110 protein-coding genes and 3 tRNA genes (1 of these 113 cut by a window edge) are annotated in these 115343 nt (G+C 65.3%); 50 read left to right on the top strand and 63 right to left on the bottom strand.

Annotation, left to right across the window (positions count from 1 at the left end; genetic code table 11):
* Positions 1-25: 25 nt before the first annotated feature.
* The 3 genes from recO to H276_RS0103295 are packed head-to-tail and all read left to right on the top strand — an operon-like array spanning position 26 to position 2150.
* Complete coding sequence (gene recO / locus H276_RS0103285; protein ID WP_019969878.1) at positions 26-868, top strand: DNA repair protein RecO; 843 nt, start codon at positions 26-28, stop codon at positions 866-868.
* On the top strand, positions 816-1697 hold the full coding sequence (locus H276_RS0103290) for a decaprenyl diphosphate synthase (RefSeq protein WP_019969879.1): 882 nt from the start codon (positions 816-818) through the stop codon (positions 1695-1697). The genes recO and H276_RS0103290 overlap by 53 nt, the downstream gene beginning before the upstream one ends.
* 6 nt (positions 1698-1703) lie before the next feature.
* Entirely contained in the window at positions 1704-2150 is a 447-nt protein-coding gene (locus H276_RS0103295; protein WP_020657103.1) for a hypothetical protein, read from the top strand.
* Positions 2151-2177: 27 nt separating this feature from the next.
* On the opposite strand, the gene H276_RS0103300 is transcribed toward H276_RS0103295, so the two are convergent.
* Together H276_RS0103300 and H276_RS0103305 are read right to left on the bottom strand one after the other, a co-directional pair.
* A complete protein-coding gene (locus H276_RS0103300) occupies positions 2178-2576 on the bottom strand; it encodes a Fur family transcriptional regulator (RefSeq protein WP_019969882.1) in 399 nt (132 codons plus the stop codon).
* Entirely contained in the window at positions 2573-2962 is a 390-nt protein-coding gene (locus H276_RS0103305) for a metalloregulator ArsR/SmtB family transcription factor (protein ID WP_019969883.1), read from the bottom strand. Before H276_RS0103305 ends, H276_RS0103300 begins: the two co-directional genes overlap by 4 nt.
* Positions 2963-3049: 87 nt before the next feature.
* On the opposite strand from H276_RS0103305, the gene H276_RS0103310 reads away from it, so the two are divergent.
* Genes H276_RS0103310 through nbtC form a run of 4 tightly spaced genes read left to right on the top strand, consistent with a single transcriptional unit; the run spans position 3050 to position 10667 of the window.
* Positions 3050-4429 carry a glycine--tRNA ligase gene (locus H276_RS0103310; RefSeq protein ID WP_019969884.1) on the top strand — a complete coding sequence of 460 codons (1380 nt, stop codon included), beginning with the start codon at positions 3050-3052 and terminating at the stop codon, positions 4427-4429.
* Between the two features lie 52 nt (positions 4430-4481).
* Positions 4482-5231, top strand: a complete 750-nt coding sequence (locus H276_RS0103315) for a thioesterase II family protein (RefSeq protein ID WP_019969885.1) — start codon at positions 4482-4484, stop codon at positions 5229-5231.
* Positions 5228-6550, top strand: a complete 1323-nt coding sequence (locus tag H276_RS0103320) for a polyketide synthase (RefSeq protein ID WP_019969886.1) — start codon at positions 5228-5230, stop codon at positions 6548-6550. Before H276_RS0103315 ends, H276_RS0103320 begins: the two co-directional genes overlap by 4 nt.
* Entirely contained in the window at positions 6465-10667 is a 4203-nt protein-coding gene (nbtC, locus tag H276_RS22500) for a nocobactin polyketide synthase NbtC (protein WP_196807825.1), read from the top strand. The genes H276_RS0103320 and nbtC overlap by 86 nt, the downstream gene beginning before the upstream one ends.
* A 26-nt stretch (positions 10668-10693) precedes the next feature.
* Here the strand turns inward: nbtC and H276_RS0103330 are convergent, their stop codons facing one another.
* The gene (locus tag H276_RS0103330; protein ID WP_019969888.1) at positions 10694-12688 is read right to left on the bottom strand and encodes a TPM domain-containing protein; all 1995 of its coding nucleotides are present in this window, start codon (positions 12686-12688) and stop codon (positions 10694-10696) included.
* Positions 12689-12747: 59 nt separating this feature from the next.
* Here H276_RS0103330 and H276_RS0103335 point away from each other — a divergent pair, with 59 nt between their 5' ends.
* Genes H276_RS0103335 through H276_RS0103345 form a run of 3 tightly spaced genes read left to right on the top strand, consistent with a single transcriptional unit; the run spans position 12748 to position 16324 of the window.
* Positions 12748-14022, top strand: coding sequence for a deoxyguanosinetriphosphate triphosphohydrolase (locus H276_RS0103335; RefSeq protein ID WP_019969889.1), 1275 nt, complete (start codon positions 12748-12750; stop codon positions 14020-14022).
* A gap of 51 nt (positions 14023-14073) precedes the next feature.
* Positions 14074-15975, top strand: coding sequence for a DNA primase (dnaG, locus tag H276_RS0103340; RefSeq protein WP_019969890.1), 1902 nt, complete (start codon positions 14074-14076; stop codon positions 15973-15975).
* Positions 15976-15991: 16 nt separating this feature from the next.
* On the top strand, positions 15992-16324 hold the full coding sequence (locus H276_RS0103345) for a hypothetical protein (protein ID WP_019969891.1): 333 nt from the start codon (positions 15992-15994) through the stop codon (positions 16322-16324).
* Here the strand turns inward: H276_RS0103345 and H276_RS0103350 are convergent.
* A complete protein-coding gene (locus H276_RS0103350; RefSeq protein ID WP_019969892.1) occupies positions 16321-16590 on the bottom strand; it encodes a hypothetical protein in 270 nt (89 codons plus the stop codon). The two genes, H276_RS0103345 and H276_RS0103350, sit on opposite strands and share 4 nt — an antisense overlap.
* A 160-nt stretch (positions 16591-16750) precedes the next feature.
* On the opposite strand from H276_RS0103350, the gene H276_RS0103355 reads away from it, so the two are divergent.
* A tRNA-Asn gene (locus tag H276_RS0103355) sits at positions 16751-16823 on the top strand.
* A gap of 11 nt (positions 16824-16834) precedes the next feature.
* On the opposite strand, the gene H276_RS0103360 is transcribed toward H276_RS0103355, so the two are convergent.
* A complete protein-coding gene (locus H276_RS0103360) occupies positions 16835-17146 on the bottom strand; it encodes a hypothetical protein (RefSeq protein ID WP_019969893.1) in 312 nt (103 codons plus the stop codon).
* Positions 17147-17323: 177 nt separating this feature from the next.
* On the opposite strand from H276_RS0103360, the gene H276_RS0103365 reads away from it, so the two are divergent.
* Positions 17324-17791, top strand: a complete 468-nt coding sequence (locus tag H276_RS0103365) for an LppP/LprE family lipoprotein (protein ID WP_036460590.1) — start codon at positions 17324-17326, stop codon at positions 17789-17791.
* 13 nt (positions 17792-17804) lie between these two features.
* On the opposite strand, the gene H276_RS0103370 is transcribed toward H276_RS0103365, so the two are convergent.
* The 3 genes from H276_RS0103370 to H276_RS0103380 all read right to left on the bottom strand — a co-directional run bounded on the left by H276_RS0103370 (position 17805) and on the right by H276_RS0103380 (position 21559).
* A complete protein-coding gene (locus H276_RS0103370; protein WP_019969895.1) occupies positions 17805-19727 on the bottom strand; it encodes an acyl-CoA dehydrogenase in 1923 nt (640 codons plus the stop codon).
* 105 nt (positions 19728-19832) lie between these two features.
* Positions 19833-21053 (bottom strand): MFS transporter, encoded by a 1221-nt coding sequence (locus H276_RS0103375; protein ID WP_026356538.1) that lies wholly within the window; start codon positions 21051-21053, stop codon positions 19833-19835.
* Between the two features lie 35 nt (positions 21054-21088).
* Entirely contained in the window at positions 21089-21559 is a 471-nt protein-coding gene (locus H276_RS0103380; protein WP_019969897.1) for a MarR family winged helix-turn-helix transcriptional regulator, read from the bottom strand.
* Positions 21560-21665: 106 nt separating this feature from the next.
* On the opposite strand from H276_RS0103380, the gene H276_RS0103385 reads away from it, so the two are divergent.
* Positions 21666-23702, top strand: coding sequence for an ATP-binding cassette domain-containing protein (locus H276_RS0103385; protein ID WP_026356540.1), 2037 nt, complete (start codon positions 21666-21668; stop codon positions 23700-23702).
* A 29-nt stretch (positions 23703-23731) separates the two neighbouring features.
* Positions 23732-24541 carry a CbiQ family ECF transporter T component gene (locus tag H276_RS0103390; protein WP_019969899.1) on the top strand — a complete coding sequence of 270 codons (810 nt, stop codon included), beginning with the start codon at positions 23732-23734 and terminating at the stop codon, positions 24539-24541.
* A 94-nt stretch (positions 24542-24635) separates the two neighbouring features.
* On the opposite strand, the gene H276_RS0103395 is transcribed toward H276_RS0103390, so the two are convergent.
* From H276_RS0103395 to H276_RS24470, 7 genes are all read right to left on the bottom strand, one after another.
* Complete coding sequence (locus H276_RS0103395) at positions 24636-25967, bottom strand: sugar ABC transporter substrate-binding protein (RefSeq protein ID WP_019969900.1); 1332 nt, start codon at positions 25965-25967, stop codon at positions 24636-24638.
* On the bottom strand, positions 25964-26776 hold the full coding sequence (locus H276_RS0103400; protein ID WP_019969901.1) for a carbohydrate ABC transporter permease: 813 nt from the start codon (positions 26774-26776) through the stop codon (positions 25964-25966). The genes H276_RS0103395 and H276_RS0103400 overlap by 4 nt, the downstream gene beginning before the upstream one ends.
* Positions 26763-27635, bottom strand: a complete 873-nt coding sequence (locus tag H276_RS0103405) for a carbohydrate ABC transporter permease (RefSeq protein WP_019969902.1) — start codon at positions 27633-27635, stop codon at positions 26763-26765. Before H276_RS0103405 ends, H276_RS0103400 begins: the two co-directional genes overlap by 14 nt.
* Positions 27636-27789: 154 nt before the next feature.
* Positions 27790-28500, bottom strand: a complete 711-nt coding sequence (locus H276_RS0103410) for a triacylglycerol lipase (RefSeq protein ID WP_231376592.1) — start codon at positions 28498-28500, stop codon at positions 27790-27792.
* A gap of 396 nt (positions 28501-28896) precedes the next feature.
* A complete protein-coding gene (locus H276_RS0103415) occupies positions 28897-29247 on the bottom strand; it encodes a hypothetical protein (RefSeq protein WP_155942936.1) in 351 nt (116 codons plus the stop codon).
* A 485-nt stretch (positions 29248-29732) separates the two neighbouring features.
* A complete protein-coding gene (locus H276_RS0103420; protein ID WP_019969905.1) occupies positions 29733-30560 on the bottom strand; it encodes an alpha/beta fold hydrolase in 828 nt (275 codons plus the stop codon).
* Between the two features lie 380 nt (positions 30561-30940).
* Entirely contained in the window at positions 30941-31081 is a 141-nt protein-coding gene (locus H276_RS24470) for a hypothetical protein (protein ID WP_155942937.1), read from the bottom strand.
* 186 nt (positions 31082-31267) lie between these two features.
* Here H276_RS24470 and H276_RS0103430 point away from each other — a divergent pair, with 186 nt between their 5' ends.
* The 4 genes from H276_RS0103430 to fahA are packed head-to-tail and all read left to right on the top strand — an operon-like array spanning position 31268 to position 35438.
* The gene (locus tag H276_RS0103430; protein WP_019969908.1) at positions 31268-31531 is read left to right on the top strand and encodes a PaaI family thioesterase; all 264 of its coding nucleotides are present in this window, start codon (positions 31268-31270) and stop codon (positions 31529-31531) included.
* Between the two features lie 51 nt (positions 31532-31582).
* Positions 31583-32800, top strand: a complete 1218-nt coding sequence (gene hppD, locus H276_RS0103435) for a 4-hydroxyphenylpyruvate dioxygenase (protein WP_026356543.1) — start codon at positions 31583-31585, stop codon at positions 32798-32800.
* Positions 32800-34122, top strand: coding sequence for a homogentisate 1,2-dioxygenase (hmgA, locus tag H276_RS0103440; protein ID WP_019969910.1), 1323 nt, complete (start codon positions 32800-32802; stop codon positions 34120-34122). The genes hppD and hmgA overlap by 1 nt, the downstream gene beginning before the upstream one ends.
* Entirely contained in the window at positions 34119-35438 is a 1320-nt protein-coding gene (gene fahA, locus H276_RS0103445) for a fumarylacetoacetase (protein ID WP_019969911.1), read from the top strand. Before hmgA ends, fahA begins: the two co-directional genes overlap by 4 nt.
* Before the next feature lie 17 nt (positions 35439-35455).
* Here fahA and H276_RS0103450 read toward each other — a convergent pair whose 3' ends face one another.
* On the bottom strand, positions 35456-36484 hold the full coding sequence (locus tag H276_RS0103450) for a glycoside hydrolase family 6 protein (protein ID WP_369758393.1): 1029 nt from the start codon (positions 36482-36484) through the stop codon (positions 35456-35458).
* Positions 36485-36521: 37 nt separating this feature from the next.
* On the opposite strand from H276_RS0103450, the gene H276_RS0103455 reads away from it, so the two are divergent.
* Positions 36522-38039 carry a TldD/PmbA family protein gene (locus tag H276_RS0103455; RefSeq protein WP_019969913.1) on the top strand — a complete coding sequence of 506 codons (1518 nt, stop codon included), beginning with the start codon at positions 36522-36524 and terminating at the stop codon, positions 38037-38039.
* Positions 38036-39394 carry a metallopeptidase TldD-related protein gene (locus H276_RS0103460; RefSeq protein WP_019969914.1) on the top strand — a complete coding sequence of 453 codons (1359 nt, stop codon included), beginning with the start codon at positions 38036-38038 and terminating at the stop codon, positions 39392-39394. The genes H276_RS0103455 and H276_RS0103460 overlap by 4 nt, the downstream gene beginning before the upstream one ends.
* Before the next feature lie 49 nt (positions 39395-39443).
* Here the strand turns inward: H276_RS0103460 and H276_RS0103465 are convergent, their stop codons facing one another.
* Positions 39444-40649: a serine hydrolase gene (locus tag H276_RS0103465; protein ID WP_019969915.1), complete on the bottom strand. Its 1206-nt coding sequence runs from the start codon at positions 40647-40649 to the stop codon at positions 39444-39446.
* A gap of 122 nt (positions 40650-40771) precedes the next feature.
* Between H276_RS0103465 and H276_RS0103470 the strand changes: the two genes are divergently transcribed.
* Positions 40772-40845 (top strand) — tRNA-Ile (locus H276_RS0103470).
* Between the two features lie 58 nt (positions 40846-40903).
* Here the strand turns inward: H276_RS0103470 and H276_RS0103475 are convergent.
* The 10 genes from H276_RS0103475 to H276_RS22505 form a co-directional block, all read right to left on the bottom strand.
* On the bottom strand, positions 40904-41671 hold the full coding sequence (locus H276_RS0103475; RefSeq protein ID WP_019969916.1) for a nucleotidyl transferase AbiEii/AbiGii toxin family protein: 768 nt from the start codon (positions 41669-41671) through the stop codon (positions 40904-40906).
* Positions 41668-42309, bottom strand: coding sequence for a type IV toxin-antitoxin system AbiEi family antitoxin (locus H276_RS0103480; protein ID WP_019969917.1), 642 nt, complete (start codon positions 42307-42309; stop codon positions 41668-41670). Before H276_RS0103480 ends, H276_RS0103475 begins: the two co-directional genes overlap by 4 nt.
* A 62-nt stretch (positions 42310-42371) precedes the next feature.
* Entirely contained in the window at positions 42372-42704 is a 333-nt protein-coding gene (locus H276_RS25595) for a tyrosine-type recombinase/integrase (RefSeq protein WP_196807826.1), read from the bottom strand.
* Positions 42705-43211: 507 nt separating this feature from the next.
* Entirely contained in the window at positions 43212-44882 is a 1671-nt protein-coding gene (locus H276_RS0103485; protein WP_019969918.1) for an acetolactate synthase large subunit, read from the bottom strand.
* 73 nt (positions 44883-44955) lie between these two features.
* A complete protein-coding gene (locus H276_RS0103490; protein WP_019969919.1) occupies positions 44956-46422 on the bottom strand; it encodes an aldehyde dehydrogenase (NADP(+)) in 1467 nt (488 codons plus the stop codon).
* A gap of 13 nt (positions 46423-46435) precedes the next feature.
* Positions 46436-47632 (bottom strand): fumarylacetoacetate hydrolase family protein, encoded by a 1197-nt coding sequence (locus H276_RS0103495; RefSeq protein WP_019969920.1) that lies wholly within the window; start codon positions 47630-47632, stop codon positions 46436-46438.
* Between the two features lie 2 nt (positions 47633-47634).
* Positions 47635-48021 (bottom strand): RidA family protein, encoded by a 387-nt coding sequence (locus tag H276_RS0103500; RefSeq protein ID WP_026356545.1) that lies wholly within the window; start codon positions 48019-48021, stop codon positions 47635-47637.
* A 41-nt stretch (positions 48022-48062) separates the two neighbouring features.
* The gene (locus H276_RS0103505; RefSeq protein ID WP_081625385.1) at positions 48063-49367 is read right to left on the bottom strand and encodes an FAD-binding oxidoreductase; all 1305 of its coding nucleotides are present in this window, start codon (positions 49365-49367) and stop codon (positions 48063-48065) included.
* A gap of 89 nt (positions 49368-49456) precedes the next feature.
* Positions 49457-50749, bottom strand: a complete 1293-nt coding sequence (locus tag H276_RS0103510) for an MFS transporter (RefSeq protein WP_019969923.1) — start codon at positions 50747-50749, stop codon at positions 49457-49459.
* 118 nt (positions 50750-50867) lie between these two features.
* A complete protein-coding gene (locus tag H276_RS22505) occupies positions 50868-52085 on the bottom strand; it encodes a mandelate racemase/muconate lactonizing enzyme family protein (protein ID WP_196807827.1) in 1218 nt (405 codons plus the stop codon).
* Between the two features lie 739 nt (positions 52086-52824).
* Here H276_RS22505 and H276_RS23565 point away from each other — a divergent pair.
* Complete coding sequence (locus tag H276_RS23565; RefSeq protein ID WP_019969925.1) at positions 52825-53715, top strand: LysR family transcriptional regulator; 891 nt, start codon at positions 52825-52827, stop codon at positions 53713-53715.
* A gap of 168 nt (positions 53716-53883) precedes the next feature.
* Entirely contained in the window at positions 53884-54594 is a 711-nt protein-coding gene (locus H276_RS0103525) for a sensor domain-containing protein (RefSeq protein WP_026356546.1), read from the top strand.
* A gap of 16 nt (positions 54595-54610) precedes the next feature.
* On the opposite strand, the gene H276_RS24475 is transcribed toward H276_RS0103525, so the two are convergent.
* The 3 genes from H276_RS24475 to H276_RS0103540 form a co-directional block, all read right to left on the bottom strand.
* Positions 54611-54766: a hypothetical protein gene (locus H276_RS24475; protein WP_019969928.1), complete on the bottom strand. Its 156-nt coding sequence runs from the start codon at positions 54764-54766 to the stop codon at positions 54611-54613.
* A gap of 143 nt (positions 54767-54909) precedes the next feature.
* On the bottom strand, positions 54910-55380 hold the full coding sequence (locus tag H276_RS0103535) for a hypothetical protein (protein ID WP_019969929.1): 471 nt from the start codon (positions 55378-55380) through the stop codon (positions 54910-54912).
* 96 nt (positions 55381-55476) lie between these two features.
* Positions 55477-56346: a cutinase family protein gene (locus H276_RS0103540; protein ID WP_036460594.1), complete on the bottom strand. Its 870-nt coding sequence runs from the start codon at positions 56344-56346 to the stop codon at positions 55477-55479.
* A gap of 338 nt (positions 56347-56684) precedes the next feature.
* Here H276_RS0103540 and H276_RS0103550 point away from each other — a divergent pair, with 338 nt between their 5' ends.
* The 3 genes from H276_RS0103550 to H276_RS0103560 all read left to right on the top strand — a co-directional run bounded on the left by H276_RS0103550 (position 56685) and on the right by H276_RS0103560 (position 59091).
* Positions 56685-58145 carry a DUF4185 domain-containing protein gene (locus tag H276_RS0103550; RefSeq protein ID WP_026356547.1) on the top strand — a complete coding sequence of 487 codons (1461 nt, stop codon included), beginning with the start codon at positions 56685-56687 and terminating at the stop codon, positions 58143-58145.
* 362 nt (positions 58146-58507) lie between these two features.
* Positions 58508-58642 (top strand): hypothetical protein, encoded by a 135-nt coding sequence (locus H276_RS25490; RefSeq protein WP_255327453.1) that lies wholly within the window; start codon positions 58508-58510, stop codon positions 58640-58642.
* A gap of 26 nt (positions 58643-58668) precedes the next feature.
* On the top strand, positions 58669-59091 hold the full coding sequence (locus H276_RS0103560; protein WP_019969934.1) for a nitroreductase family deazaflavin-dependent oxidoreductase: 423 nt from the start codon (positions 58669-58671) through the stop codon (positions 59089-59091).
* A 4-nt stretch (positions 59092-59095) separates the two neighbouring features.
* Here H276_RS0103560 and H276_RS0103565 read toward each other — a convergent pair whose 3' ends face one another.
* Positions 59096-60262, bottom strand: a complete 1167-nt coding sequence (locus tag H276_RS0103565; protein WP_026356548.1) for an FAD-dependent monooxygenase — start codon at positions 60260-60262, stop codon at positions 59096-59098.
* Between the two features lie 86 nt (positions 60263-60348).
* Between H276_RS0103565 and H276_RS0103570 the strand changes: the two genes are divergently transcribed.
* On the top strand, positions 60349-60912 hold the full coding sequence (locus H276_RS0103570; protein ID WP_019969936.1) for a TetR family transcriptional regulator: 564 nt from the start codon (positions 60349-60351) through the stop codon (positions 60910-60912).
* 21 nt (positions 60913-60933) lie between these two features.
* Here H276_RS0103570 and H276_RS23840 read toward each other — a convergent pair whose 3' ends face one another.
* Together H276_RS23840 and H276_RS0103580 are read right to left on the bottom strand one after the other, a co-directional pair.
* Positions 60934-61920, bottom strand: a complete 987-nt coding sequence (locus H276_RS23840) for a hypothetical protein (RefSeq protein ID WP_019969937.1) — start codon at positions 61918-61920, stop codon at positions 60934-60936.
* Between the two features lie 69 nt (positions 61921-61989).
* Positions 61990-64845: an RND family transporter gene (locus H276_RS0103580; RefSeq protein ID WP_019969938.1), complete on the bottom strand. Its 2856-nt coding sequence runs from the start codon at positions 64843-64845 to the stop codon at positions 61990-61992.
* Positions 64846-65170: 325 nt separating this feature from the next.
* Here H276_RS0103580 and H276_RS0103585 point away from each other — a divergent pair, with 325 nt between their 5' ends.
* Positions 65171-66727, top strand: a complete 1557-nt coding sequence (locus H276_RS0103585; protein ID WP_019969939.1) for a serine/threonine-protein kinase — start codon at positions 65171-65173, stop codon at positions 66725-66727.
* 9 nt (positions 66728-66736) lie between these two features.
* Here H276_RS0103585 and H276_RS0103590 read toward each other — a convergent pair whose 3' ends face one another.
* Positions 66737-67222 carry a HAMP domain-containing protein gene (locus H276_RS0103590; protein ID WP_019969940.1) on the bottom strand — a complete coding sequence of 162 codons (486 nt, stop codon included), beginning with the start codon at positions 67220-67222 and terminating at the stop codon, positions 66737-66739.
* A 282-nt stretch (positions 67223-67504) separates the two neighbouring features.
* On the opposite strand from H276_RS0103590, the gene H276_RS0103595 reads away from it, so the two are divergent.
* The 3 genes from H276_RS0103595 to H276_RS0103605 all read left to right on the top strand — a co-directional run bounded on the left by H276_RS0103595 (position 67505) and on the right by H276_RS0103605 (position 70526).
* Positions 67505-68869: a PE-PPE domain-containing protein gene (locus H276_RS0103595; protein ID WP_019969941.1), complete on the top strand. Its 1365-nt coding sequence runs from the start codon at positions 67505-67507 to the stop codon at positions 68867-68869.
* A gap of 75 nt (positions 68870-68944) precedes the next feature.
* Complete coding sequence (locus tag H276_RS0103600) at positions 68945-70198, top strand: sensor histidine kinase (RefSeq protein ID WP_019969942.1); 1254 nt, start codon at positions 68945-68947, stop codon at positions 70196-70198.
* Positions 70199-70352: 154 nt separating this feature from the next.
* Positions 70353-70526, top strand: coding sequence for a CsbD family protein (locus H276_RS0103605; RefSeq protein ID WP_019969943.1), 174 nt, complete (start codon positions 70353-70355; stop codon positions 70524-70526).
* A gap of 108 nt (positions 70527-70634) precedes the next feature.
* Here the strand turns inward: H276_RS0103605 and H276_RS0103610 are convergent, their stop codons facing one another.
* From H276_RS0103610 to H276_RS0103640, 7 genes are all read right to left on the bottom strand, one after another.
* Positions 70635-71576 carry a 1-acyl-sn-glycerol-3-phosphate acyltransferase gene (locus tag H276_RS0103610; protein WP_019969944.1) on the bottom strand — a complete coding sequence of 314 codons (942 nt, stop codon included), beginning with the start codon at positions 71574-71576 and terminating at the stop codon, positions 70635-70637.
* The gene (locus H276_RS0103615; RefSeq protein ID WP_019969945.1) at positions 71573-72400 is read right to left on the bottom strand and encodes a patatin-like phospholipase family protein; all 828 of its coding nucleotides are present in this window, start codon (positions 72398-72400) and stop codon (positions 71573-71575) included. The genes H276_RS0103610 and H276_RS0103615 overlap by 4 nt, the downstream gene beginning before the upstream one ends.
* A 55-nt stretch (positions 72401-72455) precedes the next feature.
* The gene (locus H276_RS0103620; protein ID WP_019969946.1) at positions 72456-72704 is read right to left on the bottom strand and encodes a DUF1918 domain-containing protein; all 249 of its coding nucleotides are present in this window, start codon (positions 72702-72704) and stop codon (positions 72456-72458) included.
* Positions 72705-72794: 90 nt separating this feature from the next.
* The gene (locus tag H276_RS0103625; RefSeq protein WP_019969947.1) at positions 72795-74357 is read right to left on the bottom strand and encodes an ABC transporter ATP-binding protein; all 1563 of its coding nucleotides are present in this window, start codon (positions 74355-74357) and stop codon (positions 72795-72797) included.
* Positions 74354-75232 carry an ABC transporter permease gene (locus H276_RS0103630; RefSeq protein ID WP_019969948.1) on the bottom strand — a complete coding sequence of 293 codons (879 nt, stop codon included), beginning with the start codon at positions 75230-75232 and terminating at the stop codon, positions 74354-74356. The genes H276_RS0103625 and H276_RS0103630 overlap by 4 nt, the downstream gene beginning before the upstream one ends.
* Positions 75229-76203 (bottom strand): ABC transporter permease subunit, encoded by a 975-nt coding sequence (locus H276_RS0103635; protein WP_019969949.1) that lies wholly within the window; start codon positions 76201-76203, stop codon positions 75229-75231. Before H276_RS0103635 ends, H276_RS0103630 begins: the two co-directional genes overlap by 4 nt.
* Positions 76200-77738: an ABC transporter substrate-binding protein gene (locus H276_RS0103640; RefSeq protein WP_369758394.1), complete on the bottom strand. Its 1539-nt coding sequence runs from the start codon at positions 77736-77738 to the stop codon at positions 76200-76202. The genes H276_RS0103635 and H276_RS0103640 overlap by 4 nt, the downstream gene beginning before the upstream one ends.
* Before the next feature lie 129 nt (positions 77739-77867).
* On the opposite strand from H276_RS0103640, the gene H276_RS25495 reads away from it, so the two are divergent.
* Together H276_RS25495 and H276_RS0103650 are read left to right on the top strand one after the other, a co-directional pair.
* Positions 77868-78002, top strand: coding sequence for a hypothetical protein (locus tag H276_RS25495; protein ID WP_019969951.1), 135 nt, complete (start codon positions 77868-77870; stop codon positions 78000-78002).
* 56 nt (positions 78003-78058) lie between these two features.
* Positions 78059-79120, top strand: coding sequence for a DUF4185 domain-containing protein (locus tag H276_RS0103650; protein WP_036460595.1), 1062 nt, complete (start codon positions 78059-78061; stop codon positions 79118-79120).
* A 1-nt stretch (position 79121) separates the two neighbouring features.
* On the opposite strand, the gene H276_RS0103655 is transcribed toward H276_RS0103650, so the two are convergent.
* Positions 79122-79868: an SDR family oxidoreductase gene (locus H276_RS0103655; protein ID WP_019969953.1), complete on the bottom strand. Its 747-nt coding sequence runs from the start codon at positions 79866-79868 to the stop codon at positions 79122-79124.
* Positions 79869-79990: 122 nt separating this feature from the next.
* On the opposite strand from H276_RS0103655, the gene H276_RS0103660 reads away from it, so the two are divergent.
* Positions 79991-80551, top strand: a complete 561-nt coding sequence (locus H276_RS0103660) for a TetR/AcrR family transcriptional regulator (RefSeq protein ID WP_026356552.1) — start codon at positions 79991-79993, stop codon at positions 80549-80551.
* Between the two features lie 202 nt (positions 80552-80753).
* Here H276_RS0103660 and H276_RS0103665 read toward each other — a convergent pair whose 3' ends face one another.
* Together H276_RS0103665 and H276_RS0103670 are read right to left on the bottom strand one after the other, a co-directional pair.
* A complete protein-coding gene (locus H276_RS0103665) occupies positions 80754-81368 on the bottom strand; it encodes an MBL fold metallo-hydrolase (protein ID WP_196807837.1) in 615 nt (204 codons plus the stop codon).
* Positions 81369-81382: 14 nt separating this feature from the next.
* Positions 81383-82471 carry an S-(hydroxymethyl)mycothiol dehydrogenase gene (locus tag H276_RS0103670; RefSeq protein WP_019969956.1) on the bottom strand — a complete coding sequence of 363 codons (1089 nt, stop codon included), beginning with the start codon at positions 82469-82471 and terminating at the stop codon, positions 81383-81385.
* Between the two features lie 70 nt (positions 82472-82541).
* Between H276_RS0103670 and H276_RS0103675 the strand changes: the two genes are divergently transcribed.
* The 3 genes from H276_RS0103675 to H276_RS0103685 all read left to right on the top strand — a co-directional run bounded on the left by H276_RS0103675 (position 82542) and on the right by H276_RS0103685 (position 84920).
* A complete protein-coding gene (locus H276_RS0103675) occupies positions 82542-83417 on the top strand; it encodes a chemotaxis protein CheY (RefSeq protein WP_231376593.1) in 876 nt (291 codons plus the stop codon).
* A gap of 43 nt (positions 83418-83460) precedes the next feature.
* Positions 83461-84294, top strand: a complete 834-nt coding sequence (locus H276_RS0103680; RefSeq protein ID WP_019969958.1) for a serine hydrolase — start codon at positions 83461-83463, stop codon at positions 84292-84294.
* A gap of 113 nt (positions 84295-84407) precedes the next feature.
* Positions 84408-84920, top strand: a complete 513-nt coding sequence (locus tag H276_RS0103685) for a DUF3145 domain-containing protein (RefSeq protein ID WP_018599422.1) — start codon at positions 84408-84410, stop codon at positions 84918-84920.
* A gap of 4 nt (positions 84921-84924) precedes the next feature.
* Here H276_RS0103685 and H276_RS0103690 read toward each other — a convergent pair whose 3' ends face one another.
* From H276_RS0103690 to H276_RS0103705, 4 genes are all read right to left on the bottom strand, one after another.
* The gene (locus H276_RS0103690; protein WP_019969959.1) at positions 84925-85455 is read right to left on the bottom strand and encodes a hypothetical protein; all 531 of its coding nucleotides are present in this window, start codon (positions 85453-85455) and stop codon (positions 84925-84927) included.
* A 13-nt stretch (positions 85456-85468) separates the two neighbouring features.
* Positions 85469-87550 carry a DUF4185 domain-containing protein gene (locus H276_RS0103695; protein ID WP_019969960.1) on the bottom strand — a complete coding sequence of 694 codons (2082 nt, stop codon included), beginning with the start codon at positions 87548-87550 and terminating at the stop codon, positions 85469-85471.
* 107 nt (positions 87551-87657) lie between these two features.
* Positions 87658-88560: a diacylglycerol kinase gene (locus H276_RS0103700; RefSeq protein WP_019969961.1), complete on the bottom strand. Its 903-nt coding sequence runs from the start codon at positions 88558-88560 to the stop codon at positions 87658-87660.
* Positions 88561-88660: 100 nt separating this feature from the next.
* Complete coding sequence (locus H276_RS0103705) at positions 88661-90229, bottom strand: FAD-binding oxidoreductase (RefSeq protein ID WP_026356553.1); 1569 nt, start codon at positions 90227-90229, stop codon at positions 88661-88663.
* A gap of 50 nt (positions 90230-90279) precedes the next feature.
* Here H276_RS0103705 and H276_RS0103710 point away from each other — a divergent pair, with 50 nt between their 5' ends.
* The 4 genes from H276_RS0103710 to H276_RS0103725 all read left to right on the top strand — a co-directional run bounded on the left by H276_RS0103710 (position 90280) and on the right by H276_RS0103725 (position 94801).
* Entirely contained in the window at positions 90280-90864 is a 585-nt protein-coding gene (locus H276_RS0103710; RefSeq protein WP_019969963.1) for a TetR/AcrR family transcriptional regulator, read from the top strand.
* On the top strand, positions 90861-92495 hold the full coding sequence (locus H276_RS0103715; RefSeq protein ID WP_019969964.1) for a glycerol-3-phosphate dehydrogenase/oxidase: 1635 nt from the start codon (positions 90861-90863) through the stop codon (positions 92493-92495). The genes H276_RS0103710 and H276_RS0103715 overlap by 4 nt, the downstream gene beginning before the upstream one ends.
* A gap of 35 nt (positions 92496-92530) precedes the next feature.
* Positions 92531-93151 (top strand): TetR/AcrR family transcriptional regulator, encoded by a 621-nt coding sequence (locus H276_RS0103720; protein WP_019969965.1) that lies wholly within the window; start codon positions 92531-92533, stop codon positions 93149-93151.
* 78 nt (positions 93152-93229) lie between these two features.
* A complete protein-coding gene (locus H276_RS0103725; RefSeq protein WP_019969966.1) occupies positions 93230-94801 on the top strand; it encodes an FAD-dependent monooxygenase in 1572 nt (523 codons plus the stop codon).
* Here the strand turns inward: H276_RS0103725 and H276_RS0103730 are convergent.
* The gene (locus tag H276_RS0103730; RefSeq protein ID WP_019969967.1) at positions 94775-95680 is read right to left on the bottom strand and encodes a LysR family transcriptional regulator; all 906 of its coding nucleotides are present in this window, start codon (positions 95678-95680) and stop codon (positions 94775-94777) included. The genes H276_RS0103725 and H276_RS0103730 overlap by 27 nt on opposite strands.
* An 87-nt stretch (positions 95681-95767) precedes the next feature.
* Between H276_RS0103730 and H276_RS0103735 the strand changes: the two genes are divergently transcribed.
* Entirely contained in the window at positions 95768-96517 is a 750-nt protein-coding gene (locus H276_RS0103735; protein ID WP_026356554.1) for an SDR family oxidoreductase, read from the top strand.
* 88 nt (positions 96518-96605) lie between these two features.
* Here the strand turns inward: H276_RS0103735 and H276_RS0103740 are convergent, their stop codons facing one another.
* The 7 genes from H276_RS0103740 to aceE all read right to left on the bottom strand — a co-directional run bounded on the left by H276_RS0103740 (position 96606) and on the right by aceE (position 106288).
* The gene (locus tag H276_RS0103740) at positions 96606-98033 is read right to left on the bottom strand and encodes an acyl-CoA carboxylase subunit beta (RefSeq protein ID WP_019969969.1); all 1428 of its coding nucleotides are present in this window, start codon (positions 98031-98033) and stop codon (positions 96606-96608) included.
* 55 nt (positions 98034-98088) lie between these two features.
* A complete protein-coding gene (gene kasB / locus H276_RS0103745) occupies positions 98089-99342 on the bottom strand; it encodes a 3-oxoacyl-ACP synthase KasB (protein WP_019969970.1) in 1254 nt (417 codons plus the stop codon).
* Between the two features lie 40 nt (positions 99343-99382).
* Positions 99383-100633: a 3-oxoacyl-ACP synthase KasA gene (gene kasA, locus H276_RS0103750; RefSeq protein WP_026356555.1), complete on the bottom strand. Its 1251-nt coding sequence runs from the start codon at positions 100631-100633 to the stop codon at positions 99383-99385.
* Positions 100630-100929, bottom strand: a complete 300-nt coding sequence (gene acpM, locus H276_RS0103755) for a meromycolate extension acyl carrier protein AcpM (RefSeq protein WP_018599434.1) — start codon at positions 100927-100929, stop codon at positions 100630-100632. Before acpM ends, kasA begins: the two co-directional genes overlap by 4 nt.
* A gap of 85 nt (positions 100930-101014) precedes the next feature.
* On the bottom strand, positions 101015-101932 hold the full coding sequence (locus H276_RS0103760; RefSeq protein WP_155942938.1) for an ACP S-malonyltransferase: 918 nt from the start codon (positions 101930-101932) through the stop codon (positions 101015-101017).
* A gap of 163 nt (positions 101933-102095) precedes the next feature.
* Positions 102096-103382: a CdaR family transcriptional regulator gene (locus H276_RS0103765; RefSeq protein ID WP_019969973.1), complete on the bottom strand. Its 1287-nt coding sequence runs from the start codon at positions 103380-103382 to the stop codon at positions 102096-102098.
* A gap of 116 nt (positions 103383-103498) precedes the next feature.
* Entirely contained in the window at positions 103499-106288 is a 2790-nt protein-coding gene (gene aceE, locus H276_RS0103770; RefSeq protein ID WP_019969974.1) for a pyruvate dehydrogenase (acetyl-transferring), homodimeric type, read from the bottom strand.
* A 145-nt stretch (positions 106289-106433) separates the two neighbouring features.
* Between aceE and H276_RS0103775 the strand changes: the two genes are divergently transcribed.
* The 5 genes from H276_RS0103775 (at position 106434) to H276_RS0103795 (ending at position 109248) form a co-directional block, all read left to right on the top strand.
* Positions 106434-107009: a hypothetical protein gene (locus tag H276_RS0103775; protein ID WP_019969975.1), complete on the top strand. Its 576-nt coding sequence runs from the start codon at positions 106434-106436 to the stop codon at positions 107007-107009.
* Between the two features lie 96 nt (positions 107010-107105).
* Positions 107106-107537, top strand: a complete 432-nt coding sequence (locus H276_RS0103780) for a DUF3052 domain-containing protein (RefSeq protein WP_019969976.1) — start codon at positions 107106-107108, stop codon at positions 107535-107537.
* Between the two features lie 31 nt (positions 107538-107568).
* Positions 107569-108030, top strand: coding sequence for a peroxiredoxin (locus tag H276_RS0103785; RefSeq protein WP_019969977.1), 462 nt, complete (start codon positions 107569-107571; stop codon positions 108028-108030).
* A 44-nt stretch (positions 108031-108074) separates the two neighbouring features.
* A tRNA-Val gene (locus H276_RS0103790) sits at positions 108075-108149 on the top strand.
* Positions 108150-108336: 187 nt separating this feature from the next.
* Complete coding sequence (locus tag H276_RS0103795) at positions 108337-109248, top strand: hypothetical protein (RefSeq protein ID WP_019969978.1); 912 nt, start codon at positions 108337-108339, stop codon at positions 109246-109248.
* A 4-nt stretch (positions 109249-109252) separates the two neighbouring features.
* On the opposite strand, the gene H276_RS24480 is transcribed toward H276_RS0103795, so the two are convergent.
* Positions 109253-109909, bottom strand: a complete 657-nt coding sequence (locus H276_RS24480) for a tyrosine-type recombinase/integrase (protein WP_019969979.1) — start codon at positions 109907-109909, stop codon at positions 109253-109255.
* A 239-nt stretch (positions 109910-110148) separates the two neighbouring features.
* Here H276_RS24480 and H276_RS25600 point away from each other — a divergent pair, with 239 nt between their 5' ends.
* Together H276_RS25600 and H276_RS22520 are read left to right on the top strand one after the other, a co-directional pair.
* Positions 110149-110379, top strand: coding sequence for a hypothetical protein (locus H276_RS25600; RefSeq protein ID WP_026356556.1), 231 nt, complete (start codon positions 110149-110151; stop codon positions 110377-110379).
* Positions 110376-110726: a hypothetical protein gene (locus H276_RS22520; protein ID WP_019969980.1), complete on the top strand. Its 351-nt coding sequence runs from the start codon at positions 110376-110378 to the stop codon at positions 110724-110726. The genes H276_RS25600 and H276_RS22520 overlap by 4 nt, the downstream gene beginning before the upstream one ends.
* A 4-nt stretch (positions 110727-110730) precedes the next feature.
* Here the strand turns inward: H276_RS22520 and H276_RS0103815 are convergent, their stop codons facing one another.
* The 6 genes from H276_RS0103815 to H276_RS0103840 form a co-directional block, all read right to left on the bottom strand.
* Positions 110731-111057, bottom strand: coding sequence for a hypothetical protein (locus H276_RS0103815; protein WP_019969981.1), 327 nt, complete (start codon positions 111055-111057; stop codon positions 110731-110733).
* Between the two features lie 12 nt (positions 111058-111069).
* Positions 111070-112281: a hypothetical protein gene (locus tag H276_RS0103820; RefSeq protein ID WP_019969982.1), complete on the bottom strand. Its 1212-nt coding sequence runs from the start codon at positions 112279-112281 to the stop codon at positions 111070-111072.
* Between the two features lie 108 nt (positions 112282-112389).
* A complete protein-coding gene (locus H276_RS24490; RefSeq protein ID WP_019969983.1) occupies positions 112390-112551 on the bottom strand; it encodes a hypothetical protein in 162 nt (53 codons plus the stop codon).
* A gap of 143 nt (positions 112552-112694) precedes the next feature.
* Positions 112695-113585, bottom strand: coding sequence for a L,D-transpeptidase family protein (locus H276_RS0103830; RefSeq protein WP_026356557.1), 891 nt, complete (start codon positions 113583-113585; stop codon positions 112695-112697).
* Positions 113586-113735: 150 nt separating this feature from the next.
* On the bottom strand, positions 113736-114131 hold the full coding sequence (locus H276_RS0103835; RefSeq protein ID WP_019969985.1) for a VOC family protein: 396 nt from the start codon (positions 114129-114131) through the stop codon (positions 113736-113738).
* Positions 114132-114138: 7 nt separating this feature from the next.
* The gene (locus H276_RS0103840; RefSeq protein ID WP_026356558.1) at positions 114139-114966 is read right to left on the bottom strand and encodes an oxygenase MpaB family protein; all 828 of its coding nucleotides are present in this window, start codon (positions 114964-114966) and stop codon (positions 114139-114141) included.
* Positions 114967-115001: 35 nt separating this feature from the next.
* On the opposite strand from H276_RS0103840, the gene H276_RS22525 reads away from it, so the two are divergent.
* A protein-coding gene (locus tag H276_RS22525) for a cobalamin biosynthesis protein (protein ID WP_019969987.1) crosses the window boundary here: on the top strand, positions 115002-115343 show its 5' portion. 690 nt of this gene lie beyond the right edge of the window; only the first 342 of its 1032 coding nucleotides appear in the window; its start codon is at positions 115002-115004; its stop codon lies off the right edge, out of view.

The raw sequence follows: 115343 nt of genomic DNA on the forward strand, positions 1-115343 counted from the left end.
CCGGCCACGATGAGAGACTGTCCCGATGCGGCTGTACCGGGATCGAGCGGTAGTGCTGCGCCAGCACAAGCTCGGCGAGGCTGACCGGATCGTCACCCTGCTCACCCGCGACCACGGTTTGGTCCGCGCGGTGGCCAAGGGGGTGCGGCGTACCCGCAGTAAGTTCGGTGCTCGGCTGGAGCCGTTTGCTCATATCGACGTTCAGCTGCATCCCGGCCGCAATCTCGACATCGTCACGCAGGTTCAGGCCATTGACGCCTTCGCCGCCGACATCGTCAGCGACTACGGTCGCTACACGTGTGCGTGCGCCATGTTGGAGACCGCCGAACGGTTGGCCGGCGAGGAGCGGGCGCCGATGCCCGCACTGCACCGGCTGACGGTGGCGGCGCTGCGGGCAGTCGCCGACGGTGCCCGCGCTCGGGAGTTGGTCCTCGACTCTTATCTGCTGCGGGCGATGGGGGTGGCCGGCTGGGCGCCGGCGCTGACCGAATGTGCCCGCTGTGCCGCGCCAGGCCCGCATCGCGCATTCCACGTCGCCGCCGGCGGCAGTGTGTGCGTGCATTGCCGGCCCAGCGGATCGTCCACACCGCCGCAGGCGGTACTCGAGCTGATGACGGCGCTGCATGACGGCGACTGGGAGTATGCCGAGACGACGACGTCGGGGCACCGCAGCCAGGCCAGCGGGCTCATCGCGGCGCACCTGCAGTGGCATCTGGAACGTCAGCTGCGGACGTTGCCTCTGGTCGAGCGGGCCTACCGGGTGGATCGGACAGTCGCCGATCGACGGGCCGCGCTGGTCGGGCAGGATATGACACATGGCATTCAAACGGGGCAAGATCACCTACCCGCAGCTTCCCCCGGCGCCTGAGGACTATCCGACTTTCCCCGACACATCGACCTGGCCGGTCGTTTTCCCGGAGTTGCCGCCTAATACCAACGGCCGCTTCTCTCGCCCGCCGCAGCACACCTCGAAGGCTGCCGCGCCGCAGATCCCGGCAGAACAGGTGCCCAATCACGTCGCGGTGGTGATGGACGGCAACGGTCGCTGGGCCACCCAGCGGGGGCTGGGCCGGACCGAGGGGCACAAGATGGGTGAGGCGGTGTTGATCGACATCACCTGCGGCGCCATCGAGCTCGGTATCAAACATTTGAGCGTGTATGCATTCTCGACCGAGAACTGGAAGCGCAGCGCCGAGGAAGTCCGGTTCTTGATGGGCTTCAACCGGGAGGTGGTGCGCCGCCGCCGGGAGAATCTGGACGCCATGGGTGTGAACATGCGGTGGGTCGGCTCGCGGCCCAAGATGTGGCGCAGCGTCATCAAGGAGTTCGATATCGCCGAGCAGATGACCGTCGACAACGATGTCATCACCGTCAATTACTGTGTGAACTACGGCGGGCGTACCGAGATCGTGGAGGCGGCTAGGGCGCTTGCCGAAGACGCAGTAGCGGGCACCGTGAATCCGAGCCGTATCAGCGAGGCGTTGTTCGCCAAACACCTGCACCGGCCCGACATCCCCGATGTCGACCTGTTCATCCGCACTTCGGGGGAGCGGCGGGCCAGCAACTTCCTGCTCTGGCAAGCCGCGTACGCGGAGTTCGTGTTCCAGGACAAGCTGTGGCCCGATTACGACCGTCGCGATCTGTGGGCGGCCTGCGAGGAATACGTCAACCGCAACCGTCGCTTCGGCAGGGCGTGATGCGTGATGCCTAGCCTCCTGCAACAGTTGTCCTCCGCGCTCGGTGAGGTGATGTCCGTCGTCGAGGAGGAGGACGAAGCGCTGACCGTCACCGTCGACGGATCGGTCGCCTCGGTGCGCGTCGTCACCATCGCCGAAGGGCTGGAGATGGTGTCTCTGACGCAGCCGCTGGCGTGGGATCTGCCGCTCAACAACAAGATTCGCGAACGGGTGACCGATCATGCCAGCCGCACCATGCTGGGTTCGGTGGTCTTGGTGGAGAAGTTGGTCACCACGCCCGTCAACGGTGCGACGGCGAAAGGGGCGGTGCGCAAGAGCTCGGTGAAGAAGGTCGCCGACGTGATGCTGCGTTACAACTTTCCGGCGGCCGGGCTCACCGACGAAGCTTTGCGCACGCTGATCCTGATGGTGTTGGCGACGGGTGCCGACATCCGTCGCGACCTCATGTCATGACCTGATCCCGGCGGCGTGATCGGTGATTCAGTCGGCTGATCCGACACAATCGCCGCACACCCCGAAGATCTCGATGGTGTGGCTGATGTCGGAGAAGCCGTGCTCGCGGGCGACATTGGCGGCCCAGGTCTCCACGTCGCCACCGGACACCTCGACTGTGGAACCGCAGTTGCGGCACACCAGGTGGTGGTGATGGTGCTCCGAGCACCGCCGGTACACCGATTCGCCGGTGTCGGTGCGCAGGGTGTCGACGACGCCCGCGCCGGCCATCGCCTGCAGCGTGCGATACACCGTCGTCAGGCCGATGCCCTCGCCGCGGCTCCGGAGTTCGTCGTGCAGTTCCTGGGCGGAGCGGAATCCCTCGGTTTCGTTGAGCAGGTCCGCGATCGCTGCCCGCTGCCGGGTGGATCGGACGGCACCGGTCACCGTCTGTCCTCTCCGGCGTGGATGACCGCGTCGACGACGATGTGGGCCAGGTGGTGGTCGACGAGGCGGTAGAGCACCTCACGCCCGGCCCGCGCACTGGACACCACGCCGGCCTGCTTGAGGATCCTGAGGTGCTGGCTGACCAGGGGCTGCGGCACGTCGAGGGCGTCGACCAGCTCGTGGACGCAGCGCCCCGACTGCCGCAACTGCAGCACGATCGCGATCCGTACCGGCGCAGCCAGGGCGCGCAGCAACTCGCCGGCGGTTTCGAGGATCTCGCGCGGTGGTAGCTCCGGTGCCGGCGCGCTCTCGTGATCGCGCACCGTGTCGTGGTCGGCGTGGCGATCTGACGGAGTAGAGTCGGCCAAACTGGAAACGGTTTTCATTAACTGCCAGAATACATGCATGAAATCGCATGTCAACAGTTCTGGCGGATTATCGGTACTCGCGCGGTATCGCTACTCTGTTGCACCGTGGCATCCATCATCGACACCGTTGCGAACCTGGCCAAACGCCGTGGTCTGGTCTACCAGTCCGGCGAAATTTACGGCGGCACGAAGTCGGCGTGGGATTACGGGCCACTCGGCGTCGAGCTCAAGGAGAACATCAAGCGGCAGTGGTGGCGGTCCGTGGTCACCGGTCGCGACGACGTCGTCGGCCTGGACAGCGCGATCATCCTGCCGCGTCAGGTGTGGGTGGCTTCCGGTCACGTCGACGTGTTCAACGATCCGCTCGTGGAGTCGCTGATCACGCACAAGCGTTACCGTGCTGACCATCTCATCGAGGCCTACGAGGCCAAGCACGGGTGTCCGCCGCCCAACGGCTTGGCCGACATCCGCGATCCCGAGACCGGTGATCCCGGCCAGTGGACCGAGCCGCGTGACTTCAACATGATGCTCAAGACCTACCTCGGCCCGATCGAGAGCGAGGAAGGTCTGCACTACCTGCGGCCTGAGACCGCGCAGGGCATCTTCGTCAACTTCGCCAACGTGGTGACCACCGCGCGCCGCAAGCCGCCGTTCGGTATCGGCCAGATCGGCAAGAGCTTCCGCAACGAGATCACGCCGGGCAACTTCATCTTCCGCACCCGCGAGTTCGAGCAGATGGAGATGGAGTTCTTCGTCGAGCCCTCGACCGCGGGCGAGTGGCACAAGTATTGGATCGATACCCGGCTGCAGTGGTACATCGACTTGGGTATCAAGCGTGAGAACCTGCGCCTGTTCGAGCACCCGCTGGAGAAGCTGTCGCACTACAGCGCAGGCACCACCGACATCGAGTACAAGTTCGGCTTCGCCGGTAACCCGTGGGGTGAGCTGGAAGGCATCGCCAACCGCACCAACTTCGACTTGTCCACGCACTCAGAGCATTCCGGTGTCGACCTGTCGTTCTACGATCAGGCCGCCGATACCCGCTATGTGCCGTATGTGATCGAGCCGGCAGCCGGCCTGACCCGCTCGCTGATGGCGTTCCTGGTCGATTCCTACACCGAGGACGAGGCGCCCAACGCCAAGGGCGGGGTGGACAAGCGCACGGTGCTCAAGCTCGACCCGCGGCTGGCTCCGGTCAAGGCCGCGGTGCTCCCGCTGTCCCGGCATGCGGATCTCTCGCCCAAGGCCCGCGACCTGGCGGCCGAACTGCGCAAGAGCTGGAACGTCGAGTTCGACGACGCCGGGGCGATCGGCCGCCGCTACCGCCGCCAGGACGAGATCGGCACGCCCTACTGCGTGACGGTTGACTTCGACACGCTGGAGGACGGCGCGGTCACCATCCGCGAGCGTGACGCCATGACGCAGGAGCGCGTCGCGTTGGACAAGGTGCCCGACTACCTGGCGGTCCGGCTGAAGGGCTGCTGAAAGCGGGACGAAGGGCGACGCCTAAGAAAAGGTTAGGCTAGCCTGATTGTCTGTGCGTCAGAGACAAGGATGGATCAGGAAGTTCCACAACCCCGATACGGTCGGGCGGCAACCGCTGCTGATCTTTCCGCATGCCGGGGCCGGAGCATCGTGGTACCGGCAGTTCTCACGGGTGCTCAGTGAGCACTTCGACGTCATCGCCTTTCAGTACCCAGGCAGGCAGGACCGCGCGGGCGAGCCGCCGCTGACGTCGGTGTCGGACATCGCAGCCGGCGCCTTCGCGGAATTCGAAGCGTCGCAATATAACTGCGGTACACCGCTCATGACCTTCGGGCACAGTATGGGCGCGCACATCTCGTTCGAGTTCGCCAGAATCGCCGAGCGGGCCGGTGTGAAGGTCCGGCAGTTGACGGTGGTCGCCGCGGTCGCGCCGCACCGATTGGCCGGCAAGCCACCTGCCCCCAAAGACGACGACGGCCTGCTGCAGCACCTGCGGTTCCTCGGCGGCACCAACGCCGACGTCGTTGCCGATCCCGAGCTGGTCAAGATGACTTTCCCGGTCGTGCGTGCCGACCACCGGGCCGCGGAGTCCTACCGTTGCGATCCGACTACCAAAGTGACCGCGGGTATTCGCGTCCTCGGCGGAGCGCACGACCCTATCGTGACGATGGCCGATCTCCACGGCTGGCGTGATCACAGCGACGACGTCGAGGTCACGATGTTCGACGGTGGACACTTCTTCCTCACAGACCACTACGATGCGATCCGGGATCTGTTGGCGGGGTGTGAGGTTCGCCGATGACCCGGACGGTGCTCGATGACGTCGACCACGTCGTCATCTCCGGAATGTCGGTGGAGGCACCGGGCGGCGTTCACACCCCGGCCGCCTACTGGGCCGCACTGAGCGAATCCCGGGAACTGATCGGTCCGCTGCCTCGCGATCGCGGTTGGCCGGTGGACGACATGATGTCGCTGTCGCGAATCGACGGGTGGGCCGACGTGTGTGACGCCGGCGGCTTTCTCGATGATCCGGGCGCGTTCGACCCGGCATTCTTCAATATCGGCCAGGTCGAGGCGACGATTACCAGTCCGCAGATCCGGCTCGCGATGAAGACGGCGTGGAAAGCGGTGGAGAACACCGGAATCAACCCCGCAGCTCTCGATGGGGAGGACGCCGGCTGTTTCGTCGGGGCGTACCCGACAGAGTATGGGCCGTCAGCTTCCCGGGCAGACGAGTACGGCGGATATCGCACAGTCGGTTTCGTCACCGAGAGCATCGCCGGACGCGTGTCGCACTCTCTCGGATTGGCCGGTCCGTCGGCGACCGTCAACACCGCGTGTGCGTCGTCGCTGACGGCGCTGCATCTGGCCGCTGCGTCGGTTCGCAATGGCGAGTGCGACTGGGCGCTCGCCGGCGGTGTGTGCATCATGGGGTCACCGGCGATCATCTACGACTTCGCCAAACACAACGCGTTGGCGGTCGACGGCCATTGCCGCGCATACGCTGACGACGCCACCGGAACGGTGTGGGGCGAGGGTGCGGGCTTCGTCGTCGTCGAACGCGAGTCACGGGCACGACGCGAGGGACACCGGGTATTCGGCCGCATTCTTGGCAGCCACTACAACCACAACGGCAAAGGGAAGGCGATCCTGACGCCAAGTGCGGATGCCCAGGCCGCTTTGATCCGACGCGTCATGGCGACCGCCGGGGTCGAGGCAGCTGACATCGGCATGATCGAAGGCCACGGCACCGCGACGCGTGCCGGGGATCGAGCCGAACTCAGCGCTTTGGCAGGCACTTACGGCGCCGCAGGATCGAACGCGTTCGTCGGATCGTCGAAATCCAATCTCGGGCACGCTCAGGCCGCTGCGGGAATGCTCGGTGTGATCAAGGTGCTGCTCGCCGGTTGGCACGGCCAGGTGCCGGCGTCGCTGTTCACGGAAAACCCCACGACCCAAGTGGATTGGGACCGTTCCGGCCTGCGATTGGCCACCAAGTTGCAACCATGGGAGCCCACACGGGGAAGCAGGTACGGTGCCGTGTCGTCGTACGGAGCCGGCGGGGTCAACGCACACACCATCATCGGTATGCCGGCAGGAGAGGAGCGGGACGATTTCTGACTACCGTCTTCCCGACGGGAGCATTCCCGTTCTGCTGTCGGCCGACACGTCCGGTCTGCTCCGCGCCGAGGCCGCCGCGCTGACGTCCTATCTGCACGACCACCCCGCCGCACCGCCGGAGCGGGTGGCCGACATGCTGTTTCGAACGCGTCTGCCAAAGCGCTACCGCGCCCTGGCGATGGTCACCAGCCACGACGGCCTCGTCGACGCGCTCGAGTCGGTCGCCGATGGCCGCGGTCATCCGGCGGTGGCACGTTCCGACGACTCCGCGGCACCGCGGCGCATCGCCTACGTGTTGCCCGGCCAGGGCAGCCAACGCCCCGGCATGGGTGCCCTGTTCTACCAACAGGTTCCGGCGTATCGTGCCGAAGCCGACCGCTGTGATCGCGTTTTCGGCGAGCTGTTCGGCACCTCACCGCTGGGCTATCTGCTCGGCACGACCGAGGTCGGCGATGGCACCGCCATGGTGCAGTCCGCGCTGTTCGTGCAGATGGTGGCGCTCGGCGCGATGTGGCGCTCGGTCGGCATCGACGCCGACGCGGCGGTCGGGCACAGCCAGGGGGAGATCGCCGCGGCGTACCTGTCGGGGAAGATGACGCTGGAAGACGCGGTGCTGGTACTGGGCATCCGCGCTCGGGCGGCCGAGACCATCGCCTCGGACGCGTTTGCGATGGCAGTCGTGGCCACCGACCGCGACGAGTGCGAGGAAGTGCTGGCCCGCCAATACGGGTGGGCTCAAGTCTCGGTGGTGAATTCACCTCGGATGGTGGGTATCTCGGGCGAGCGCGATACGGTGCAGAGTGCGGTGGACACTTTGGCTGCGCGCGGTCTGTTCACTCGTGTCATCCCGGTGAGCTACCCGGCGCACACCAACGCCGTCAGCCAGATTCGTGACGTGGTCGTCGACGCCGTCCGCGGCGGCCTGCGTCATGGGGAATTCCTCGACAGCGACACCGAGCTCATCGGTGCGACGTTGGGCGGCCGGGTGACATCCGATCTGGCGGTCGCGGACTACTGGTTCTGGAACCTGCGCAACACCGTTCGGTTCGACCGGGCGATCGCGGCGGCTGTCGCGGGCGGTACCGACGTCTTCGTCGAGCTGTCCGAGCACCCGACGTTGCACCTCGCCATCGAGGAGAACCTCGCTGCACTGCAGGCCCGGGCGACGGTGGTCGGTACCTCCGAACGGGACGCCGGGGATCTGAGCGTGTTCACTGCCAACCTCGCCGCGTTGGCAGTCAACGACATCGACTACCGCTGGGAGACACTGCGTTCGGGATCGGATGCCACCGTGACGCTTCCGCTGCTGGACTTCCCGAACACGCAGATGAACGAGCTGCCGTTGTGGTTGCCGTACCACGGCGTCACGGCACCGCCTGCCTCGGTGCCCGCCGAGCCGACGACCCAGCCGGCTCCGCAGGCTCGGCCCGACCGCGACGCACAGGCACAGGTACTCGTCGAGCAGTGGAAACTGTTGACTCATCGGACGGTGGTGGCGCCTCGCAGCCTCGGGATCGTCGATCACACGGGTGAATGCGCCGAGCTGGCCGCGGTGCTGCGGACACACGCCGAGCTGCAGGAGCTGCACGCCCGGATGGTCGTTTCCCCGGCCGATGCCGACGGCGTCGATGCCCTGGTGGTTCTGCAGCCTGCGCTTGAGCGGATGACCGTCGACGCCGCCGCTGCACAGGTCGCGGCATTCTTCGCCGATCGCACCTGGTGGTTCCCGCCTGCCGCCGGGCTCACGGATTACTGGCTGATCACCGTCGGTGCCGAACCGGTGCTGGCCGACGACGGGCCGCCCGAACCGGTCGCCGCGGCGCTTGCTGCGGGATTCCGCTGCCTTTCCAGCGAGTATGCCGACACCGCGTTCAGACACCTGGATCTACCGGCGGGTCGAGTGGATGCCGGCGCGATCATCGCCGCACTGCACACCGCCGGAGAACCCGAACTGGCGTTGCGCGAGGGCGGTCTGTACGCCAAACGGCTCGTCGACACCGGTACGCAGCCGACGACAGTCTCGCTCACCGGACGCCATGTCCTCATCACCGGCGGCACCGGCGCGGTGGGATTGGAGTTCGCCGATCATGCCGCGCGGGCCGGCGCACGTCGGATCACGCTGGCGAGTCGCTCCGGGATGTCGGCCGCGACCGCCGATCGCCTCCGTCGACTGTCGGAAATTACCGATGTCCGCGTGGTGGCCTGCGATGTGACGGACGCCGACGCGGTGGCCCGGCTGGCCGGCGACATGCAGGACGCTCCGGTGGATCTGTTGGTACACGCGGTGATGGACGGTGAGGGCACCGGCGACACCGCGTTGGCCGACCTGTCCGCAGACCAGATCGGCCGTGGATTGCAGGGTAAGGCGATCGGGCTCGCCCGGGTGCTGGACGCTGTTCCGCTGTCCGGCGAGGCTCGCATACTGCTGTGCTCATCCATGGCGTCGGTCTTGGGAGGACGCGGAAAGATCGTCTACGCGGCCGCGAACCGCCTGCTCGACGCGTTCGCGCACACCCTTCGCGCCGAAGGGCGCGACTGCGTCTCGGTGCAGTGGGGGCAGTGGGCGGTGTTCGAGGGCCGCGGGCGCGCCGAGATCGCCAACCTCGCTGAGATCGGCTACCGCGCAATGCCTTCGACCGTGGCGATCGAGCTCGGGCTCAGCCGGCTACCGGCCACCGCCGCCGTCGTTGCGTTCGACCTCGACCGGGCTCGATCCCGTTTCGACCTCCTCGGTTATGGCCCCACGCTGTCGGAGCTGGCGCAGCCGGTCGAACCGCGAGTGGTGCCGGTGGTGGATCGAGACGAGCCAGACGTCCGGCAGCGGCTGGTGAGCTTGTTCGCCGAAGTCATCGGGGTTGACGATCTGCAGGCGTTGGACAGCACCGCACCGCTGGTCGCGTCGGGGCTCGACTCGCTCAACGCGCTGCAGCTGCGGCGTCGGATCAAGACTGAATTCGGTTGCGAGGTCGCGGCATCCGATCTGCTCGGCGGGGCTGATCTCGATGACGTGATCGGTTGGGTCGAGGCCGACGGCGAACCTGCCGAGACGGGCGAACTCGACCTGACCGGGATTCGTTCGGCGCGAGAGGATTTGGATCTGTTCGGGCTGGACGCCATGTCGCGGTTGCTGGACCCCGTGCTGAGCGACGGCGATGTGCACCATACGGCGGAGATCGTCGAGCGGCTCCAGATCGCGGACCGGCATCAGTGGATCCTGCGTCAGTGGCTGGGCGAACTGGTCACCCGTGGTTTCGTCGGCCGGGAAGCCGGTGGTTACCGCCGGTTGCGGCCACCTCCGTCGCCCACCCGGCACGACCTCGTCGCAGTGTGCGAGGACCTCGGTTATCCGGCGCCGTTCGGGGAATTCCTGGCCGCGGCCAACGAGCATCTGGGTGAGCTTGTCGCCGACCGCCTCAGCCTGCAGGAGCTGCTGTTCCCGGACGGGTCGACGGCCACCGCCGATGCGTTCTACCGCGACAACGTCATCAGTCGCCACCTCAACCAGAAGGCGTGCGAGGCGGTCTCCGATACCGTTCGCCGGCTGATGACCGAGCGGTCGCCGGTGCGGATCCTGGAGCTGGGGGCGGGAGTGGGTGGCATGACGAACGCCATCGTCGGCGGTCTCGCCGGGCTACCGGTCGAATATCACTTCACCGATGTCTCGACGTTCTTCCTCAATGCGGCACAGCAGCGCTTCGCCGATACCCCGTGGATGACGTTCGGGATGGTCGACCTCAACACCGATCTCGGCGAGCAGCCGCCGTGCGACATCGTGGTCGCGGCCAACGTCGTCCACAACGCTCACGACATCGGCCGGACGCTCGACGAGATCCACGGCATCCTGCGGCCGGGCGGTGCGGTCATCCTGATCGAATTGTGTACCGCCCACTGCTCGTTGATGACATCGGTGTACTTCTTGATGTCACCGCGTCCCGGGCAGCCGCAAGTAGGCCTGACCGACGTGCGGGCCGGCACCGACCGGATCCTGTTGACCCGCGACGAGTGGCACGGAGAGTTCACGCGGGCGGGTTTCGTCCCGGTGCCGACACTGCCCACCGGTGACGACCCGCTGGCATTGCTCGACCAGTACCTCCTCGGGGCGGTGCGCAAGAACTGACGGACGGCCGGCAACCTGTGCGGGTGTCAGAACCGGCCGCTACCGCCGCTGTAACTGCGGCCCGACGAGCGTGACGCGCCGCCGTAGGACGTCGGCCGGCCCATGCTGCGGCCGCCTCCGTAGCCGCCCCCGAGCCCTCCGCGCAGCACATTGCCGATGATGATGCCGCCCAGCACCGCACCCATGTCCGATCCACCACCGCCGTACTGCGAGGCGTAGGAACGCTGTGCGGCGCGGACATCGTCATTGGCCAGCCCCTGCGCCTGTGCGGCCAGCGTCGATGCGCCATTGGCGTGCGCGACCGCCTCATTCGGGTTCTCGCCGCGCTTGGCCAGGGCGGCCTCCAGCTGCCGGTTGGCTTCGGCGAGCCGGGTGCGGGCCTCGGGCCCGATGCTGCCGCGCCGGGTATCGATGAAGTCGGACACGGCTTTGATCCGGGACCGCGCCGTTTCGATCGCCTGGTCCAGGGCGCGCGCCAGCCGCTCGGCGGCCTCGCGCTGAGCGTGCACGCTGGCCAGCAGTTGGTCCAGGTCGGCGTCGGCTTTGGTCAGCCGCGTGAATGTGCCGAGCGGATCGGCCGCGCCGTTGGTGGTGGCGTCGTCGGCAGCTTTGGCGGCCGCGTCGCGTGCGGCGGTCAGCTCGGCGGGCTGCGGCGTCGCCGGATCGCTGAGCAGAGCCGTGGCCTGACTGATGCCGTTGTTGATATCGGTGATCGCCGCGGGCAGCCCGGCAATCGCCCGGTTGATGTCGCTCGCGGCGCTGTCCACCGCGTCGAGCAGAGTGCGAGCCTGCCCCAGCGCGGACTCCGCGGCGCGCACGGCATCCACCAGCGCGGTCTGGTCGGTGGCGGGACGGGACACCAGACTGCGCGCCGACGCGATGCTGCGGTCGGCGAAGGCCAACCGTTCCTTGGCCGCATCGACGTTGCCTGCGACGGCACTCAATGCATGCGCGTCGAACTGCTGGTGCAGTGCATCCAACGTCTGCTGCGACGGCGTCATGCGCGCGGTCAGATCGACCACCTGCTGGGTCATGTCGTCCAACCGCGCCGGGGCATTGATCACCAGGTCTCGCAACTGGTCGAAGGCCGTGCTCTGGGCATCGAGCTCGCGGTCGGCTTTCGCTGCCGCCACCACAACGCGGGTCAGCAGGTCGCGTCGCTGCAGCGGCGTCTCGGGTATTGCGTCATCGAGGATCTGGCGCACGTTGAACGCCTGGGCCAACGCGGTTTTCGCGTTCGCGACGGCTCGGCTGAACTCTTCGGTCTGCCTGGGGCCGAATTCCTCGACCGCCAGCTGCAATTCGGCGGCACTGGTGCGTACCGCGTTGTCGACGTCGACGACGATCGAACGGGAGAGTTCGTCGAGAGCGTCGAGCGGCACCGTGGCCAACGCATTCGGGTCGGTGGGGTCAACCCGCTTGGCCGCCTCGAATTCGGCCTTGTGGCGCTTGGCCCTTCGCCGCGCCGACCACCACCACAGCAGCCCGGCCAGCACCAGCACCACGCCGAGGGCGATCACCAACGCCGGCCACGAGATACCGGACGCCGCTTGTGGTTCGGTATTCAACCGATTGGCTGCCGCGATCGCCGCGCCCGCCCAGTCATCACGACGCAGCGCGGGGGTGATGCTGCTGCGCCGGATGTCGTCGGCCTCCGAGGAGCTGATGTTGGTGATGGTCGAGGGCACCTGGAAGGCGAACGCACGGTCTACGGTGGCCACCGCCAACAGGGCGTCGTCGTCACCGAAATCGCTCATCGTCATCGTGCGCTGGGCCCATCCGAGCGCGTTCTGCCCGGAGAAGTCCTCGACGAAAACCACCCACAGCTTGATGCGGCGTTCGTTGTAAAGCTTGTCGAGCGCGCTGAGCACATCGGCGCGCTGCTGCGGTGAGAGCGCCCCCGCATTGTCGGTGAGCTGGGTGGCCAGCCGCAGCGGCGGCTCGGCACCGGCACTCGGGGCCACGAGCAGCCCTGCCATGAGGATTGCGAGCAGCATGGGCAGCAGACGGGCGATGCGCATGACGGTCAATCTAATGTGCGGCACGATGTTGCTGCTGCGTCCTGGCAGACTGTGCCTCGGTGAACGACGACGGGTACGACCCCTACGACGACTTCGACCGGGAACGCCTAGTGGTCGAAGCGCCGAAGGCTGCCGCCCTGCCCGGAACCGACAGCGTGCACCGCACCGATTTCGCCAGGGACCGAGCCAGAGTGCTGCACAGCGCGGCCCTGCGTCGGTTGGCCGACAAGACCCAGGTCGTCGGGCCGCGGCAGAGCGAGACGCCCCGCACTCGGCTCACCCATTCCCTCGAAGTGGCCCAGATCGGCCGCGGCATGGCGATCGGGCTCGGCTGCGACTCCGACCTCGTGGACCTGGCCGGGCTGGCCCATGACATCGGCCATCCGCCGTACGGGCACAACGGCGAACGCGCGCTCAACGAGATCGCGCAATCCTTCGGTGGATTCGAGGGCAACGCGCAGAACTTCCGCATCCTCACCCGGCTGGAACCCAAAGCCCTTGACAGCGAAGGTCGTTCCGCTGGACTGAATCTGACCCGGGCCTCGCTGGACGCGGTGACCAAGTACCCGTGGCAGCGCTATGGCGGGCGCAAGAAGTTCGGGTTCTACGACGATGACGCGCAGGCGGCCGCATGGGTGCGCGACGGCGCACCCGCCGAACGCCCGTGCCTGGAAGCGCAGGTCATGGACTGGGCCGACGACGTCGCCTATTCGGTGCACGACGTGGAAGACGGCGTGATCTCCGGGCGCATCGATCTGCGGGTACTTGCCGACGCCGACGCGGCCGCCTCGCTGGCCCGCTTGGGTGCCAAGTCGTTTCCGGTCCTGAGCCATGACGATCTGCTGGCGGCTGCCGACCGGCTGTCGCGGATGCCGGTGGTGACGGGGGTGGGGAAGTACGACGGCACCTTGGCGGCGTCGGTTGCACTCAAGCGGCTCACCAGCGAGCTCGTCGGCCGGTTCGCCAACGTCGCCATCACCGAGACCCGGGAGGCCGCCGGCGCCGGCCCGCTGCGACGCTTCGACACCGACCTGGCGGTGCCCGTCATGGTGCGCGCCGAGGTGGCGGTGTTGAAGATGCTGGCGCTGCAGTTCATCATGTCCGACCACCAGCACCTGCAGATCCAGACCGACCAGCGCACTCTCATCCACGAGGTCGCCCTGGCGTTGTGGGCTCAGGCCCCGGTCAGCCTCGACCCGCTGTTCGCACCGGAGTTCATCGCGGCGAATGATGACGGGGCCAGGCTGCGGGTGGTCATCGATCAGATCGCGTCCTACACCGAGAGTCGGCTGGAGCGCGTCCATGAGGCGCGATCACCCCGTCCACTGGGCTGAGCCCGTTCGATCCCGAAAAAAATGGCCTTCACCGCCGCATAGACTGAGCCGGTGGCCGGCCGGATTCCTGATCGCGATATCGCGGCCATCCGCGAAAAAATCCGCATCGAGGACGTCGTCGGCGACTATGTTCAGCTGCGCCGCGCCGGAGCCGACTCGATGAAGGGCCTGTGCCCGTTCCACGATGAGAAGTCGCCGTCGTTCCACGTCAGGCCCAACCACGGCCACTTCCACTGCTTCGGCTGCGGCGAAGGCGGTGACGTCTACGCCTTCATCCAGAAGATCGAGCACATCAGCTTCGTCGAGGCGGTCGAGTTGCTCGCGGACCGCGTCGGCTACACCGTCACCTACACCGGTGCCTCCACCACCAACGTGCAACGCGACCGTGGCAGCCGCAGCCGGCTGCTGGCCGCCAACGCCGCCGCGCAGGAGTTCTACGCCGAGGCGCTGGCATCCGAAGAAGCCGCCGAGGCGCGCAAGTACCTGACCGAACGCAACTTCGATGCCGCGGCGGCCGCGCAGTTCGGCTGCGGGTTCGCCCCGTCGGGTTGGGACAAGTTGACAAAACACTTGCTGCGCAAAGGTTTTGAGTTCAAGGAACTGGAAGCCGCCGGGCTCAGCCGGGAAGGTAAGCGCGGGCCGATGGATCGCTTCCACCGGCGTCTGCTGTGGCCGATCCGGGTGTCGTCGGGGGAGACCATCGGGTTCGGTGCGCGCCGGTTGTTCGACGACGATCAGAACCAGGCGAAGTACGTCAACACCCCCGAAACCGTGCTGTACAAGAAGTCGCAGGTGCTCTTCGGGCTCGACCGGGCCAAACGCGATATCGCCAAGGGACACCAGGCTGTAGTCGTCGAGGGCTACACCGATGTGATGGCCATGCACATGGCCGGCGTCACCACCGCGGTGGCCTCGTGCGGCACCGCGTTCGGCGACCAGCACCTGTCCATGCTGCGGCGACTCATGATGGACGACAACTGGTATCAAGGTGAATTGATATTCGTCTTCGATGGCGATGCCGCCGGGCAAGCGGCTGCGCTGAAGGCCTTCGATGGAGACCAACAGGTCGCAGGCAAGTCCTTTGTTGCCGTGGCGGAGGGCGGATTGGACCCGTGTGATTTGCGCCTGAAGAAGGGTGACGCGGCGCTGCGCGAGCTTGTCGCAAAACGGCAGCCGATGTTCGAGTATGCGGTTCGGTCCATCCTCTTGCGATTCGATCTGGATACCGAAGAAGGGCGAGTCGAAGGTTTACGTCAGACCGTTCCGCTCTTGGGGAAGATCAGAGATCCATCCTTACGCGACGGCTATGCGACAAAACTTGCCGATTCCTGGGTCGGGTGGCCGAACATTCCCCAGGTCGTCAAGCGGGTCCGTGAGGAAGCAGCAAAGGGGGGGCGACGCGCCGCCGTCGAACCCCAGGCACGCCCGAAGGCTGCTGCGGCGCCGCCCGTGCAGCGGCCGAACCCCGCGGACCCGACGTTGTGGCCGCAACGCGAGGCGCTCAAGGCGGGGTTGCAGTACCCCGGCCTGGCCGGTCCCGTGTTCGACTCTTTGACCACCGAGAGCTTCACCCATCCCGGCTACGCCGCGGTGCGGGCCGCGATCGAGGCGGCCGGGGGTGCGGCGTCCGGGCTCTCGGGCGCGCAGTGGATCGAAGTCGTCCGCGAGCAGACCAACTCGCCGGCGGCGGCCAGTCTGGTCAACGAACTCGGCGTGGAAGCCATCAACGTCGAGGATGACGAGCAACTGCCGCGTTACGTCGGCAGCGTGCTGGCGCGGCTGCAGGAGGTGTGGGTCGGGCGGCAGATCGCCGAGGTCAAATCCAAGTTGCAGCGCATGTCGCCGGTCGAGCAGGGCGATGAATACCACGCGCTGTTCGGTGACCTGGTGGCGATGGAGTCATACCGCCGCAGCCTGCTGGAACAAGCCAGTGGTGACGACCTGACTGCGTGATCGCTCACATCACGATATGGTGAACGCACTGTCGACCGTGGGCGAGGCGAGAAAGGCAACCCTGGTGAAACTGATCAGCACCCCGACGCGGCGGTTTGTCGCTGTCGGCGCTTTCGTGGTGGCGGCAGCCGCTTCGGTGGCCGCTCCGGCATTCCTGAGCCAGCAGACTGTGACTGCGGGTCCGGCTTGCCTGGCCTGGTTCGGGAACAAGGAGGACGGTAAGTGCCTGTCCTACTCGAATGGCCAGTCCACCCAAGTCGGAACGCCGTGGGTCGGAGCCGGGGGAAGTGGCGGTGTGTACAGCGGGCCGCTGATGCCGGGTACCACCATCAACCAAGGCATCGGCTAGCTCGAGCTCCAGTCGCGCTTTTTCGAAGCGTCGGTGTTCTCCATGGAGAGCACCGACGTTTCCGCATCTATAGGGGTCATCGTCACGAACTGCGGGTCCGGGGACACGCGCTTGGCGATGGTCCGGCGGCCGGCATCGAGCACGGCCTTGGTCGCGGGATTGCCGGTCACCGCGCGATAGGTGTTCGCGATCTGCTCGTAGCGGCGTCGGCCCGCCTTGGCACCCAGTACATAGCCGACGGCGATCACGGCGGCGTAGCGGATCACGGCGTTCCTCCCAGACGGCGAATGTGTACTTCCATCCTGCCTCACCGCCGCGCCGACGCGCCGGTCCGGGAGCGCATTGGCGGCGGCGGTGGTCTGTAGGCTAGAGTCAACGCTCGGCCCGCACGGAGCAAGCTCCGCGCGGACTTGCCGCAGAAAGTAGTCCCCTGTAGCTCAATTGGCAGAGCTCCCGACTGTTAATCGGGCGGTTATTGGTTCGAGTCCAATCGGGGGAGCAACATTCTCCTTATTTCTTGCCCTGCTGCTGTTGTCGCGCAGCCTGGGCGAGAGCTTCCATCAACGGGTTGGCGGCTGAGGCCAGGGCCTGACGTTCCTCATCGGTGAGTTGGTACAAGGTCCACACGCCCCATGCGGCCGGCCGGATATACACCGTCACCTCCCGGCGGGTGTTCTGCAGTACGGCCGGAACGGGCACCGCGCGGTCCAGCGTGGCGGCACTGGCCAATTCTTCGGCGATCTTGTCGACGTCAGCCGACTCCTGCAGTTGGTACAGCACAGCCTTGTTGAATGGTCCTTCCATTGCGAGGAACCAGGCCATCACATCTCCTTCGGTCGGTGTCGGCCGTCACTGTAAGTGATCTGTGCGAATTGTGGGCAGGTAACGAGGGCCCGCGACACGCTCATCGGGTGCGTGACGACGCCTACGCACACCGCCCAGGAATTGCTCAGGATTGGCTAGGCTCGTGGCGTGCATCCTCGGCTGATCGCCACCGCCATGTTCGTCGGGCTCGTCACGGCCGGTTGCGGCTGGAGTCCGTCTTCGGCGCCGCCGCCGAAACCGGACACCTGCAAACCGACGGACGGCCCCAGCGCCGACGCTGTCGCCCAGGCGATCGCCAACCTGCCCAACCCCGAAGCCGGGGCGCAGTGGACTCAGGTCAGGGATGGCCACACCGCTAACTGCCGGCTGTACTGGGTGCAGGTTGGGCAGCAGAATCCGCAGCCCAACAGTGTCGGCCAGTTGCTGTTCTTCGACCGGCAGACGCCGCTGGGCCCGGCCACCCCGCAGCCGCGCCCGTACATCAACGTGGTGACCAATGCCGATGACACCGTGGTGGTCAACTACCAGTGGCAGCAGGGGCAGGATTCGCCCAAGGCACCCACCGGTATCGCGACGGTGCGGTTCCGGATCGGTGACGACGGCAAGCTGCAGGCCGTCGACCCGCTACCGCCCAACCCTTAGCCGTTGACCAGCCTTAGCCGTTGACCAGCTCGGCCGGATCGAGCATTGCTGCGTAACGCAGTTGCTCGGGTATACCGAAACCGTCGACGAGGGTTTCGGCGTGCGGCCGCAGGGTGCGGCAGCGCTCGTTGATGCCCCGGGTGACGGCCTTCGCGCGTTCGGTGGACAGGTAGCGGTGCTCGATGAACCAGGCCTTGTCGTCCTCGATGACCGACAGCGCGTACAGGTCGCAGACATCTTCCAGCAGTTCGCGCGCAGTGTCGTCCTCGCACGCGGCGATGCCGGCGACGAACGCCTCCAGGATCACGCGGTCGATGTGCGCCGACGCGGCATGCAGCACGTGGTCCTGCACGGCGTTGAACGCGTCGAACGCGCTCATCTCCTTGGCCTTGCCCTGCAACCGGCGGGCCAGCGTCGAGAGCAGGTATTCCTCGCGGTCCTCGAACATCTTGACCTGGGTACCGCGGTTGAACAGGCTGCCTTCCTCCTCGTTGTCCTGGCGGCTGTCCAGCACGGTCTGGATGATGGTTTCCGCCGAGGTGCGCTTGAGCACCCGCTCGCCGGCGAAGTTGGCGGCGAACCGCACCCATTCCACCGGGCTCATGCCCTTGATGTCGTCGGCGTAGGCGGTCAGGAGCTCCTTGGCCACCAGCTGGGTCAGTACGTGGTTGTCCCCCTCGAACGTGGTGAACACGTCGGTGTCGGCACGCAGTGCGATCAGCCGGTTCTCCGCGAGATAGCCTGCGCCACCGCATGCTTCGCGCGCTTCCTGGATGGCCTTGCTGGCGTGCCAGGTGTTGGCGGCTTTCAGTCCTGCCGCGCGCGCCTCCAGTTCGCGCTGCTCCTCGGCGTCCGGGTTGTCCGAGGTTTGCAGTTCGTGGCACTTGGACACCAATTCGTTCTGCGCGAACTGCAGTGCATAGGACTTGGCGATCAGCGGCAACAGCCGGCGTTGATGCACCAGGTAGTCCATGATCAGCACCTCGTTGTCGCTCTTGGGTGCCTCGAACTGCCTGCGTTCCAACGCATATCGCGTGGCGATGTCGAGGGCGACGCGGGCCGCCGCTGCCGCGCTGCCGCCGACGGTGACGCGACCGCGGATCAGCGTGCCGAGCATGGTGAAGAAGCGGCGGCCGGGGTTTTCGATCGGTGAACTGTAGGTGCCGTCGGGCGCGACGTCGGCGTAGCGGTTGAGCAGGTTCTCTCGCGGCACCCGCACGTGGTCGAACACGATGCGGCCGTTGTCGACGCCGGGTAGGCCACCCTTGTAGTGGCAGTCCGACGTCGTCACGCCGGGCATGTCGTTGCCCATGTCGTCGCGGATCGGCACCACGAAGCAGTGCACCCCGTGGCTCACCCCGTCCGGGGTGATGAGCTGTGCGAAAACCGCTGCGACCCTTGCAGTCTCGGCGGCACCACCGATGTAGTCCTTGCGCGCTGTCGGGGTAGGGGAGTGGATCACGAACTCTTCGGTCTCGGGATCGTAGGTCGCCGTGGTCTCCAGGGACTGCACGTCGCTGCCGTGGCCGGTCTCGGTCATGGCGAAACAGCCCAGCAGGTCGAGGTCGATGAGCCGGCGCACATAGGCCTTGTGGTGTCGCTCGGTGCCGAGGTTCTCGATGGCACCACCGAACAGGCCCCACTGCACGCCTGCCTTGACCATGAGCGATAGGTCGGACATAGCGAGCATCTCGATGCTGCTGATCGCGGCGCCGACGTCGCCATTGCCGCCGTACTCCTTGCGGAACCCGTCCTCAGCGGCTCCTGCGGCCGCCATGATCTTGAGTTGCTCGGCGACCTTGGCCCGTGCGATGGCGGTGTTGGGCATATAGTGCGGCCGGAACTTTTCGTCCGCCAGATTGGCCCGCATGGCGTTCTTGGTGTCTCGCCAGCGCCCGTCCAGCGTGTTTCGCAGATGCTCGGCAGTGGAGGTCATACCCGACGGTAGCGTGCGTGCAACAAAAAGAACGTCGAGATCGACACCAGGGTCGTTGTTTTCGCGCTATCGCAACCCTGGCGTCGATCTCGACGAAGAGAAGACCTAGCTGTCGTTGCCCACGGTGACTGCGGTCGCCTCGTCGGTGAGCTCGTCGAGCTCATCCTCGATGGCGTGCTCGTCATCGAGGTGGCGCAGATATGAGCGGGTCGCGAAGAGCACGGCTGCACCGGCGAGTACGGCGGCGGCGCCCACCCAGTACGGCAGGTGCACGCTGACCTGCTCGCCGAGCAGCCCGGCCAGCCATGGCGCGACGGCCGCACCGCTGAACCGCAGGAAGCTGTAGGCCGCCGAGGCCACGCCGCGCTCCACCGGCGCGGCTTTCATCACGGTCTCGGTGATCAGGGTGTTGTTGACACCGATGAACAGGCCCGCGACGACGACACCCGTTGCCAGCACGGCCTTGGAATCCGTCCACACCGCCATCGCAGTCAGCACCGCGGTGAAGGCGATCAGGTTGAGGATAAGTACCCGTACCGTGCCGAACCGGTGCTGCAGCCGCGGCGCCACCACCACCGAAGTGAAGGCCAGCGCCAAGCCCCAGCCGAAGAAGATCAGGCCGATCTCATGTGCCGTCATGTCCAGGGGGAACGGGGTGAACGCCAGCAGGGTGAAGAAGCCGAAGTTGTACAGCAGCGCGGTGATCGATACTCCGAGCAGTCCTCGGTGACGCAGCGCCCGGAACGGGTCGGCCAGTGTGGTCGCGCGTTCGGCTCGCGGGGTGGTCGGCAGCAGGAAGGCGGTGATCACCAGGGCGAACGCCATCAACGCCGACACTCCGAAGAACGGGCCGCGCCAGGAGATCGACCCCAGCACGCCGCCGACCAGCGGTCCGACGGCGATGCCCAGGCCCAGCGCGGCTTCATAGAGGATGATGGCTTGCGCCACGGAGCCTTTGGCGGAGTTGACGATAGTGGCCAGTGCGGTGGCGATGAACAGGGCGTTACCCAGTCCCCACAGGGCTCGCCAGCCGACGATCTGCATGACCGTGTCGCTCATGCCGGCCAGTCCCGCACCGGCGATGATGATGACCAGGCCAAGTAGCAGCGTGCGTTTCGGCCCGATCCGGCTCGACACCACTCCGGTGATCAACATCGCCACGCCCATCACTGCCATATAGCTGGTGAACAGCAGTGACACCTGCGACGGTGAGGCGTTGAGATTGTCGGCGATCGGTTTGAGGATCGGGTCCACCAGTCCGATGCCCATGAAAGCAACGACGGAGGCGAAGGCTACGGCCCACACGGCCTTGGGTTGGCGCCACATCTGGGCGATCACTCCTGTCTGTTGTCGGTTCGGTGCTAGTTGTCGTCGGCCGGGTCACGGTCCTCGAGAAGCCGCCGGATGACGTCCACGGCGGCCGCCAGGGTCTGGCGGTCCTCGGGAGCCAGGCGATCGAGCCGCGGGTTGATCGCGGCAGCTCGATCGAGCCGGGCCTGGGTGAGGGTGCGTCGACCCTCTTCGGTGATGCGGATCAGGACAGCGCGGGCGTCACCGGGGTCGGCGGTGCGTGAAACCAGCCCGGCGTCTTCGAGTCGGCGCACCTGGGTCGTCATCGTCGGCTGTGAGCAATGATCGAGGTAGGCCAGATCGGAGATCCGGGCTTGGCCCTGATCCTCGATGGTGGACAGTAGCCGTGCCTGCGCCCACGGCAGTGGCAGCCGGGTACGTTGGTTGGCGAGGCGATTAAGCCGCGCCACGACAGAGAGCAATTCCGCACCGAGTTCGCTCTTGCGTTGTGTCACGGTGTCCTCCGCGATGGATGTCGGCATAGAACCATAGTTACATAGATTCTCTATGTAGTCTATGGGCTCTCTGGTGCCCCCCGTCACACCACGGCCATCGGACCACACCAATTCCGGCTGGCAGAATCGAGAAATGACCGCTCCCGGATCGGCGATCCAGCCACGGACAGCGGGTCCGTTGACCCCTGGGGAACTCGCCCAGTCTGCTGTGATGGCGGCGTTGTGTGCCGCCACGGCCATCATTGCGGTGGTGGTGCCGTTCGCGGCAGGCCTGTCGATGCTGGGCACCGTGCCGATGGGCCTGCTGGCTTACCGCTACCGGATGCGGGTGCTGCTCGCGGCCACCGTCGCCGGCGCCACCATCGCTTTTCTGATTGCCGGGCTGGGTGGCTTCATGACCGTCGTCAACTGCGCCTACATCGGTGGGCTGACCGGCATCGTGAAACGACGCGGACGCGGCACGCCGACGGTGCTGGCGGCGGCCGTCGTCGCCGGTGCGGTGTTCGGCGCGGTGCTGGTCGGGGCCATGACCGTGCTGTCGCGGTTGCGCGTCCTCGCGTTCGAGTCGATGACCGCCAATATCGACGGTCTGGCCGTGGCCATGGCGCGCGTCCCCGTCCTGCGGGATTTCGCCGATCCGCTCAAGCACGGCTTCGCCACGCTGCTGGACTACTGGCCCGTGCTGATCCTCGGCTCGGGGGTATTCAGCATTTGTTTCGTCAGCTTGGTGGGCTGGTGGGCGCTGTCGAGGGTGCTGACCCGACTAGCCGGTGTTCCCGACGTCCACAAACTCGACGCCGCCACCGCGGCTGGCACGGTGGCGCCGGTGCCAGCCCGGCTGGCCGATGTCCGTTTCCGGTACCCGGGTCTCGACCACGACGCACTCGGCCCGGTGTCGATGGATCTGCGGCCAGGCGAACATGTCGCGGTCACCGGCCCCAACGGTTCCGGCAAGACCACTCTGATGCTGGTACTGGCGGGACGCGAACCCACGGCGGGCACAGTCGAACGCGCGGGCACGGTCGGTCTGGGCCGCATCGGCGGAACCGCGGTGATCATGCAGCACCCCGAAAGTCAGGTGCTCGGTACCCGGGTCGCCGACGATGTGGTGTGGGGGCTCCCGCCCGGCACGACGACGGATGTGGACCGGTTGCTGACCGAGGTCGGCCTCGACGGGCTGGCCGACCGGGATACAGGGGGCCTGTCCGGAGGCGAACTGCAGCGGTTGGCCGTTGCAGGTGCGCTTGCGCGGGAACCTGCCCTGCTCATCGCCGACGAAGTCACCAGCATGGTCGATCAGAACGGCCGCGACACCTTGATGACCGTGCTGTCGGGCCTGACCCGCCACCACGAGATGTCGCTCGTGCACATCACCCACTACGACGCCGAAGCGGCGTCGGCCGACCGAGCGATCAACCTGGGCGGCACGACCGACAACACCGACATGGTGCAGACCGCCGCCGTACCCGCCGGCACCATTCCCGGGCATGAATCCGGTGCGCCCGTGCTGGAACTGACGGCGGTCGGGCACGAGTACGCCAGCGGAACTCCGTGGGCCAAAACGGCCTTGCGAGACATCACGTTCACCGTCAACGAAGGCGACGGGCTTCTGATCCACGGCCTCAACGGATCCGGCAAGTCCACCCTTGCCTGGATCATGGCCGGACTCACCGTGCCCACCTATGGCGCCTGCCTACTCGACGGTGCGCCGGTGTCCGGTCAAGTTGGCGCCGTGGCGATGTCGTTCCAGGCGGCGCGCCTGCAGTTGATGCGCAGCAATGTCAAACGGGAGATCGCCTCGTCCGCAGGTTTCCCGATCGAGGATCAGGCCCGCGTTGCGGCGACCCTGGCTGCTGTCGGCCTGGATCCGGGACTGGCCCAGCGCCGCATCGACCAGCTCTCCGGCGGCCAGATGCGCCGTGTGGTGCTGGCCGGTCTGCTCGGCCGGTCACCGCGTGCGCTCATCCTCGACGAGCCGTTGGCTGGTCTGGACGCGGCTAGCCAGCGCGGGTTGCTGCGTTTGTTGGAGGATTTGCGGCGTGACACGGGGCTGACCGTCGTGGTCATCTCGCACGACTTCTCGGGCTTGGAGGACCTCTGCCCGCGCACCTTGCACCTACGCGAGGGAGTGTTGGCGATGGCGCCCACCGCGGCCGGAGGTGCCCGGTGACCGTACCTACCCGGGGACAACGCAGACCCATGGTGCTGCTGCGTCCGATACCCGGAGACAGCGTCATCCACCAACTGTGGGCCGGCACCAAGCTTCTGGCGGTCGCCGGTATCGGAGTGCTGCTGACCTTCTATCCCGGCTGGGTGCCCATCGGATTCGTCGCGGTGCTGGTGCTGGTGGTGGCCCGGTTGGCGCACATCCCGCGGGGCGCGGTGCCGTCGGTGCCGTTCTGGCTGTGGATTCTGCTGGCGCTCGGTGCGGCGACCGCGACACTGGCCGGCGGTGCCCCGATCGTCGATGTCGGGTCGATGCACATCGGCCTGGGTGGGCTGCTCAACTTCCTGCGCATCACCGCGTTGTCGATCGTCCTGTTGGGCCTCGGTGCCCTGGTGTCATGGACCACCAATGTCGCCGATATCGCTCCCGCTGTCGCGACATTGGGCCGTCCACTGCGGTTCGTGGGTGTCCCGGTGCACGACTGGGCGGTGACGATTGCGTTGGCGCTGCGGGCCTTCCCGATGCTGATCGACGAGTTCCGCACTCTCTATGCGGCGCGACGGCTGCGACCCAAGGAACGGGCCGAGTCCTTCCGGGCTCGCAGGCGGCAACGAGTGGGCGATGTCATCGACCTGTTGGCGGCATCCGTCACTGTGGCGCTGCGTCGCGCCGACGAGATGGGCGACGCCATCACTGCGCGTGGTGGCGCAGGCCAGATCTCGGCGCTGCCGTCCCGGCCCAAGGCTCGTGACTGGGTGGCGTTCGCGGTGCTGATCGTGGTGTGTGGCAGTGCGTTGGCGTTGGAGCTGACGGTGCTCGGCACCAGCTTGCCGCGCACGTGAGGAGCAAATGGGCCCAGCGCACGTGAGGAGCAAATGGGCCCAGCGCACGTGAGGAGCAAATGGGCCCAGCGCACGTGAGGAGCAAATTAGCCGGTCAGCGTGCCGCCGCTCCGTTGGCGGCCCATTGCGCATCGGCCAGACTGGACGCGACGTCCTTGCGGCCCAGAAACATCTCGTCGAAATAGGGTCGCAGTGCCTGATATCCGGCGGGGAACCCGGGGCCTCCCGGTGCCGGGACGTGTGGTCCGCGCAACACCCGGAAGAAGGGGCTGACGTCGACGCCCCGCGACTTCCAATAGTCGTGGTAGACCGGTTGAGCTGCGAGTACCGCAGGCACTGCAGCGCCGTGCGCCCCGAGGAATTCGTTGCCCTGCTTGCTGCCCATCCACTCCAGTACTTGCCGTACCGCGCCCGGATGCTTGGTCGCCGAATTTGCCGCCGCGGCAATCCCATTGGTGACGCTCACCCGGCCCTTGGGTCCCTCGGGCAGCATCACCACGCCCCAGCGAAACGGTGCCTGGTTGGCAATGGCCGCCAAGTTGAAGGTGCCGGACTGGAACAATGCCATCCGGCCCTGCAAGAACGTGTTGCGGGAAAAGTCACCGTTGCTGTTGGTGACCGAGGCCGGCGGCGCGACGTGGTCGGTATTGATCAACCCGACCAGATAGGTGAACGCCTCGACCGCCTGCGGATTGTCGAACGCGAACCGGTCGCCGACAGTGAACACACCCCCGGCCGACCCGATGTAGTTCAGGTAAATACCCTGCATGTCGTTGGCTGCGTTGTAGCCCCACTGGCGGATCCGGGTCGGATCGAACCCGTCGGTGGCGGCAGTGCGCCCGTCCTCGTCGACGGTGAGCCGGGCCAGCAGCGGGCGCAGCGTGTCGTCGGGCCCGTTCGACCAACGCAGCGTGAGCAATTCGGTGAGGTCGACCCCGGCGGCGTCGAGCAGGTCGGCGTTGAAGAACACGGCGATGCCGGCGTCGGTCAGCTGCGGCACGCCCCACAGCGCACCGTTCCGGGTGAATTGACTGACCACCGACGGCTCCCAGGCGCGGGCCGCGTTGGGGCCCAACGTCTTCCCGATGTCCATCAACCGACCGCCGTCGGCGTAACCGGCGAAGTAGGCATTGGACAACCAGAAGATGTCGTCGGCGCTGCCGCCGGCCACGTCGGTGCGCAATGTGTCGAAGTACGACGAGAACGCCACGGTGTTGACGTGCACCTCGATGTCGGGATGCTCACGACTGAACTCGGCGAATGATTCCCGGTACGCCGCGGCGGCCTGTTGATCCCACAGCCGCACGGTCACCACGGTGCGCCCCGACGGTTCGGTATCGCGGCCCAGAAGCATGGCCAGCCCCAGGAGGACCGCCATGGTCAGCGCCAGGCCCGCGGCGGCCAGCGTCGAGAACCGGGGCGTCATTTGATTCCTGTGATGACGATCGAACGGACGATGTTGCGTGACGCCGCGACGAAAAGCACCAGCAACGGCACGATCGCTACCGTCGTCGCGGCCATCACCAGCGGCCATTGCGCGTTGTACTGGTTCTGCAGGCCCGCGGTCGCGACCGTCAGTACCTGCCACTTACCTCCGCTGGTGATCACCAACGGCCACAGGAAGTTGTTCCATTGCGTCACCACGGTGATGAGCCCGAGAGTCACCAGGATCGGCCGGCTGACCGGCACCACGACATGGGTGATCACGTCCAGAGTGTTGGCGCCATCGAGACGGGCCGCACTGATCAGGTCGCCCGGGATGGACCGGAAGTACTCCCGTAGCAGGAAGATCGCATACGGCGAGCCGAACACGAACGGCAGCACCAAGGCCCAGAACGTGTTTCGCAGCCCGGCTTCGGCCATCATCAGATACAGCGGCACCACCGTCACCGTCGCGGGCACCATCAGCGTGGCGATGTACACCCAGAACAGCGCGTCCCGTCCCGGAAACTCCAGCCGGGCAAAGGCGTAGGCGGCCAGCACGGAGAACACCAGCTGTCCGAGCAGGATGACGGCGGTCATCAGTGCGGTCACCACGATGGCCCGGCCGAAGCCCGCGTCGGCGAGGCCGAGGTAGTTCTGAAGCGTTGGTGGTTTCGGCAGCGACAAGGGCGAGTCGGTGTTGAACTGTTGTGCCGAGGTGAACGACGTGAGCAGCCCCAGTCCGAAAGGCAGCAGGGTGATGATCGCTCCCAGCACCAGCACGGTGTAGATCGCGACGTTACGTGAGGGCATAGCTGATCCGGCGGCGGAAGTAGAGATGCTGGACCACGGTGAAGCAGACCAGCAGGACGAACAGCACGATCGCCATCACCGATGCGCGCCCGATGGCGGCCGCGCCGAATGCCTCGGCATAGATACGATGCGCGACGAGATCGGTGCGTCCCTGCGGGCCGCCCGAGGTCAAGGCATAGACGGTGTCGAATACCTGGGCGGCGCTGACGATTCCGGTGACCAGCACGAAGAACATCGTGGGTCGCAGCATCGGCAAGGTGATGTGGCGGAACCGTTGCCAGGAGTTCGCGCCGTCGGTACGGGCCGCGTTGTGCACGTCCTCGGGGATGTTGAGGATCCCGGCCAGGAAGAACAGCGTGACATATCCGACGTTGGTCCAGATCACCACTGCCGACACCAGCGGCAGTGCCAAGCCCGGATCGGTGAGCCAGTCGATCTGGTGGCCCAGCACCGTGCTGACCGCGCCGTCGGTGGGCGCCAGGATCCAGCGCCACAACACCGCGATGGCCAGCGGCGCGCAGATCCACGGCAGTACGTACACGGTGCGGAAGAAGCCACTCCCGGGCAGGCCTCGGGCCAACAGCGTTGCCGCCACCAGTCCCAACACGGTTTGAGTCGGTACCACCAACAGGACGAACAACAGCGTGACCAGCAGTGACGTCGCGAAGGACGAATCGGTGAGCACCGCCGTCCAATTATTCAGCCCTACATAGCTGATCGGACCCAGCAAATCCCATCGGTGCAGGCTGAGCCAGGCCACCACCAGCATCGGCAGCAACAGGAACGTGACGACGCCGAACAGGCTGGGTCCGACGAGCGCGTAGCCCAGTGCGGTGTCCCGGACACGCGATGTGGCCATTGAGCCATTAAAGCGGGTTGCGATTTCGGGTGACAGGCGGGCGGTTATCCACCGGATGCCCACAGCATTCCGGTTGCTGGTCAGTCTGGAGCGCAGCGGGTTGGTCCGCGCCTTATGGTCGGATTCTGCCGAGTAGCGGCATCGCCCACCACAGTCATGCGGCGAGTGAGTGTGACGTCGGAAACAGTTGTGCGATCAGGGGTTCCGCACGGAACGGCCGCCAGTCGTCCACTGACACAGCGAGCCGGTCAAGGACGACGTGAACAACGGTGGCGTTCGCACCCAGCCCGAAATGAGAACCGAAGACCTCGACATTTTCGGCGCGCGGTCCGTCATCCACACAGGCCGTCTTCCATTGCACGATTCCGTCTGACTTGGAAAATATGGAGGTGATCGGCTGGAGAGGATTCTCGTGGTGCGTGCGCCACTGGTCTGACGAATATGACGGCGAGTGCTTGGCTTCGAAGAGGTCATGAATTTTGGCACCCGAAGACTGTCGCTGGGGGATCGTGTTGACCGGTGACCCCATGGTGATCACTCGGTCGACGAGATGCGGCCGCAACATGGCGAGTTCACGCGCAAACAAACCGCCCAGGCTCCAACCGACGACCGGTATCGGGCCGCCCTGCCGATTGGCGAGATCCTCCAGTCTCATCACAATGCCCTCGATGGCCGCGCGTGTCGGGCCGATGTTTCGGCCGAGCCGCCAGCCATGAGACCGATAGCCGGCCAGATCAATCGTCTTGCGCATCAATCGTGTGGACAGGTCGTCGGACATCAGGCCAGGAATCACGAGCACGTGTCGGCCTTGCCCTTCGCCGGCGTGCGCCATACCCAACGCGGGGATTGCACCGACGAATGCCATGTGCTCCGCCACGGCCCGATAGGGCTCCGCCAGATAGTGATACAGACTCGGCGTCTCTACTGCTACTCGATCACTCATGGTCGCGTTTCGCCCCTTCGTGTCGGTGTCGGCCGTATGGCGGTGCTGTGAACGGCAGTCGACTCGACAGTAGAGGTGGATCGACGTGTGCGGGTGCGGTTTTGCGATGTCTATGTCGTGATCGAACTCAGTCTGCCCACGGTGTTGTGTTCTGGGCGTGCACAGGCATGTTCATCGCAGAATTACCAAGTGGGATTCGGTGTTCGGCGTAGCGAGTCTGCCGCCAGCCCTGGCTTGTAGCAAGGAGAACCCGCCACCAACGAGTGGTGGCGGGTTCTCGTCGGCCAAAGAATGGCCAGCCGCCGTTGAGCGGGATTCTTACTTGGCAGCAGCAGCAGCCGGCTTGGCAGCAGCAGCAGCCGGCTTGGCCGCAGCAGCAGCGGGCGGCTTGGCAGAGGTTTCGGTCTCGGTCTCGGTCAGGCTGGACTTCTTGATCACGGCCAGGGCGAAGTCGCGCTGCGCGGCGAGCAGGCGCTGGGCGATCGCGTAGTTGGCCTCCACAACCTCCTTGGGGCTGGGCAGGCTCGGCACCTCGCCGACGGAGATAGCCGGGAAGGTCGACAGGGCCTTCAGGCTCTCCTCGAGGTCCGGCAGTACGATCGTCGCGCGCTCCAGCGATGCAATCCACTGGTCGGTCAGATGGTTTGCGATCTCGGTGTAGTCAGACATGTGGTTCTCCTTGTGGGATGGGGGTCCGCTGGGCGTGACCATCGATTTGTAGAGCTGCAGAAGCAACGAACTCTGCTCGTCGGTCAACAACCGTCGGCGCAAATCACAGCTTCCACCGCGTCACTCTTGTAGTCGGGTTCAACCGTCGGCGGCCGGCCGTCGCCGATTCAGGTTTGTCGCACCGACACTGCGTACTATACGAAGCATCTGCATTATTTGCAACGCGGTCGGACGATCGGCTTGGAAATGAGAGTGAATCCGCTGTTGGGAGCGGTTTGCGGAGGAGGGGGCGCATGGCTGAGAGGCCCTTCGTGGTCTGATTTCGAAGCGAGGCAACCGGCAGGGCCGTGTACCGGTCAGTGCTTATCCAGGTCGAGGCTGCGTCAAACTCGCGAAGCTGCGCGGGTGGAGGTCATCGTGGCCGAACTCGGTTCTCGGCTCAGCCTGCTGCGTCCTGGGCCGCTACGCGATTGCGGGCGCAATACCTAGAGTCGATTGTTGCCCAATGTGTTTCGAACGATCTCATTGATGACCTCCGGCTGCTCGATCCAGCACAGGTGCCCCGCGCCGTCAAGTGTGACGACGGAGGCCTGGGGAAGCCGGCGCGCGAGATGAGCCGCGTTTTCGTACGGCAGCACGCGGTCGGCAGTGCCGTGCACGATCACCGCGGGCTGGCTGATCGGTCCTCGTTGCAATCCACGACTCAGATATGAGGCGCATGCCTGGTACTGCGACCGCCAGCAGGCGACCGGCGTACTGGCCTGCAACCGCAGCTCCAACAACTCGTTGAACTGCTCAGGATGTGCGTCAACCCATCCCGGCGCGAATGACAGCGGCATGGTCGCGCGAGCAAATCCCTCCGAGCCCAGAGACGCCGCGGAAGTCCAGGCATTTCGTATGGCCAACGGCACCGGACGTGAACCCAAACCACCACTGGTGGTCGCTACCAGTACCAACGAAGACACCGCTTCCGGGTGACGCAGAGCGAGTGTCATGGCGATGTAACCGCCCATCGACGTCCCCACAATGTGCGCCGGACCCGCCGCGCATTGCCGCAGCACATGGTAGGCATCGTCGGCCATCTGGGCAATGGAATACGGACCAGCGGGCTTGTCGGAACGTCCCGTGCCCCGGTTGTCCATCAGCAGTACCCGAGCGACCTCGGAGAGTGGTTCGACCTGGTAATGAAATGACCACGAGGCGTATCCGATGCCGGGGATGCACAGAACGTCTTCGCCGCTACCGGATTCGGAGACGAACAGACTTGTCCCGTCGGCTGCTACGGCTTCGCGATTGCGGATGTCGACTCTCACGGACGGTCACCCCTGGTGGGCGACGACTCGGTCATCGCCAGCACGGCTCCGTGCAGAGATTCGGTCGAATAGCTAAATGAATTGCGCCCCAACACCATTGACTTAGTGAGATTTTGTCGGTATGTCATCGCGGTACCTTCTTTCTCGCTACGGTCTCTGGGCCGGCTCCGATGCGGTTGATCTTCTCTTCGACCGTGGTAGCGGCGAAGTGTGCTGGCGACTCACTGGCTGTCATTTTAGAAAGTCCCTGACGGCTCGATATTAAAGGGTTACGCATTGAACGAGTCGCCGACGCTACTCCGTAGAACCATGAGTCTGCAGAGTCTCCGCAATGCTGTTGTAAGTTCGAGATCTGAGGCGACACGGTTGCTAGTCGAGTGCTACTGACGGGACTCCTGGGCGGCTTTGATGTAAGCGGCGCTGACATCCTGGATGAACTGCGCATGAGCGGAAGCAAGAGTCGATACCCAGTCCAATTGGCTGGCTCCAGCGACCGTTTCCTGCGTCTCTTCGGCCGCCACGGCGTCCATTATCGAAACGCACTGGGCCCTTGTGGGTTTCGTCGACTACGAGTTGTCTGACCGCGTGGTGGCAGGTCCGGGGGCTGCCACCCTGGGCTTTGGGCCGCCAATCGTGAGTCTGGGAGTCGGCAACGTGGCTGCTTATTCGCGGGCTCTTCGACAAGCGAAACCGAGACGAGCGCGTGGGTGTTGGGCGGCTTTCTGTCTGCGATGCTCTACGACACCGTCGGGCCCGCGTTGCTGGCGACGCTGACAGCCGGGCAGTTCATCGAGACCCTGGAACTTCACACGACTTTCGTGCGTCCGGCAACGACGGGACGGCTGATCGGCCATGGTCGGGTCGTGGCGGTGAGGGCGATGGTCGCCGAGCTTGGCGGTACGCTTCAGGACTCCACGGGTGAGGTTGTCGCCACCGCAACCGCGACTGCGCGGATCGTCGAACGCGCCTGAGCCCACAGCACTCGTTCCGGCACTACCATGGGGCATGGAACGGATGCCATCATGACCGACCAGATCGATTTGAGTGAGCAGGAAAAGCAGGCTGAGCTCGACCTCAACCAGCTCAGACAGCTTGTCGGCCTGGTCGATTACGACCAGAGCCATGATCCCTTTCCCGTCAATGGCTGGGACGCCATCGTTTTCGTAGTCGGCAACGCCACTCAGGCCGCTAGCTATTACCAGTCCACCTGGGGCATGGAGTTGGTTGCCTACTCGGGACCGGAGAACGGCAACCGGGACCATAAGGCGTTCGTGCTGCGGTCAGGTTCCATCCGTTTTGTCCTGAAGGGCGCGGTCAGTCCCGACAGCCCGCTGGTGGCCCACCACGCCAAGCACGGTGATGGCGTCCTCGATATCGCACTCGAGGTTCCTGACGTCGACAAGTGCGTCAGTCAGGCCCGACGAGCCGGCGCGACGGTGTGCGAGGAACCGCACGACATGTCCGACGAACATGGCACCGTGCGGGTCGCGGCCATCGCGGCGTATGGGGAAACCCGGCACACCCTTGTCCAGCGCGAGGTGGACGGCATTCGGTACGACGGTCCCTACCTGCCGGGATACCAAGCGGCAACGGGCACTTACGCCCGGCGCGACGATAAGTCCGGGCGGCTTTTCCAGGCGCTGGACCACATCGTCGGCAATGTCGAGCTGGGCAAGATGGATGAGTGGGTCGACTTCTATCACCGGGTCATGGGTTTTGTGAACATGGCCGAGTTCATCGGCGATGACATCGCCACCGACTACTCGGCGCTGATGTCCAAAGTCGTCGCCAACGGCAACCATCGCGTCAAGTTCCCGCTCAACGAACCAGCAGTCGCCAAGCGCAAGTCCCAGATCGACGAGTACCTGGAGTTCTATCGCGGACCGGGGGCACAGCACCTCGCGCTGGCCACCGACGACATCGTGCGCAGCGTCGACGAGCTACGCAGCAGAGGTGTGCAATTCCTCGATACTCCCGACGCTTACTACGAGGATCCGCAACTGCGTGCCCGCATCGGCGAAGTCCGGGTACCCGTGGACGAACTGCACAAACGCGGCATCCTCGTCGACCGGGACGAGGACGGATACCTGCTGCAGATCTTCACCAAGCCGCTGGGGGACCGGCCGACGGTCTTCTTCGAGCTCATCGAGCGGCACGGGTCACTGGGCTTCGGGAAAGGTAACTTCAAGGCCCTGTTCGAGTCGATCGAGCGTGAGCAGGAAAAGCGCGGCAATCTCTGATGACCGACTACCTGTCCGGCTTTGGCAACACCTTCGAAAGCGAGGCATTACCGGGCGCATTACCGGTCGGCCGCAACTCGCCGCAGCGCTGTGCCTACGGGCTCTATGCCGAGCAGCTCAGCGGATCACCGTTCACCGCGCCGCGCGCCCACAACGAGCGGTCCTGGCTGTATCGGATCCGGCCCAGCGTGGCCCACTCAGGCCGGTTCACGGCCGTGACCACCGAGCCCGGCAGCCCCACCGGCGGTGTTGCGCATTGGCGTTCTGCGCCCGATGACGCTCCGCCCGTCCCCATCGCCCAAATGCGTTGGAACGCATTACCAATACCCGACGAAGACACGACGTTCATCACCGGTGTTCGCACGATCACCACCGGCGGCGACGTCGGAACCCGCACCGGTTTCGCCTGCAGCGTCTACACCGTCACCGCCTCGATGGTGGACAGCTACTTCTACAACGGCGACGCCGAGATGCTCTTCGTTCTGGAACACGGGAATGTCCGGTTCTGGACCGAATTCGGCATCATCGATGCCGAGCCCTGCGAGATCGTCGTCATCCCGCGCGGGGTGAAGCTGCGTGTCGAGGTGCCCGCCGGACCGGCCCGGGGCTACCTGTGCGAAAACTACGGCGGAGCATTCACTCTCCCCGAACGAGGGCCGATCGGCGCGAACTGCCTGGCGAATTCCCGCGATTTTCTCACCCCCGTCGCGGCGTATGAGGATCGCGACGTCCCGTCCACCCTCTATGTCAAATGGGGCGGCACGCTGTGGCAGACCGAGCTGAATCATTCACCGCTCGATGTTGTTGCCTGGCACGGGAATTACGCACCGTACAAGTACGACATGCGGCGCTTCTCGCCGGTCGGTCCCGTGCTGTTCGATCACGCCGACCCGTCCATCTTCACCGTCTTGACCTCGCAGAGCGAGACACCGGGAACCGCCAATGTCGACTTCGTGTGCTTCCCCGAACGGTGGATGGTCGCCGAGGACACCTTCCGGCCGCCGTGGTACCACATGAACGTCATGAGTGAGTTCATGGGACTCATTCGCGGTGTGTACGACGCCAAACCCGATGGCTTTGTGCCGGGCGGCTTCAGCCTGCACAACGGCATGATGCCGCACGGCCCCGATGCCCAGGCCTTCGAAGCCGCCAGCACCGTGGCGCTGAAACCGGTGAAACAGGAGAACACGCTGGCCTTCATGTTCGAAACCCGGTTCCCCCAAAAGGTCACGCGTTACGCGGCGGATGTTCCGCAACGGCAGCTGGATTACGCGGACTGCTGGAGCGGTCTGGTCAAACGATTCGACCCGAGCCGGCCGTGACGCCACCGAGTTCCACACTCGATTTCACGCACGATCCGAACCGACGCAGCTGGGTTGCCTCCGCGGGACCCGACAGTGATTTTCCCCTACAGAACCTCCCGTTCGGAGTGGTGGCCGGTGTGGCCGAGGAACCGCACGGTGTCGTCCGCATCGGCGACGCCGTGCTTTCCCTGCGTCAACTGGCGGAATCGGGGTTGCTCACCGAGCCGGCCCAGGCTGCCGCCCATGTCGCGGCTGCCGGCACCCTCAATGAACTGTTCACCTCGGGCACCGCACCGCGGGTCGCGCTGCGCAGAGAGCTTCACGCACTGCTCGTGGAAGGTGCACCGCACGCGCAATCCGTCGCCAAGTTCCTGACCCCTGTGTCGGAGGTCGACATCCTCCTCCCTGCCCACGTGGGCGACTACACCGACTTCTACGTCGGAATCGACCATGCGCGCAACATCGGTGCGTTGTTTCGGCCCGACGATCCTCTGCTTCCCAACTACAAGTGGGTCCCTGTGGCCTACCACGGACGGGCCTCCAGTGTCCGGGTCAGCGGCACCCCGGTCATCCGTCCGCACGGCCAGTTCAAACTCGATCACCAACAGGTGCCCACGTTCGCGCCGACCCGTCGTCTGGACCTCGAACTGGAACTGGGGGTGTGGATCGGACCGGGAAATCGTCTGGGCGAGCCGGTGCCTCTCGACGACGCCGAAGACCATGTTGCCGGCTACTGCCTGCTCAACGATTGGTCCGCGCGCGACGTGCAAGCCTGGGAGTACCAACCGCTGGGCCCGTTCCTGGCGAAGAACTTCGGTACCACCGTCTCACCGTGGGTGATCACCCCGGAAGCGTTGGCGCCGTTTCACATTCCGGTGACCCGGCCCCCCGACGACCCGCAACCGCTGTCCTATCTCGACAACCCTGAACATCGCGCCCACGGCGGACTCGACGTCGACTTTGAAGTGCGCATCCGCACTGCTCGTATGCGCGAGACCGGCGCGGCGGCCTACGTGATCTCGCGTTCCTCCAGCCGGCACATGTACTGGACCGTGGCACAGATGATCACCCATCACACCAGCAACGGCTGCGACCTGCGGCCGGGCGACCTGTTGGGCAGCGGCACCCTGTCCGGCTCAGAACCCGGCTCCGCCGGCAGCCTGATGGAACTCAGCCACGGTGGCAACAACCCCGTCACCCTGCCGAACGGTGAGACCCGCACTTTCCTCGAGGACGGTGACGAGATCACTTTGACCGCGCATGCCCAGCGGCCGGGTGCTGTCACCGTGGGTTTCGGCGAGTGCGTCGCGGTGGTGCAGCCGGCCACTGCCTGAGCGGCCCACCGATGGCTCTAGTGGCCCGCGTTGCGTACCAGGTCGACGGCGTACTGGTTGACGAAGGTGCCGGCAGACGGTTCGCCGGAACCGCACGAGCCGTCGGATTCACCGGGACGCTTCACCCACAGGAAGGCGTCGACGTTTCCGTTTCCGGTCGCCGTGGTGGGCGCGGCACCGAGTGCCCGGCCGCTGGGGTTGCACCAGTACATGTCCCCGCCCGCCGGTCCCGCACCGTTGCGCGAGGTGTCGATGACGTAGGGTTTGCCGCCGACGGCGCCGGAAATCGCGTCGCCGTAACCGATTTCCTCGTCGGTGGTGAAGAAGTTCGCGGTGTTGAGGCTGAAGCCCCGGGCTTTGGCCACACCTACCTGGTTGAGCCGGTCGGCCATCTCCGGGGCGCTCACCCAGCGCGAGTGCCCGGCGTCGACGTACAGGGCGGTGGCCGGATTGCGGGTCAACGTATCGACGGCGTAGCTCATCAAGTCGAAGCGTTCCTGGCGCTGGGCGCTGGACAGACAGTCGGCCATCGCCAGAGCATCGGGTTCGAGGATGACCGCAGCCGGTCCGCTTCCGATGGCGGCTGCGACGCCGTCGATCCAGCCCTTGTAGGCATCCGCGGAGCCGAACCCACCCGCAGCGTAGCTGCCGCAGTCGCGATGCGGAATGCCGTAGAGCGCGAGGATCGGCATGGTGCCGGCCGCCTGCGCCGTGGCGATGTATTTCGAGTCGACCGCGAGGCTCGACACGTTGTCCATCCAGTACGCCGTCGGTGTGTTGGCGATGGCATCCAGCTCAGGACTGCCCGCGCCCTTGGCGGCACGCATCGCCTTCGAGTCGGGGTTGACGTAGAAGGTCTGTCCGGCCAGCGGATTGCCGTCACTGACCAGGCGTATCGCCGGGCCGGTGACCTGAGTGGTCTCGGCGGCAATGCCCGCGCATGCAACGGCCGCAACCGCCAGGGAAGGGACGATCCATCGCGCGACCGCACCGGTAGCAGAGGAAATCACCCCTGAAACATATTTGGGCGACGCAACGAGCGCCAATCGCTGCGCGGCGGAGTGGGGCCGATACCGTGAAGAGGTGACAGCTCAGCGACGTGTCGATGCCGACTTCCTCGCGTTGCCCCGGTTCGAGTTGGCCGATGCCGCATTGTCTGCTGCGCTGGCTGCCGGCGCCACATATGCGGATCTGCGGATTCACCGGGTCACCACCGAGATCATCCAGCTCCGTGACGGAGAACTGGAGACGGCGGTGGTCAACCGTGAGGTGGGCCTGGCGGTACGGGTGATCGTGGACGGTACCTGGGGGTTCGCCTCGCATGCCGAGCTGGATCCGGCGGTAGCTGCCGCGACCGCTCGGCGGGCGGTTGCCGTGGCGACGACGCTCGCGCCGCTGAATGCCGAACGCATCGAGCTGGCGCCCGAACCCGTCTACACCGACGTGGCGTGGGTGTCCAGCTATGGCATCGATCCGTTCCTGGTGCCGTCGTCGGACAAGATCGTCGTGCTCGACGAGTACTCCGGGCGGTTGCTGGCCGCTGACGGTGTCGACCACGTGTCGGCCGGGGTACACGCGGTCAAGGAACAGAGCTTTTATGCCGATACTTTCGGCTCGTCGATCACCCAACAGCGGGTCCGGGTGCAGCCGACCCTGGAGGCCATCGCTGTCGACCCTGCCGCCGGGTCCTTCGAAACCATGCGCACCCTCGCGCCGCCGACGGCGCGCGGGTGGGAGGCGGTGGCCGGTGACGAGGTATGGGATTGGTCCGGTGAGCTGGCCCAGCTCCCGGTGCTGCTGACCGAGAAGACCAAGGCACCGTCGGTGGTTGCCGGTCCTACCGACCTGGTGATCGACCCGTCGAACCTGTGGCTGACCATTCACGAATCGATCGGTCACGCCACCGAATACGACCGGGCGATCGGTTACGAAGCCGCCTACGCTGGAACCTCGTTCGCCACTCCCGACAAGCTCGGCACCATGCGATACGGCTCCGAGGTGATGACCGTGACTGCCGACCGCACTGTGGAATTCGGTTTGGCAACAGTCGGTTTCGACGACGAGGGAGTGCGGGCGCAATCGTGGGACCTAGTCCGCGACGGCATCTTCGTCGGCTATCAACTCGACCGGGTGTTCGCACCGCGCCTCGGTCAAGCCCGGTCCAACGGTTGTTCGTATGCCGATTCACCCCACCACGTGCCGATCCAACGGATGGCCAACGTGTCGCTGCAGCCTGGTGCCGATGGTCTGAGTACCGAAGACCTGATCTCGCGAGTGTCCGACGGTCTCTACATCGTGGGTGACAAGAGCTGGTCGATCGACATGCAGCGGTACAACTTCCAGTTCACCGGTCAGCGGTTCTATCGGATCCGCGACGGCCGGCTGGACGGCCAGGTGCGCGACGTCGCCTACCAGGCCACCACGACCGACTTCTGGGGTTCGATGGAAGCCGTTGGGGGACCGTCGACTTGGCGACTGGGCGGGGCATTCAACTGCGGTAAGGCCCAGCCCGGTCAGGTCGCGCCGGTCAGCCATGGTTGCCCCAGCGCACTGTTTCGCGGCGTCAACGTGCTCAACACCCGGACGGAGGCGGGCCGATGATCGGTGCACAGCAAGTCATCGAAATCGCGCTGGCCGCTGCCGGGCCCGACGAAACTATAGTCCTGGTCACCGACCGTGCGGACGCTGCGTTGCGCTGGGCAGGCAATTCGATGACCACCAATGGCGAGTCAATCAGCCGCACCACCACCGTGATTTCTATTGTGCGCCAAGGAGATAAGGCGTGCGTCGGATCGGTGCGGTCCGCCGAGGTGGATCCGGCCGTGATCCCGGATCTGGTGGCCGCTGCCAAGGTCGCCGCGCTGGCTGCCCCGCCGGCCCGTGATACGGCACCACCGCTTCCGGCTGATTGTTTACCTACCGACTGGGATGAGCCGGTGCCGGGTACCGGTGCGCAGGTGTTCGCCGGGGTCGCCGCCGATCTGGCGCGCGGCTTCGGCAGATCCGACCGGCTCTACGGATACGCCCGACACATCGTGGAGACCACTTTCGTGGCGACCTCGGGTGGGTTGCGCCGACGCTACACGCAGCCGACGGGATCGGTGGAGATCAACGCCAAGCGGGACGGGGCCAGTGCCTGGGCCGGGGTCAGCACACCGGATTTCGTTGCTGTGCCCGTTGATTCGCTGCTCGATGACCTCACACTGCGGCTCGGCTGGGCATCGCGAACAGTCGAGCTTCCGGCCGGTCGGTACGAGACCATAATGCCGCCGTCGACGGTTGCCGACATGATGATTTACCTGACGTGGACCATGGACGGTCGCGGTGCGCAGGAGGGCCGCACGGCGCTCTCGGCGCCCGGTGGCACCCGGGTGGGGGAGCGCCTCACCGATCTGGGTCTGACGCTGTATTCGGACCCCTATGCGGAAGCGTTGGCGTGCCAGCCTTTTGTGGCGGTGGCCAGTTCGTCGGAGCGGACGTCGGTCTTCGACAACGGGATGGGCATCAGGCGGGTCGACTGGGTCCGCGACGGGGTGATCAACGCGCTGGCCTATCCGCGAGCCGTTGCCGCCGAATACGGGGTCCCGGTGACCGCGGCCGCCGACAATCTGCTGATGACCGGCGGTTCGGCCGAGCTGGCCGACATGATCGCCGGCACCGAGCGTGGCCTGTTGCTGAGCACGCTGTGGTACATCCGCGAGGTGGATCCGACGGTGCTGCTGCTGACCGGGCTGACCCGCGACGGCGTCTATCTGATCGAGGACGGCGAGGTCACCGCGGCAGTCAACAACTTCCGCTTCAACGAGAGCCCGCTGGATTTGTTGCGGCGGGCCACCGAGGCCGGCGTGAGCGAGGTGACGTTGCCTCGGGAGTGGGGCGACTGGGCCACCAGGGTGGCCATGCCGACCCTGCGGATTCCTAACTTCCACATGTCGTCAGTAAGCCAGGCCCAGTAGACGCCGCGCGGGCGGCCTCGCCGACGGCGGATACCTTGCTCGCGGAGGTTCAGCTGAGATTGAGACCCGTGTAGATCTCGTCCAGCGCGGTCGGCACCAGCGCGTTGGCGGTCGTCCTGCCGTCCGGGGACAGCGTCAAATTCGTCCAAATGACCAGCGCCACATTGTTATCCGGATCGAATCCCATGAACGAGTTGAAGCCGGGCATCTCCCCGCCGTGGTAGTACATCGCTGCGTTGGGTCCGTAGCGCTGGTAGCTGATGCCGTAGCCGTACCGCTGGTCATCCGGCTTGGCCGGGTCCTCGGGCCGCAAGCTGGTCAGCCACTGCTGTTGGTAGTCGGCGTCGAAGACCTTGCCGGTCATTAAGGCGCGCATCCAGGTGGCCAGATCGTCGGCGGTGGAGATCGCGCCCCCGGCCGCCTGGGCATATGACGGGTTCTGGTGGGTGTAGTCGATTGGTTTGAGAGTGCCGGCTTGTGCTGCTGCGACCATGTCGGCCGGATAATCCTGGTCAATCATGGCGTACAGCGTCGTTCCGTACATATAGCCGTGCGCATATGGCTCGGGCAGGGCTGTGTCGTCCGCACCAGGCAGTGTGGTGCCCTGCATGCCGAGCGGAGCGAACAGGCGGTCATGCAATTGCTCGGCCAGCGGCCGACCGCCGACCTTCTCGGCGACCAGGCCCAGCAGCGCGTAGTTGGTGTTGCAGTACTCGTAGGTGCTATCCGGCGGGGCACTCGTCTGGTGCGCGAAGGCGATTCCCAGCACCTGCTGCGGTGTCCACGCTTTCGCCGGGTCGGCGTCGAGCGCTACCGAAAGCTCGGGAGCGTTGGTGTAGCAGTAAAGTCCGCTGCGCATCGTCAACAGGTCGGCGAGCGTGATCTTCTCACCGTTGGGCACGCCGGGAACGTAGGTCGATATCGGGGCGTGGAGGCTGAGCTTGCCGTCCTGGGCAAGAAGCACGATCAGTGCAGCCGTCATGGTCTTGGTGTTCGAGGCGATCCGGAAGTGCGTGTCGGGCTGCGGCGGCGTCTGTGCGCCGAGTTCGGTGGTGCCGACCTTCGCGGTGAACGTGCCCTGCGGGGTCTGTATCAACACCAGTGCGCCCGGCACCCCAAGCTTGTTGGCGGCGTTTTCGACGACCGTCTGCAGGTGCGTGGGGTCGATGGTCTTGAGCGCAGTGGTACGCGTCGTCGAGCATCCGGCGACTGCGAGGGCAAGGCATGCCGCCAGTACGACCCGCAAAGCTGTCATGCATCATGGTCGCTCGTCGTGCCACCGGACGTGCGCGAATGGCGATTCGCGTACGCTTCCCTGCGGCCTCCGGTCGTCAGCTGTCGACGGTGTGGGACCATGGGTGCCGCACAACTGTGCCCGGGGCGGTAGCTCAGTCGGTTAGAGCCGTGGACTCATAATCCATTGGTCGCGGGTTCGAGCCCCGCCCGCCCCACTTCAGCCCCAGTCCGACTTCAAAGGCTGTTACAAGGTCAGTCTTTCGTCGGCGACGCTTATTCAACGTCTATGCGGCCCGCTGATCTGTGCCCCCATGCGTTCCGCACGGTGCGTAGGGCATCCTGTGGTGAGACTGTGAGGCGGGTTTGGCCGGCGAGCTGGTTTTGCCATTCGGCCTCGGATGGCGCTTTCGTGAAGTCGTGGGGTGCGGGCGGCTGGTTAGTCGGGCCGTAGCGCCGGTAGAGATCTTCGGCGGTGGCATTAATCGCGCCCAGGTGACTGAGCGCCCAGAGGTCCCATAGATCGCGGGAGGCGTGGCGGTCGACCCATGTGGCGGTCTTGGATGCGGCGAAGGCGGGCAGCGTGGGTACCAGCAGCTCGGCGGCGGGGGCATCGGCATACCGCTGGACCAGGGTTCGTCGCTCTGTCGGCCACACTATTCGGTCTCGGGACGAGAGCAGTTGAAGCCGCACTGTCAGGCCGTCGGAGGTGCGGAGGATTGCAGGGCGGGTGTCGGGAACGCTGCTGAGCGGTGGGTCGGGGGTGAGTCGCCCGTGAGTGCGGGCGAGTGCGCGGGGCAGGGTGGCGTCCAGATTGGCAGCTACGGGCTTGCGGTCGCCGACTGCGATGAGGTCGATGTCCTCGCTCAGCCGCCCGTTCGGGAGGTGGGTCCGGGCGAGCGCGGTTCCGCCGATCAAGTGAATTCGGTCGCCAAAGTCCCGGCTCAGGAAGGCAAGGAGATGGGAGATGAGGTGGTCGCGCTCAACTTGTTCGGTCGCGACGCCAAATTGCTCAGCGATGGTGGTCTTTTCGTCGATGTTCACTGGCGTGCCCAGGTTTCCGCCCGTTCCAGTGATGCTGTGCGTTTCTGCTCGGTCGCCAAGGCCTGTAAGTGGTCTTTGTCGCTGCGCTCATAAAGTACTGCGACGGCGCTTGGGATATCGATTTCGGCATCGCCTAGTTTGGGGCGGTGGGCAAGGTCCAAGAGCGTCTGTTCGGGTGTGGTCACTAGCGTAGGGCCGAGCTCAGTGTCGTAACGCTCGGCGTCCAATCCTTTTGTGTTTCGTTTGACGAACTGGACGGCCGCAGGGCGGTCAGATAGTGTGATGCGGCGGTGCTGCTCGGGGACGGCTACAGTCGCGGTGGCCAGCGCGCGCGGAATAGCTCCGTGCAGCCGGGCGGCGCTGACTCCCATGACGACGATGTCGTCCGGCCCGTAGATTGCCGAGGCGATGCCCGCCGCCGCGGTTTCCAGCCCTGGCATCCAACTGCGCCCCACCATGTCCTGCGGCACGACGACGTAGTATCCGTCGGTTAATCGGTGCAACAAACCACGTTCGTGAAGACGCGCCACTTCAGCAGCGGGATGGGCGTACGTGTGTTTCGCCTGCGCCGTGCGGAAGGTGCCGAGCGCATGCGCGGCCAAGCTGGCGGGGACCGCTGTACTGTGCTTCTGCCCCATAATTGCTCCTTGAGTATGCAAATCATAGGCTAATAGCCTACGAAATGCATACTCGTGGTCAGCTATCGTCGTCCGTGTGCACCGTTCGGTCCAGGAGGTCGGCCACCTGGGAGTGCATTCGTGTACCGGTCCTGGGTCATCGACACGTGGCTGTGCCCCAGGTGATCGGCGCCGATGCGAACCGACAAACCCTCGTCATCGATGAGCGTCGCGAGCGTCTTGCGGAAGCTGTGGGGACGCCGAGCTGATCGCGCGCGGTGCGCCACTGTGCGGCAGAGTCGTTCGAATCGCGCAACGTGCCTGCGGTGGATGGGAAAATCACCGCCTGCTCGCCAAAATAAGGCAGCTCGTGCCGTCGCAGAAGCATCGCGATTGCGAACTGTGGCAGGGACCACCGCTGTAGGCCGGCGTCGCGGTTGTCGACCAGCAGTACCGTGCAAATTTCGGAGATCGGGCGAACCGGTAGTCCAACTCTATGTGTCATGACCCAGACGGGGTATGGACGTCGGTGTGTTCTTCAAGTGTGTCAACGAGCTTCGCCATTGGCTTGGGCATGCCTTGGGCGGCACCGGGTCCTTGAGAAGAGCGACGGGCCCATCCGGGCGCATGGTGTTGTGTGCCCGGGTTCGAAACGGTATCGGAAAGTCACGACTACCTGAGGTTTTCGCAGCCAAACGATGTGGAACTGCCAGTCATAGGGTTCACCTTTTCGTTGTGTAGAAATGCGGGAATCCGCAAGTACACCAGTGACTCTGATGATGGCACCGTACTTGAGAGATTCGCGCGTCCTGCCCCTCGGCGAGGGCGAGCAGGTTGACGTTGGCACTCAGCGGTCTGGTGACGGCATACGGTGGCTCGGTGCCCATGGCACTCAGGACCGCAGCTCTGATGTTCATCAATGGTCATACCTCCGAAGACGCGGGGATACGCTGCTGGAGCTCCTCGACGAGCACCCGGGCGTTCTCCGAGTAATCGACCGGAACAACGACCAGGTGCACACCCCCGCGTTCGAACGCAGCCTCCAGAGCCGGCACGAAGTCCTCGGTGGCCTCCACCCGCGATCCGGTGGCACCGTAGGCTTGCGCGTAGGCGACGAAATCGGGGTTTCCGAAGGTCATTCCGAAGTCGTGGAACTGTTCGACGGCCTGCTTCCAGCGGATCATCCCGTAGGCGTTGTCCTGGATGATCAAGACCACCAAGTTCAGTCTCAGGCGCACAGCGGTTTCCAGTTCCTGGGAGTTCATCATGAATCCGCCGTCGCCGCAGACGGCCAGAACCCTGCGTCCCGGGTATTGGATGGCGGCCATCATCGCCGACGGCAGCCCGGCACCCATGGTCGCCAGTGCATTGTCCAGCAGCAGTGTGTTCGACATCGGGGTGCGGTAGTTGCGGGCAAACCAGATCTTGTACATGCCGTTGTCGAGTGCCACTATCCCGTCGGCCGGCATCACCTTGCGGACATCGGCCACAATGCGCTGTGGGGCAAGCGGAAACCGGTCGTCGTCGGAACCTTCCAGAACCCGGCGCAAGATGCCCTCCTGCAACGGCAACAGGGCCGGCCCGTTGGGCAGCTGGCCGTCGAGCCGGTCGGCCAACATGAGCAGGCTCGGCCCGATGTCGCCGACGATCGAAGCGTGCGGGAAGTACACCTCCTCCACGTTGGCCGCGGTGTAGCCGACGTGAATGACCGTTGGCCCACCCGGACCCATGAGGAACGGAGGCTTTTCGACGGTGTCGTGGCCGATGGCCAGGATCAGGTCGGCCCTGTCGATGGCATCGTGCAGGTAGTCACGCTCCGACAGTGCCGCGGTGCCCAGCCACATATCGTCGACGGAGCGCCCTAACAGGGTGCCCGACACCACGCCCTTGCCCATTTGGGTGCTGAAGAACGGAATCTTGTTGCGCGCCAAGAACTCCCCGAGTACCGCACCCAGCCGCGGGCGGCTCGCCGCTGCGCCCAGCATCACCAGCGGACGCGACGCACCACGGATCATCTCCGCGGCCAGATCCAGCGCCGCGGGCCCGGCCACCGGCAGCTCGATGGAATGTGGTGCGATCAGGGGAACTTCCGGACCCAGTTCGCCCGCGATGTCCTCGGGCAGTTCCAGATGCACTGCGCCGGGCCGTTCCTGGCGGGCTATCCGGAAGGCCTCGCGCACGATCGCCGGAATGCTCGAGACGCTGGCGATCTGGCGGGAGAACTTGGTCAGCGGCTTCATGGTGGCGACCATGTCGACGATCTGGAAGCGGGCCTGCTGGCTGCTCTTGATGGCTTTCTGGCCGGTGATCAGGATCATCGGCATGGCGCCCAGCTGTGCATAGGCCGCACCGGTGGCCAAGTTCAACGCGCCCGGACCCAAGGTGCTCATGCACACTCCAGGTCGACCGGTCAGCCGGCCGTAGGTGGCGGCCATGAAGGCCGCGGACTGCTCGTGGCGGGTGACCACCAGCTGGATATCTGATCGGCTCAGCGAGTCGACAGTGTCGAGGTTTTCTTCGCCGGGTACCCCGAAAATGCGCTCTACGCCTTCATTTTGCAGTGCAGCGACAAACAGGTCGGAACCCTTGATCATCAGTCATCCCTTAGGTGAATGGAGTGGATCTCGTTGTTGAGAGAGGGGTTATGAGGACGTGGTTGTCTTGGCCTCAGCCGCCGATGAGCTGCCCATCGATGCGGCGGTGTGCGACTGACCGATCCTCGTCGCGAAGCTCGGCTGGGAGCAGATCGGCTGGGAAGTTCTGGTAGGCAACCGGTCTCAGGAAACGAGTGATCGCCGCCGTCCCCACCGAGGTGGTGCCGCTGGCGGTCGTCGCCGGGTACGGCCCGCCGTGCTGCTGAGCGTAGGTGACCGAGACTCCGGTGGGCCACTGGTTCCACAGCAACCGACCGGCGCGGTCGGCGAGCATGCGGACGAGCTCGGGCAGGACGTCATCGCCGTCTTCACCGAAGATGCTGACCGTCAGCTGTCCATCCAGTTCACGCGCGAACTCGACGAGCTGCTGTTCGTCGTCGTATCGCACAACCAGCGCGGTCGGGCCGAACACCTCGGTGATCACACGCTCACGGTCGGCGAGGACGGTCTCGATGTCGGTGTGCAGGATGGTCGGTGTGGGCGGGGAGGCCAGCCCGTTCTCATCGCCGATGAGTTGTTGTACCGCCTTGTGCTCCCTCAGTTTTTCGAGTGATTCGACGTAGCCGCTCTGGATGCGCTCGTTGAGCAGGGCGGCGGCGCCGGGGGTTTCGAGGCGGACAAGTTCGGCGGGGATGACCGAATCGGCGGGTACGAACAGCACTCCCGGTTTGGTGCAGAACTGACCGGCGCCCTGGGTGGCGGAACCGAGGAATTGCTCGGCGATCTGGGCCCCGCGGGCGCTGTCCGCGTTGCGGGTGACGAAGACCGGGTTGACGCTGCCGAGCTCACCGTAGAACGGAATCGGCACCGGACGAGAGCTGGCGATGTCGAACAACGCCCGCCCGCCCGGGATCGATCCGGTGAACGCGCCGGCCTTGACGCGCGGGTCTTCGAGTGCGCGTCGGCCTTCCTCGGTCCCGAAGATGACCGAGAACAGCCCGGCAGGCGCACCAGCCTGCGTAAGCGCCTCGACCACGATTTCGCCGGTGCGCTGCGAAAGCCGGGGGTGGCCGGGGTGGGCCTTGAGGATCACCGAGCATCCGGCTGCCAGCGCCGAGGCGGTGTCACCGCCGGCCACGCTGAATGCGAACGGGAAGTTGCTCGCCGCGAACACCACGACCGGGCCCAGGGGGATGAGCACCCGCCGAAGATCCGGCCTCGGCGCACCCATCGGCCAGTCAGGATCAGCGTGGTCGATGCGAACATCGAGGTAATCACCTTCGGTGATGACCTGGGCGAAGATGCGCAGCTGGAATGTGGTGCGGGTGAGTTCACCGCGTAGCCGGCCCTCGGCCAGGTTCGTCTCCTCCTGCGCCAGCGGGACGAGTTCGTCGGCGGCGGCGTCGAGCCGGTCGGCGACCGCACGCAGCACATCGGCGCGCACGGAGCGGTCGGTACGGGACCAGACTTCGAAAGCTTCTGCGGCACCGGTGATTATGCGTTCGAGGTCGACGTCGGTTGTGGAGGCGATGGTGCTCATCGGGGGAAGCTCCTTACTGTGCGTGTCGAATGGCGGTCGCGTGTCGTTCCGACTCGAGTGCAGTGAGATGGCGGAAGAGGTCGCGGATGCCGAAGGTCCAGCGGGGAAGTTCCTCGGCGACGCCGACCGGGTTGACGAGCGCGCCGAGGTGGGGACTACTGATGCGGACCACGTCGCCGGTGTGGTGGGTGAATCCCATCCCGGGTTCGCCGCGGTCGACAGTCGGCGCGAAAAGTGTTCCGGTGTAGAGGGCGAATCCGTCCGGGTACTGGTGGTGATCGCCGTAGGTGGCGCGGATGAGCTCTTCGAAGCTACGGCTGATCCGCGACAGGCTGTTGTTTCCCTCCATGCGGAACCCCTCGGGGCCGGTCACCTCAAGGGTGATCTCCTCGACGCGCAGCGTGTCCAAGGTGAAGGAGCCGTCGAACAGGCGGATGAACGGTCCCACGGCGCTGGAGGCGTTGTTGTCCTTGGCCTTTCCGAGCAGTAATGCCGAACGGCCTTCCACATCACGAAGATTCACGTCGTTGCCCAGACTCGCACCTACGGTTTCGCCTGTCGACGTGACCACCAGGACCAATTCCGGCTCGGGGTTGTTCCAGCCGGACGCACGCGGGATACCGATCTCGGCTCCCAGCCCGACCGACGCCAGCACAGGGGCCTTGGTGAACACCTCGGGATCGGGCCCGATCCCGACCTCGAGGTACTGCGACCACAGGCCCTGCTCCTGCAGCACGGTTTTGACCCGCTCGGCTTCCGGCGAGCCCGGAGACAGCTCAGCGAGACTGCCTCCGAGCGCTTCGGTCACCAGGGCCCGCATCTCGTTGGCGCGTTCGGGATCACCGTGGCTGCGTTCTTCGATCACCCGCTCGAGCAGGCTGTCGACGAAGGTGACGCCGCAGGCCTTGACGGTCTGTAGGTCGATGGGTGCGACAAAGTGGGGCCGGGTGGTATCCCGTTCGAGCGACGCGGCCACGACGTCGCCGGTGTGCCAAGCCGGCGACGTCGCTTGGGCCCGCCGGATCACGTCGATGCGGTCGTCTCGCTCGACGAGATCCGAGACCGTGCCCACATCACCGGAGAGATCGAAGACCCCGCTACGGGTCACGGTCACCACTCGGGGGCCACCGACTTCCGGATCCCAGAGACGCCCGATCAGCACCGCCTGGCCGGCGTCGGCGGGCAGAATCGAATCGATGTCGGTTGTCATAGTCACTTGACCGCGGCGAGCGCGGTGAGCTCGACCTTCATTCCCTCGACTGCCAGACTCGCGATGCCGATCGCGGCCCGGTTCGGGTAGGGACGCGAGAAGTACTCCTGATACACCTTGTTGAAGACGTGCCGGTCTTCGATGTCGGTCAGATAGATCGTCAGATGGAGGATGTCGTCAAAGTCGGCGTTGACCCGCGCCAGTGTCGCCTTCAGGTTGTCGAATGAAAGGCGGGTCTGAGCTTCGATATCGCCGGTTTCGAAGGAGCCGTCCGCGCGGTTCGGGACGATGGTGGTCGCCGCGATGCCGTGTGCGACGGAAATCTCGGCGTAGAGATACTGGCCCTCGTCGTCGGCGAAGGGGAGGCGGGTGATGGCGCGTTCGGTCACGATGTTCTCCAATATCATTGTGTAGCAGTGGGTTCGGAAGTTCAACGCTTGAGGCGCAGGAGGCGGAAGCGGTTGGGGGCGAAGGCTTTCTCGATTTGCGGGTTGCCGCGGCCTTGCATGATGTCGGTGATCGCGACCGCCGATGAGGGGCCCAGGCTCAGGCCGAGCATATTGTGACCGACGCACACGAAGGTTCGGTTGCGCCCAGGGGCGCGGCCGATGTGCGGCAGGCCGTCGGGGGTCATCGGCCGCGGCGCACTCCAGACGTCCTGCAGTGAATTCCAGTCGGCGTCCTTGAGCGTGCCTTTGGCCGCGTCGACGATGGCTTTGACGCGCAGGTCATTATGGCTGTTGGTGTCTTCGTCGAATTCGAGCGTGCCGGCGATGCGCACCAAGCCCGGGCGCATCGGAAGCGCCGCCACATGGGCGTCGCCGAACAGGGTCAGACCGGCGGGGTCGGTCTTCACCTTGACGGTGAAGCTGTAGCCCTTCGCGGGCTTGAGCAGTGACCGCAGTCCGAGCTGCTTGAGCAGCGGCGCCGACCACGCGCCGGCTGCGACGAGCACCTGCGATGCGTCCCAGGATCGTGCACCCGCATGGACCGTCACGTGGTCGCCATGCTCGTCGATGCTGTCGACAGCAGCGTCGTCGATGAATTCGACACCGAGTTCGGTGACTTTGGCGATCAATTCGTCCACCATCCGCGACGGATCGGCGGAGAGCTCACCGGGCACCTGGTAGCCACAGGTCACCTCATCACCGACTGCCGGTTCGAGGGCGACGAGCTCGCGACGATCAAGGATAGGGCCGGGCTGCGGGACGAGTCCTCGGTTAGCTATCGCGGTGGAGACCTTGTGTGCGGCCTCTGCGGACTCCCGATGCGAATAAGCATGCACATAGGGCGTATCCCGCAGTTCGGTGCCGACGCCGTCGGCCTGCAACTCCTTGAACAATTGCCGGGTTTCGCGATTGAGCAGGTCGAGTTTGGCCGCGGAGCGGTCGAACGCCTTGCTGTTCGAGTGCAGCGCGAACGTGGCAAGGAATTCACCCATACTCGCAAGCTTGCTGGGCTTGACGAAGAAAGCGCTGGTCGGTTTGAGCATCAGGCGCAGACCCTCGCCGACGACGCCGGGCGCAGGCAACGGCACCGAGCCGCCGGCCATGATCATTCCGGCATTGCCCCGCGCGGCGCCGCTACCGACGCGGCGCTTCTCGATGATGGTCACCTTGCGGCCGTCGCGTGCGAAGTAGTACGCGCTGAACAGGCCGATGAGACCGCCACCGACGATGATCACATCCTTACGGTCGGCGCTCGCCCCAACGGATGACAGGTTGCTTGCATTCATAGATAAACCTCACCTTGACTAGCTGAAACTGACTAGCTGAAACTTTGCCGGTTTCTGAAGTCGGCGCCCACGGTGTGGGCGCCGACTCCTCATGCGGCAGTGGCCTTGTCGGACTTGAGTGCCGTCCCCAGTTCACCCGTGCTGGCCTCGACCAGGGAGAGGCCGTTCGTATTCGGCGCCCAGCGGTAACACATGATCGTTGCGGCCACCGCAGTCAGGGCGAGCAGGAACATGCAGAGCTGCAGGCCGGCGGAGGCCAGAATCATGGGGACGAAGAAGGTTCCGATAGCTGACGCAACCCGGCTCATGGCGGTTGCGAAGCCAATTCCCATGCCGCGCACCTCAGTTGGCATGACTTCCGGCGGATACACACTGTTGAGATTGTTGAGCGCGTTGATCGCCAGCGAGAACACCACGAACGAGATGATGATGGGAACGGTGAGGGCACTGGGCAGCACCGCGAGCAGCAGCAGCGACACCGAACAGATAGCGAATCCGCCGATGCTGAACTGGCGCCGGGTCAGCTTGGCCGTCGCCCACATGCCGACCAGGGCGCCGACGATCAGCATCATGTTCAGCATCATCTCGGTGGTGCGGCTTTCCTCGAGATTCATCAACTTCAGGATCGTCGGCAGGAACGTGTAGATCGCGAAGAACGGCACCACGTTGGCGCAGAAGATCAGCGAGGCGAATGCGGTGTGCTTGCGGTACTTCTTGGAGAAGAGCGCCCGAATTCCGCCTTGTTCTTCTTCGGTTGTCTCATCGATGATCGCGCCCTTGGCGATGTACTTGTCGATGATCTGTCGAGCCTCGTCGTAGCGCTTCATCTTCATCAGCCATCGTGGTGACTCCGGGACGCCGATGCGTCCGAGGAGCACGATCAGCGCGGGGATAGTGGAGGAGGCCAGCAGCCACCGCCATGCCTCCGGGTGACTGGACTGGATGGCCCAGCCTACGAGGACCGAGGCGACGTAGCCGACGTTCCAGACCACGTTCATGCACCCGAGCAGCGTGCCACGACCGTGGCGGGGGATGACCTCGGCCAGCAGCGCCACCCCGACGGCGTAGTCGCCACCGAGTCCGAAGCCGACCAGCAGGCGCAGGACGAGGAGTTGCCATTCGTTGTCCACGAACAACTGTGCAGCCGAGGCGACCACGATCAGCGCGAAGTTCAGCATGAAGATCTTACGCCGGCCGACCTTGTCCGACAGGTGCCCGAGCGTGAGACTGCCGAGGAAGATGCCGATCAGGGCGGAACTGGCGATCAACCCCTGCCACACGGCGCTGAGGTCTTGGGTGTTGGCGATCATCGACAAGGCGATGGAGATGGATCCGATCGCGTAGCCGTCGGTGAAATGCGCTCCGAATGTGAGCGCAGTCATCCTGATGTGAAAGCGATTGACCGGCGCATCATCTATGAGTATGGGAGGACTCGGATTTGATGGTTCTGTGGCCATGATTCGTAATTTCCCTTGATGGTGAGGTGGAGGGGCGAGGTGATCAGACTTGTGCGTAAAGCGGTTTCATGTAGTTGCGCGTGAATTGCGCCCCGTACAAGGGGCTTTCGGTGGCATTGTCGAATCCTGGTTCAAGGACTTCCTTGACGTAGACCTCGTTGTAGCGGGCGACCCTTTCTTCGTCGAGCTCGACTCCGAGGCCCGGGCGGTCCGGCATTCTGATGTGGCCGTTGACGACGTCGATCTTGCCGCCCTTGATGATGTCGTCGGACATCTGCTCGTACTCGCCGAGCTGGTTCACCATGGTGTAGGCCGGGAACGATGCACAGCAGTGCATCCGCTCCATGATCGCCACTCCCAGTTCGTAATACGCATGGCTGATAACCGGTACGTTGGCGGCCTCGGCGATGCCGGCCGACACACGGGCGCCGTGATAGCCCCCGTCGAACCGCGGATCGATATGCACGATGTCGGCGGCATTCTGCGAGATGACCCGCAGCATGTCGAACATCGTCCAGCTCGCCTCGTGTGCGGCGATCGGCACCCGGGTGCGCTCCTTCACCGCTTTGAGTGCATCGAGGTTGTACTGCATCACCGGCTGGTCGACACAGTCCATTCCGTAGGGCTCCATCCCATTGATGGCCCGGATTGCGTCGCCTACGGTCCACGCCTGGTTGGCATCTACGCGAATCTTGACCGAGGGGTCAGGCGCGCCTTCGCGGATCGCCTTCACCATCTCGATGTCGTACTCGACCGTGTCGAAGCCGACCTTGGTGTAGAGGACTTTATATCCTTGAGCGGCACGGACTTTCGCTTCCTGCCTGACCTCGTCGAGGTCGGTGGAGGTGCTCCAGAAGAACACCGGAACCTCGCGGCGGAAATTTCCGCCCCACAGCTTGTAGAGGGGCAGGCCGGCCTTCTTGCCCATGATGTCCCAGCACGCACGTTCGATCGAGTTCACCGCCCAGTTGGCGACCATCATGTGCAAGTGGTTGAGGTTGTAGAGCGCGTAGAGCTCTTTGAGCAACACCGTGGGCATGCACGGGTCTTTGCCCACGACGAACTTCTCCGCGTTCATCACCAACTGCTTCGAGATCTCGGCGCCGACCACAACAGGCACCTCGGCGATACCGGTGATGCCTTCGTCGGTGAACACCTCCAACAGCACCGCGGTCGTCACGTTGGGCCCGACATGCATGTAGCTGTCATCAGACTTCATCGGCACGGCCACAGGTGTGGCTTTCAGCCCGGTAATTTTCATGTGCATCTCCAGGGGCGGTAGGTAGATGTAACGAACCTCGGTGCCGGGTCCGTGGGATTTGTGAATTGGTCGCCATCTCGTGGCGGGGGCACCTGAGCTGGCCGGTGAACGACCGCGGTGCGGGTGTGGCACTGCGAATGCTTGAGCTGTACCGGGATCTTCAATCCGCGTCGGATTGCTCTTTCGCCCCGCCTACCTGCGCGGATAGCCGGGACGGAGGTAATCAGGGTGGTGTAGCCGACGTTGCAGGAGTGAAGGTGATGCATGTCATGACTCGATAGTGTGCCAAGTATTCATCATCATGACCAGCGATGAAAGATGCGGATCCTATTCATGATCTATGAATAGTGCCTGACCCATGACACGGAGGGTCGTTTGGTTGGCGAAGTGTCTACTCATCTTGAATCTCCAAAGCGGTAGCTCCAAAGTGGTAGTGGTGCAACGGACCTCACGCAGAGGCCCGCGGGTATGTGATCGGGCGCCGGCTTATGGTCCATGCCGAATGCGTCGGGCGAGCGCCAAAGAACGCACGCGGCGCGACACTGCGAAAAGCTTTGTGTCCCAATCGCATGGAGTGGCCAACGCATCTGATCGGATGATTCGGCCGGCCGGGGTTAGCGGATCAGGGTGAGCTGTCTAACACCGTACGACATGCTGTGATATGCATCATAGAGCGTCAGTATGCCAAGCGTTCATCTTCGTCACCAGTGATGAAAAGTGTGCATACTATTCAACATTTATGAAGAGTCTCGACAGCGTTGATCTCAACCTGCTGCGCACCTTCCGAACTGTCGTCGCGACGAAGTCGATGGCGCGTGCGGCGTCTGATCTCGGTTACGTGCCGTCGGCTGTGTCCCAGCACATCTCGCGGCTCGAGCAGATGGTGGGCGTGCAACTCATCACCCGGGCCCCGGGGGAGCCCGTGGCCCCCACCGCAGCGGGTCGGCATGTCGCTGACGCTGCAGCGGAGCTGCTTGCTGCAGCCGCAGACTTCGCCAATGCGTGCCACTCCTTGGGTAGCGGGACGATCAGCCTCAAGGTCGCCGCGTACGCCACTGCCACAAGCGAACTGCTGCCGGCGGTCATTTCTGCTATCAAGAAAACCGACCCGACGGTGCACATCGGGGTGATCGAAGCAGAACCCGCCGACGGCCTCCCACTGTTGGCAGCCGGATCGGCCGACCTGCTGATCGCCTATCGATACCTGCCCGACGAACTTCCCCTTGTGTCGCGCGTGCGCGAGACCGAGCTCGGAAGGGAACGACTGCCCGTTGTGCGCACGGTCGACGCACCAGAGCGATTGCCGTGGGTGGCCGGCGCCCCGCATATGCCCAGTCGTCGTTTGCTCGAACACTGGGCAGCATCGACGGGCTCCCTGCTCGACATCCGGTACGAGGTCGAAGGACCACAAGGTGTACTGGCACTGGCGGCGCACGGACTGTGCCAGGGAATAGTCCCGATCTCGATCGTCCACTCGCACCCAGGGCCGGCGATTGCCACGGAGGATCTAAAGATTTCTGGAGTTCCGCTCCACCGGACAGTCGTAGCGTTGACACGCCAACGCTACGAGCACCCTCTTTCCACCGCTATCTGTAGTGAGATAGCCCGGATCCTGGCCGCTTTCGGCTGAACCGATCCCCCGGGGGTGATGTTGTTTCGGTAACGGTTTCGAAAAGTCTTCAAACGCTGCGCGAGATGTCCGGCGGCGAAGACGATCTAGTTGTTTTCCTGGATTTATCCAGGGTAGGCAAAGGTCACCGCGACTCAGACGTGCTGGCGCAGAAATAGGGGATGACAGATGCGCATTGTGGCAACCGCGATAACCATCACGGCGGCTTGCATCCTCACCGCGGGCTGCGGCCAATCAAACGAACAAACGGCCGAGACGACACCGACCACACCGATGATCACGTCGTTTGCCCCGCTGCCGCTAACCCAGAAAATATTGCCAAGCCTGCTGCTTTCGCCCGAAGAAATCAACGCGACGATGGGGGCGGGGGAGATGGTTGTCACGGCTACGAATACCGAAATGTCTGACGACAGCTCGACGATGGAGCCTCGAGACTGCCTTGCTGTCGACGGTGCGGTGCAGGCGCCCATCTATGCGGATAGTGGTTTCACCAACGAGCTCGATGTGACCCTGCGGGAGCCCGACACCTTCGTCCATTACGCCCATCAGGCTGTGGTTCTCTTCGGCAGCGCCGACCAGGCCAAGGCGTTCTACGACACCTCGGCACAACAGTGGCCGGCGTGCACGCATTACACCCACACGCAGTCCGGCACGGAGTGGGACGTGGCGCCCATTTCCGACAAAGATGGCATGCTGAGCACGATCGCCACCCAGTCGAACGCTCAGGCCGGCGGTTGGGCCTGTGGCCGGGCACTCACCGCGAACAACAACGTTGTCGTCGACGTCAATACCTGCAGCGCAAATCCGGCGGACTCTGCCGTCAAGATCGCCCAGCAGATAGCTGCGCGGGTCGCCAAACCGCCATGGCAAAAGCCGTAGCCTGACCCCGGCGGGCCTAGAACCAGACTCTGCGCCCACCCACCGGACGCCCGACGGCGCCGAGGATCCACAGGATGGCACCGATCACAACGAGGATGCCTCCGATGGTGTAGAGGATCGACAGTCCGGTGAAGTAGCCGATCAACAGAAGGATGATGCCGAGCACGATCATGGTCAGTCCGATCCTCTAGGTAGCAACGGAAATACTGTCGCGAAGAGGAATTGCCTGTTTCGTCAGTTCCAAACCTATTGGGCGCGAGCAGGGCTCGCAACTGTGCGGCGGCGGTGTGCCGGTGTGGCAGATCGGCGCGGCGATTACCGCTCGCTACGGCTGCAATTCGGGTTCGCCGGCTTCGCCGGCCATGCGCAGACGTCGATGAAGGTGCTGGTATTGAATCCGCCGCCGTCGAAGACACCGTATGCGTCGCCGTGAATTCCGGTGTATGTGGCACCGCCGCCCGAACTGCCGCCGGCCGAGGTCACGATGGTCGTCACTTGCCAGCCCTTGCCTTCGAGTGCCGACTTGTACGCGTCGAGGACGTCGTTGGGCGCGCCGTTGACTTGGTAGAACATGTGGATGCCGTTGTCGGCGATCTGATTAGGGCCCTTGGTCTGCTGCGTGTCCGCCGGCGTGGGCAGCAGCGACTGTAGGTCCGTGCCTGCCGTCGCCGTGTCATGCGTCGTCGTCTGGGCGGCCGGTTCCGACGAACCGCCGCAGGCGGAGGACGTGAGACCGACAGCGATTGCGACGGCTGCCAACACATAGGCATTGCGGGGGACGCGCATGAGTCATTCCTCTCGTATGACCGCACCGTACCAACGCGCATGGATTTGCTGTGGCAAACCTGCAAAACACTGGCAAGTGGCAGGCATCGGCAGCGGTTAGGCGAGCGGCCCGACCGGCGCAGGGGTGGGTGCCGTCGGACCGGGCGGGGCCCCTGCAGGGGCCGGCAGGTGGGGCGCCGGGCCGGGCGCAGCCTGCAGCGGCGTCAGGGTCGCGGGTGCGGCCGGCGCCGGGACCGGGCCTGGTGCCGGCCCGACGACGGGTGGATTCATGATGGCGTCGGCAGCCCAGCTGGCTTCAAGTTGGTTGGCGACGAATGTCGCACCGCGGTCAACCATGCCGGCTTCTTCGTATTGGTTGTGCGCGGAGAAGCTTCTGCCGTTGGCCGCGCAAACGAGGTCATTGTCGACGCACAGGTCGATGGTCTTCGCCGTATACAGCGTACCGATGGTGATCGGCGGCTCGCTGATGGCTTTCATGAACCTCGTCGATGGTTTTCCGAAGAGGGCCACGGCGGCTACGTGATCGGAGATGGCGGGTGGCAGCGGTGTCGGTACATCTGCGGCATGAACGCCGTCGGGAATCACACTGGCCGTGACGAAGCCGGCGATTGCGGCGCCTTGGGAGAACCCGCCGAGCACCATCTTGGTGCGTGGACAGTTCGTCGCAGTGGCCAGAATGTGGGCGCGTGCGTCCGAGATGCCGTCGACAGCGGTGGGGAAGTCCATCGTGGCGGGGTAGTCAACCGCGTACGCGCCAACAGATTTGCCACTGACGCGGGACCGCACCGAGTTGACGAACGACTGACCCGTCGGACCCAGGCCCGGCGCTTCCGTGGTGCCGCGGGCGAAGATCACCTCGGCGTCGGGACATTCCGCTGCTCGCGCGGATAACGTTGGCACGCCCAGCAATATCATCGGCACCGCTGTCGCGGCGCTGATCAGTAGAGCAATGTGGCGTGGCCCCACGCACTCATGCTGACACACGACAACGGGATGTGTGCACCAGTTGAACGACATTCGATAGGTGTTCATCTGTGAACGCCCCACGGGTTCGCGGCTACCGAAGACTGAAACCACTTGACGTGCAGCATAATACGGACGATCAATGCGATTTCGTCACAGCTCCCGAGACTGGGGCGAATTAGCACACCGAAGAGCTCGGGCCCCGGCTCCGACTGTTGCGACACGGTCACAGAACGATACCTATCGATGCATCACTGGCCGCAACCTTCACTTGGGTCACTATCGTCACATCGGTCAGCTAATGACGTCAATGGGACGTCGTGCCCTCCGGAAGGGGTGAGATGTCGCCGCGTCCTCGAATCGCATCGATGTCGGTGGCGTCGGCAGCCGCTGTGGGGCTCGTCGTTGCGATCGGCGTCGCGCCCCAGGCAGCCGCCGAACCGTGCACCGGCGCCGCCGCCGCGGCTCAACCTCCTGCCAATGCCGTGGCCACTCCGGCGCTGCCCGGGATCGACCGGCCGCCAACAGGTCACCGGCCGGCCGGCGCGAATGACAGTGCGCCGCTACCAAGATTGGGCCAGCTGCCCAAGATGCTCCTCAACGCGCTCTCGCCGTTGGCGCCGCACTCTGCACCGGTGCGCCAGCAAGCGGCGGTTGAGCCGCCGCCGCGGCCGGTCGTCCCGAACAGCCCGGCCCCGCCGAATGCCGCCCAAGCCGTTCCGAACGCTGCTCCGGCGCCCGCGCCGGAGCCCGCGCCCGCTGCGCCGCCGGGAACATCGTTGGTTGGCTGGGTCACCGGACCCGACAGCCCCAACAACACCATTCAGCGGTTCGCCATCTCCGGAACCGACCTCGGGATCATGTGGGACAACGGCGATCCAGGTGCTCATCAGGTCCTGATGGCGTTCGGGGACACCTACGGTTATTGCAGTGTCCGTGGACAGCAGTGGCGCTACAACACGCTGTTCCGCACTCAGGACGGCTCGCTCTCGAAAACCGTCGCCGTGCCCGATGGCATCAAAGCCAACCGTTATTCGGGTTCGCCCGTGTGGGCGCCGGGGCTTTCCAAGCAGATCATCAACAGCATCAAGTGGGCGCCGACCGAGGTCGGGATCATCCCGACGTCCGGAGTTTCCGTCGGCAGGAACCAATACCTGAACTTCATGTCGATCAAACGTTGGGGTGACAACGGCCAGTGGGACACCAACTTCTCGGGCATCGCGGTGTCCCAGGACAACGGCGAGAACTGGGGGGTCTATCCCAGCAGCATTCGCGCCGTCGGCAATTCCGTACCGAGGCTTGCCGCTGTGCCGGGCAACGAAAACTTCCAGCAGGGTGCATTCCTGAAACCTGGGCCGGGTGACCCGTACCTCTACACATTCGGTACCCCGTCCGGGCGTAGCGGGTCGGCCTACATCGCCCGGGTTCCTCAGGGCTCCGTGCCGGATCAGCGGCGATATGAGTACTGGAACGGCGACAGCAATTCCTGGGTGCCCGGCAATCCGGGTGCTGCCACTCCGGTGATCCCTGGGCCGGTCGGGGAGATGTCCGCCCAATACAACACCTACCTCAAGCAGTATCTGGTGCTGTATTGCAATGGAGCCAACGACGTCGTCGCGCGCACCGCGCCTGCACCACAAGGACCGTGGAGTCCGGAGCAGATGCTGGTGTCCTCGATGGAATTCCCCGGTGGCATCTACGCTCCGTTCCTGCACCCGTGGTCGACGGGCAAGGAGCTCTACTTCAACCTGTCGCTGTGGTCGGCCTACAACGTGATGTTGATGAAGACGGTGCTTCCGTAACGGCTTCGGCTGCAGCACATTCCGGATCATCGACCGCTTCGGTGTGATGTCGATTGTTCGAAACGATTGCGACGGTGCCGGATTCGCATCTCGCCGTCGACCCACGTTATCCTGCGTGTTCTGGGAATTGGGCAGCGAGCGCGGCACTTTCTCACAGCTGCTTGCCGGTAGAGGTCAAGCCACGCCATAGAGCGCGAGTTGTGATTGAGTCGTGTTCTAAAAGTGACAAAAGAAGACCAGTGTTTCCAGAGTGATATGAGTACACGAAGGGCGCGACACGCTTCTCCGGCCGGGTGAACCTGGCGGCCCTACACGTCGTGTATTCGACGGACGATCAGAGGGATGGAGTGAAAACCGTGAACATGAGCCGAACGTTCGACATGCGGACGGCGCGGATTGCCCTTCAGCTGATCCGCCGTCCCATCATGAGCCGGCGCTATCCCGTCGAGCAGGAGCGTCTGGTCACCCCGCAGGAACTCGCCAGCCTCGGCCGGTAGCCACGCAAACGTGTCACGATGAACCCATGACGGATCAGGGTGAACGCGACTTCAACGAACGCAACATCGAGGAGTTTCGCGCCAACGACGGCAAAGTCGGCGGCCAGTTCGAAGGATTCCCACTGCTGCTGCTCACCTCCACCGGCGCCAAGAGTGGGGAACACCGGGTCAATCCGGTCGCCTACTTCGACATCGACGGGACCATCTACATCGCCGGATCATCGGCCGGCCGGGACCGGGACCCCGCGTGGGCCTTCAACATTCGTGCGAATCCCGACGTCTCGGTCGAGATCGGCGCCGACGGTCCGAGGGCGGTCACCGCGCGCGAACTACCGCGCGAGGAACGTGACCGCGTCTACGAGATCATCAAGCAGCGGGCACCAGGCTTCGCCGACTACGAGACCCGCACCGACCGGGTCATTCCCGTCTTCGAGTTGATCCGGAAGTAGTGGTTCATACGGCGGCCACCGCGGTCTCGGCCACCTGCCGAGCGTCGTAAGTGTTGATCGCAACGCTGTCGAGAATGGCCTGCAATTGTTCGGCCTGCGCGCGTGGCGTCAGTTCCGTGGACCGGTAAATACGCCCCGCGGCACGGGCCTGCGAGCGGACCTGGCCGGTGCGCTTCATCCGCAGGTCTTCGTAGCGACGCAGTCGGTCCGGCAACTCGCCGGGGTGTGCGCCACGCAGCAGTACCGCCAAGGTCATGGCGTCTTCGATGGCCTGGTTGGCTCCCTGTCCGAGGTGTGGGGTGACCGCATGCGCACTGTCACCCAGCAGCGTGATCCGATCCGTGGACCACCGATCGAGCGGTTCGCGATCGTAGATACCCCACCGGAAGGTCGAATCCATCGCATCGATGATGGTGCTCACCTGGGGATCCCAACCGCGGTAAGCCGCCGCGAGTTCGGCGACATCGCCTGGTGCGGTCCAGGATTCGGCGACTGTGAGATTGGTCGGGACGAAGGCCACGATGTTGAGCAGCCGGCCCGCCGAGACCGGGTAGGCCAGGAAGCTCTGCCTGGGCCCCAGCCACATGGAACTGGCGCACATGTCGGCTACACCGGCGACCCCTTCGGCGGGAATCAGCCCGCGGTAGGCCATGATTCCCTCGCTGACCGGCTCGGCCGGCGAAGTCACCTTGCCTTGAAGCCGCGAGTGGATTCCGTCAGCGCCGATGAGCAGGTCGGCGTCGACCGTTGTGCCGTCGGCGAATTCGACGCGCACCCCGTCGGTGTGCTCGGTGGCACCGACGCAGGATCGGCCCAGACGCAGGGCGTCGGAAGGCAGGGCGTCGGTGAGTACCTGCTGGAATTCGCCGCGATGTAGAAACCAGGTCCGGGCCGGATCTCCGAATGACAGGGTGGACGGTTCGCCCGCAATGGGCTCGGCCTGCCAGGTGCGAAACCGGTAGTGCGTCACCGGACCGGCGACCTTCGTCAGTGCATCACCCACGCCGAGATGGTTGAGAATTCGTGATCCGTTGGTCGCGATGGCGACCCCGGCGCCGAGGGCCTTGAGCTCATGCGCCTGTTCGTAAACGGTCGCATCGATACCGTTGGCGCGCAGCGCAATCGCGGCGGTCAGCCCGCCGATACCGGCGCCGATGACGGCGACACTCAGGCCGGTCATGATTCTCCTTCGTCCGCAATAGATGTACCGAGCGATACAAGATTGACTATAAACGTACCGATCGGTACGGTCAAGGGGTGGCCCGCAGCGCAGACCCCGTCAAACGTGAAGAGCTTCTGAAGGCGGTCGTGGCCTATCTCGAACAGCACGGTATCGGGGACATGTCGTTGGCGCCCATGGCGCAGGCGCTGGGCACGAGCAAGCGCATGCTGCTGTACTACTTCGGCGACCGCGCGGAACTGCTCACCCAGGCCCTCGACGCCAGCCGTCCGCAGCTGGGGGAGATGTTCAGCGACGTCGCCACCGCAGAACAATTCGCCGACGCGGCACGCACGATGTGGCGAGAGCTGACCCGCGGGGGCGAGCGCCGCAATGTCAGGCTGCTCTTGCAGGTCCTCAGCCTCGCCGTCACCGACGCCGAGACCTACGGAGAGTCGGCCCGCACGGCGGTCGATGTCATGATCGGACCGGTCGCCGCGGCGTTGACCGCGATCGGGTACGCCGACGACGACGCCCGGGCGCGCGCCACATTGGTGGTCTCAGGGCTGCGCGGGTTGTGCCAGGATGCCCTGGTGACCAAGGACCGTGCGCGGGTCGATGCTGCCGCCGAACTGCTGGTCGCCGCCGCCACCAGGAGATGATGGACCAGCACCGCTATTCGGTCAGGTTTCGTCGTAGGAAGAGCTGGACACCAGCAGCGATATCAGGGTGATCAATCCGATGAAGATGCCCTGCACGGTGATGACGAACGTCAAGAACTCGTGCCAGTCGGACAGCATGTCGTTGCAGCCCTGACCGTCGAACGGCAACGTCGACAACGCGAAGACCAGCGCTGCGGACAGCACGGTGACAGTGGCGGCCGTGGTCGCGCGTTGCGCGGGGTCGCGCAGGTTGCGCCGAAAGAAGTTGAACTCCACGCCGAGCGTCAGCAGCAGTAACGGAATGACCGCGACGACATTGCTGAAGTACGCCGATCCGACCGCGCTCTCGCATGCGATCTCCAGTGCGCCAAGACGTTCCGCGAGGGGGAGCGCGGCGATTTGCGCTGCCATATCGGCCGGCAGGGTTCGGACGCTGTCGACATCGAGCGAGCGGTTGTAGGCGATGGCTGCCAGATAGCAGGCGAACGTTCCCAGCACCAACGGCACGACCGCGCGAACCCGCCGCCAGTCCGTGGGCTGCGCCGCGCGCCGGTCGGCGTTGAAAAGCACACGGGGATCGGCATTGAGCGATGTGGCCATCATGGTGCCCATGGTGGCCGCGATGATGACCGACGCAGCCAAAAGGACCCACACCGAGGGGCGGAACGGTAACTCGGAGAGCACGAGGTCCAAGACGACCAGCACGCCGAATCCGGTCCACCACAACCGCCATAGGCGTGGACCTGAGCCGTCGATACGGCCGATCGCCCGCTTCTTCAACCCCACGACCAGCAGTACGACAACCTCAATGACGATTACCAGCATTCGCCAGCCGAGGTTGGTCCGCCAGCTGTTGTGGGCACCGGTGCTGATGAGGTCGAACAGCAGCCCGATGATTTCCTCGCTGTAGGAGAACACGAACAGCAGCAGGAATACGACCCACAGCATCGCCCGTGCGCACGCCCGGGTCTTCGCGATGGGAGCGTTGTCGACCTGCGGTCCCGTCATCCCCGCTCCTCCACAGGTGTCGCCGCTGGGGGAGACCCAGGATAACGGGCTGACCTGGCCCTTGTGGGCTTAAGCGCCCGAGCGGTCCAATGCCCGCGCCACCACACCCTGTGCCGGGCGTCGACGCACCACCTGTGGCCACCAGAACCAGGGACCCATCAACGCCGCGATCGACGGCGTCATGAACGACCGGATCACCAGGGTGTCGAACAGCAGGCCCAGCCCGATCGTCGAACCGACCTGCGCCACCACGGTCATCTCGCTGACCACCATCGACATCATGGTGAACGCGAACACCAGGCCCGCGGCGGTCACCACCGATCCAGTGCCGCCCATCGCGCGGATGATGCCGGTGTTGATGCCTGCCGGTAACTCTTCCTTGAGCCGCGCCACGAGCAGCAGGTTGTAGTCGGCGCCGACTGCCAACAGCACGATCACGGCCATCGCCATCACCATGAAGTGCAGTTCGATCCCGAGCAGGTGCTGCCACACCAGGACTGACAACCCGAACGACGTGCCCAGCGAGACCAGCACCGTGCCCACGATCACCGCCGCGGCCACCAGACTGCGAGTGATCAGCAGCATGATGATGAAAATCAAGGACAGAGCCGAGATCCCGGCGATGATCAGGTCGTAGTTGTTGCCTTCCTGCATGTCCTTGAATGCCGCTGCGGTTCCGCCCAGGTAGATCTTGGACCCCTCGAACGGCGTGTTCTTCATGGCCTCCCTGGCGGCCAGCTTGATCCCGTCGATCAACTTGATGCCGTCGGCGGTCAACGGATCGCCCTCGTGAGAGATGATGAACCGCACGGCTTTTCCGTCGGGGGAGATGAAGCTCTTCATCCCGCGCTTGAAGTCGCTGTTGTTGAATGTCTCCGGTGGCAGGTAGAAGGTGTCATCGTTCTTGGAATCGTTGAACGCTTCACCCATCGCGGACTGGTCGTCCTGCATGGCCGCCGTCTGATCCTGCAGACCCTTCTGGGTCTGGTACATCGTGAGCATCATCGTCTTGGTGCTTTTCATGGTTTCGATCTGCGGTTGCATCATGGCCGCCATTTGCGGCATGAGGGCGTCGAGTCGGTCCATGTCAGGCAGCAGCTCCTGGAAGCTCGCGGTCATCGTGTCGACGCCGTCGAGCCCGTCGAACACCGATCGCATCGACCAGCAGATCGGGATGTCGTAGCAGTGCGGCTCCCAGTACAGGTAGTTGCGCAGCGGTCGCAGGAAGTCGTCGAAATTGGAAATGCTGTCCCGCAATTCGGCGACGTCGGTGACCATGTCGTGGGTCTTGCCCACCATGCTGTGCGTCGTCGCGCTCATCTCCTCCATGAGCGTGATCATCCGGTCCATGATGTCGATGGTCTTCTGCATGTCATCGGCCTGCAGCAGCATGTCGTCGGCGCGGTCGGTCAGGTATTTGCGGTTCATGGTCTGCATGACCCCGCCCATGCTCATCTGAGCCGGAATCGTGCTGAATTTCAGTGGCTTGCCGTCCGGACGGGTGATCGCCTGAACGCTGCCGATCCCGGGCACTTGGAAGATGGCCTTGGCGATCTTGTCGATCACCAGGAAATCGGCCGAGTTGCGAACGTCGTGGTCGGTTTCGATGAGCAACAGCTCGGGGTTCATCTTGGCCGGTGAGAAGTGGCGTTCAGCGGCCGCGTACCCGGCGTTGGCGGGCAGATCGGCGGGCAGGTAGTTGCGGTCGTTGTAGTTGGTCCGGTAGCCGGGCAGTGTCAGCAGCCCCACCAGCGACAGCAGGATGGTGCCGAGCAGCACCGGACCCGGCCACCGCACGACGACGGTTCCCAACCGTCGCCAACCCCGGATCCGCATGGCCCGCCGGGGTTCCAGCGTGCGCCCGAACCGGCTCGCCACCGTGATTAGCGCAGGCCCGAGGGTGAGCGCCGCGACCACCGCGATCACCATGCCGACCGCCATCGGAATGCCCAGCGACTGGAAGTAGGGCAACCGGGTGAAGTGCAGGCAGAACGTCGCCCCCGCGATCGTCATGCCCGAGCCCAGCACCACATGGGCGGTGCCGTGGAACATCGTGTAGTAGGCCTGTTCTCGGTCCTCGCCGTTGCCGCGTGCCTCCTGGTAACGCCCGATGAGGAAGATCGCGTAGTCGGTGGCGGCGGCGATCGCCAAGGTGACCAAAAGCTGGGTGGCAAAAGGTGTCAACCCGATCAGGTTGTGATAGCCCAGGAACGCGACCACCCCGCGGGCCGCCGACAATTCCGTGACCACCATTGCCAGCACGATGATGACGGTGACGACCGACCGGTAGACCAGGAGCAGCATCGTGACGATCACGACGAAGGTGACCATTTCGATCATCTGGACGCTGCGGTCGGCGGAGATCTGCTGATCGGCGGCCAATGCCGTCGGGCCCGTCACGTACACCTTGACCCCAGGTGGCGGGGACAGCCCTTTGACCAGCTTCTGGACCGACTCCACCGATTCGTTGGCCAGGGTCTCACCCATGTTGCCGACGAGGTAGACCTGCACGTAGGCGGCTCTGAGGTCGTTGCTCTGTGCCCCTGCCTTTGTCAGCGGATCGCCCCAGAAGTCCTGGACGTGTTCGACGTGCTTGGTGTCCGCCTTCAACTTGGCGACCATGTCGTTGTAGAAGTAGTGCGCGTCGTCGCCGAGCGGCTTGTCACCCTCCAACACGATCATCGCCGAGCTGTCGGAATGGAACTCGTCGAACACCACGCCGACACGTTTCATCGCGATCACCGACGGAGCCTCTGCCGGGCTCATCGACACCGACCGCATCTTGGCGACGACCTCGAGCTGGGGCACCGTCGTATTGAGCACGGCCACCAGGCCGATCCACCCCAGGATGATCGGAATGGCGAGTCGGCGAATCCAACGGGCGATCCCGGTGTGGGTCGTCGTGGATGCACTGGCGTCGGCCATCTGAAAACCTTGGGTGGTCGATTTGGGCAGGGATGTTCCGGCCGACCCTATCCCGTTGAACGGTCGTTTGGTGGAGCCCGTGCGTGCACGCTTTGTCACGCTGGAGTGGCTGCCGAGGCCGACTGCCACTCCAGCGTGACAATAGGGCGCGAGGCGAGCCGCGCAGCGCCGCTATCCTCGTTCCCGAGACCACCGCGTCCGCGCCCCGGGCTTGGTGAAACCGCGTCGCGAGACCCTCCGCCTGGATACCGCGACACCTCACCCGTCGGCGTATGCCCGGACGGTGGTCGCCGACCGAGTCCAGCTGGGCCGAAAGGATCGTGGAATGGCATCCCCCCACGACGCGTCGCGCGTCGGCACCCGGTTCGGGCCGTACGAACTGAGGTCGCTGATAGGGGTCGGGGGAATGGGAGAGGTGTACCAGGCCTACGACACGGTGAAGGACCGGATGGTCGCCGTCAAGCTGCTGCGGACCGAGGTGGCCGCGGACCGCAGTTACCAGGCACGGTTCCGACGTGAGTCGCGCGCTGCCGCCCGACTCCAAGAACCCCATGTCATCCCGGTGCACGACTTCGGCGATATCGACGGCGTCCTCTATATCGACATGCGGCTGGTCGAGGGTGCCAGTGTGAAAGAAGCGTTGCGGACGAACGGGCCGCTCGATCCCGGACGTGCTGTGTCCATCGTCACCCAGGTGGCGTCGGCGCTCGACGCTGCGCACGCCGGCGGCCTCGTGCATCGGGACATCAAACCTGAGAACGTCCTGCTCACCGGCGACGATTTCGCGTACCTGGTCGATTTCGGCATCGCCCACGTGGGCGGCGAGGCCACCGTGACGATGACGGGCGTGCTGATCGGCTCGAGCGCCTATATGGCACCCGAGCGGTTCTCTGGTGCCACCGTGGGGCCACCGGCCGATGTCTACGCGCTGACCTGCCTGCTCTACGAATGCCTCATCGGTCGTCCACCGTTCGAGACCGGTGACCTCCGGCAGCTCATGAGCGCCCACATGTTCTCCGCGCCGCCGCGGCCGAGCATCATGCGACGCGGCATGCCGCGCGCGTTCGACGACGTCATCGCCCGCGGCATGGCCAAAGATCCCTCCCACCGCTACGCATCGGCGGGCGAACTGGCCAGGGCCGCCCGGGCGGCCGTCTCAGGGAACCCTGTGGGCAGTGCGGCGCCGCCGGTACCCGAACCGGCCGCCGTGCCCCGCCCCGCCCCGCCACCGAGCACCCGCGAGTTCTCCTCGGCCTACCCGACCCCTACAGGTACTGGCGAGGCTCCTTATCCGCCGTCAGCTCCGGTGCACGCCCCTGCGGGCCCGGTCAGAGGATCCCGCTGGACCCGTAGCCAGGTGCGACTGGTGATCGCGACGGTGCTGCTGCTCGGTGTCGCCGCGGTGCTGTCGGCGGTCCTGGTGCTCAGCGGTAATGGCGACGGCTCGACGCCCAAGACTGCCGTGGCGGTGCCGCCCTCGGCGACCAGTGCGAGCGCACCCACCGAATCGTCAACCGAACCGTCGGCGACGACATCCACCACGCGATCCGCGGCGGCCCCGATGACCGGCACCGACACCCAGGGCTTCGTCGGGCATACCGCCCGCTGCGACTCGGGCAGCACCCCGGCAGCGATGATCAAGACGGCGTCGTCGATCGCGGTGATCTGCCAGAGCGGGCCGGACAGTTACTACTACCGCGGCGAGCGGCTCAGCGACGGTGCACACCTGGAAATCGCCCAGGCCGAACGGTCCGGCGACGGGTTCAACGCCACCAACCCGGCCGACGGTGCACTGTACGAGATCCGTCCGGACAGCCTCACCATCGTCAGCAACGGTCACGTCGATTCCGACGAACCGGCGCAGCAGTACTCGTCGGAATAGGCCACCGGGTCACGCAGGCGCGTAGATCTGCACCGGCAGGACGGCATCGCCGGTTTGCCGGGTGGCTGCCTCGACGCGGGCGGCCACGTTGACCGTGGCGACCGCATCGGCAGGCGGGAGCTGCTCGGCGAATGTCGTGAAACCACGGACATCGACGAACATCAGCGTGACGTCCACCTCCTGGCCCTGCAAGGTTCCGCCTGCGCACAGGATATGTTCTGCCACATCGCGATCCACGTAGGTGCCGAACGTGGCCCGAATGCGTTCGCGTTCGGCCAAACCCGCTGTCATGGTGTTGAAACCGGCTTGCAGTCGGCCGATTTCGCTGGCGTCGTCGACTTCGAGCCGCGCATCGAAATCCCCGTTCTGTACTCGTGTCAGTGCGTGGCGCAGCGCGCGCACCCCGGTGAGCCGAAGACCACCGCCCCACACGACGACCCGCTTGAACGTGGTGCGGCAGAGCACCTCACCGGCATCCGCAGCGATCAGGTCCATACCGAAAGCTCGCTGATACCGCCGGGGGCCGACTAGCGTAGTGCGCTACTCGATCGCTGCAAAGCCCCGATCTGGATGCTGTCGGCCGTTCGGACGAATTCACTGAAATTTTGCTTCGAACCCCGTTATCCCGGCTGAACGGGCATGCTAGCTTTTGCCAAATTCGAGGTTTCGTGCGCATTGCCGGGGCGGCGGCGCACGCGTGACAGGAGCGGGGGCCGCGCGTGTGGGGCATTTCGGACGGCCTGTCAGAACCGATGACACCACGACAGAAGGGCCCTCATGTCCGGTAAGCATCGTCAGCCGTCGCGCACCCGCTCCGCAACCACACGCTGGGCACCCGGTCTGACCGCAGCCGCGGTCGGCGTCACGGGACTGTCGACCGCGGTGGTGACGGGAACGACGACGACCTTTGCAGCACCCGTGGTGGCGCTGGCCGCGGCGATCACCCCGGCGAACTCGACGGCGCAGATCTTTGCCGGCTCCACCTACTACGGCACGGACTACGCGCAGACGAATCCGCCGCAGCAAGTGGTGCCGTTCTTCCTGGGGCCGCAGGGAATTGCCGACGCGATAGACCAGAACAGCACCGATCCTGACCTGGTGGTGGTGTCATCGGGTTGGGGCGCCGGCCAGACCAGCCTCGCATTGGCGAGCATGCAAGCCAACAACGACTCGGCCCTGAACAACGTCAAACTGGTCATCCTCGACAACAACACCAACCGGGCCGGCGGCGGATTCTGGACCACCTACTGGATGTTCGCGCCGCTGCTGGGGACGTCGGCAGCTCCGGAGCCCAGCGACGTGTCGATCCCGGTAGTCGACACCGCCTATGAATACAACATCAACTCCGACGCCCCGACCTACCCGCTCAACCTGGTTGCCGACGCAAATGCGCTGGCGGCGTACGCCTATGGCTATGGTGCGCAGTCGAGTGCGCCGATGCCGGCCGAAGCGCTCGATGCTCAGCCCACGGATCCGGTGCACTACCACTACGTCGTCGCGCCGGACGGTACGTATACCAAATACGAGGTACCGGGCAACGTCACGTACGTGACCTTCACAACCGACAGGCTGCCACTGGTGCGGCCGCTGTTGTTGCTGCCCGGCGGGGACATCGTCGCCGATGCGGTCGAGCCTGCGCTCACCGACGTCGTCAACGCGGGCTACCAGGACAACCAGCCGATCCCGCAGGATCCCACCAAGACCCGACCGGTCGGTCTGCTGCCGCCGGCATCCGATATGACGGGCACCCTCGGCGCTTTGCCCGGCGATATCCAGGTCGGCGTGACGAAGGCTGCGGGCACCGCCCGCAAGGACCTGTCCTCGCCCACCACGTTGGTGACCCGGCCGCTCGACGAGGCCTCGAGCACGGCCAAGATCGTCACCGGCAACCTGACCACGTCGTCGTTGTCGACAACCGGTATGCCCGGATTGTCCGGTGTGTCCGCGTTGTCCTCTCCCAATAAGCCGGTGTCCTCGGCCAACAAGTCGGTGTCGAATCCGATGAAATCGAATAAGCCGGCTGGTCGCGCTAATCCCGTGCAGAAGGTGGCGGGCAGCGTCAACTCGACTGTGAGCGGTGTGGCGAAAGGTGTGCAGAACGCCGTGAAAAAGGTCGTGTCCGGCGACAAGCCGTCGTCGTGACCCGCTGAGGAGCATCCGGCGACATCGGTTGCCGCCCTATACTTTGTCCACGCATTTGCGGGGACAGGAGCCTTGATGGTCGGAGACGATGAGCGCGCGGCGAACGTTCGTGTGCTGCAGATCCTTCCTGACTCGTCGGGGCGTCCGGTCTTCTACGGCATTCTCCTGCAGTGGGCGCTGCGGGTGGTGTTGGTGGGCTACATCGCCGTCACGTTGCTGTTGCAGCCCCCGCAGCGCGACCTGTGGGTCTGCGTCCTGGCGGTGGCTGTGTACGTGGCCGTATTGGCGGCGTGGAGCTGGTGGGTGTTGCGTACGGGGCCCTCGTCGGGAGACATCACCAGTCGGCCGCCGGCACTGTTCATGCTCGCCGCTGACGTCGCGTTGGTGTCCATCCTCTCGGTGCTCACCGGCTTGCACTCGCCGGAAGAATGGACGTCGAATGTGTTGCGTACCGGGCTGTTTCTGATTCCGGTGATCGCCGCGGCGCAGCTGGATCCGTTCCTCAGTGCCGTCACGGCGATTCCGACGGTCACGGCATACATTGTGGTCAGTTGGATCAGCCAGGCCGGCAACGAAGAGCCGTGGTCGTCGATTCTGTTGAACACCATCGTGTTATCGGGGCTTGCGGCCGGTTCGGTCGCGTTGTCCCGGATTCAGCGGTCGAAGGTCGAGACAATCGAGGAACTGGCCCGGCAGCGAACACAATTGCTCGACGACGTGCTGGGACTGGAGAAGCGCGAACGACAAGCCCTCTCGGAGCGCCTACACGACGGGCCGCTGCAGTATGTGCTGGTCGCGCGCGGCGATCTCGAGGACGTCCGGGCTGGGTCGGGCCCGGCACTGGACCTGGTGGAAACCGCGCTCAAGGAGTGTTCGGCGCTGCTGCGCGACGCGGTACGCGAACTGCACCCCGAAATCCTCACCCGGGCTGGCCTGAAGGCCGCGATCGAGGCGCTGGCCGACAGCATCGCGGCCCGCGATGATCTCGCGGTCGATCTCGACTCCTCGACCTGGCCCGAGGACTTTCGCACCGATGCCGATCATCTGCTGTACAGCGCGGCGCGTGAATTCACCACCAACGTCATCAAACATGCCCACGCCCAGACCCTGCGCATCGAGCTGAGCCGCGAGGCCGGCGAGGCGCGGCTGCGGATCGTCGACGACGGAGTCGGGATATCCGACGCGCGGCTGGCGAAAAGCATCGCCGAAGGCCACATCGGCATGGCATCGATCCGCACCAAGGTCCTTGCATCGTCCGGCCAGTTCGATGCCCACGCGACAACTGCAGGCACCGAGGTCGCGATCGTTTTACCGCTGCCGCAAGACTGACGGTCGCGCAGGCCCTTCGTAGCTCGGGATCTGCCGAGGGCCACCACAACCCAGGGCGCATGTTGGACGTCGAGTTTCGATTACCGGTTCGTGAGGTATCCAGGGCTGGGACGGTCGACCACGCGGGTCGCCTCCGCGAAAGAGGAGAAGCACTGTGAGCGCAATCGACAAAGCGAAGAACAAAGGTCAGGAACTGGGCGGTAAGGCCAAGGAAGCTGTCGGCAAGATCACCGGCGACAAGAGCACCGAAAACGAAGGCAAAGGCGACCAGGTGAAGTCCAATTTGAAGGACGCCGGCGAGAAGATCAAGGACGCGTTCAAGGATTAAGGTTCTCGACCAGCCCAGTGGTAGCGCCGACCGCCACCACTGGGCTGCTGGTTGTCTGCCGCTCTGTGCGGCATCGAAAGAGGCTCAGCCACAAAATTTGTCATGCGCTCAGGGATGATCGGCCTGCTCGGCGACCCAGGAGTCGACCCGAGTCCACGTCTGTTCGAGCCAAGCGCTGATTTCATCCGGTCGCGGACGCTGATCTGCCCGAAACAATTCGGTGTGGACCAGAAGCTGTCGGTGAATCGGTAGCCGCCACCAGGGGCGGGCTCGCCCGTCAGGACAGAAGCCGGTATGGCTGAGCACAAGGACGCTTGCGCTCGGTGCGCCGGACACCGCGGCGGTCGCACCGCCGGCACGTGGCGGCAGCGTATGCGACTGGCGGAACGCCCGGGCGGCTGCGCGAATCCGGCCCGTCGAGCGGAGTTCGGCGATGGTGGCGCGCCACCGTGACACACTGAAGTTCGCGCCTTCGGGGAACAGTAGTAGGGCTTGTCGGCTGGACAGCGATGCGGCCAGATCGCGGATCTGGGCACGGGCACGGCCACCGTGACCCACAAAGCACACACACCCCAGCTGACCCGCAACGTCGAAAACAGGTTCCAGCCGCAGAGCTGCCCTGGCGACGACTCGGACCTGTAGGCGGTATTCGGTCATCAGCAGCCAGGCGATCAGAATGCTGTCTCCGGGGCCGCAGTGCCGTGACAGCACGATGACAGGCGCGTCGTCGGGAATCTCATCGGGGGCCACTGAGGTCGGGCCGAGCGCGACCTCGATGTCGAGGAGCCGGCGAACAGCATCGTAGGCCATGCTGCCGAAGTCGAACATCAGCCGATCACAGTCGCGGTCGCCACCCAGAAACTTGGCCAGTGTGCGCAATTCGATCAGTGCATACGCCAGCACCAAAGCCACGGATCGTACCGGCCGGCTTGACCGAGCCATCAGGCTCACCAGGCCGGCGACGACCAAAGATATTGGCCCCGTGAGCAATACGAAGAGCATGAAGGTCGCGATGACCGGTATGGTCACAGCCCGCCGCAGGGCCGTCATGACAGCGCCTCTAGATATTCTCGCGTGGCGTCGTACGCCAGTTCAGCACGTCGCGCTATGCGCCGGGTGTCGCGGTAGCGCAGATTCGACCATGTGGCGGCCGGCCGCTGAGGCAGACCAGATGGCAGCACATGCACAGTGACGTCGGAACCCACGTGCTCCAGATCGTGGAGAAAGCGGTGTCGGCGCGAGATCTCAAAGGCCACGAAGCCGACCTCCCACAGGAACTGCGGTGGGGTGAGTTCTTCTTCCAGGCGTCCGACATGCAGCACCCATACGGTGTCGGCACCGAGGGCCACGGCGCGATTCAGCGGGATGCTGTTCACCAGGCCACCGTCGTAGAAGTGCTCATCGCCGATCCGCACCGGGGGAAACACCCCGGGCAGCGCACACGAGGCCAGCACCGGCTCGATCAGGTCGCCGCTGTTGAACCAGTGCTCACGGCTGCGTTCGATGCTGGCGGCGACGCATTCGAAGGGTACCGGGAGATCTTCGAAGGTCTTGACGGGTAAGTGCGCATACAACAGCTCACGGAGTTGACGGTTGCCGTGCAACGCTGTCTTGCTGCGCACGACCTCGGCGACCTGCCGAAGTGGGGAGCCGTCGAAGATTCCGTCTCCGGAAAGCGCGTCCCAAATCGTCAATAGGCGCGCCACACCTTCCAGGGTCGGGTCCATTGCGATCGCCGCGCCATTGATCGCCCCGATCGATGTGCCGCACACCAGATCGGGTCGAACTCCCGCCTCCAGGAGGGCGCGAGCCATGCCGACCTCGGCCGCGCCCAGCAGTCCACCGCCGCCCAAGACAAACGCATCACAGCCCACGTGGTAGCTATACCCACAGTGGTGGCGCTTGTATCGGCCGAGTGTGGATCCTGGCCTAGTGTTCGGCGCCGGGGTGGCCGGTCCGTTCGGCCGCTCGCTCGGCGGCCCGCGAGTGCTCGGCGGCCGAGACCACGACCGCGTCCGTGCCGGGGTACATCACCGCTTCCTGGCCGGTGACCAACCACCGCACCTCGTACGGGGGAGAGCCGTCCTCGGCGCGGACCCCGATGATCTCGGCGTGCTGCTCGTGCTGGTCGGTGGTTGTGCCCTTCACGACCAGGAAGTCGCCGACGTGTGCTTTCATCGTTCGTCCTCCCTTCGCCTAATCGGCGAACACTTCCATCGTGCGCGCAGCGGCGGCGATGGGGAAGGCCTTATCCGGCGGTCTTTCCGCTCAGATATCGGCGCGCGGCCTCGTGGGTGGTATTGCGGCCAGTAGCGTGCGGGTGTAGTCCTGCTCGGGGGCGGCGAACAGCTCGGCCGCGGGACGGTACTCGACGACTACGCCGGATCGCATGACCATCACGTCGTGGCACATCCGGTGCACCACCGCCAGGTCGTGCGCGATGAACAGGTAGGACAATCCGAGGTCTTGCTGTAGCTCGGTCAACAGGTCCAGCACCCGCGACTGGATCGAAACATCAAGGGAGGCTGTCGATTCGTCGAGGATGAGCAGGTCGGGCTCGGTGGCCAGTGCCCGGGCGATGCTGACCCGCTGCCGCTGACCGCCGGAGAGTTCATGCGGGTATCGGGACGCGAAATCGGCCGGCAGACCGACCAACTCAAGCAATTGCGCCACCCGCTCGGACCGGGCGCGGCGGCCTTTGGCCAGGCGGTGTACCTGCAACGGTTCGCCGATCGCTGCGCCCACCCGAGCACGTGGGTTCAGCGACGCGAAGGGATCCTGGAACACCAGACTGATCCGCCGCCGCAGGTTCCGGTCTGCTCCGAAGACGTTGACCCCGTCCAGGGTTGCCGTCCCCGCCGCCGGTTCGGCCAGACCGGTCAGCGCGGCGGCCACCGTGGATTTTCCCGAACCCGACTCACCGACCAGTCCCAGCGTGGTGCCGCGCCGAATCTGGAACGACACGTCCTGCACCGCGGTGACGTCGCCGTAGCGGACGTCAAGTCCGTTGACGTCCAACAAGACTGGGGTGTCCTCGACTTCGGCGGGACCGTCGCCGTCGATGCGCGGCCGGGACCCGAGCAGCTCGCGGGTGTACGGGTGTTGCGGGTGATCGAAAACATCGAGGATGGGCGACTGTTCCACCGCCTCGCCGTCGCGTAATACCGTCACCTCGTCGGCGACCTGACCGATGACCCCGAGATCGTGGCTGATCCACACCACCGCGGCGCCGAACTCCTTTTGCAGGTCGGCCACCAGATCGATGATCTGCGCCTGGGTGGTGACGTCCAGCGCGGTGGTCGGTTCGTCGGCGATCAGCAGTTCTGGATCGCACGCCAGCGCGATGGCGATCATCACACGCTGGCGTTGACCGCCCGAGAGCTGGTGGGGATAGGAATCCAACCGATCGGTCGGCAGGCCGACGGCATCGAGCAGCTCACCGGCCCGCTCGCGCGCTTGCCGGCGGGTCATGTTGCGGTGGGTTTCGAGGGTTTCGGTGATCTGCCGTGACAATGTCAGCAGTGGGTTGAGCGACGTGCCCGGATCTTGGAACACGAATCCGATACGGCCACCGTGGACTTGGCGCAACGTGCGGGTGGACGCCCCGACGAGTTGGCTGCCGCCGGCCAATGTGGCGGTGCCGGTGACGACCGCGCCCGGCGCGTCGAGCAGTCCGGTGGCGGCCAGTACGGTCATCGACTTGCCCGACCCGGACTCGCCGACGATCCCGACGGTCTGTTCGCGTGCCACGTCGAACGACACCCCGCGCACGATTTCACGGCGGCCGATCGTCACCCGCAGATCCGTCACGCTCAACACCTGAGGGGTCACTGTCTGCCCGCCCTTCTGGCCTCGATCATGGTGCGCTGCTTGGGATCTAGCACATCCCGCAGTCCGTCGCCGAACAGGTTGAACGCGAGCACCGTCACGAAGATGGCGGCGCCCGGGAATACCGCCATCCACCAGGCCAGCGTGACGAAGCCCTGGGCGTCGAAGATCATCCGGCCCAGCGACGGTTGCGGTGGCTGAATCCCCAAGCCCAGGAACGACAATGCCGCCTCGGCGAGAATCGCGAACGCCAGAGACAAGGAGAGCTGGACGATCAACGGCCCGGCGATGTTCGGCACGATGTGGCGGGTCAGGATGTACCCGTCGCCGGTACCCATGGTGCGCGACACCGCGACGAACGGTTCCATCCGCACACTCAGGGTGCTGGCGCGAGCGACGCGCGCGAAAATTGGCGTGTAGACGATACCGATGGCGAGCATGGTGGTGGTGATGCCCGGCCCCAGAATCGCCACGATGGCCAGCGCGAGCAACAGCACAGGGAATGCGAACATCACGTCGACGACGCGCATCGCTACGGTGTCCACCCAGCCGCTGCGATAGCCCGCCACCACCCCGATCGTCACCCCCACGACCGCGGCGAACGCGACGCTCACCACCGCGACCCGCATCGATGCCTGAACCGCTACCAGCACGCGCGACAGCACGTCACGGCCGAGCTCGTCGGTGCCGAACCAGTGAGATCCGCTGGGAGCCTGCAAAGCATTGGGCACGTCGATGTCGTTGATGCCGAACGGGGTGATCCACTGAGCGGTGACCGCGATGAACACCACGGCCAACAACACAACGGCACTGATCGCGGTCACCGGATTGGACAGCAGCAGCCGCCAGGATGAGACCCGGCTCTCGGTGAATGTCATGACAGGCGGATCCTCGGGTCGGCCACCGCGTACAACACGTCGACGATCAAGTTGATCAGCAGGAACACCACCGCGATGAGCAGCACCGCACCCTGAATTACCGGATAATCGCGGGCTGCAACCGAATTGAACACGAGCCGGCCCAGGCCAGGCCAGGCGAACACCACCTCGACCACGATGACCCCGCCGAGGATCGTCGCCAGCTGGATACCGGTGATGGTCAGCACCGGCAGCAATGCGTTGCGGACGATGTGGCGAAACGTGATCACCGCCTGCGCGAGGCCTTTCGATTTGGCAGTGCGCACGTACCCCATGGCGGTCACTTCGAGGACGGCCGACCGCACATAGCGGGTCATGATCGCGGCGGCGACCAGACCCACCGTGAGGCCGGGCAGGATGATGTGCCGCAGCCAGCCACCCGGATCACCGAACAGGGGACGGTATCCCGACGTCGGCAGCCAGCCCAGCGTCGACGCAAAGACCCCGATCAACAGGATCCCCATCCAGAAATCGGGAATGGACACGCCGAACTGACTGGCGATGCGCACGATCGCGTCGCTGACCCGGCCCTCGTGCAGGGCTGACCAGATACCTGCGGGCAACGCGATCAACAGGGCGATGACGATGCCCACCAGGCCGAGTGACAGTGTGGCGGGAAGACGTTCCAGCAGCGTGAGGGTGACCGGGTCGCCGTTGCGGAAACTCACCCCCAGGTTCCCGGTGAACGCCGAGCCGAGATAGCTCAAGAACTGCTCGATGATCGGCCGGTCCATCCCGCTGGCCGAGCGCAGCGCCGCATACGCCTCAGGGGTGTAGCGCGTACCCAACGCGATCCGGACCGGGTCACCGGGCACCAGGTGCACCAACGCGAACACCACGATCAGCACGCCGATGAGTACGACTGTGGAGTGCAGCAGGCGCCGCGCCAGAAACCGCACGACCGGGTGGTTCACGGCTTTGCCCACATTCACGTCGTCCCACCCCGATTCAGGCTTGCGCTACGGAACCGGACGGCGCCGTCACGACGCGCCTCGTAGCCCGACAGATTCGTTGCCCACGCCTCGATCACCGACGGGTTGTACAGGTAGATGTAGCTGACCTCGTCGGCGATGCGGGTTGCCGCTCTGGCGTAGATGGATTTTCGTGTGGCGACATCGGTCTCGACCCGCCCGGCGTCGAGGAGTTGGTCGACCTCCGGGTCGGAGAACTTCTGCGCATTGCTGGTGCCGCCGGAATGGTGCTGTGCGTAGTAGAAGTCGTCGGGGTCGATGTTGCCGAGCCACCCCATCATCAGCATGTCGAAGTGCCCGTTGTTCTGTTCGTCGAGCCAGGTGGCGAAGTCGACGGTGCGGATGTGCACCGTGATACCAAGCGGCGCAAGGTTGTCGGCGATGATCTGGGCCGCCGTGACGGTCTCCGGGTACTCGCTGGTGACCAGCATGTCGAGGTCCTTCGGGGCGGCGTTCGCTTCCTGGAGCAGATGTTTTGCTTCATCCACATCGTGGCGGTAGCGGTGATAGTCGGTGTACCACGCATTGCCCTGCGGGATGGCGAGTTGGTTGGTGGTGGCGGTGCGGTATGTGGTGGCCGCGGTGATGGAATCCCGATCGATCGCGTACGCGATGGCCTGTCTGACCCGCACGTCGTCCCAGGGCTTGCGGGCTTCGTTGAGCGCCAGATACCAATAGTCGTTGCTGGGGGTGACCGCGAGGTGCAGCGAGTCGTCTTCGCGCAGTTGCGTGACGCGTTGCGGGGGAATCGAATCGGTCCAGTCGACCTCACCGGCCTGCAGCGCCGATAGCGCGGTCGACGGTTCCGAGATGAACCGGAACGTCACCCCGGCGACCGGGGGAGCGCCGGCCCAATAGTGCGGGTTGGCCTTCAACGTGATGGAGTCGCCGCTCTTGCGCGACACGAACGAGAACGGTCCGGTGCCGATCGGATGCGTGGCGATCTGCCCGCTTTCGACGTTGTGGCGTTGCACGATCGCCATGCCCTTGAAGCCGCCGAGATTGGTCAGCAGGTTGGGCGTCGGATGCTTGACGGTAATCCGCACGGTGGCGGGATCCAATGCGTCGACGCCGGCGATCGCGCTGAACTTGTCCACATTGGTCAGCTGCTGGTCGATGATCCGGCGATACGAGTAGACGACGTCCTCGGCGGTCAGTGGGCTGCCGTCGTGCCACGTCACGCCGGGGCGCAGGTGAAACATCCAGGTCAGCTGATCGGGGCTGACCTCCCACGATCTCGCCAAAGCGGGACTCATCTGCAGGTTCGCGTCCGGTTCGACCAGCGTGTCGAACACGTTCTCCAGCACTTCGAATGAGAAGTACGCAATGGTGCGCTGCGGGTCGAGCTGATCGGGCTCCCCGGCGATGGCGGCGATCAGGTAATCGGACGCCTCGCCGCCGAGGTCGACGCGGCTGCCGGCCGAGCAGCCCGACAGCACGAGCGCCAGGACTGCCGCTACCGTGCTCAACGTTCTCGCCACTTGTCGTGTGGTCACGATCTCTCCAGGATCACCGCGGGCGATCCGTCAGTACGCTCACCCGCTGGGGCCGCCGCCGGGCCCGACCGAGACGTCGGTAGGCGATACCGGTGACGACGCTGATGAAGACTGCGATACTCACCCATTGTGACCTTCAAGCGCACGGCTGCCGCGGCCGCCCTGTCCTTGATCCTCGGAAGCGGACTCGGCGTGGGGTTTGCCGGCTCGGCGCAGACCGTGCCGCTGGACTGTGCGCTCGGTGGCCTGCGGTTGTGCACGTGAGCGTCGGCGGCGGTGCCGGCCGCCGATTGCAGGGTGACCAGACTCCGACGCTGCCGATGCTCAACGGTAAGGTCGTCGACCTGACCGGGCCGGGCCGCACCGACCACTTCGGTGTGACAGCCACCGACCTCGGCGCGTCGGTCGTGGCGCCTAACGGCAAGCTGGTCTCGGTGTTCGGCGATACCTTCTCGGGCCCCACAGTAGGGCAGGGTGATTGGCGTTCCCCGGTGGCGCTGATCGGAACCGGCGACGCCGATCATGAAATCGTCTACGAACGTGCTGCCGGCGCTGATCCCGACTATGCGCGCCAGCTGTGGTTCTACATCCACGACGACGCGTCCAGCGGGTGGAGGCGCGGCGGTATCAGCACCGTGATCCCGTCAGATCTGCTCCGCGTAGATGATTCGATCTACCTGCACGCCATCGTCAACCACGGCTTCGGCAATGTGATGTGGACTGAGATCTGGTGCTCGGACGACAGCGGTGTCTCCTGGACCCACATGGGGGAGCAGGCCAAGTTCCCGGGTGATCTCCAGGGCGGCTACGCGCAGTGCTGGTCCTGGGACTACGACCCCGACGACGGCTGGGTTTATGTGGTGGCGACCGGTTTTCAACGCGACAAGGGCATCGTCCTGATGCGGGTGCGGCCCGAACAGATCGGGCAACGCACCCAGTACAGCTACTGGGGCTTCGCCAACGGCAGCTGGGGCTGGGGGCAGCGGGTGACACCGATCACCCCGACCGGAGAACGATGGGGAGAGTTGACATTCCGCCGGGTATCCACCCGGACCTGGGTTCTGGGTGGGTTTTTGGCGTCGCAATACGCTCTCGGCTACCGCGTCGTCGATTCACCGGTCGCCAACATGTACACGACGCCGTTACAGACACCGGTCGTCGGGTCGTCGTGGGCCGACGAAGACCCCGCCGACAGCAGAGTCGCCCAGCTCTATGGCGGCTACCTGCTGCCGGGCTCACGCTTCGACGTGCAGGGCGGGGTCGGACTGGTGGTGTCCCAGTGGCGCACCAATACCGGGTGGCCTTACCGGGCAATGCAATTCAAGGCTCAGCTGAGGGACACCAGCAGGACACCCCAGCCGACGGATCGGGTTAACCTGTAGCTCAGGCGGTGTATCCGCCGTCGACGTTCCAATTCGCTCCGGTCACGTACCCCGTTTCGGGACCGGCCAGGAAGCTCACCGCCGCGGCGATGTCGTCGACGTGTCCGTAGCGTCCCAGGACGCCGACTCGCTTGCGGCTTTCGGCGGATTCCCCCTTGTCCGGGTTCAGGTCGGTGTCTATCGGGCCCGGCTGCACGTTGTTGACAGTGATGCCGCGAGGACCGAGTTCTCGGGCCAACCCACGAGTCAGCGCCGACACCGCGCCCTTGGTCATCGCGTACACCGACAGCCCCGGTTCCGGGACCCGATCGGCATTGATGCTGCCGATATTGATGATTCGGGAATCTTCGCCGAGATGGCCGACCGCGCTGCGGATCGCCGAGTACACGCCGCCGATGTTGATCGCCACGAGGCGGTCGAACTGTTCCTGCGGAAACTCGTCGATCGGCGCGACGAACGCCGCGCCAGCGTTGTTGACCAGGACGTCCAAGCCGCCGAGGCTGGCAACGGCCTGCTCGACGGCTGCGGCCACCTGCGTGGGATCGGCGCTGTCGGCCTGAATGGCCACCGCCTTGGCGCCGTTGGTGGTCACCTCGGCGACCAGTCTGTCCGCCTCGGTCGCCGAGGCGGCGTAGGTGAAGGCTACTGCCGCGCCGTCGGCGGCCAGCCGGCGCACGATTGCCGCGCCGATTCCGCGCGAGCCTCCGGTTACCAGTGCCCGGCGGCCGGTCAGGGGTGCTGTGCTCATGTCGAGTCCCTCCCAAAGTTGTTTCGAACTGATTGGTTACAAAATATGATCAGGCTAAGCCGGTTGTCGATGGGATCATTCCCGATGTGACCGGTATCACGACGAGACGGTGGGGTGACGTCATGGCGGTAGGGCGGCCGCGGGAGTTTGACGCTGATCAGGTCGAGGACGCGGCCATGAAGCTGTTCTGGGAGCGGGGCTTCGAGGGCGTGTCGATCAGTGACGTCACGGATGCGACCGGCGTGAATCGGCGCGGTATCTATGCCGAGTTCGGATCCAAGGAACAGCTCTTCGAACGCGCCAAGCGACGCTACGTTGCGGGCCCGGGGGGTTACATGGCCGAGGCGCTCACCCGGCCGACCGCACGGGAGGTCGCCGAGGCCATGGTGCACGGCGCGGCCGAGGCGACTTCCGGTGACACCCACGGTTGCCTGTTGGTCGGAAATGCGTCCGGGCTGGCCGAGTTTCGTGATGCGGCCGCGGGGGAGCTGGCGCGCCGGTTCGACGCCGCGGTCGCCACCGGCGAACTGGCGGACGTGGACACCATGCTGCTGGCCCGGTGGATCTCGGCTGTGTGTCAAGGGATCTCGGTGCAGGCGCGCAGCGGCGCAAGCCGTGCGGAGCTGCACGCGATCGCCGACCAAGCGTTGGCGGGCTGGCCCGGAACTGCCCCGCGCACATGACAACTGCGCTCCTGGGGACGCGCGGTGGCCAAGCGACGGCAATATTCGCTGAGTAACATTCGCACCGCATTCTCAATAGCTGACCGGCGGGTTCGTCACGCGGCATGTAGCGCCGAGTGGGCGAATCTGCCCGCGATGCATCGTCAGTGGCGGTGTTGGTTTGGCCGCTTCCTCCTCCCCACTCGTACCTCGCGGTGCATCGTCAGTGGCCGCGCGCCACCCAGTCGTCGTAATGAACGATTTCGTCTCCGATGGTGGTGGTGTCGCCGTGGCCGGTGTAGACCACGGTCTCTCCGGGCAGGACGCCGAGCCGTTTGGAAATGGAGTCCAGGATGGTAGGGAAGTCGGAGTAGGAGCGTCCGGTGGCGCCGGGGCCGCCGTGGAACAGGGTGTCCCCGGAGATGACAGCGCTCAAGTCGGGTGCTGACCAGCAGACGGAGCCCGGGGAGTGCCCGGGGGTGTGGAGAGCGTGGAGGTCGATTCCGGCGACGGTCAGTACCTGGTGGTCGGTGACGGGGTGGAAGGTGTCGTCAGGGTGGATTTCTCGCCACAGCATCTCGTCGGCCGGGTGCAGCAGCACCGGGGCGTCCAGGGCAGCCGCGAGTTGAGGGGCGACGGTGATGTGGTCGTTGTGCCCGTGGGTGCAGACCACCGCGACGACGTTGCGGCCACCGACGGCGTCGATGATCGGTTGTGCAGTGTGAGCGGCGTCGAACACAATCACCTCCTTGTCGTCACCGACGAGCCAGATGTTGTTGTCGACGTCCCAGGTCCCGCCATCGAGGCTGAAGGTTCCCGAGGTGACGACTCGCTGAATGTTGGATGCCGAGCTCACTTCACCACCACCACCGACCGCAGCACCTCACCGGCATGCATGCGATGGAAGGCGTCTTCGACGCTATCCAGGCTGATGCGTTCGGTGACGAACTTCTGTAGGGGGAGGCGGCCCTGCATATAGAGGGAGATGAGGGTGGGGAAGTCGCGTTCGGGTAAGCAGTCGCCATACCACGAGGACTTCAATGATCCACCGCGGGAAAAGAAGTCGACCAGCGGCATCTCCAGCCTCATGCCAGGGACGGGAACGCCGACCAGCACGAGGGTGCCGGCCAGCGCGCGAGCGTAGAAGGCCTCCTTCCAGGTTTCGGGGCGGCCGACCGCATCGATCACGACGTCGGCGCCGACGCCGTCGGTGAGCTCCCGGATGGTTTCGACCGGGTCGAGTTCACGGGCATTGATGGTGTGGGTGGCCCCGAAGCCGCGGGCCCAGTTGAGCTTTGCGTTGTCGGTGTCGACGGCGATGATCATCCTGGCGCCGACCAGGTGGGCGCCGGCGATGGCGGCATCGCCTATGCCGCCGCAGCCGATGACGGCGACGGTGTCGTCGAGCGTGACCGCCCCGGTGTTCACGGCGGCGCCGATGCCGGCCATGACGCCGCAGCCGAGTAGTCCGGCGATGGCGGGGTCGGCGGTGGGGTCGACTTTGGTGCATTGACCTTCGGCCACCAGGGTTTTGTCGGCGAAGGCGCCGATGCCCAGGGCCGGGGTGAGTTCGGTGCCGTCGGTGAGGGTCATCTTTTGGATGGCGTTGTGGGTGTCGAAACACAGGTGGGGGCGGCCGCGTTTGCAGGCGCGGCATTCCCCGCACACCGCACGCCAGTTGAGTATCACGAAATCACCGGGGGCGACGTGGGTGACACCCTCGCCCACCGACTCGACGATGCCTGCGGCTTCGTGGCCGAGTAAGAAAGGGAATTCTTCGGTGATCCCGCCGTCGCGGTAGGTCAGGTCGGTGTGGCACACCCCGCACGCCTGAATGGACACCACGACCTCACCGGGGCCCGGATCCGGAATAACAATCTCCACCAACTCGACGGGCGCTTTGGCGCCACTGGCGATGACGCCACGAACAGTCTGGCTCATGCTCATAACCTAATACCGGGCGCACCGAACCGACGGTCCCTTGCGCACCTTCGCGATATCGTTGGTTGTGGTGGACGATCGAACCGAACTTCTCGTCGTCGCGCGGTCGGCGTACCGGCGAAATGACTGGCGCACCAGTTACGAATCCTTCAGTCGTGTCGAAGGTGTGCAGGCACTCGACACTGACGACCTCGCGGTTTTCGCCGCGGTGGCCTGGCGTCAGGGCCACGGCGGGGAAGCCGTGCGAATCAATGAACGTGTCCACAGCCGCTTACTGCGCACGGATCCGGTTCAGGCTGCCATGAAGGCAGCCGAACTCGGCCTGGCCTGGCTGGCTCGTGGTCATCTCGCCCTGGCGCGACATTGGGAGCAGCGGGCTGAGGTGCTCCTGCGCGGTGTTCCCGAGGTCGGCGCGCACGGTTACCTGAGGTATCTCACCGGGGTGATGGCGGCCGACGCCGGCGAATCGAGCCAGCAGGCCGACGCGGCGCGGGAGCTTGCGGGAATCGCCGGACGCATCGACGACGTGGCCGTGACGACGCTGGCGCGGGTGCTCGAGGGTCTGAGCGCCGTTGCGGCCGACGACGCCGCCGGGGTGGCGACGCTCGACGATGTTCTGTTGCCGATGCTCGATGAGCGAGTACCGATGGAGTGGGCCGGCGATGTCTACCGGCGAGTGTTGAGCCTGGCACAGCGTCGTGGCGACCGCGAGCGGCTGCGGTCCTGGACCCGTTCGATGCAACAGTGGTGCGAACCCACGCAGGCCTCGCAATCGGCCTACAGTGCGATCTGCGATGTGTACCGGCTCTCGGTGGAGTCGAGTGCCGACACCACCGAGTTGATGCGGCGCGGCGTCGACTTGCGGCGCCTGGTTGCCGAAGTGGACGCCGTGGCCGCCGGTTTGGCGGACGGATTACTTGCGCGTGGCATGGGGCGGACGGGCTAGATTTTCGGGCGATGAGCGCTTGCGCGAAGAGCAGAGGGCACCGATGAGCGTTGCGGATGTTCTGGAAGTCCTTGACGACTGGCCGGTGACGGCCGCGGCCGTCGCGGTGGTGGGGCCTTTTGGGGTGCGTGACGCCCGTGGTGATACGGCCAAGCCGTTCGCGCTTGCGTCGGTGACCAAGCCGTTGGTGGCGCGGGCCGCGCAGATCGCTGTCGAGGAAGGGGTCGTCGAACTCGACACGCCGGCCGGCCCGCCCGGCTCGACCATCCGCCATCTCCTCGCGCACGCCTCGGGCTTGGCGATGCTGTCGACTGAGGTCCTCGCCAAGCCTGGTACGCGTCGCATCTACTCCAACGCCGGATTCGCGCTGCTGGCACAGGCGATCGAGAAAGAGTCGGGGATCGAGTTCGGTCAGTACCTCACCGAGTCGGTATTCGAACCACTCGGGATGTCGGCGTCGACGCTGTCCGGCGGGGCCGAGGCTGCGGGATTCGGGGGCACGTCGACAGTCGCCGACCTGGCGAAGTTCGCTCGTGAGCTGTTGCGGCCGGCGCTGGTGTCCCCGGCGATGCACACGGCCGCCACCACGGTGCAGTTTCCCGGCCTCTCGGGTGTGTTACCGGGCTTCGGCGCACAGCGGCCCAACGATTGGGGGCTTGGGTTCGAGATTCGCGACAGCAAATCGCCGCACTGGACCGGCGCGACCAACTCTCCGGCCACGTTCGGCCATTTCGGCCAGTCAGGGACGTTTCTGTGGGTGGATCCCGACGCTGATGCGGCGTTGGTGGTGCTTACCGACCGCAACTTCGGGGAGTGGACGTACCCGCTGTGGCCGGCAATATCTGATGGTGTCCTGAGAGAAATCGGGTCAGACTAGCGCAACATAGGCCACACAAGGCACAATAGACACGCACGACACAACTGCATTACTCGATCGGTATCGCTAGGTCGTTGGGGAAGACGTCCCTCGTGAAGCCGAAGGAGTAGCAGATGCGTGCGTCGAACCAGTTCGCCGACGCGGCGACGGGTGTGGTCTATGTCCACGCCTCACCCGCGGCGGTCTGCCCGCATGTCGAGTGGGCGTTGTCGTCGACCCTGTCGGCGCGGGCGAATCTCAAGTGGACGCCCCAACCGGCGATGCCGGGGCAGCTACGCGCCGTCACCAATTGGGTCGGCCCGGTCGGCACGGGAGCGCAGTTGGCCAACGCTCTGCGGTCCTGGTCGGTGCTGCGGTTCGAGGTGACCGAGGATCCCAGCGCCGGTGTCGACGGCCACCGTTGGTGCCATACTCCGCAGCTCGGTCTGTGGAGCGGTGCGATGAGTGCCAACGGCGATGTCATGGTCGGTGAGATGCGGCTGCGGACGTTGATGGCCGGCGGCGCTGACATGCTGGCCGCCGAACTGGATTCAGTACTTGGCACGGCCTGGGACGAAGCGTTGGAGCCCTATCGTGACGGCGGGGACGCCGGCGAGGTCAGCTGGCTCAACAGGGGAGTCGGGTAGCGCGTCAGCCGCGCTGCCACAAGCAGTAGCCACCGAGCGTCGCCGTGAACAGGTGGTCGCTGAGTTCCAATGTCAGCGGCTGGCCCGGATCGGCGGCGTGCGTTTCGGGTGCCGACGTTTCACCGGCAGCCACGACGTCGACAACCTCGGCACGACAAGATGTTTCATCGGTCTGCGGCGTTGCCGTCCACGTACCTGCTCGCACCTCGGGGTTCCTCCGGCCCTGGCCGTGCAGAACCAAATCGGGCCCGGTGGTCAGCCAGCGATCCGAGGCCGGATAGGGGTCGAGGTATCCCTGCCACGCCCCGCCGGAGCACTGCAGCAAGTTCTTCGCGGTGCCGGTTTCTGCGGCCGGCTGGGGCAATGCCGTCAACGCGCCGTCGAGATTGTCGTCACACCCCGAACCGGCCCGCGGGGCTGCGGTCTCGGACGGGCCCGGCTGTGCTGGTTCGGGATTCGCCCGGGCGCACGCCCCGGCACCCACTGCGGCGGCCGTCCCGACGGCGGCCACAGCGAGTACGAGTGAACGGTTCATGACGACAGTTCTGTTACGTGTACTGGATTTTCATGGGTGAGAGGTCGGTCTGCTTGAGCGCGACGTTGTAGGCGCCCCAGTAGGAGAGGTTGTAGTACAGGTACTGCTCGTTCTCGGTGCCCAGCTGATCCGTACCCGACCACGGGTGGATCATCGGCGCGTACATGCCTGACTGTGTGGTCCCCAGAACGGGATCCGTGACGAGCGTGTTGTTCTCCACCAGGACGGTGGCATCGGACCACTCGCCCTGCGGTGAGTCGGACACTCGCATCACGACGTTGTTGCCGCTGTCGGTATACAGCACGACGTACTTCCCGAGATATTCGTTGTATTGCACGGACATCTCGCTGACGTTGCCTCCGGTCGGGATACCGCCGACCCAGATGCCGTTGACGAAGCCTGCGATCGCCTTGTTGATGTAGCCGAGGAACCCGGTCTTGGGCAGCAGTGGCAGGTAATTGCTGTTGCCGCCGCCGATCACCGATGTCGCCGCCGAGGGATCACCTTTGACCCACCCGCCCTTGTCCTCGCCTGACCAGTACTCGTAGTCGCCGAGATTGGTGAGGTCACTCTCGGCGACGCGCGCAACATAGGCTGAACCCTGACGGCCCGAAGGCGTTCCGTAGACGTAGACGTAGCGCTCACCCCCGCCGACCGTGCCTGACGTCCACGAGTTGGGATCATCGGCATTGCCATACACCAGCGCGTTCTGCTGGAAGTTCTGATTGCCGGCGACGAACGACTGGTTGGTTCGTAAGAAGCCCGAGGCCCGCACGGTATCGGGATCGACGGTCCAATGCTCGCCGCCGTCGGTGGAGTAGGCGATCGCGGAGTAGTTGGTGGTCCAGCTGCCCGGGTTGTCCCACGTCCGCACCGACATGACCGTCACATACTGGGTGGTCTTGTCACCCTGGGTGACCGAAATGGCCGAGGTGGGAATCATCGTGTAGGTGGTACCGACCAGACCGTTGAGGGCAGGACTCGCCAGGATCACTTGTGCTGCGCCGATGGGGCCCGCGCCAAGTCCGTTCTGATAACTCGCTGCCGGACCCCACCACATATTGGCGTCGTAGTTGGTGCCCGGACCGGTTCCACCTGGAGTGACCACGCCTTCGTCGAACTGCAAGCCGTCGCCCAAATTCCGGTCGCCCGTACGGAACAACACATTGTTGCGCCAACCGGTGGTCATCGCGCTGTCGTTGAAGGTGTCGCCGAAGATGGTCAGAATCTTTCCTGCGCCGTTGTCCCACATGATGCCGAGATCGGTGCCTCCCACATACCACGATGCCGTGGAATCGCCGGTCACCCAACCGACGGAGGTGGTCTGACCGACCTGCGGGGCTGCTGGCTTGGGAGTCAGCTGGTTGGGGCCCACTGTCGTGTTCGGGCTGATTGCCGCCGTCAGCTGGACATCACTCACCGCGGCCACCGATGCCGCGTCGTTCACCGCTGCCAGGCTCGTGGTGCCGTTCGGGTTGACCGTTCGCTCGGTTTCCCGACGGGCCCAAGCCATTACGGTCCACAGCGCGGGCGATGGGCTGGGTGTAACCGGTCGGGTGCCCGCCTCCAGCGGGGAAAGACGTGCGGTAGGAGTCGGCGCAGTATCCGGGTTGTGTTGCGCCGCAGCCGCAGTCGCGTCCTTGACCTTCACGACCACGGTGTTGGGGGCTTCGGTCCGGTGCAGATCCGGCACGGTACCGGCGGCCTCGGGGACGACCCTGGTGGTGTCGAGCTTCCCGCTACTCGCGCGCGGCGCAACCCGTTTTGGAGCCTCGCCCTTGACCTTCACGCGTGTGTCCGCGCGCGGCGATGATATGCCGAGCTGATTACGGGGGCTGCGCTTCAGGGCACTTCCGGCACCATCGACATCCTTGTGGATGCGGTCGCCGATCTTCGATAGTGGCCCCTTGCGGGGCGTTGCCGAACTGGTTGTCCGGCGGGTCTTGCCTTCGCTGCTGCTGGTGGTGCTGGTCTTGCCGGTGTCGCTGCCGCCGTCGTCGGCCCATGCGACACCGGTTCCGGCGGTCAGTGCCGTACCGATGCCGAGCGCGACGGCCAGTGCGCCGGCGCGGCCGACGTGCTTGCTTGCATTCATGAGGCTCCGTTGACTCGATCCACCCACCCGCAGCAACGTACCGTGTACAGCTCAGCACATCGGGAAGAACACGCCGATACCGCACCACAGCGGCCGACAGGTACAGGTCAGGGCACGAGGATCCGGAGCGCCTGAGATACCGCGGACACTGTCACCGGAAGGGCCGCAGCGAAATCCCCGTCGGCATAGGCGTTGATACCTGGGCAGTCGACCTCCACGGTCGCGGCCCGCCTGGTGGTGACCTCGGGCAGATTGACGTGGGTGCCCTTGAACACCCTGGGGAACACGCGAATCAGCTTGGTGCGCGACGCCGAATGGACCATGGTGATGTCGAGCAGACCGTCGGCGTGGTCGGCGCCCGGGCAGATCAGCATGCCGCCACCGTAGCTGCGGGTGTTGCCGAAGGCCGCCAGTGTCAGATCGGTCGTGACCTCCGGTCCGCCGTCGAAAGCCAGCCGGAACGGCAACAAACGCAGCTTCGACAACTCGGCGACCATGGCCACGTTGTAGCGCATTCGGCCGTGCGGCCAACGCATGCGGTTGGTGCGGTCGCTGACCAGCGAGTCGAAGCCGGCAGCCATCACGGTGCCGAACCACTTGACGACACCGGCGCGGTCGACGATGCGACCGAGGTCGATGGTCTCGGTGCGTCCGGCGGCGATCACATCGGCCGCGGCTTCGGGATCATTTGTGGGCAGGCCGAATTCACGGGCATGATCGTTCCCGGTGCCAGCCGGCACGATGCCCAGCGGCACATCACCCTGGGCCAACTCCTGCAGAGCCAGCGAGATCACGCCGTCCCCACCGACCACCACGAGCGCATCGGTTCCGGCCTCGAGGGCCTCACCGACGAGGCGGCGGGCGTGATCGGCATCGGTGCCCACGATGGCGTTCACATCCAACCCGTGCCGCTGAAACCGGGTGATTGCGCGTTCGGCAGCGTGTGGCGCATTGCCGTGCCCAGATAGCGGATTGGTCAGCACCGTGACGTGGGCCAGCGCTCCAATCATTTTGCTCCTCGCGTCCGCGGTGTCATTTTGCTCCTCGCGTCCGCGGTGTCATTTTGCTCCTCGCGTCCGCGGTGTCATTTTGCTCCTCGCGTCCGCGGTCTCACGGAATCAGCTTGCCCGGGTTGAGGATTCCGGCCGGGTCCAGGGTGCGCTTGACGGCGCGCAGCACCTCGACGCCGAGTTCGCCGATCTCGGCACCCATCCATGGCCGATGATCGGCGCCGACTGCGTGATGGTGGGTGATGGTGCCGCCGGTGCGCACCATGGCATCGGTGGCCGCGGCCTTGGCGGACCGCCACTGCTCGATCGGATTGCCGCGCTGTGCCGCGACGACGGTGAAATACAGCGAGGCGCCGGTGGCATACACATGCGAAATGTGGCACATGACCAGGGCCGGCGCCAGTGCGGTGGTCAAGGCTTCGGTGACAGCGGCTTTCAACACCGCGACGTTCGACCAATTGGTCGCGGTTTCGAGCGTCTCGCACAGCGCACCGGCGGACAGCAGGGAATCCCGCAGGTATGGCGCCCCGAACCGACCATGCTCCCAGGCTCGGGCCGGTGCCTCGCCCAGCGATGTCCCACCGTGTTGTTCCAGTACGGCCCGTGTCTCGGCATGACTGCTCTTCGCATGCGCTTCAGTGCCCTCGAACACCGTGACGGCCAGGCAGCCGCCGGTAATACTCTGCTCTCCAATGCTTTCCGTGGTGGCCAGGTTCACCCCCGTCTCCACCTCGTCGGACAGCCGGATCACGGTCGGACCGGCTCCGGTCTGGGTGACGGCGCGCAGCGCATCCGCACCGGTGGCGAAATCGGGAAACGACCACGCCTCGTAGCGGGTCGACTCGGGAACGGGGTGAACGCGCACCCGGACCCGGGTGATGATCCCGAACACGCCTTCTGAGCCGACGATGAGTTGGCGCAGATCCGGTCCGGCCGCAGACGCGGGGGCACGGCCGAGATCCAGCACGCCGGCCGGCGTCACCGCCCGCACCCCGCGGACCATGTCGTCGAATCGGCCGTAACCCGCGGAATCCTGCCCGGAGGACCGGGTGGCGGCGAATCCTCCGATGGTGGCGAACTGGAAGCTCTGGGGAAAGTGGCCGAGCGAGAACCCCTGCGCACCAAGAAGTCTCTCCGCGTCGGGTCCGGTGACCCCGGCCTCAAGCTCGGCCTCGCCAGACACTTCGTCCAGGCTGATCAGCTGGTTCAGTCGGCGCAGATCCAGTGCGACGACGGCGGTGAGCCCGTCGCGAAGGGGGTCGAGGCCGCCCACCACACTGGTGCCGCCACCGAACGGAACGACGGCGATGCGCTGAGCCGAGCAGTAAGCCAGCAGCTCGGCGATCTCGTCCTCGGAGCCCGGCAGCAGGACAGCGTCGGGCGCATCCTGCGCTTCGGAATCCTTCCGGCGCAACAGGTCCAGGGTTGATTTCCCGCCGGCATGCAGGAGCCGGGACGTATCGTCGATGGCGCAGTACGGTGCGCCGACGATCGCAGCCAGCCCGGTGCGGTGTGTCTCATCGAGCGCCGACGGCCGGAGGCGAACCTCCTCGGCGGTGACCTCGGGGACCTGGGTCTCGCCGACGCCGAGGGCCTGGCGCAGTAGGGCTCGGATCCCGTCGGACAGCGGTTTGGCGGCTTGGGAATCGCCCCAGGCATTCCATTTCATCGGAGGCAGAAGCTGCTCAGCCGGGCTGCTCATGCGTTACAGTATTACATATGGTGTCAATCAGTAACGATGGGGCGGGGGAGCCTCTGGGAGACCGGATCCTCGATGCGGCCGCCGGCTGCGTACTGGCATACGGCATCGACCGGGTCACCTTGGCTGAAATCGCTCGCCGCGCAGGTGTCAGCCGGCCGACTGTCTACCGCCGCTTCCCGGACACCCGTTCGATCCTGGCCGCGCTGCTCACTGCGCGGATCGTGCATGTGCTCGACGACGTCGACAGCACAGGACCCGGGCGTGCGGCCTTGGTGACGCGGATCGTGCAGGTCGCGCAGCGGCTGCGGCGTGACGACGTGATCATGGCCGTGCTGCACACCGCACCTGAGCTGGCCATGGTGTACATCGCCGAACGACTGGGCACCAGCCAGCAGATCCTGATCGATGCGGTCGCCGGGGAGCTCAAGCTCGCGCAGGAAGACGGCAGTGTGCGGGAAGGCGATCCGCGCCAACTCGCCACCATGTGCCTGCTGATCACGCAGTCGGCGATCCAATCGGCGCAGATGGTCGAGCCGATCTTGGATGCCGATGCGCTCGCCGGTGAACTGACCCACGCACTGAACGGATACCTCACACCATGACCCGCTCCGCCGCACTCAACCGGGCCCGCCGGGTCACCGAACTCGCTGCCCTGGCCGATGGCGAGCACCTCGATGTGCTTGTCATCGGGGGCGGCATCACCGGCGCCGGCATCGCACTCGACGCCGCCACCCGCGGGCTGAGCGTAGCGCTGGTGGAGAAACACGATCTGGCGTTCGGCACGAGCCGCTGGAGCTCCAAACTGGTGCACGGTGGGCTGCGCTACCTCGCGACCGGAAATGTCGGCATCGCCCGGCGTAGCGCCATCGAACGCGGAATCCTGATGACCCGCAACGCCCCTCACCTGGTCAAGGCCATGCCGCAGCTGGTCCCGCTGTTACCGTCGATGAACCGTACTTCGCGGGCATTGGTCCGCACCGGGTTCGTCGCCGGGGATGCTCTGCGCAAACTCGCGGGAACCCCCGCCAGGGTGTTGCCGCGGTCGCGCCGGGTGGACGCCGCCCGTGCGGTCGAGCTGGTACCCGCTGTGCGTACCGACGGTCTCGACGGCGCATTTCTGGCCTACGACGGTCAGCTCATCGACGACGCCCGGCTGGTGGTCGCCGTCGCGCGCACGGCTGCCCAACACGGCGCTCGGATCCTGACCCGGTTGGCCGCGACTGCCGCGCAAGGTGATTCGGTCACGCTCACCGAGCAGGTCACAGGCGAGACGTTCGACGTGACCGCCCGTGCCGTGATCAACGCCGCCGGCGTCTGGGCGGGCGAGGTGGACCCGTCCATTACGCTACGGCCAAGTCGCGGCACGCATTTGGTGTTCGACGCTTCAGTCTTCGGCAATCCGACTGCGGCGCTGACCGTCCCGATACCGGGCGAGTTGAACCGGTTCGTGTTTGCCATGCCCGAACAGCTCGGCCGGGTGTATCTGGGACTCACCGATGAGGCTGCTCCGGGACCGATACCCGATGTGCCGCAACCGACTCCGAGTGAGATCAGCTTCCTGCTCGACACCGTGAACATCGCTTTGGCCACCGCGCTGACCACCGCCGATGTGCGGGGTGCGTACGCGGGGCTGCGACCGCTGATCGACATTAGCGCGGACGCGAGGAGCATCAAGGGCACGGACGCGAGGAGCACCAAGGGCACGGACGCGAGGAGCACCAAAGGCAGAGGCGAAGGGCCCAGCAGAACTGCCGACGTATCCCGGGAGCACGCCGTGGTCGAATCGTCCAGCGGCGTGCTGAGTGTCATCGGAGGCAAGCTCACCGAATACCGTTACATGGCCGAAGACGTCCTGGATCGTGCGGTCGCGTTGCGCGGCTTGCCCGCCACCGCTTGCCGCACCCGCAACCTGCCCCTGGTTGGTGCCCCGGCCAATCCGGTGTCGACCTTGCGCGCGCCGGTGGAACTGCCACTGTCCCTGGTGGCCCGCTACGGCGCCGAGGCGCCCAACGTCGTCACGCAAGCCGGGTGCGATCGCCCGACCGAGCCGGTGGCCGACGGAATCGACGTGACGCGAGCGGAATTCGAGTACGCGGTGACGCATGAGGGTGCGCTGACCGTCGACGACATCCTGGATCGTCGCACCCGCATCGGGCTGGTGGCCGGCGACCGGGCCGGGGCCGCCGAGGTTGCCGCGGAGTTCCTGGCGCGAGTGCGACCGCGGGTATATTAGGGCGGAACTGATCCGTATCGACAGGATGGTCTGTTATGGCAGGTGCCGCGTCGACATCAAACCCGCGCCGCAGCCCCGGGCGCTTGGACCGGTCTCGTGACCCAGAGATTCTCGATGCGGCACTGCGGGGTGTGGCCGAACTGGGCTATGACCGGCTCAGCATGGACGATATTGCGGCACGGGCCGGCGTTGGCAAGGCCGCGATCTATCGTCGTTGGCCGTCGAAGCCCGTGGTGGTCGCCGACGCGATCGCGCACTGGCGGCGTCGCCAGGGGTCGGTCGAGCCGCCCGATACCGGAAGCCTGCGCGGCGATATCGAAGCGCTTGTCGCCGCGGTGCCCGAATTCGATGATGCTGGTCTGGGCACAATTCAGGTGATTGTCGGGGTGGCGACGGCCGCGATGCACAGTCCCGTCCTGGCGGCCGCCCTCGATGACCTTGTGCTTTCCCCGCCGCGCCAAATGGTCCGACTGCTGCTCGACCACGCGCAGGCGCGCGGGGAGATCCCGCCCGGCCGCGACCTGAGCCTGATACCCGATGTTGCATTGGGTCTCAACGTATTGCGGGTGATGACCGGACGTCCGATCGATCGGGTCTTTGTGCGACGCGTCCTCGAAGACGTGATCCTGCCGCTTGCCGGGGCTCCAACGCCCTAGCGGTTGCGCATCGCGCCCGGCGGTGCCACATTGGGGGTTAGACGGAACTACTTAGTTCCGTATGGAGAGGAGGGTGCGATGAATGACGTTCGGACCCCCGTACTGATCGTCGGCGCGGGCGTCGCAGGGCTGGCCTGTGCGGATCTGCTGGCCCAGCACGGCGTCGAATCGGTGTTGGTGGAGAAACGGCGCGAGACCTTCGTCCACCCGAAGGCCCGCAACCTGACCTTCCGCACCCTCGAGATCCTGCGCGCACTCGGCCTGGGCGACCAGGTGCACGCCATCGCCGACGGCGTTTCGGGCGTGGTTCTCAAACCGACCCTGAACAGCCCCTCAGCGGAACCGGCGATGGACGTCGACGCGATCTTCGACGAGTTCGTCGGCCTCAGCCCGGAACCGGTGGCCCAGTACTGCCCGCAGAGCCACCTGGAACCGATACTGCTGGCCGACATCCGTCGTCGGGGCAGCCAGGTTCGATATGGCACGAGCCTGTCGAGTTTCACCGAGGACGCCGACGGTGTCACGGCCGAGTTGAGCTCGGAGACCGGGACCGAGACAGTGCACGCCGACTATCTGATCGCCGCCGACGGTGTGCACAGCCCGATCCGCACCACGCTCGGCATCGATACGTCGGGCTATGGGGCACTGCCGATCTTCGTGGTGTTCATCTACTTTCGCGGCCGCTGGCGGGCGCTCGTGCCCGAACTCGGCGAGGGTGACGCGATCCAGGTCCGCAACTCTGAGGCGGATGGCATCTTCCTGGCAATCGACGGTGACCGCGGCATGTTCATCACCACATATCTGCCCCAACGCGGTGAATCGGCAGAGCAGTTCACGCCGGAGCATTGTCGACGGGTGCTCACCGCGGCGATCGGAGAATCGGTCGACCTGGAGATCATCGAGGTGGCGCCGTGGCAGCCGTACGAGCAGGTCGCCACCCAATTCCATAGCGGGCGAATCTATCTGGTTGGCGATGCCGCGCATACCATGCCGCCGTTCAAGGCCGGCGGTGCGAACACGGCCATCCAGAGCGCTCACAACCTGGCCTGGAAGCTGGCCGCCGTGCACCATGGCACTGCCGGGCCCGGTCTGCTCGTGACCTATCACGACGAGCGGTATCCGATCGGCCGGTTCGCTGCCCGCCAGTCGCTGGTTGGACCGCCGCTGGCTCTGCTCAAGCTCGACGGCACGGCACCGGGCCTGTCGGCCGGGGAAGAAGCACCGCTGTTCACCATGGTGCTTGGTTACCAATACCATTCGGCGGCAGTGGCTTCCGCCAATACGTCACCTGGTGCCGTGGCCTTCGTCGACGCACTGACCGGTCAACCGGGAACCCGTATGCCCCATATCTGGCTACCCCGCGACGGGAAGCGGGTATCCACCCTCGATCTGATCGGGCCAGGGTTCACCCTGTTCATCGTGGGGGAGCCGGCGGCGTGGACGGCTGCGGCTGCACGTGTGGCGGCCACGTTCGGAGTGGAGGTCGCGGTGCATGCGCTGGGCGACGACGGTGTGGCGCACACCGGACTCGGCGCCGGCGGTGCGCTGTTGGTGCGGCCCGACGACTTCGTCGGTTGGCGTACCGAGATCCTGCCCGCCGATCCGGAAGCCGCTCTGCGGCAATCACTTTCTGCGATCCTCGACCGGTGAGGGCGGTTCGTCGGCCAGGATGGCGTCGCGTATCGTCGAGGCGGTGTGACGCTGCCAGAGCGCCTGAATGGGCACCAGCAACGGCGGATCCAGGTCGATGACCGCTACTCGTCCGGCCATGGCGGGACCGGCCGGTGTCGTCACGAACGCGAGCGCGCCGGTGGTGAGCGGCGCGGCGACCGTGGCGGCCCCCTGGACCCGGCTCACCACGTAATCCGGCTCGAACCCAGCGCGGCGGCAGGCGCCCATCAGAAAGTCGCTGTAGTAGGACGCGCCCGGTGGTGCCCACAGGGCGATCCGCTCGCCGGCCACTTCGGCGATGTCGATCGTCGCGCGCCCGGCCAGCGGGTGCTCGGCCGGTACCGCCAGCCGCACTCGGTCGTACCCGACGATAGCGGTGGCCAGTTCGCTGGTCGGCACCACGGCGCGGCGCAGGCCCAGCGCCACGGTGCCGTCGAGCACCGCGTCGGCCAGTTGATCAGGGTAGAGCTGCCGGAACGTGAACGACGTGTCACTGTAAGCGGTGATGGCCCGGTCCAGCCGCGTGTACACCTCGGCGCCGCTCAGGGCGGGGGTATGGCCGACGATGTACACCTCGTCGGTGCCGGCGGCTTGCCGGACGCGCTCGGAGACCGTGAGGGCCGCGGCCAGCAGAACGCGGCCCTCGCTTTGCAGCAATTCGCCGGCCCGGGTGAGGACGACCCTTCGGCCCTCGCGGACGAACAGTGACGTGGCGAGCTCTTTTTCCAGCTGAGAAACCGAGCTGCTCAGCGCCTGCTGGCTCAGGTGCAGCTCGGCGGCGGCCCGGGTGAAGCCTCCAGCTTCAGCGACCGCGATGAAATGCCGCAATCGCCGCAGGTCGGGGATACGCTCGCTCATCGCGTCAGCTTATTCACAAGTAGCAGTTGTTGAAAGACCGTATTCTTGCGTTATTCATTTGTGAATCTGCTGGCTAACCTCGGAACCATGAGCACACTGGAAGGCAAATCCGCGATCGTTGCGGCAGGCGCCAAGAACCTGGGCGGTCTGATCAGCACCACTCTCGCTGAGCGGGGCGTCAACGTCGCCGTCCACTACAACAGTGCGTCCACCGAGGCCGATGCCGACAAGACGGTTGCCGTGGTGCAGGACGGCGGGGTCAAGGCCATCAAGGTGCAGGGTGATCTCACCGTGCCTGTCAATGTCGAGAAACTCTTCGACGCCGCGGTCGACGCGTTCGGCAGTGTCGACATCGCGATCAACACCGTTGGCAAGGTGCTGCGCAAGCCATTCGTGGAAACCACTGAGGCCGAATACGATTCGATGTTCGACATCAACGCCAAGGCGGCCTACTTCTTCCTGCAGCAGGCAGGCAAGCGGCTCAACGACAACGGCTCGGTGGTCACCATCGTCACCGCGTTGCTGGCCGCCTACACCGATGGTTACTCGACGTATGCCGGCTCGAAGAGCCCAGTCGAACACTTCACCCGCGCGGCGTCCAAGGAATTCGGGGTGCGCGGCATCAACGTCAACAACGTCGCGCCCGGGCCGATGGACACACCGTTCTTCTACCCGCAGGAGACTCCCGAGCGCGTCGAGTTCCACAAGTCCCAGGCCATGGGCAATCGGTTGACCGAGATCACCGACATCGCGCCGCTCGTGGTGTTTCTCGCCGGTGAAGGGCACTGGATCAACGGGCAGACCATCTTCGCCAACGGCGGTTACACCACGCGGTAGCCGCACCGAAATGCCGAATGGCCAGTTATTGCACGGCTTTTCGCCTTGGGTGGTGTGCAATAACTGGCCATTCACGCCAGCTGAGTGGTTACAGCGGGATGTTCTTGTGGCGACCGCGGCGATGCGGTGTTTCGGCGAGTGCCTGGGTGATCTTGCTGCGAGTATGCGCCGGGTCGATCTTTTCGTCGACCACGCCGATCTCGATCGCGGAATCCACGCCGCCGGTGATGCGCTCGTGCTCGATCGCCAGTTCCTCGTGCAGGGCGTCGCGCTCTGCCGGATCGGCGACGGCGGCCAGCTTCTTCTTGTGCAGGATGCCGACTGCGGCCTTGGCGCCCATCACGGCGACCTCGGCGTCCGGCCAGGCGAACACCTTGGTGGCGTTGAGCGACCGGGCGTTCATCGCGATGTAGGCACCGCCGTAGATCTTGCGGGTCACCAGCGTGACGCGGGGGACCGTCGACTCGCCGAAGGCGTGCAGCAGCTTGGCGCCGCGGCGCACCACGCCGCCCCATTCCTGGTCCACACCGGGCAGGTAACCGGGCACATCGACCACGACCACCAGTGGGACCCCGAACGCGTCGCACAACCGCACGAAACGCGCTGCCTTCTCGGCACTTTCGGAGTTCAGGCAGCCGCCCAGGCGCAACGGGTTGTTGGCGATCACGCCGACGGTACGGCCGGCCAGTCGTCCGAGGCCGACGACGATCGACGGTGCCCACTTGCCCTGGAATTCCTCGAACGGCACACCCTCGTCGAGCAGAGCGGTGATCAGCGGGTGCACGTCGTAGGCGCGGCGTGCCGACTCGGGCAGCAGCGCGTGCAGGTCGGTGTCACCGGACTCGGCCTTGCTGCGGTCGAAATGACCCTGCTGGCAGAACAATCCGACCAGGCGACGGCCCCGCTCGTAGGCGTCGAGCTCGTCGTCGGCGACGATGTGGCACACGCCGGACTTCTTGTGGTGGGCGTCGGGGCCGCCGAGCGACACCATGTCGACGTCCTCGCCGGTGACGCTGCGCACGACGTCGGGGCCGGTGACGAACACCTTACTGTCCGGGGCCATGACGATCACGTCGGTTAGGGCGGGCCCGTAGGCCGCGCCGCCGGCGGCGAAGCCGACGACCACAGAGATCTGCGGGATGTATCCGGACGCACGGATCATCGCCTCGAACACGAGGCCGACCGCGTGCAGGGCCTTGACGCCCTCGGCCAGCCGGGCGCCACCCGAGTGCCAGATGCCGACGATGGGATTCTGGTCTGCGATGGCGGTGTCGTAGGCGTTGACGATGTGGGCGCAGCCGTCCACACCCATCGCACCGCCCATGACGGTGCCGTCGGTGCAGAAGGCGACGGTCCGAACACCGTTGACGGTGCCCGCGGCGGCGAGCACACCGGAACGATCACGCTCGTGCAGGAGCTCGACGTCGCAGCCGTCGTCGAAGAACGTCTTCAGTCGGAGCAGTGGGTCGCGCGGATCGAGTGACTCGGCAGCCGCCTCGGGGGCCATGATGGTCATACAAACCTCCTTGTAGCTGTCGGATGCCGGCCAGCCTTGCGGGAAATGCTGTGTGTCAGTACTTCCCGAAGGTGAGCGCGACGTTGTGCCCACCGAATCCGAAAGAGTTGTTGATTGCGTACTGGTAGTTACCCTGCCTCGGCTCGCCGGCGACGACGTCGAGGTCGATCTCCGGGTCGAGGTTGTGCAGGTTGAGGGTCGGCGGAATGATGCCTTCCTTCAATGCCAGCACCGTGAGGATGGACTCGACCGCTCCGACCGCTCCGACCGAATGGCCCAGGGCCGACTTCGGGGCGTACACGGCCGGCTTGTGGCCGCCCATCGCGTTGTTGATCGCTTTGCCCTCGGCGACGTCACCGACGCTGGTTCCGGTGGCGTGGGCGTTGACATGGTCGATGTCGCCGGGCTGCAGACCCGCCAGCTGGATGGCACGGGTCATCGCGTGACCGGCTTGCTCGCCGTTCGGATCCGGGGCCACGATGTGGTAGCCGTCGGAGGTCACGCTCGCGCCCATCAGCCGGCCCAGGATGTTGGCGCCGCGGGCCTTGGCGTGCTCTTCGGTCTCGATGACCAGCAGGGCGCCCGCCTCACCGAAGACGAATCCGTTGCGGTCCCTGTCGAACGGGCGACAGGCGCCCTGCGGATCGTCGTTGCTGTTGGACAGCACGATGCGCATCTGGGCGAAGCCGGCGATCGGCACGGCTTCGATCTTGGTTTCCACCCCACCGCAGATGGCGATATCGGCTTCGCCGAACACGATGTTGCGCCACGCGTTCGCGATGGCTTCGGAACCGGACGCACAAGCCGAGATCAGGGTGCTCACCCCGGCCTTGGCGTGGCGCTCGAGTCCGACGGCGGCGGCAGCGCCATTGGGCATGTACATCTGCACGACCAGTGGTGACACGGCGCGCAGCCCTTTGTTCCGCAGGCCGTCGTAGGCGTATACCAACTCCTCGGCCGATCCCATACCGGTGCCGATCGACACCATGAGTCGTCGGGTATCGACCTCCGGTGAGCCTGCGTTTGCCCATACCCGGCGGCCGATCACCGTCGACATCTTCTGTAGATAGGACAAGCGACGCAGCTCGACACGAGTCAGCTCGTGATCGAAATCTTCCAGAAGGTGCCCACCGATACGAACCGGCAGGTCGTACTGCTCGACGAACGGATCGGTGAGTAACCGGATGCCGCTCTGGCCGTCGAGCAGTTTCTTCCAGGTGCTTTCCGCATCAGTTGCCAGCGCCGTCGACATGGCTACGCCGGTGACAACCACGTTGGGCAGACCGTTACCCGTGGACAATCCCGCCATATTTACGGTGTCTTTCCTTCCGTGCCTTACTGCTTGAGCGTCAGTACCGTCCGAAGGCCAGGGCCACATTGTGGCCACCGAATCCGAACGAGTTGTTGATGGCGTACTGGTATTCGCCGTACCGAGGCTCGCCTGCAACGATATCGAGATCAATCTCAGGATCAGGCGTCTCGTAATTCAGTGTCGGGGGGATGACGCCGTCGCGCAGCGCCAGCACCGTCAGGATCGACTCCAGGGCACCCACGGCGCCGATGGAGTGGCCCAGGGCCGACTTCGGTGCGTACACCGCGGCATGCTCCACGCCGGCGACCCGGATGGCATTCGCCTCGGCGACATCGCCGATCGAGGTGGACGTGGCGTGGGCGTTGACGTGCTGGATGTCCTTGGGATCCAGTCCCGCGGTCTCCATCGCACGTTTCATCGCCTGGCCGGCCCGCAGGCCGTCCGCTGCCGGAGCGACCATGTGGAAGGCGTCGGAGGTGATACCGGCACCCAGGATGCGGGCCAGCGGCTTGGCGCCGCGGGCTAGGGCGTGCTCCTCGGTCTCGATGATCATGAGCGCACCGGCCTCGCCGAAGACGAACCCGTCACGGTCCTTGTCGAACGGACGCGACGCTGCCTCGGGATCGTCGTTGCGGGTCGACATCGCACGCATCATCGAGAACGCCGCGATGGGCAGCGCCTCAATGGCACCCTCGACGCCACCGCAGACGGCGAAGTCGGCATCACCCATGACGATCTGACGCCAGGCGTGGGCGATACCCTCCGAGCCCGACGAACAGGCCGACACCGGCGTGATGACCCCGGCGCGGGCGCCGAGCTCGAGGCCGACGACTGCGGCCGCACCGTTGGGCATGATCATCTGAACGGCCAGCGGGGACACCTTGCGGGGCCCGCCCTCGTTCATCGCGTCATAGGTCTCGACGATCTTCTCACCGCCACCGAGCCCGGTGCCGATCACGACCGCAAAACGGTCGGGGTCGACCTCGGGGCTACCCGCGGTTTCCCACAACTGTTTGCCGAGGTACTTGGCCATCCGCTGCACGTAGGACATGCGGCGCATCTCCAGGCGGGTCATCAGTGGATCGAGCGGCTCCTTGAGGTGGCCGCCGATCTTGGCTGCAAGATCCCACTTTTCGACGAAGTCGTCTTCGAGGACGCGGATACCGCTCTCGCCTGCCAGCAGGCCCTTCCACGTGCTCTCGATATCCGGCGCGATCGAGGTCGTCGCCGTAACGGCGGTTACCACAACATTGGGGTAACCGCCATTAGCAGTGGAAGGCCTCGTCACTGGTCTGCCGAGAACTTCTCACGCAGGGCGGCGGCGGCCTCGGGGTTCTCTTCCTCGAGCTTCTGGATGTAGGCGACGACGTCACCGACGGTCCGCAGACCGGCCAGATCCTCATCCGGGATCTTCACGCCGTACTTGTCCTCGGTCTGCACCGCGATCTCCACCATCGACAGCGAGTCGATGTCCAGGTCGTCGACGAAGCTCTTCTCCGGGGTCACCTCAGACGGCTCGATGCCGGTGACCTCTTCGATGATCTCGGCGAGACCGGCAATGATTTCTTCCTGACTGGCGGCCACTGTGGCTCCTTCTCATTGGTGTTGGTATGTCCCCCTGTGCGGAGGACTCTTTGGAACGTCTTTGTGTCGTGCTGGTCGAACGGATCTAGAGCTCGGTGAGCGTTTCGAGGTCGTCCGGGGACTTGATCGGACGAGTTGGGGTGCCCTTCAGTTCCCGTTTGGCGATTCCCACGAGCGTTCCGGCGGGCGGGAACTCGACAATCCCGGAGGTGTTGCGGTCGCGGAGCGTGGCGGTGCACAGGTCCCAACGCACAGGCTTGGTCAGCTGGGCGATCAGCTTCTGCATCGCGTCGGCGGCCGAAGCCACGGGCTGCCCGTCGGCGTTCGACAGAAGCGTCGCGGTAGGTTCAGCGGTCGTTACAGACTCCGCAGCCGCGGCGTACCCGTCGAGCGCGGAAGCCATGAACTGGGTGTGGAAAGCGCCTGCAGTAGCGAGCTGGCGCACCCGAGCCTTGGCCGGCGGGTCTTCGGCCAGTTTTTCCAGCGCCGACACGGTGCCGGCGGCCACGATCTGGCCTGCGGCGTTTCGGTTGGCCGGGACCAGGTCGAGTCGAGCCAGCGTTTCAAGTACGGAGGCCTCGTCGCCGCCCAGCACCGCCGACATGCCGGTGGGCTCGATGGCGCAGGCCTTGGCCATCTCGGCGCCGCGGGTGGCGGCCAGCTTGACCGCATCGTCGGCGGAGATCACGCCGGCGATCGCGTAGGCAGCGATCTCACCGACGGAATGGCCTGCGACGATGATCTCGGCGGGAGCGATCTTGTCGAGTACACCGCGCCGGACGAGTTCTTCATGGGCCAGCAGCGTCGCCGCCACCACGAGCGGCTGTGTCACCGCGGTGTCGGTGATCTCCTCGGCCGTTGCCGTGGTGCCCAGACGGGCCAGATCCAGTCCGCTGATCTGCGACCAGGTCGCGAGACGGTCAGCGGCGCCCGGCAGCTCCAGCCAGGGGGCGAGCATGCCGGGTGTCTGCGAGCCCTGTCCGGGGGCAAGCAATGCGAGCACGGGTCCTTGAGGCACGTCTTTAAGAGAACACTGTGAAGATGGTTTTGCGCCGTGTAAGAGATTATGAACCTTGTCTTATGTTTTTGTGGAAAGTCCACAAAAGTGCACGTGATGCGACATGCCCGATACCTCACCGCGACACATGTTTGTCGTGAGATTGCCGCTACCAGGCCCGACGCCCGCCCCCGCCGGCCGGTCCGACGGCGGGAACGGCCTTGGCGATGCTGTTTGGCGTCCTCGACTGAGACGGCTGCGCACTCAACCGTCCGACGGTGGCCGCTACCCGCAATACATAGGCGTCCCGGGGTACCGCGGGGTCACGTCCGGTGAAGTCGGCGATCCGTTTTAGTCGGTACCGCACCGTATTTGGATGAACGAACAATTTGCGGGCGCAGGCCTCGATCGCACCCCCGGAATCGAGGTAGGCGTCGAGGGTTTCGGTGAGTGCTGGACCCGCGTCGGCGAGCGGTCGCATCACCTCGGTTGCCAACGTCGCGATCGCGTCCAGATCACCCAATAGCGCCCGCTCCGGCAGCAGTTCGCGAGCCGGGACCGGTCGAGGCGCACCGCTCCACCCGGCCACGGCGTTCATTCCGGAGATGGCCTCGGTCGCGCTGCGGTGCGCGGCCGCCAGGGTGTGGGCCAACGGACCGATCACCACCGGGCCGTCGGCGAACACGATCATCAGTTCAGACAGGAACCGGTCGGTCGGCGACAACGGGCCGGACACGATGGTGACGAGCCAGGTGCCGTGCACATCCGACAGTGCTGTCCGGTCGTGGCGCTGCACCACGTCACGTACGTCGTCGCTGGCCAAGTCTATGCGGTCCGGGTGGGGCAGGCCCACGATCACTGTGGCGGGGGCGGTGGCATCCCAGTTCAGTGCGGCAGCCTGGGACTGCAACTCGGGGCCGACGTCACCGCGCACCACTGCGTCGACGACGTTGGCCTCCATCCGTCTGTCCCAGGCGCCGCGGGCCTCGGCCTGGTCGGCGTAGGCACTGGCGGCGGCGAACGCCAGGTCGCGGCTGTACCGCAGGATCCCAGCGGTCAGCGCGGTCAGCTGCTCCTCCGAGCGCGCCAGCAGCGGTACAACTTCCTCGAAGAACTCCATGGTGGTGCGCACCATCTCCACCGACTGCCGTAGGGCGATCCGGCGCCGCAGATCTTGGGGCACAACCTCGAAGGCCTGTGCGGTGTACCCGACGTCGCTCTGCGGGTTGCGCATCCACTCCACGAAGTTGACGACGGCAGTCTGGACCACCAGCTGCACGCTTGCCCGCTGCGATGCGTCGAGCTCGGCGAAAAACGACAAGCGGTCTTCCATCGCGTGCACGGCCTCGGTGGCGAGCCGGCCGGAGTATTGCTTCAGCCGGCGCAGCACCGAGTCCGGCACTGCTTCCAAAACCTCGACCGTGGTCTTCGGCGGGACAAACCGTTTGTCGGTCATCCCTAAAAGCTACGCCGATGTTCTAGTCGATTCCTCCAAACCCTTCTCCGCGAGCAGACACCTAGGTACGCGACACGCCGCATTTCGGGTACCGCAGTGTCTGCTCGCGGAGAAAGTTATGCGCTGCCGGTGTCTGCGTAGGAGATTGCGGCGGCGGCGACGTCGTCGATGCGGTACTTGCGAGCGGCTTCGGCGGCAGCTGAGGCATCGATGTTGCCGTCGCGGGCGAGCCCTTCCAGTACCGCGACGACAACGGATTCGGCGTCGGTGTTGAAGTAGCGGCGCGCGGCGGGGCGAGTGTCGGAGAAGCCGAACCCGTCGGTGCCCAGCGTGATGTAGGTGCCGGGGACCCAGGGGCGGATCTGCTCGGGCACCGCCCGCATCCAGTCGGATACGGCCACCACCGGGCCGGTCGCCCCGGCCAGTGCGGTGGTCACAAAGGGTGTCTGCGACGGCTGATCGGGATGGCGCAGCCGGTGGCGTTCGATCTCCACCCCCTCGCGGTTGAGCTCACCCCAGCTGGTCACCGACCACACATCCGCGGCGACATCCCACTGCTCGGCCAACAGATCTGCCGCCCGCAGGGCTTCGGGCATCGCCACGCCGGAGGCCAGGATCTGGGCGCTGTGGGCCCGCGGCTCGGCGGCGGCGCGGTAGCGGTACATGCCGCGGAGCAGGGCTTCGGTGTCCAGGCCGTCGGGTTCGGCGGGCTGCACGTACGGCTCGTTGTAGATGGTGATGTAGAAGAACACGTTCTCGGGGTGCTCGCCGTACATCCGCTGCAGGCCGCTTTCGATGATGTGGGCGATCTCGTAGGCGAACGCCGGGTCGTAGGTGACCGCGGCGGGGTTGGTAGAGGCGAGCAGCAGCGAGTGCCCGTCGGCGTGTTGCAGGCCTTCGCCGGTCAATGTGGTGCGACCCGCGGTGGCGCCGAGCACGAAGCCCTTGGCCATCTGATCGGCCGCCGCCCACAACCCGTCGCCGGTGCGCTGGAACCCGAACATCGAGTAGAAGATGTAGATCGGGATCATCGGCTCGTCGTGGGTCGAATACGAGGTGCCGACCGCCGTGAACGACGAAGTGGACCCGGCCTCGTTGATGCCCTCGTGCAGGATGTGCCCGGCTTCGGATTCCTTGTAGGCCAGCATCAATGCCGAGTCCACCGAGGTGTAGAGCTGCCCGTTGCGGTTGTAGATCTTCAACGACGGGAACCACGAGTCCATGCCGAAGGTACGGGCCTCATCGGGAATGATCGGCACCAGCCGCGGCCCGATGTTCTTGTCGCGCAACAGTTCCTTGAAGGTGCGCACCGTGGCCATGGTGGTGGCCACGGCCTGGTTGCCCGAACCCTTCCTCAGCGCCTTGTACGTCTCGGGAGCGGGCAGCGCCAACGGAGTGCTCTTGTTGCGCCGCGCGGGCACGAATCCGCCCAGGGCGCGGCGACGATCCAGCAGATAGCGGATCTCGGGGGTCTGCGGGCCCGGGTGGTAGTAGGGCGGCAGGTAGGGATCTTCCTCGAGCTGGGCATCGGAGATGGGGACTCGGGTGACATCGCGGAAATTTTTGAGGTCTTGCAGCGCCAGCTTCTTCATCTGGTGCGTGGCGTTGCGGCCCTCGAAGTGTTGTCCGAGGGTGTAGCCCTTGATGGTCTTGGCCAAGATGATGGTGGGCTGGCCCTTGTGTTCGGTGGCGGCCCGGTAGGCGGCATACACCTTGCGGTAGTCGTGGCCGCCGCGTTTGAGGTTCCAGATCTCCTGATCGGTCATCGGCTCGACGAGGGCCTTGGTGCGTGGGTCACGGCCGAAGAAGTGGTCGCGCACGTAGGCGCCGTCGTTGGCCTTGTAGGTCTGGTAGTCCCCGTCGGGGGTGATGTTCATCAGGTTCACCAGCGCACCGTCGCGGTCGGCGTGCAGCAGGGCATCCCATTCACGGCCCCAGACCACCTTGATGACGTTCCAACCGGCCCCGCGGAAGAACGACTCCAGTTCCTGGATGATCTTGCCGTTGCCACGCACCGGGCCGTCGAGACGTTGCAGGTTGCAGTTCACCACGAAGGTCAGGTTGTCCAGCGCCTCGTTGGCGGCCACCTGGATGAGGCCGCGGCTTTCCGGCTCGTCCATCTCACCGTCGCCGAGGAACGCCCACACGTGCTGATCGGAGGTGTCCTTGATGCCGCGGTCGTGCAGGTAGTGGTTGAACCGGGCCTGATAGATCGCGTTCATCGGGCCCAGGCCCATCGACACCGTCGGGAATTCCCAGAAGTCGGGCATCAACCGCGGGTGCGGATACGACGGCAGGCCGCCGCCCGGATGGCTGTGCTCCTGGCGGAAACCGTCGAGTTGATCAGCGGTCAGCCGGCCTTCCAGGAAGGCACGCGCGTAGATACCGGGGGAGGCGTGGCCCTGGATGAAGACCTGATCCCCGCCACCGGGGTGGGATTTGCCGCGGAAGAAATGGTTGAAACCCACCTCGTACAACGACGCTGACGAAGCGTAGGTGGAGATATGTCCGCCCACGCCGACCCCCGGGCGTTGCGCGCGGTGCACCATGATGGCGGCATTCCACCGGATCCAGGCGCGGTAGCGCCGCTCGACATCCTCATCGCCGGGGAACCACGGCTCCAGATCGGTCGGGATGGTGTTGACATAGTCAGTCGAGGTCAGCGCCGGGATTGCCACCCGCTTCTCCCGGGACCGTTCCAGCAGGCGCAGCATCAGATACCGGGCCCGGGCCGGCCCCGAACGCGCTAGCAACTCGTCGAACGACTCCAGCCACTCCCCGGTCTCATCGGTATCGATATCGGGAAGATAGGACGCAACCCCCTCCCGAATCACCCGAACCCGATCGGATTCTGCTGCGGTGATGGAGTTTTGAGCCAGGTCTTGGCGCGCGAACTCGGTGGTCAACTTCCGCTCCTTGTTAGGCGGTTAACAACTCATGGGTGCTTGTGGCGCCCTCTATCGTCCACCTATCGTGCCGTATTCGTGCCGTTGGGGTGTCCAGTGCAATGAACCCATCGGAATGGGCTCCAGCCGGTAACGTCTGCAGATCGTGCGGGTGGGTGGACAGTGGCGGGCGAGGCTGCGAATCGCCGGGGTCGTGGTCGGGAGTGCGGCGACGGCTGCCATGGTGATTGTCGGCTGCACGCGGATGTCCGCTGGTGTACCCGTCGCTGACCAGCAGGAAGCCCAGCTGTACCGCGCCTCGATATCGGCATCGATCGACGCCTCGAAGTCCAGCTCGGCGACCCGGGAGTCGGAACGCCAGGCGGCATCGACCACCCAGGCAGTCCGGACCGTGTGTGAGGACATGAGCACCTCGTCGGTGGACGCGGTCAACGCCGTCAACGCTTACGTCGCCGCCGCGAACAACCACGGCGATGTGCAGTCGAAGGTCGCATCGGCCGCCGATGCCCTCAATCACAGTGCTGACCTGGTAAGTTCCGGTATCGTCGATGCGCTCGCGCCGGATCTGCGCGCAGCGCTGACCGAGTGGGTGGACTCCGCCCGGGCGCTGGCGACGGCCATTTCGAACGATGCCGCGGTCGATACGATCAACGCGGCAACCGACCGGTCCAACACCGCCAAGACCGACGCGCTGGACCGGTGCGACAAGGCGTATCGATGAACTGACCGGCACGCGCCCGCGCTTGGACATCGACATGCGACGATTAGGACGAAAACGCATCGGCAGCGCACAAGAAAGCCTGAAGGAGGATCGACGGTGGTCGCGGCGGGGAAGGACTCTGACCCGAACTACGCCCAAAGTCTGGGCATCAACAAGGATCAGGTAGTCCAGGAATTGGGCTGGGATGAGGACACCGACGACGACATCCGGGCCGACATCGAGGATGCGTGCGGCTCCGAGCTGCTCGACGAAGATGCGGACGAAGTGGTCGACGTCGTCTTGCTGTGGTGGCGGGACGGCGACGGGGACCTCGTGGACCGGCTTATGGACGCCATCACCCCGCTGGCCGAGGACGGCGTGATCTGGGTGGTGACGCCCAAGACCGGCAAGTCCGGCCACGTGCAGCCCGCCGAGATCGCCGAATCGGCTCCGACCGCCGGGTTGATGCAGACCTCATCGGCCAAGCTGGGGGACTGGACGGCGAGCCGGTTGGTGCAGCCGAAGTCCAAGGCGGCTGGTAGGCGATGAGCGCTTGCGCGAAGAGCCAAAAGCACCGCTAGTGCTCCAGGTGGGAACTGCGGCACCGGATTTCACGCTGCGGGATCAGAACGGCCGTCCGGTGACTCTGAGCGGCTTCCGCAACGCCAAAGATGTGCTGCTGGTGTTCTTCCCATTGGCATTCACCGCTGTCTGCCAAGGCGAGCTCGACGAGATCCGGGACAATCTGGCCGGCTACCAGAACGAGGACACCGCAACGCTGACGATCTCCGTCGGGCCCCCACCGACCCACAAGATCTGGTCCGGCCAAAGCGGTTTCACCTTCCCGGTGCTGTCCGACTTCTGGCCGCACGGCGCCGTCGCGCAGGCCTACGGCGTCTTCAACGACGACGCCGGCTATCCGAACCGCGGCACCTTCGTCGTCGACCGGTCGGGCATCATCCGGTTCGCCGAGGTGATGGAACCGGGTCAGCCACGCGATCAATCCGCGTGGCGACAGGCCTTGGCGGCGCTACGCGCGTAGCGGATTTCCCGTCGTGCCGCCGTGCCGTGTACCGTGCTGCGACGGGGCGCGTAGCTCAGTGGTAGAGCTCTGGTTTTACACACCAGCGGTCGGCGGTTCGATACCGTCCGCGCCCACCAACAAATCACCAGGTAGAAGCCGGTTTTCCGGTTTGGTACTTAGCCCCGGCGAACCCCCGACTGGCCAAGAACTGGCCAACGGATCAGGCTTCACCGCTGCCGGTGGCGCTGTTGGCTGTCGGTGCCCCGGCGTTCAATGTCTTCATGTTGATATCGCCCGTATACCGGGACTGCGTTTGCTTCGTCTATGGCACGTTCGGCGGCGAACCTAAGCCTTGTCGGCACGGCATTCTTCCTCGGGTTGGCAACGCCGCCGGTTCGGTGGGTCGTCGTGGTGACGGCGCTTCACGTGGTGGCCAACATCCAACAGAGAAGCGACGACGGGAAGACATATCTGCGTGTCAACACCAAGGATGGCGGGTTCCGGTTGGTGGAAATCGAGGCCGAAAAGTGGATGAAGCCAGACGTATCCGAGGAGGTCATCGACATTGCGTTCTGTCAATGGGAATCACTGCCAAACTCGTCAGAGTTCGACATTCGCTGTGTTGGTTCGGAGCTGGCGGCGACGCCCGAAGTGATCGCGTCCGAGCAGATCGGTATCGGGAACGAGGTTGCGTTTGCCGGACTGTTCGTCAGGCACCACGGCAAGCAACGTAACGAGCCGATGATGCGGTTTGGAAATATCTGCGCGATGCCCACGGATCCTGTCGCCTCACGGATCGGGGAAATTGAGGCATACCTGGTGGAGTCGCGGTCGGTCGGTGGCCTGAGCGGGTCGCCGGTATTCGTGGACGTTGGGCTCTTACGGCTTGAGGGAAATGTTCGCCAATATCGACGCGGCGATGACAAGCCAGCGCTCTATCTGCTCGGCGTGGTCCAAGGGCACTGGGATGCGCCCATCGAATCCGCCCCCGCGGATAAGGGCATTACGTCGGCAGTGGTGACGCCGGAGCTGGTGAACATGGGAATTGCGGTCGTCACCCCCATGAGCAAGGTGTTCGACGTGATAGATCGGTCCCTCTACGGCAAAGCAATTCGGTCGTTCGCCGCGAAATTCCAGGAGGCACCGCCGACCTTGGATGATCTGGACGAACACGGGCAGATCAAGTTTGAAGTGCAGATTCCGCCCGACGACGATGACGATGACACGAAGGAATGAGTCGTCAGGCGTCGTCACTGCCGCTGGCACGTGACCGGCCCAGCAGCGCATCGCCCGCCGACGCCAGCGCGTCGTCGTAGACGTGGCCGTACACCCGCAGGGTGATGGCCGGATCGTGGCCCAGCCACTTGGCCGTAGCCGACGGTGTGGTGCCGCCGTCGAGCAGCATCGTGGCGGCGGTGTGCCGAACGTCGTGCAGCCGGATCACCGGCACCCCTGCCGCTACGCAGTGGCCGCCGAACGCCTTGGAGTAGGTCTCGGGCCGGATGGGGGAGCCGTCCGCATTGACTGCCACCAGGCCGGTATTGGGCCAGCCACCACCGAGCGCCAGGTGCTCCTCGGCCTGCTGGGTCTTGAAGGTCCGCAGCGCCGCCAGCACATCGCTGGGCATCGGCAGGGTCCGCGCGGAGCGGACGGACTTCGGCGCACCGGTTACCGTGCCACCACCGACAACCACCCGCCCCTGAGCAACGGTGATGGTCCCGGCGTCGTGGTCCACGTCTTCCCAGCGCAGGCCCAGCACCTCCGACCGGCGCAGCCCGGCCAGCGTCAACAGCCAGCACGCCGCCAGCCGGTCGTCGGCCACGTGGGCGCGGAACGCCGCCGCCTGTTCGGGTGTCCACGTGGCCATCTCGGCGGCGGTGATCTTGGGACATTTCACCAGTGACCAGTGGAGCCGCCGCGCTGTTGAGCTGGCGCGCGACGTGGGCGCATCAGAAATCTCCGTGGAAGCGTTCGCCGCCAGGGCCACCTACACGCGCCTGGTCACCGAGGCGCTGCCCAAGTACACGCTGAACAGACCGGTGCGGGTGACCGGATGGCCACCAAAGGCACTGACCGGGGCAAGGGCGATGCCGTGGCACGCGCCACCGGACTGCTGGCCGCGCTGGAGACCGGCCGTTGCCGGGTGGCTGGGTATCGCCCGACTTCGAGGCCCAGGCGTGCGCGTGGGAGGCTGGGCAGCACCAGCCCGATCGGGTAGCGGCGGCGGTGGTCGCCTACGACGTGCTGGTGCATTCAGCCGGTGCCCAGATGCATATCGTCACCCCGATGGACGCCGCCCGCCGTGCCCGCGAAGGCAAGCTTGGCCCGCCGCCGGACTGGATGCGCCGCAAGATCGGCCCGGCATGACCACGATGACGAACTGCTCCAACCCCAACGGTTCTGGTGGCCGGCTGGCCCAGCTGGGCCGCGCGAAGGTACGTGCCGACATGTCGACACCGGCCCTGCCTGATCAGCTGGTCGGGTGTCAGTGCGGGCGCTGCGCCCCGCCGCGCTGGACGCCTGCCGAGGTGGAGGCTGCCGTGCGGCACCTGAGCAACCGCCAGGCGCTCGACCTGGCCCTGGAACGCGTAGCGGTGAGCAGCTTCACCAGCTGTGACCGCTGCGGCGCGTGGGTGCCAACGCTGCGGCCGGTCGAACCCGCCAGTGCCGATGGCTGCGAGGTGTTCAGGTTGCCGGTGGTCGGGCCGAGCTGAGTCCTTAATTAGGCCAGAAGATCAAAAACTGTGGTGTCGTTACCAGGACACCAATCGCGCCGACCAGCAGGAATGCAGCGATTCCGGCCAAGAACGCGGCTAGATTCCACCGAGACTCCGGTGCCCAGTTCTTCGTTTGGAGATACGCCACTATCGCAATAACGGCCCAGACCGCGATACCGAGAAAATACCCGTTGTAGAGCGCGTAACCCGGCGGAAAGCCAAAGACGCCGAGCGCCATGCTGCACGCAAGAAACAGCAACATTCCTATTCCGACGCCAACAGCGAAAAGGACTACCCGCAGTGCGACCGATTTAAGCTGCTGCGTCATCGTTGAATCACCTTATCTGGGTAGGACGATCGGCATGTCAGGACCACCAATTTCGGGGCGCATGCTCGCGACGGGCACGCCTTCGGCGGCGGCGATATTCGAGGTCAGGCGGTCGATGTAAGGTTGCCAGGTGGCACCGGCAACCGCTGTATAGCCCACACGCTCGAGCGGTGCGGTGAGGCCCCTGGGGAATGAATCTATGGCACCAGGGCCGTGCGCGACTGCGCCTCGCACACCTAAATGGAGTTCACCACCAGACTCGTAGAACCGGAAGTGAATAGTCGAACCCTCACCGTCTACGTGACCGGGCAGGGTCTTGAATTCGATGTTTATCTCGCTAGCGCTCTTGTCGATCTGAGTGACCTCCACCGGAAACGGCAAGTTCGGTCCGTTGCTGCCCATACCCACCGAGAGCGGCAGTTTGTCGCCAACCTTCGGGAATTCTTTGGGCGCGCCGCCGATGGGAAAATTGCAATTGAAACAGCGATTGAGTTCTTTCCACACGTCGTCAATGCTGGCGATGGTGCCCGCGCTGGGCTTGCCTTCCTGGTCCAGCTTCCTGGTGCTGGTGAGGTCGAGATTGTATTCCCATGGCCTGTCAGTTGGGAGGGGAAACTGCGGCGACTGCGGCATGGTGTAGTCGACCAGCTGCACTGCGCCATCGCGCCCGTCGCCCTCGCCGTCGAACCGGATCCCGTCGAGTTCGCTGGCCTTGCCCTCAAGTCGTCGACCCACGAGGCTGTCGGTCTGGACGAGCTGTTCGGCACGCCAGAGAATGTCTTCGGCGTGCTCTTTAGCAGCACCGTTGCGGTCTCGAATGGTGGTGATGTCGTATCGGCGACCGTCGGTGACCGACAAGTTCTCGGCAACCTTGAAACCGTCGGCCTCGGCCTCGCTGATCGAGGTCAGCACATCACGCTTGGCAGCCTGGATGTCGTGGTGGCCGTCCTCGGCAACGCTGGCACCCTCGCGGAGGACATCACCCTGCCTGCCGACCACAGCCTGGTCTGCACTCACCCGGTCCAGCGCGGCGTCTTTGGCATCGCCCTCCCAGGTGGTGCCGCCGGGTGCCGCGACGTTCTGACGATGCTGGTCGAACGCCGCTTCGGACTTGGCGGCTGCTTGCCGCCACGCCTCGGCCGCTGTGGTGAGGTCGGAGGTGTCCCAGTTTTCGATCTTCGAGCGGGTTAACGAAACATCGGATCCGCCGGTAGCAGGGGTCACAGGCTTACCGTTGTTATGGCATTAGCGCCGGTGCCGGCTGCGGTGTCGTACCGGGCGCTGCTGACCGAAAGGTCGTCGGCCTGGCCGGACATCCGCCTTGCCTGGCGGCTACGCGCCGAAGTCAGTGCCGCATTCAGCGCGGCCACCCCGGCGCTGCTGGGCTGTGTGCACTGCCGCTGCTGCCACCCCCGTCAACCCGGCGACTACGTCGTCGCTGGCGACGGCGGCAACCCGCAAACCATCGGCATTGACGTTCAGATCGTTTGCCATGTCATCCCCCCAACAGGTCAACCTACGGCAGTAGGTTACCTGGCCACGTGGTCGGGAAGTGGCGGCAAGTTGGCGCCGGCAGGACGACCCGTTGGCACCCAAGCTGGGCAGGATCTTCGCTCGTCTTCGCGAAGCGCCGGAAGCTAGTTTTGCCAGTCGTTGGAGCCGTCGTGCCTGGAGTAGGTACCGCCACTGGAGTTCGTCACGATGATGGGATCACCGGCGCCGAAGTTGTCGAAGAACCATTTTGCGTTGGTAGGGCTGATGTTGATGCAGCCATGGCTCACGTCGCGCTTGCCCTGGTCGGCCACCGACCAGGGAGCGCTGTGTACGAAGTCGCCGCTGTCGTCGAATCGGACGGCGAGCTCGACTGTGGTCTTGTATCCGTACGGTGAGTTGACCGGAACGCCGTAGGTAGAGGAATCCATCACCACGGAGGGCATCTTCTCTTGGACGTAGTAGGTGCCGTTCGGCGTTTGGTGGCCGCCGGCCGTCATGCCCATGGACATCGGGATGGTCTTCTCCACGGCCCCGTTGCGGGTGACGGTCAGTTGGTGCGTGGCGTCGTCGGCCGTGGCTACCAAGCTGTCTCCGGTCTGGAAGCTGGACACTGTGCCACCTGCGTTGATGGTCACCGCGGTGTGCGCGGGCCAGAAGTTCAGTGGCCGCCAGCGCAACTGCGTGGGCGTCATCCAGTAGAACTTGCCGGCAACCGGCGGGACCGAAGAGACGTGGACGGCATTTTCGGCTGCGCCAGCGTTATCGACGAGCCCCGGGAAGTTGATGATGATGGGCTGCGCCACACCGACCGTCGTGCCGTTGACGGGGGAAATCGTCGGCGGTCCGAATGGCGCCGTGCCGATGAACGGCGTCGGGTCCTGCCCCGCACCGGGGCCCGCGACGACCCCCGGATCGCCGGGAACCGGATCCGCCCACGCGGTGCCGGTACCCAGCACCAGCGCCCCGACCAATATCGAAGCCATTCCGGCTGTCTTCAGAGCGGCGAAGAGCCTCCCTCTCATCCTGCTCGACATATGCTCCTCCAGCCACTTCACGGAAACAGACTCGTAGCGCTGCGCTGCGCGACCCGGTCTCAAGCACCGCAGAGCGCCTGTGTGGCACGGAAACCGGTACCTCTCAGACACAGCGTAATCGGCTCACCCGACGACAGCGCCGAGTACCGCCTACCCAGCTGGCGCGAAGAACTCCAAAGCAATGCCGTCGGGATCGCGGAAGCTCAGGCCCGAGCCGTACGGTGCGTCGACGACGCCGCCGTGTTCGATGCCCAATTCGTTGAGTTTGGTGACCCAGGCTTCTAGGTCTGACCGTGTGGCGCAACCGAAGCCGACGTGGTCCAGCCCGACCTTGAACTCGCTGAACTCGTCGGCGGTGGCCGGCTGGTCGTGCTGGTGGATGCCGAAGAGGGTGCCGCCTTCGAGCAGCCACACCAGGTGGTGGAAGCCGGCGTCGGTGCGTTCGTCGAGCACTGGGTCGGCGCCGATCAGGGCGCGGTACCAGGGCCCGCTGACGGCGAGGTCTCGGACGGTCACAGCGACGTGGTTGAGTGCAGGAAATGCCATGCGTGCGTCATACCACACGGCGGCCCCGGCGGGCCCGGGAACGCATGTCCCACAGGTACAGCCGGTAGATGAAGACCCATAGGTCGCGGGGGATGATCCGGTCGGCGACGCGCAGGCCGGTCAGCAGCAGCTCGAACCGGCGCTGCTGCCCGGGCGTCCAAGGCAGCTGCATGTGGTCCCGGAACGTCGTGGGAAGAAACCCCGTGGTGGCGAACAGGTTGAAGCGGCCGGCCAGCAGCCGCAGCGGCGCGGGCAGGAACGCCATTGCGGCGACCCCTTGCAGGTGCTCCCGCACCGGCGGGTCGATGCGCAGACCGTCCAGCGACTGTTTCCAGTACTCGTCGAAGACCTGTCGGTCGGCGGGCCACATGCCCTCGCGGACCTGCAGGGTGGTGGCGAGTGTGCGGGCGTCAGCATAGACCGCGTCGGCCGACGCATCATCGAGCGGTCCGTGCAGGAATTCGTGCATGTCGACGTAGTACCGGTACAGGCAGGCCGCCACCCACAACTGCAGCTTGGGGTCGAAAGCGTTGTAGGGCAACGGGCTTGATGCATTCGAGCGCACCAGAGCATGCACCTTGTTGACCTCCGCGCGGATCAGCGCCCGATCGGCGTCAGTGCCCAGGGTTGCCGCAGCCAGGTACGTACCCGTGGTGCGGGCCCGCTTGAACGGGTGCTTGTATACGTTGCCGCTGTCCACGGGACTTTCCACCACGCCGTACCCGACTCCTGGAACCGACAGTTGCATGATGACATTGGCTGCGGGCAGCAGTACCGCGGCGGGGTTGAGCAGATCGACCACCCTGCGCGGTTGTCGTGGGGGACCCAGCCTCATGAATTCGAGTAGACCACTTGTGAGACGCTGCCGACATGTTTGTGCCGACGTGTCACGGCCGGGCTGCCGGTATCGCCGCCGGGTATCTCGCCGATCTGCTGCTGGGTGATCCGCGGCGCGGCCATCCGGTCGCCGGGTTCGGTACTGTCGCCGCGCGGTTGGAGCGCCTGACCTACACCGACAGTCGTTCGGCCGGACTGCGGCATACCGTGCTGCTGCTGAGCGGCCTGTGGCTGCTGGGCATGCTGGCGGGCCGCCGAGGCGGGCCGGCCGTGACGGCCGCCGCGACGTTAATCGCGTTGGGTGGCACGTCGTTGAACCGGGCGGGCGCCCAGATGGCGAGCCTGCTGACCGCCGACGATATCTCCGGTGCACGG

Source organism: Mycobacterium sp. 141 (genome assembly GCF_000382405.1).
Classification (GTDB): Bacteria; Actinomycetota; Actinomycetes; order Mycobacteriales; family Mycobacteriaceae; genus Mycobacterium.

Coding starts and splice junctions, on each gene's coding strand:
- recO (WP_019969878.1), top strand. CDS start 26: ATGCGGCTGTACCGGGATCGAGCGGTAGTGCTGCGCCAGCACAAGCTC.
- H276_RS0103290 (WP_019969879.1), top strand. CDS start 816: ATGGCATTCAAACGGGGCAAGATCACCTACCCGCAGCTTCCCCCGGCG.
- H276_RS0103295 (WP_020657103.1), top strand. CDS start 1,704: ATGCCTAGCCTCCTGCAACAGTTGTCCTCCGCGCTCGGTGAGGTGATG.
- H276_RS0103305 (WP_019969883.1), bottom strand. CDS start 2,962: ATGAAAACCGTTTCCAGTTTGGCCGACTCTACTCCGTCAGATCGCCAC.
- H276_RS0103320 (WP_019969886.1), top strand. CDS start 5,228: ATGACCCGGACGGTGCTCGATGACGTCGACCACGTCGTCATCTCCGGA.
- H276_RS0103330 (WP_019969888.1), bottom strand. CDS start 12,688: ATGCGCATCGCCCGTCTGCTGCCCATGCTGCTCGCAATCCTCATGGCA.
- H276_RS0103345 (WP_019969891.1), top strand. CDS start 15,992: ATGGTGAACGCACTGTCGACCGTGGGCGAGGCGAGAAAGGCAACCCTG.
- H276_RS0103360 (WP_019969893.1), bottom strand. CDS start 17,146: ATGGCCTGGTTCCTCGCAATGGAAGGACCATTCAACAAGGCTGTGCTG.
- H276_RS0103365 (WP_036460590.1), top strand. CDS start 17,324: ATGTTCGTCGGGCTCGTCACGGCCGGTTGCGGCTGGAGTCCGTCTTCG.
- H276_RS0103370 (WP_019969895.1), bottom strand. CDS start 19,727: ATGACCTCCACTGCCGAGCATCTGCGAAACACGCTGGACGGGCGCTGG.
- H276_RS0103375 (WP_026356538.1), bottom strand. CDS start 21,053: ATGTGGCGCCAACCCAAGGCCGTGTGGGCCGTAGCCTTCGCCTCCGTC.
- H276_RS0103380 (WP_019969897.1), bottom strand. CDS start 21,559: ATGCCGACATCCATCGCGGAGGACACCGTGACACAACGCAAGAGCGAA.
- H276_RS0103385 (WP_026356540.1), top strand. CDS start 21,666: ATGACCGCTCCCGGATCGGCGATCCAGCCACGGACAGCGGGTCCGTTG.
- H276_RS0103390 (WP_019969899.1), top strand. CDS start 23,732: ATGGTGCTGCTGCGTCCGATACCCGGAGACAGCGTCATCCACCAACTG.
- H276_RS0103395 (WP_019969900.1), bottom strand. CDS start 25,967: ATGACGCCCCGGTTCTCGACGCTGGCCGCCGCGGGCCTGGCGCTGACC.
- H276_RS0103400 (WP_019969901.1), bottom strand. CDS start 26,776: ATGCCCTCACGTAACGTCGCGATCTACACCGTGCTGGTGCTGGGAGCG.
- H276_RS0103405 (WP_019969902.1), bottom strand. CDS start 27,635: ATGGCCACATCGCGTGTCCGGGACACCGCACTGGGCTACGCGCTCGTC.
- H276_RS0103410 (WP_231376592.1), bottom strand. CDS start 28,500: ATGGCATTCGTCGGTGCAATCCCCGCGTTGGGTATGGCGCACGCCGGC.
- H276_RS0103415 (WP_155942936.1), bottom strand. CDS start 29,247: ATGTCTGACTACACCGAGATCGCAAACCATCTGACCGACCAGTGGATT.
- hppD (WP_026356543.1), top strand. CDS start 31,583: ATGACCGACCAGATCGATTTGAGTGAGCAGGAAAAGCAGGCTGAGCTC.
- hmgA (WP_019969910.1), top strand. CDS start 32,800: ATGACCGACTACCTGTCCGGCTTTGGCAACACCTTCGAAAGCGAGGCA.
- H276_RS0103460 (WP_019969914.1), top strand. CDS start 38,036: ATGATCGGTGCACAGCAAGTCATCGAAATCGCGCTGGCCGCTGCCGGG.
- H276_RS0103465 (WP_019969915.1), bottom strand. CDS start 40,649: ATGACAGCTTTGCGGGTCGTACTGGCGGCATGCCTTGCCCTCGCAGTC.
- H276_RS0103480 (WP_019969917.1), bottom strand. CDS start 42,309: ATGGGGCAGAAGCACAGTACAGCGGTCCCCGCCAGCTTGGCCGCGCAT.
- H276_RS0103485 (WP_019969918.1), bottom strand. CDS start 44,882: ATGATCAAGGGTTCCGACCTGTTTGTCGCTGCACTGCAAAATGAAGGC.
- H276_RS0103490 (WP_019969919.1), bottom strand. CDS start 46,422: ATGAGCACCATCGCCTCCACAACCGACGTCGACCTCGAACGCATAATC.
- H276_RS0103495 (WP_019969920.1), bottom strand. CDS start 47,632: ATGACAACCGACATCGATTCGATTCTGCCCGCCGACGCCGGCCAGGCG.
- H276_RS0103505 (WP_081625385.1), bottom strand. CDS start 49,367: ATGAATGCAAGCAACCTGTCATCCGTTGGGGCGAGCGCCGACCGTAAG.
- H276_RS0103510 (WP_019969923.1), bottom strand. CDS start 50,749: ATGACTGCGCTCACATTCGGAGCGCATTTCACCGACGGCTACGCGATC.
- H276_RS22505 (WP_196807827.1), bottom strand. CDS start 52,085: ATGAAAATTACCGGGCTGAAAGCCACACCTGTGGCCGTGCCGATGAAG.
- H276_RS23565 (WP_019969925.1), top strand. CDS start 52,825: ATGAAGAGTCTCGACAGCGTTGATCTCAACCTGCTGCGCACCTTCCGA.
- H276_RS0103525 (WP_026356546.1), top strand. CDS start 53,884: ATGCGCATTGTGGCAACCGCGATAACCATCACGGCGGCTTGCATCCTC.
- H276_RS24475 (WP_019969928.1), bottom strand. CDS start 54,766: ATGATCGTGCTCGGCATCATCCTTCTGTTGATCGGCTACTTCACCGGA.
- H276_RS0103535 (WP_019969929.1), bottom strand. CDS start 55,380: ATGCGCGTCCCCCGCAATGCCTATGTGTTGGCAGCCGTCGCAATCGCT.
- H276_RS0103550 (WP_026356547.1), top strand. CDS start 56,685: ATGTCGCCGCGTCCTCGAATCGCATCGATGTCGGTGGCGTCGGCAGCC.
- H276_RS25490 (WP_255327453.1), top strand. CDS start 58,508: ATGAGCCGAACGTTCGACATGCGGACGGCGCGGATTGCCCTTCAGCTG.
- H276_RS0103560 (WP_019969934.1), top strand. CDS start 58,669: ATGACGGATCAGGGTGAACGCGACTTCAACGAACGCAACATCGAGGAG.
- H276_RS23840 (WP_019969937.1), bottom strand. CDS start 61,920: ATGACGGGACCGCAGGTCGACAACGCTCCCATCGCGAAGACCCGGGCG.
- H276_RS0103580 (WP_019969938.1), bottom strand. CDS start 64,845: ATGGCCGACGCCAGTGCATCCACGACGACCCACACCGGGATCGCCCGT.
- H276_RS0103585 (WP_019969939.1), top strand. CDS start 65,171: ATGGCATCCCCCCACGACGCGTCGCGCGTCGGCACCCGGTTCGGGCCG.
- H276_RS0103590 (WP_019969940.1), bottom strand. CDS start 67,222: ATGGACCTGATCGCTGCGGATGCCGGTGAGGTGCTCTGCCGCACCACG.
- H276_RS0103595 (WP_019969941.1), top strand. CDS start 67,505: ATGTCCGGTAAGCATCGTCAGCCGTCGCGCACCCGCTCCGCAACCACA.
- H276_RS0103600 (WP_019969942.1), top strand. CDS start 68,945: ATGGTCGGAGACGATGAGCGCGCGGCGAACGTTCGTGTGCTGCAGATC.
- H276_RS0103610 (WP_019969944.1), bottom strand. CDS start 71,576: ATGACGGCCCTGCGGCGGGCTGTGACCATACCGGTCATCGCGACCTTC.
- H276_RS0103620 (WP_019969946.1), bottom strand. CDS start 72,704: ATGAAAGCACACGTCGGCGACTTCCTGGTCGTGAAGGGCACAACCACC.
- H276_RS0103630 (WP_019969948.1), bottom strand. CDS start 75,232: ATGACATTCACCGAGAGCCGGGTCTCATCCTGGCGGCTGCTGCTGTCC.
- H276_RS0103650 (WP_036460595.1), top strand. CDS start 78,059: ATGCTCAACGGTAAGGTCGTCGACCTGACCGGGCCGGGCCGCACCGAC.
- H276_RS0103655 (WP_019969953.1), bottom strand. CDS start 79,868: ATGAGCACAGCACCCCTGACCGGCCGCCGGGCACTGGTAACCGGAGGC.
- H276_RS0103660 (WP_026356552.1), top strand. CDS start 79,991: ATGGCGGTAGGGCGGCCGCGGGAGTTTGACGCTGATCAGGTCGAGGAC.
- H276_RS0103670 (WP_019969956.1), bottom strand. CDS start 82,471: ATGAGCCAGACTGTTCGTGGCGTCATCGCCAGTGGCGCCAAAGCGCCC.
- H276_RS0103680 (WP_019969958.1), top strand. CDS start 83,461: ATGAGCGTTGCGGATGTTCTGGAAGTCCTTGACGACTGGCCGGTGACG.
- H276_RS0103685 (WP_018599422.1), top strand. CDS start 84,408: ATGCGTGCGTCGAACCAGTTCGCCGACGCGGCGACGGGTGTGGTCTAT.
- H276_RS0103690 (WP_019969959.1), bottom strand. CDS start 85,455: ATGAACCGTTCACTCGTACTCGCTGTGGCCGCCGTCGGGACGGCCGCC.
- H276_RS0103695 (WP_019969960.1), bottom strand. CDS start 87,550: ATGAATGCAAGCAAGCACGTCGGCCGCGCCGGCGCACTGGCCGTCGCG.
- H276_RS0103700 (WP_019969961.1), bottom strand. CDS start 88,560: ATGATTGGAGCGCTGGCCCACGTCACGGTGCTGACCAATCCGCTATCT.
- H276_RS0103705 (WP_026356553.1), bottom strand. CDS start 90,229: ATGAAATGGAATGCCTGGGGCGATTCCCAAGCCGCCAAACCGCTGTCC.
- H276_RS0103710 (WP_019969963.1), top strand. CDS start 90,280: ATGGTGTCAATCAGTAACGATGGGGCGGGGGAGCCTCTGGGAGACCGG.
- H276_RS0103715 (WP_019969964.1), top strand. CDS start 90,861: ATGACCCGCTCCGCCGCACTCAACCGGGCCCGCCGGGTCACCGAACTC.
- H276_RS0103720 (WP_019969965.1), top strand. CDS start 92,531: ATGGCAGGTGCCGCGTCGACATCAAACCCGCGCCGCAGCCCCGGGCGC.
- H276_RS0103725 (WP_019969966.1), top strand. CDS start 93,230: ATGAATGACGTTCGGACCCCCGTACTGATCGTCGGCGCGGGCGTCGCA.
- H276_RS0103730 (WP_019969967.1), bottom strand. CDS start 95,680: ATGAGCGAGCGTATCCCCGACCTGCGGCGATTGCGGCATTTCATCGCG.
- H276_RS0103735 (WP_026356554.1), top strand. CDS start 95,768: ATGAGCACACTGGAAGGCAAATCCGCGATCGTTGCGGCAGGCGCCAAG.
- H276_RS0103740 (WP_019969969.1), bottom strand. CDS start 98,033: ATGACCATCATGGCCCCCGAGGCGGCTGCCGAGTCACTCGATCCGCGC.
- kasB (WP_019969970.1), bottom strand. CDS start 99,342: ATGGCGGGATTGTCCACGGGTAACGGTCTGCCCAACGTGGTTGTCACC.
- H276_RS0103765 (WP_019969973.1), bottom strand. CDS start 103,382: ATGACCGACAAACGGTTTGTCCCGCCGAAGACCACGGTCGAGGTTTTG.
- H276_RS0103795 (WP_019969978.1), top strand. CDS start 108,337: ATGGCACGTTCGGCGGCGAACCTAAGCCTTGTCGGCACGGCATTCTTC.
- H276_RS22520 (WP_019969980.1), top strand. CDS start 110,376: ATGACCACGATGACGAACTGCTCCAACCCCAACGGTTCTGGTGGCCGG.
- H276_RS0103815 (WP_019969981.1), bottom strand. CDS start 111,057: ATGACGCAGCAGCTTAAATCGGTCGCACTGCGGGTAGTCCTTTTCGCT.
- H276_RS24490 (WP_019969983.1), bottom strand. CDS start 112,551: ATGGCAAACGATCTGAACGTCAATGCCGATGGTTTGCGGGTTGCCGCC.
- H276_RS0103830 (WP_026356557.1), bottom strand. CDS start 113,585: ATGTCGAGCAGGATGAGAGGGAGGCTCTTCGCCGCTCTGAAGACAGCC.
- H276_RS0103835 (WP_019969985.1), bottom strand. CDS start 114,131: ATGGCATTTCCTGCACTCAACCACGTCGCTGTGACCGTCCGAGACCTC.
- H276_RS0103840 (WP_026356558.1), bottom strand. CDS start 114,966: ATGAGGCTGGGTCCCCCACGACAACCGCGCAGGGTGGTCGATCTGCTC.